The 113,780-nt window shown below is 63.5% G+C and carries 102 protein-coding genes, 1 tRNA gene and 1 pseudogene (1 of these 104 running past the window's edge); 53 read left to right on the plus strand and 51 right to left on the minus strand.

Going from position 1 to position 113,780, the window contains the following annotated elements:
- Positions 1–224: pseudogene (locus M0D65_RS27940) on the plus strand (sodium:solute symporter); the annotation flags it as partial.
- Between the two features lie 81 nt (positions 225–305).
- Here the strand turns inward: M0D65_RS27940 and ppc are convergent.
- A complete protein-coding gene (gene ppc / locus M0D65_RS27945; protein WP_266255460.1) occupies positions 306–3,467 on the minus strand; it encodes a phosphoenolpyruvate carboxylase in 3,162 nt (1,053 codons plus the stop codon).
- A gap of 417 nt (positions 3,468–3,884) precedes the next feature.
- Between ppc and hemC the strand changes: the two genes are divergently transcribed.
- Genes hemC through M0D65_RS27960 form a run of 3 tightly spaced genes read left to right on the plus strand, consistent with a single transcriptional unit; the run spans position 3,885 to position 8,148 of the window.
- Positions 3,885–4,868 carry a hydroxymethylbilane synthase gene (gene hemC / locus M0D65_RS27950; protein WP_266255461.1) on the plus strand — a complete coding sequence of 328 codons (984 nt, stop codon included), beginning with the start codon at positions 3,885–3,887 and terminating at the stop codon, positions 4,866–4,868.
- On the plus strand, positions 4,868–6,955 hold the full coding sequence (hemDX, locus tag M0D65_RS27955; RefSeq protein WP_266255462.1) for a fused uroporphyrinogen-III synthase HemD/membrane protein HemX: 2,088 nt from the start codon (positions 4,868–4,870) through the stop codon (positions 6,953–6,955). Before hemC ends, hemDX begins: the two co-directional genes overlap by 1 nt.
- 2 nt (positions 6,956–6,957) lie before the next feature.
- A complete protein-coding gene (locus tag M0D65_RS27960) occupies positions 6,958–8,148 on the plus strand; it encodes a heme biosynthesis protein HemY (RefSeq protein ID WP_266255463.1) in 1,191 nt (396 codons plus the stop codon).
- Positions 8,149–8,225: 77 nt separating this feature from the next.
- Here the strand turns inward: M0D65_RS27960 and M0D65_RS27965 are convergent, their stop codons facing one another.
- The 3 genes from M0D65_RS27965 to M0D65_RS27975 all read right to left on the minus strand — a co-directional run bounded on the left by M0D65_RS27965 (position 8,226) and on the right by M0D65_RS27975 (position 11,958).
- On the minus strand, positions 8,226–9,545 hold the full coding sequence (locus M0D65_RS27965; protein WP_266255464.1) for an MFS transporter: 1,320 nt from the start codon (positions 9,543–9,545) through the stop codon (positions 8,226–8,228).
- Between the two features lie 158 nt (positions 9,546–9,703).
- Positions 9,704–10,462: an SDR family oxidoreductase gene (locus M0D65_RS27970; protein WP_266255465.1), complete on the minus strand. Its 759-nt coding sequence runs from the start codon at positions 10,460–10,462 to the stop codon at positions 9,704–9,706.
- Positions 10,463–10,518: 56 nt separating this feature from the next.
- On the minus strand, positions 10,519–11,958 hold the full coding sequence (locus M0D65_RS27975) for an aldehyde dehydrogenase family protein (protein ID WP_266255466.1): 1,440 nt from the start codon (positions 11,956–11,958) through the stop codon (positions 10,519–10,521).
- 173 nt (positions 11,959–12,131) lie between these two features.
- Here M0D65_RS27975 and ppa point away from each other — a divergent pair, with 173 nt between their 5' ends.
- The 4 genes from ppa (at position 12,132) to M0D65_RS27995 (ending at position 15,290) form a co-directional block, all read left to right on the plus strand.
- On the plus strand, positions 12,132–12,659 hold the full coding sequence (gene ppa / locus M0D65_RS27980; RefSeq protein WP_266255468.1) for an inorganic diphosphatase: 528 nt from the start codon (positions 12,132–12,134) through the stop codon (positions 12,657–12,659).
- A gap of 175 nt (positions 12,660–12,834) precedes the next feature.
- Entirely contained in the window at positions 12,835–13,095 is a 261-nt protein-coding gene (locus tag M0D65_RS27985; RefSeq protein ID WP_091018662.1) for a hypothetical protein, read from the plus strand.
- 354 nt (positions 13,096–13,449) lie between these two features.
- On the plus strand, positions 13,450–13,653 hold the full coding sequence (locus tag M0D65_RS27990; protein ID WP_266255470.1) for a hypothetical protein: 204 nt from the start codon (positions 13,450–13,452) through the stop codon (positions 13,651–13,653).
- A gap of 131 nt (positions 13,654–13,784) precedes the next feature.
- Entirely contained in the window at positions 13,785–15,290 is a 1,506-nt protein-coding gene (locus tag M0D65_RS27995) for a carbohydrate porin (RefSeq protein ID WP_266255471.1), read from the plus strand.
- A gap of 40 nt (positions 15,291–15,330) precedes the next feature.
- Here the strand turns inward: M0D65_RS27995 and M0D65_RS28000 are convergent, their stop codons facing one another.
- The 5 genes from M0D65_RS28000 to M0D65_RS28020 form a co-directional block, all read right to left on the minus strand.
- A complete protein-coding gene (locus M0D65_RS28000; RefSeq protein ID WP_266255472.1) occupies positions 15,331–17,229 on the minus strand; it encodes a potassium transporter Kup in 1,899 nt (632 codons plus the stop codon).
- A gap of 283 nt (positions 17,230–17,512) precedes the next feature.
- Positions 17,513–18,124, minus strand: coding sequence for a ParB/Srx family N-terminal domain-containing protein (locus tag M0D65_RS28005; RefSeq protein ID WP_266255473.1), 612 nt, complete (start codon positions 18,122–18,124; stop codon positions 17,513–17,515).
- Positions 18,125–18,249: 125 nt separating this feature from the next.
- Entirely contained in the window at positions 18,250–18,522 is a 273-nt protein-coding gene (locus tag M0D65_RS28010) for a GIY-YIG nuclease family protein (protein ID WP_266255474.1), read from the minus strand.
- 120 nt (positions 18,523–18,642) lie between these two features.
- Positions 18,643–19,668: an aldo/keto reductase gene (locus M0D65_RS28015; protein WP_266255475.1), complete on the minus strand. Its 1,026-nt coding sequence runs from the start codon at positions 19,666–19,668 to the stop codon at positions 18,643–18,645.
- Between the two features lie 64 nt (positions 19,669–19,732).
- The gene (locus M0D65_RS28020; protein WP_266255476.1) at positions 19,733–20,914 is read right to left on the minus strand and encodes a GNAT family N-acetyltransferase; all 1,182 of its coding nucleotides are present in this window, start codon (positions 20,912–20,914) and stop codon (positions 19,733–19,735) included.
- A 146-nt stretch (positions 20,915–21,060) separates the two neighbouring features.
- Here M0D65_RS28020 and M0D65_RS28025 point away from each other — a divergent pair, with 146 nt between their 5' ends.
- On the plus strand, positions 21,061–22,749 hold the full coding sequence (locus M0D65_RS28025) for an NAD+ synthase (protein ID WP_091018643.1): 1,689 nt from the start codon (positions 21,061–21,063) through the stop codon (positions 22,747–22,749).
- Between the two features lie 110 nt (positions 22,750–22,859).
- Positions 22,860–23,198 carry a P-II family nitrogen regulator gene (glnK, locus tag M0D65_RS28030; RefSeq protein WP_074265470.1) on the plus strand — a complete coding sequence of 113 codons (339 nt, stop codon included), beginning with the start codon at positions 22,860–22,862 and terminating at the stop codon, positions 23,196–23,198.
- 172 nt (positions 23,199–23,370) lie between these two features.
- Here the strand turns inward: glnK and M0D65_RS28035 are convergent, their stop codons facing one another.
- The 4 genes from M0D65_RS28035 to M0D65_RS28050 all read right to left on the minus strand — a co-directional run bounded on the left by M0D65_RS28035 (position 23,371) and on the right by M0D65_RS28050 (position 27,269).
- A complete protein-coding gene (locus tag M0D65_RS28035) occupies positions 23,371–24,504 on the minus strand; it encodes a porin (RefSeq protein ID WP_266255477.1) in 1,134 nt (377 codons plus the stop codon).
- A 581-nt stretch (positions 24,505–25,085) separates the two neighbouring features.
- Positions 25,086–25,865, minus strand: coding sequence for an ABC transporter ATP-binding protein (locus M0D65_RS28040; RefSeq protein WP_091018639.1), 780 nt, complete (start codon positions 25,863–25,865; stop codon positions 25,086–25,088).
- 4 nt (positions 25,866–25,869) lie between these two features.
- Complete coding sequence (locus M0D65_RS28045; RefSeq protein WP_266255478.1) at positions 25,870–26,583, minus strand: ABC transporter permease; 714 nt, start codon at positions 26,581–26,583, stop codon at positions 25,870–25,872.
- The gene (locus tag M0D65_RS28050; protein WP_091018634.1) at positions 26,580–27,269 is read right to left on the minus strand and encodes an ABC transporter permease; all 690 of its coding nucleotides are present in this window, start codon (positions 27,267–27,269) and stop codon (positions 26,580–26,582) included. The genes M0D65_RS28045 and M0D65_RS28050 overlap by 4 nt, the downstream gene beginning before the upstream one ends.
- A 575-nt stretch (positions 27,270–27,844) precedes the next feature.
- On the opposite strand from M0D65_RS28050, the gene M0D65_RS28055 reads away from it, so the two are divergent.
- Positions 27,845–28,543: a pirin family protein gene (locus tag M0D65_RS28055; RefSeq protein WP_266255479.1), complete on the plus strand. Its 699-nt coding sequence runs from the start codon at positions 27,845–27,847 to the stop codon at positions 28,541–28,543.
- A 133-nt stretch (positions 28,544–28,676) separates the two neighbouring features.
- Here M0D65_RS28055 and M0D65_RS28060 read toward each other — a convergent pair whose 3' ends face one another.
- Entirely contained in the window at positions 28,677–29,207 is a 531-nt protein-coding gene (locus M0D65_RS28060; RefSeq protein WP_266255617.1) for a periplasmic heavy metal sensor, read from the minus strand.
- A 235-nt stretch (positions 29,208–29,442) separates the two neighbouring features.
- Here M0D65_RS28060 and M0D65_RS28065 point away from each other — a divergent pair, with 235 nt between their 5' ends.
- Together M0D65_RS28065 and M0D65_RS28070 are read left to right on the plus strand one after the other, a co-directional pair.
- Positions 29,443–30,168 carry a response regulator gene (locus tag M0D65_RS28065; RefSeq protein ID WP_096720089.1) on the plus strand — a complete coding sequence of 242 codons (726 nt, stop codon included), beginning with the start codon at positions 29,443–29,445 and terminating at the stop codon, positions 30,166–30,168.
- Complete coding sequence (locus tag M0D65_RS28070; RefSeq protein ID WP_091018626.1) at positions 30,152–31,468, plus strand: ATP-binding protein; 1,317 nt, start codon at positions 30,152–30,154, stop codon at positions 31,466–31,468. The genes M0D65_RS28065 and M0D65_RS28070 overlap by 17 nt, the downstream gene beginning before the upstream one ends.
- A gap of 29 nt (positions 31,469–31,497) precedes the next feature.
- On the opposite strand, the gene M0D65_RS28075 is transcribed toward M0D65_RS28070, so the two are convergent.
- Together M0D65_RS28075 and M0D65_RS28080 are read right to left on the minus strand one after the other, a co-directional pair.
- A complete protein-coding gene (locus tag M0D65_RS28075; protein ID WP_091018721.1) occupies positions 31,498–31,764 on the minus strand; it encodes a hypothetical protein in 267 nt (88 codons plus the stop codon).
- A gap of 144 nt (positions 31,765–31,908) precedes the next feature.
- Entirely contained in the window at positions 31,909–33,585 is a 1,677-nt protein-coding gene (locus M0D65_RS28080) for a sensor domain-containing diguanylate cyclase (protein ID WP_266255480.1), read from the minus strand.
- Positions 33,586–34,138: 553 nt separating this feature from the next.
- Between M0D65_RS28080 and M0D65_RS28085 the strand changes: the two genes are divergently transcribed.
- Complete coding sequence (locus tag M0D65_RS28085) at positions 34,139–35,890, plus strand: ABC transporter permease subunit (RefSeq protein WP_266255481.1); 1,752 nt, start codon at positions 34,139–34,141, stop codon at positions 35,888–35,890.
- Positions 35,891–35,913: 23 nt separating this feature from the next.
- Positions 35,914–37,257 (plus strand): nitrate/sulfonate/bicarbonate ABC transporter ATP-binding protein, encoded by a 1,344-nt coding sequence (locus M0D65_RS28090; protein WP_266255483.1) that lies wholly within the window; start codon positions 35,914–35,916, stop codon positions 37,255–37,257.
- Between the two features lie 70 nt (positions 37,258–37,327).
- Here the strand turns inward: M0D65_RS28090 and M0D65_RS28095 are convergent, their stop codons facing one another.
- From M0D65_RS28095 to M0D65_RS28105, 3 genes are all read right to left on the minus strand, one after another.
- Positions 37,328–37,864 carry a hypothetical protein gene (locus M0D65_RS28095; RefSeq protein ID WP_266255484.1) on the minus strand — a complete coding sequence of 179 codons (537 nt, stop codon included), beginning with the start codon at positions 37,862–37,864 and terminating at the stop codon, positions 37,328–37,330.
- The gene (locus tag M0D65_RS28100; RefSeq protein WP_266255485.1) at positions 37,861–38,430 is read right to left on the minus strand and encodes a hypothetical protein; all 570 of its coding nucleotides are present in this window, start codon (positions 38,428–38,430) and stop codon (positions 37,861–37,863) included. Before M0D65_RS28100 ends, M0D65_RS28095 begins: the two co-directional genes overlap by 4 nt.
- Positions 38,431–38,610: 180 nt before the next feature.
- Positions 38,611–39,669: a sigma-54-dependent Fis family transcriptional regulator gene (locus M0D65_RS28105; protein ID WP_266255486.1), complete on the minus strand. Its 1,059-nt coding sequence runs from the start codon at positions 39,667–39,669 to the stop codon at positions 38,611–38,613.
- A 245-nt stretch (positions 39,670–39,914) separates the two neighbouring features.
- Here M0D65_RS28105 and M0D65_RS28110 point away from each other — a divergent pair, with 245 nt between their 5' ends.
- The 6 genes from M0D65_RS28110 (at position 39,915) to otsA (ending at position 44,518) form a co-directional block, all read left to right on the plus strand.
- The gene (locus tag M0D65_RS28110) at positions 39,915–40,232 is read left to right on the plus strand and encodes a YqjD family protein (protein ID WP_266255487.1); all 318 of its coding nucleotides are present in this window, start codon (positions 39,915–39,917) and stop codon (positions 40,230–40,232) included.
- Between the two features lie 35 nt (positions 40,233–40,267).
- Positions 40,268–40,507 (plus strand): hypothetical protein, encoded by a 240-nt coding sequence (locus M0D65_RS28115; protein WP_091018608.1) that lies wholly within the window; start codon positions 40,268–40,270, stop codon positions 40,505–40,507.
- A gap of 270 nt (positions 40,508–40,777) precedes the next feature.
- Positions 40,778–42,184 carry a sigma-54 dependent transcriptional regulator gene (locus M0D65_RS28120; protein ID WP_266255488.1) on the plus strand — a complete coding sequence of 469 codons (1,407 nt, stop codon included), beginning with the start codon at positions 40,778–40,780 and terminating at the stop codon, positions 42,182–42,184.
- Positions 42,185–42,251: 67 nt separating this feature from the next.
- On the plus strand, positions 42,252–42,485 hold the full coding sequence (locus M0D65_RS28125) for a hypothetical protein (RefSeq protein WP_266255489.1): 234 nt from the start codon (positions 42,252–42,254) through the stop codon (positions 42,483–42,485).
- A gap of 159 nt (positions 42,486–42,644) precedes the next feature.
- A complete protein-coding gene (locus M0D65_RS28130) occupies positions 42,645–42,857 on the plus strand; it encodes a hypothetical protein (RefSeq protein WP_091018601.1) in 213 nt (70 codons plus the stop codon).
- Between the two features lie 236 nt (positions 42,858–43,093).
- A complete protein-coding gene (gene otsA / locus M0D65_RS28135; protein ID WP_266255490.1) occupies positions 43,094–44,518 on the plus strand; it encodes an alpha,alpha-trehalose-phosphate synthase (UDP-forming) in 1,425 nt (474 codons plus the stop codon).
- An 85-nt stretch (positions 44,519–44,603) separates the two neighbouring features.
- Here otsA and M0D65_RS28140 read toward each other — a convergent pair whose 3' ends face one another.
- From M0D65_RS28140 to M0D65_RS28165, 6 genes are all read right to left on the minus strand, one after another.
- On the minus strand, positions 44,604–45,974 hold the full coding sequence (locus tag M0D65_RS28140; RefSeq protein WP_266255491.1) for an MFS transporter: 1,371 nt from the start codon (positions 45,972–45,974) through the stop codon (positions 44,604–44,606).
- Positions 45,975–46,090: 116 nt separating this feature from the next.
- Positions 46,091–46,594 carry a YbhB/YbcL family Raf kinase inhibitor-like protein gene (locus tag M0D65_RS28145; protein ID WP_091018594.1) on the minus strand — a complete coding sequence of 168 codons (504 nt, stop codon included), beginning with the start codon at positions 46,592–46,594 and terminating at the stop codon, positions 46,091–46,093.
- Between the two features lie 145 nt (positions 46,595–46,739).
- Entirely contained in the window at positions 46,740–47,225 is a 486-nt protein-coding gene (locus M0D65_RS28150; RefSeq protein ID WP_266255492.1) for a very short patch repair endonuclease, read from the minus strand.
- Positions 47,225–48,502, minus strand: coding sequence for a DNA (cytosine-5-)-methyltransferase (gene dcm / locus M0D65_RS28155; RefSeq protein WP_266255493.1), 1,278 nt, complete (start codon positions 48,500–48,502; stop codon positions 47,225–47,227). Before dcm ends, M0D65_RS28150 begins: the two co-directional genes overlap by 1 nt.
- 330 nt (positions 48,503–48,832) lie before the next feature.
- The gene (locus M0D65_RS28160; protein ID WP_091018586.1) at positions 48,833–49,117 is read right to left on the minus strand and encodes a hypothetical protein; all 285 of its coding nucleotides are present in this window, start codon (positions 49,115–49,117) and stop codon (positions 48,833–48,835) included.
- 101 nt (positions 49,118–49,218) lie between these two features.
- Positions 49,219–49,356 (minus strand): hypothetical protein, encoded by a 138-nt coding sequence (locus M0D65_RS28165; RefSeq protein WP_266255494.1) that lies wholly within the window; start codon positions 49,354–49,356, stop codon positions 49,219–49,221.
- Between the two features lie 259 nt (positions 49,357–49,615).
- On the opposite strand from M0D65_RS28165, the gene M0D65_RS28170 reads away from it, so the two are divergent.
- The 3 genes from M0D65_RS28170 (at position 49,616) to M0D65_RS28180 (ending at position 50,903) form a co-directional block, all read left to right on the plus strand.
- Positions 49,616–49,927 carry a DUF4148 domain-containing protein gene (locus M0D65_RS28170; protein WP_266255495.1) on the plus strand — a complete coding sequence of 104 codons (312 nt, stop codon included), beginning with the start codon at positions 49,616–49,618 and terminating at the stop codon, positions 49,925–49,927.
- Between the two features lie 346 nt (positions 49,928–50,273).
- A complete protein-coding gene (locus tag M0D65_RS28175; RefSeq protein ID WP_266255496.1) occupies positions 50,274–50,585 on the plus strand; it encodes a transposase in 312 nt (103 codons plus the stop codon).
- A 135-nt stretch (positions 50,586–50,720) separates the two neighbouring features.
- Entirely contained in the window at positions 50,721–50,903 is a 183-nt protein-coding gene (locus tag M0D65_RS28180) for a rubredoxin (protein WP_091018582.1), read from the plus strand.
- Between the two features lie 30 nt (positions 50,904–50,933).
- Here the strand turns inward: M0D65_RS28180 and M0D65_RS28185 are convergent, their stop codons facing one another.
- Positions 50,934–51,680 carry a class I SAM-dependent methyltransferase gene (locus M0D65_RS28185; protein WP_266255497.1) on the minus strand — a complete coding sequence of 249 codons (747 nt, stop codon included), beginning with the start codon at positions 51,678–51,680 and terminating at the stop codon, positions 50,934–50,936.
- Between the two features lie 223 nt (positions 51,681–51,903).
- Here M0D65_RS28185 and M0D65_RS28190 point away from each other — a divergent pair.
- The 6 genes from M0D65_RS28190 (at position 51,904) to M0D65_RS28215 (ending at position 60,281) form a co-directional block, all read left to right on the plus strand.
- Positions 51,904–51,978, plus strand: a tRNA-Arg gene (locus tag M0D65_RS28190).
- Positions 51,979–52,178: 200 nt separating this feature from the next.
- A complete protein-coding gene (locus M0D65_RS28195; protein WP_266255499.1) occupies positions 52,179–52,580 on the plus strand; it encodes a DUF4399 domain-containing protein in 402 nt (133 codons plus the stop codon).
- Between the two features lie 219 nt (positions 52,581–52,799).
- A complete protein-coding gene (locus tag M0D65_RS28200) occupies positions 52,800–54,734 on the plus strand; it encodes an ATP-binding cassette domain-containing protein (protein WP_266255500.1) in 1,935 nt (644 codons plus the stop codon).
- A 186-nt stretch (positions 54,735–54,920) separates the two neighbouring features.
- Positions 54,921–56,906, plus strand: coding sequence for a DNA topoisomerase IV subunit B (locus tag M0D65_RS28205; RefSeq protein ID WP_266255501.1), 1,986 nt, complete (start codon positions 54,921–54,923; stop codon positions 56,904–56,906).
- Between the two features lie 76 nt (positions 56,907–56,982).
- Positions 56,983–59,304, plus strand: coding sequence for a DNA topoisomerase IV subunit A (gene parC / locus M0D65_RS28210; protein WP_266255502.1), 2,322 nt, complete (start codon positions 56,983–56,985; stop codon positions 59,302–59,304).
- Between the two features lie 518 nt (positions 59,305–59,822).
- A complete protein-coding gene (locus M0D65_RS28215) occupies positions 59,823–60,281 on the plus strand; it encodes a CopD family protein (RefSeq protein WP_091018572.1) in 459 nt (152 codons plus the stop codon).
- A 92-nt stretch (positions 60,282–60,373) separates the two neighbouring features.
- On the opposite strand, the gene M0D65_RS28220 is transcribed toward M0D65_RS28215, so the two are convergent.
- On the minus strand, positions 60,374–61,336 hold the full coding sequence (locus M0D65_RS28220; RefSeq protein ID WP_266255503.1) for a LysR family transcriptional regulator: 963 nt from the start codon (positions 61,334–61,336) through the stop codon (positions 60,374–60,376).
- Positions 61,337–61,504: 168 nt separating this feature from the next.
- On the opposite strand from M0D65_RS28220, the gene M0D65_RS28225 reads away from it, so the two are divergent.
- The 3 genes from M0D65_RS28225 to M0D65_RS28235 all read left to right on the plus strand — a co-directional run bounded on the left by M0D65_RS28225 (position 61,505) and on the right by M0D65_RS28235 (position 65,213).
- A complete protein-coding gene (locus M0D65_RS28225) occupies positions 61,505–62,827 on the plus strand; it encodes an MFS transporter (protein WP_266255504.1) in 1,323 nt (440 codons plus the stop codon).
- Positions 62,828–62,856: 29 nt separating this feature from the next.
- Positions 62,857–64,116, plus strand: a complete 1,260-nt coding sequence (locus M0D65_RS28230; protein WP_266255505.1) for a Zn-dependent hydrolase — start codon at positions 62,857–62,859, stop codon at positions 64,114–64,116.
- A gap of 68 nt (positions 64,117–64,184) precedes the next feature.
- Positions 64,185–65,213 (plus strand): histone deacetylase family protein, encoded by a 1,029-nt coding sequence (locus tag M0D65_RS28235; RefSeq protein ID WP_266255506.1) that lies wholly within the window; start codon positions 64,185–64,187, stop codon positions 65,211–65,213.
- 63 nt (positions 65,214–65,276) lie between these two features.
- Here M0D65_RS28235 and M0D65_RS28240 read toward each other — a convergent pair whose 3' ends face one another.
- From M0D65_RS28240 to M0D65_RS28265, 6 genes are all read right to left on the minus strand, one after another.
- The gene (locus M0D65_RS28240; RefSeq protein ID WP_266255507.1) at positions 65,277–66,488 is read right to left on the minus strand and encodes a chromate transporter; all 1,212 of its coding nucleotides are present in this window, start codon (positions 66,486–66,488) and stop codon (positions 65,277–65,279) included.
- Positions 66,489–66,654: 166 nt separating this feature from the next.
- A complete protein-coding gene (locus M0D65_RS28245; protein ID WP_266255508.1) occupies positions 66,655–69,024 on the minus strand; it encodes an EAL domain-containing protein in 2,370 nt (789 codons plus the stop codon).
- Between the two features lie 408 nt (positions 69,025–69,432).
- Positions 69,433–70,332, minus strand: a complete 900-nt coding sequence (locus M0D65_RS28250) for a PhzF family phenazine biosynthesis protein (protein ID WP_266255619.1) — start codon at positions 70,330–70,332, stop codon at positions 69,433–69,435.
- A 23-nt stretch (positions 70,333–70,355) separates the two neighbouring features.
- Positions 70,356–70,829: a RidA family protein gene (locus M0D65_RS28255; RefSeq protein ID WP_266255509.1), complete on the minus strand. Its 474-nt coding sequence runs from the start codon at positions 70,827–70,829 to the stop codon at positions 70,356–70,358.
- A gap of 46 nt (positions 70,830–70,875) precedes the next feature.
- The gene (locus M0D65_RS28260; protein WP_266255510.1) at positions 70,876–72,072 is read right to left on the minus strand and encodes a PLP-dependent aminotransferase family protein; all 1,197 of its coding nucleotides are present in this window, start codon (positions 72,070–72,072) and stop codon (positions 70,876–70,878) included.
- Positions 72,073–72,157: 85 nt separating this feature from the next.
- Complete coding sequence (locus M0D65_RS28265; protein ID WP_266255511.1) at positions 72,158–72,847, minus strand: VOC family protein; 690 nt, start codon at positions 72,845–72,847, stop codon at positions 72,158–72,160.
- 291 nt (positions 72,848–73,138) lie between these two features.
- On the opposite strand from M0D65_RS28265, the gene M0D65_RS28270 reads away from it, so the two are divergent.
- The 4 genes from M0D65_RS28270 (at position 73,139) to M0D65_RS28285 (ending at position 77,943) form a co-directional block, all read left to right on the plus strand.
- On the plus strand, positions 73,139–74,605 hold the full coding sequence (locus tag M0D65_RS28270; protein ID WP_266255512.1) for a PLP-dependent aminotransferase family protein: 1,467 nt from the start codon (positions 73,139–73,141) through the stop codon (positions 74,603–74,605).
- 88 nt (positions 74,606–74,693) lie between these two features.
- On the plus strand, positions 74,694–76,592 hold the full coding sequence (gene htpG / locus M0D65_RS28275; RefSeq protein ID WP_266255514.1) for a molecular chaperone HtpG: 1,899 nt from the start codon (positions 74,694–74,696) through the stop codon (positions 76,590–76,592).
- Between the two features lie 182 nt (positions 76,593–76,774).
- Complete coding sequence (locus M0D65_RS28280) at positions 76,775–77,458, plus strand: chorismate lyase (RefSeq protein WP_266255516.1); 684 nt, start codon at positions 76,775–76,777, stop codon at positions 77,456–77,458.
- On the plus strand, positions 77,458–77,943 hold the full coding sequence (locus tag M0D65_RS28285; protein ID WP_266255517.1) for a DNA-deoxyinosine glycosylase: 486 nt from the start codon (positions 77,458–77,460) through the stop codon (positions 77,941–77,943). The genes M0D65_RS28280 and M0D65_RS28285 overlap by 1 nt, the downstream gene beginning before the upstream one ends.
- Positions 77,944–77,974: 31 nt before the next feature.
- On the opposite strand, the gene M0D65_RS28290 is transcribed toward M0D65_RS28285, so the two are convergent.
- From M0D65_RS28290 to M0D65_RS28300, 3 genes are all read right to left on the minus strand, one after another.
- Positions 77,975–78,253 carry a YlcI/YnfO family protein gene (locus M0D65_RS28290; RefSeq protein WP_266255518.1) on the minus strand — a complete coding sequence of 93 codons (279 nt, stop codon included), beginning with the start codon at positions 78,251–78,253 and terminating at the stop codon, positions 77,975–77,977.
- Between the two features lie 97 nt (positions 78,254–78,350).
- Positions 78,351–79,046 carry a mobilization protein gene (locus M0D65_RS28295; RefSeq protein WP_091018538.1) on the minus strand — a complete coding sequence of 232 codons (696 nt, stop codon included), beginning with the start codon at positions 79,044–79,046 and terminating at the stop codon, positions 78,351–78,353.
- 31 nt (positions 79,047–79,077) lie between these two features.
- Positions 79,078–79,368 carry a DUF1330 domain-containing protein gene (locus M0D65_RS28300; RefSeq protein WP_091018536.1) on the minus strand — a complete coding sequence of 97 codons (291 nt, stop codon included), beginning with the start codon at positions 79,366–79,368 and terminating at the stop codon, positions 79,078–79,080.
- Between the two features lie 300 nt (positions 79,369–79,668).
- Between M0D65_RS28300 and M0D65_RS28305 the strand changes: the two genes are divergently transcribed.
- From M0D65_RS28305 to M0D65_RS28325, 5 genes are all read left to right on the plus strand, one after another.
- Positions 79,669–80,763: a porin gene (locus tag M0D65_RS28305; RefSeq protein WP_266255620.1), complete on the plus strand. Its 1,095-nt coding sequence runs from the start codon at positions 79,669–79,671 to the stop codon at positions 80,761–80,763.
- Between the two features lie 122 nt (positions 80,764–80,885).
- Entirely contained in the window at positions 80,886–81,809 is a 924-nt protein-coding gene (locus M0D65_RS28310; protein WP_266255519.1) for a spermidine synthase, read from the plus strand.
- Positions 81,810–82,052: 243 nt separating this feature from the next.
- Positions 82,053–82,292: a DUF3311 domain-containing protein gene (locus M0D65_RS28315; RefSeq protein WP_091018530.1), complete on the plus strand. Its 240-nt coding sequence runs from the start codon at positions 82,053–82,055 to the stop codon at positions 82,290–82,292.
- Entirely contained in the window at positions 82,292–83,842 is a 1,551-nt protein-coding gene (gene mctP, locus M0D65_RS28320; protein ID WP_266255621.1) for a monocarboxylate uptake permease MctP, read from the plus strand. Before M0D65_RS28315 ends, mctP begins: the two co-directional genes overlap by 1 nt.
- A 124-nt stretch (positions 83,843–83,966) precedes the next feature.
- Positions 83,967–85,211: an FUSC family protein gene (locus tag M0D65_RS28325; RefSeq protein ID WP_266255520.1), complete on the plus strand. Its 1,245-nt coding sequence runs from the start codon at positions 83,967–83,969 to the stop codon at positions 85,209–85,211.
- Between the two features lie 12 nt (positions 85,212–85,223).
- On the opposite strand, the gene M0D65_RS28330 is transcribed toward M0D65_RS28325, so the two are convergent.
- The 5 genes from M0D65_RS28330 to M0D65_RS28350 all read right to left on the minus strand — a co-directional run bounded on the left by M0D65_RS28330 (position 85,224) and on the right by M0D65_RS28350 (position 90,447).
- On the minus strand, positions 85,224–85,643 hold the full coding sequence (locus M0D65_RS28330; RefSeq protein ID WP_266255622.1) for a VOC family protein: 420 nt from the start codon (positions 85,641–85,643) through the stop codon (positions 85,224–85,226).
- A 236-nt stretch (positions 85,644–85,879) separates the two neighbouring features.
- Positions 85,880–86,830 (minus strand): transaldolase, encoded by a 951-nt coding sequence (tal, locus tag M0D65_RS28335; protein ID WP_266255521.1) that lies wholly within the window; start codon positions 86,828–86,830, stop codon positions 85,880–85,882.
- Positions 86,831–87,085: 255 nt separating this feature from the next.
- Complete coding sequence (locus tag M0D65_RS28340) at positions 87,086–88,306, minus strand: benzoate/H(+) symporter BenE family transporter (RefSeq protein ID WP_266255522.1); 1,221 nt, start codon at positions 88,304–88,306, stop codon at positions 87,086–87,088.
- A gap of 102 nt (positions 88,307–88,408) precedes the next feature.
- Complete coding sequence (locus M0D65_RS28345) at positions 88,409–89,584, minus strand: VWA domain-containing protein (protein WP_266255523.1); 1,176 nt, start codon at positions 89,582–89,584, stop codon at positions 88,409–88,411.
- A 20-nt stretch (positions 89,585–89,604) separates the two neighbouring features.
- Positions 89,605–90,447, minus strand: coding sequence for a MoxR family ATPase (locus M0D65_RS28350; RefSeq protein WP_091018519.1), 843 nt, complete (start codon positions 90,445–90,447; stop codon positions 89,605–89,607).
- Positions 90,448–90,766: 319 nt separating this feature from the next.
- On the opposite strand from M0D65_RS28350, the gene M0D65_RS28355 reads away from it, so the two are divergent.
- The gene (locus tag M0D65_RS28355) at positions 90,767–91,135 is read left to right on the plus strand and encodes a c-type cytochrome (protein WP_091018518.1); all 369 of its coding nucleotides are present in this window, start codon (positions 90,767–90,769) and stop codon (positions 91,133–91,135) included.
- Positions 91,136–91,195: 60 nt separating this feature from the next.
- Complete coding sequence (locus M0D65_RS28360; protein ID WP_091018516.1) at positions 91,196–91,576, plus strand: c-type cytochrome; 381 nt, start codon at positions 91,196–91,198, stop codon at positions 91,574–91,576.
- Between the two features lie 213 nt (positions 91,577–91,789).
- On the opposite strand, the gene M0D65_RS28365 is transcribed toward M0D65_RS28360, so the two are convergent.
- The 3 genes from M0D65_RS28365 to rsxB form a co-directional block, all read right to left on the minus strand.
- Positions 91,790–92,224, minus strand: coding sequence for a DUF1841 family protein (locus M0D65_RS28365; protein WP_266255524.1), 435 nt, complete (start codon positions 92,222–92,224; stop codon positions 91,790–91,792).
- A gap of 107 nt (positions 92,225–92,331) precedes the next feature.
- Complete coding sequence (gene nth / locus M0D65_RS28370) at positions 92,332–92,976, minus strand: endonuclease III (protein ID WP_266255525.1); 645 nt, start codon at positions 92,974–92,976, stop codon at positions 92,332–92,334.
- Between the two features lie 9 nt (positions 92,977–92,985).
- Complete coding sequence (rsxB, locus tag M0D65_RS28375; protein WP_308076784.1) at positions 92,986–93,900, minus strand: electron transport complex subunit RsxB; 915 nt, start codon at positions 93,898–93,900, stop codon at positions 92,986–92,988.
- Positions 93,901–94,193: 293 nt separating this feature from the next.
- On the opposite strand from rsxB, the gene M0D65_RS28380 reads away from it, so the two are divergent.
- Complete coding sequence (locus M0D65_RS28380; protein WP_091018508.1) at positions 94,194–94,826, plus strand: TetR family transcriptional regulator; 633 nt, start codon at positions 94,194–94,196, stop codon at positions 94,824–94,826.
- Between the two features lie 81 nt (positions 94,827–94,907).
- Here M0D65_RS28380 and M0D65_RS28385 read toward each other — a convergent pair whose 3' ends face one another.
- Together M0D65_RS28385 and M0D65_RS28390 are read right to left on the minus strand one after the other, a co-directional pair.
- Positions 94,908–96,194 carry a polyhydroxyalkanoate depolymerase gene (locus M0D65_RS28385; RefSeq protein WP_266255526.1) on the minus strand — a complete coding sequence of 429 codons (1,287 nt, stop codon included), beginning with the start codon at positions 96,192–96,194 and terminating at the stop codon, positions 94,908–94,910.
- 192 nt (positions 96,195–96,386) lie between these two features.
- The gene (locus M0D65_RS28390) at positions 96,387–98,264 is read right to left on the minus strand and encodes a glycoside hydrolase family 15 protein (RefSeq protein WP_266255527.1); all 1,878 of its coding nucleotides are present in this window, start codon (positions 98,262–98,264) and stop codon (positions 96,387–96,389) included.
- Positions 98,265–98,431: 167 nt separating this feature from the next.
- On the opposite strand from M0D65_RS28390, the gene M0D65_RS28395 reads away from it, so the two are divergent.
- Complete coding sequence (locus M0D65_RS28395) at positions 98,432–98,677, plus strand: hypothetical protein (RefSeq protein ID WP_091018706.1); 246 nt, start codon at positions 98,432–98,434, stop codon at positions 98,675–98,677.
- Positions 98,678–98,778: 101 nt separating this feature from the next.
- Here M0D65_RS28395 and M0D65_RS28400 read toward each other — a convergent pair whose 3' ends face one another.
- On the minus strand, positions 98,779–98,937 hold the full coding sequence (locus M0D65_RS28400) for a DUF3096 domain-containing protein (RefSeq protein ID WP_091018502.1): 159 nt from the start codon (positions 98,935–98,937) through the stop codon (positions 98,779–98,781).
- A gap of 219 nt (positions 98,938–99,156) precedes the next feature.
- Here M0D65_RS28400 and M0D65_RS28405 point away from each other — a divergent pair, with 219 nt between their 5' ends.
- Complete coding sequence (locus tag M0D65_RS28405) at positions 99,157–100,434, plus strand: lactonase family protein (RefSeq protein WP_266255529.1); 1,278 nt, start codon at positions 99,157–99,159, stop codon at positions 100,432–100,434.
- A gap of 49 nt (positions 100,435–100,483) precedes the next feature.
- On the opposite strand, the gene M0D65_RS28410 is transcribed toward M0D65_RS28405, so the two are convergent.
- Together M0D65_RS28410 and M0D65_RS28415 are read right to left on the minus strand one after the other, a co-directional pair.
- Positions 100,484–104,065 carry a DNA translocase FtsK gene (locus M0D65_RS28410; RefSeq protein ID WP_266255531.1) on the minus strand — a complete coding sequence of 1,194 codons (3,582 nt, stop codon included), beginning with the start codon at positions 104,063–104,065 and terminating at the stop codon, positions 100,484–100,486.
- A 161-nt stretch (positions 104,066–104,226) separates the two neighbouring features.
- Complete coding sequence (locus M0D65_RS28415) at positions 104,227–104,754, minus strand: META domain-containing protein (RefSeq protein WP_266255532.1); 528 nt, start codon at positions 104,752–104,754, stop codon at positions 104,227–104,229.
- Positions 104,755–105,013: 259 nt separating this feature from the next.
- On the opposite strand from M0D65_RS28415, the gene purT reads away from it, so the two are divergent.
- From purT to M0D65_RS28445, 6 genes are all read left to right on the plus strand, one after another.
- The gene (purT, locus tag M0D65_RS28420; RefSeq protein ID WP_266255533.1) at positions 105,014–106,237 is read left to right on the plus strand and encodes a formate-dependent phosphoribosylglycinamide formyltransferase; all 1,224 of its coding nucleotides are present in this window, start codon (positions 105,014–105,016) and stop codon (positions 106,235–106,237) included.
- 96 nt (positions 106,238–106,333) lie between these two features.
- Positions 106,334–106,516: a DUF6726 family protein gene (locus M0D65_RS28425; RefSeq protein ID WP_266255624.1), complete on the plus strand. Its 183-nt coding sequence runs from the start codon at positions 106,334–106,336 to the stop codon at positions 106,514–106,516.
- Between the two features lie 68 nt (positions 106,517–106,584).
- Positions 106,585–106,953: an MliC family protein gene (locus M0D65_RS28430; protein ID WP_266255534.1), complete on the plus strand. Its 369-nt coding sequence runs from the start codon at positions 106,585–106,587 to the stop codon at positions 106,951–106,953.
- Positions 106,954–107,211: 258 nt separating this feature from the next.
- On the plus strand, positions 107,212–108,864 hold the full coding sequence (locus tag M0D65_RS28435) for an acetolactate synthase large subunit (RefSeq protein WP_091018488.1): 1,653 nt from the start codon (positions 107,212–107,214) through the stop codon (positions 108,862–108,864).
- Between the two features lie 166 nt (positions 108,865–109,030).
- Positions 109,031–110,467, plus strand: coding sequence for an aldehyde dehydrogenase family protein (locus tag M0D65_RS28440; RefSeq protein ID WP_091018486.1), 1,437 nt, complete (start codon positions 109,031–109,033; stop codon positions 110,465–110,467).
- A 463-nt stretch (positions 110,468–110,930) separates the two neighbouring features.
- Positions 110,931–112,403, plus strand: coding sequence for a DEAD/DEAH box helicase (locus M0D65_RS28445; RefSeq protein WP_266255535.1), 1,473 nt, complete (start codon positions 110,931–110,933; stop codon positions 112,401–112,403).
- 26 nt (positions 112,404–112,429) lie between these two features.
- Here M0D65_RS28445 and gluQRS read toward each other — a convergent pair whose 3' ends face one another.
- The gene (gene gluQRS / locus M0D65_RS28450) at positions 112,430–113,341 is read right to left on the minus strand and encodes a tRNA glutamyl-Q(34) synthetase GluQRS (protein WP_266255536.1); all 912 of its coding nucleotides are present in this window, start codon (positions 113,339–113,341) and stop codon (positions 112,430–112,432) included.
- Positions 113,342–113,495: 154 nt separating this feature from the next.
- Positions 113,496–113,780, minus strand: partial view of a sulfurtransferase gene (locus tag M0D65_RS28455; protein ID WP_266255537.1) — the 3' end only. 579 nt of this gene lie beyond the right edge of the window; only the last 285 of its 864 coding nucleotides appear in the window; its start codon lies beyond the right edge, outside the window; it ends in the stop codon at positions 113,496–113,498.

Here is a 113,780-nt window from a genome sequence, read left to right on the forward strand (position 1 = left end):
TGTACACGAGGCGGCTGAATACGCCGGGGCTGTTCCTCGGCTGGCTGGCGGGGATTGTGACCGGCACGGGGCTCGCGATTGTGCAGGGGCTCAAGCCGGTGTTTGCGCTGCATGTGGGTGAAGCCACTTACCCGCTGTATATCGGGTTGATCGCGCTGGTGCTGAATATTGTCGTGACGTTTGTGGTGTCGATGGTGACGCCGAAGCGCGCAGCCGCCGTTTAGGCATGCTGTGTCGACCGGGTCGGCTCGCGAGTATCGCGAGTATCGCGAGTATTGCGAGCCGACCCGGCGACGGTGTTTCTGCTAACCCGTATTGCGCAACCCCGCCGCAATCCCGTTGATCGTCAGATGAATCCCGCGCCGCAGCCGCGCGTTCGTATCGCCTGCACGATGCCGCTTGAGCAGTTCGACCTGCAAGTGATTCAACGGATCGAGATACGGGAACCGGTTCTTGATCGAACGGGCGAGCAGCGGGTTGTCCGCAAGACGTTCGCTCTTGCCGGTGATCTCCGACAACACCTTCGACGTCCGCTCCCACTCCGCGACGATCCGCTCGAACACATGCTTGCGCAGCTTCTTGTCGGTGACGAGATGCGCGTAGCGTGACGCGACCGCGAGGTCGGTCTTGGCGAGCACCATGTCCATGTTCGACAGCAGGTTCGCGAAGAACGGCCAGGTCTTGTGCATTTTCTTCAGCACGGCGAGACGGCGGCTGCGCTCGGCATCGCTAGGCGCGCTGTCGAGATGCGCGGCGACCGCGCTGCCGAAGCCGTACCAGCCGGTCAGCAGCAACCGGCATTGGCCCCACGAAAACCCCCACGGAATCGCGCGCAGATCTTCGATCTTGCGTTGCTTTGGATCTTGCAGCTTGCGCGACGCGGGCCGGCTGCCGATGTTCAGCTCGGCAATTTCCGCGATCGGCGTCGACGAGAAGAAGTAGTCGGTGAAGCCGGGCGTTTCATAGACGAGCGCGCGGTAAGCAGCCATCGCCGCATCGGACAGGCTTTGCATCGTTTCTTCGAACGCGGGCAACTGCGCAGGCGCATTGCCGTGCGGCAGCAGCGATGCTTCGAGCGTCGCGGCCACCACCGTTTCCAGATTGCGCCGGCCGATTTCGGGGTTGCCGAACTTGCTCGCTATCACTTCGCCTTGCTCGGTCAGACGGATCTGACCATCGACGGTGCCGGGCGGCTGCGACAGGATGGCCTGGTACGTCGGACCGCCGCCGCGCCCAACCGTGCCGCCGCGGCCGTGAAAGAGCCGCAGCGTAACGCCGCGCTGGTTGAACAGCGACACGAGTGCCAGTTCCGCGCGATACAGCTCCCAGTTCGACGTGAGGAAGCCGCCATCCTTGTTGCTGTCCGAGTAGCCGAGCATGACTTCCTGCTCGCCACCTTGATGTTCGATCAACGCGTCGACGCCGGGCAGCGCGATCAGGTCGCGCATGATGTGCGGTGCGTTGCGCAGATCGGGGATCGTCTCGAACAGCGGGATGACCATCAGGCCGGCCCGCGCCGGTTCGTGCGCATCGCCGAGGCGCCCTTGCAGCAGGCCGGTTTCCTTCTGCAACAACATCACTTCGACCAGATCGCTGACCGTTTCCGTGTGCGAGATGATGTAGTTGCGCACGGCGCGCGGACCGAACTTCTCGCGTGTGACGCGCGCGGCTTCGAGTACGCCCAGTTCGCTCTTCGCAAGATCGGAGTACTCGATATAGGCTGAGCGCAGCGGCCGCGGTTGCGCGAGTTCGGCGAGCAGTACGCGCAGTTTGTCGGCTTCGGTCAGGGCCGCATAGTCGGCCTCGACGCCCGCGCGCTTGAGCAGCTCGGCAACGACCGCTTCATGCACATCCGAGCTTTGCCGCAGATCGATGCTCGCCAGATGGAAGCCGAACACTTCGGCGGCACGCGCGAGCGGCGACAGGCGCGGTGTAGCAAGCGAGGCGCCGTGATGCTCGGCCAGCGAATCGACCAGCACCTGCAGGTCGCGCGCGAATTCCGACGCATCCTCGTACGGTTGCGCGCGTACCGGTTGCGTTCCGCGGCCGGCGCTGCGCACCGGTACCGCACCTTCGCCGAGCCGCACGCGCGCGCTTGCCGCGAGCCGCGTGTACATGCCGATCAGCGCACGACGATACGGCTCGTCGACGCGATGCGGCGACTGGTCCGGCGAGATCGCCGCCAGTTTCTTCAGATCGTCGCTGGCGCCGGTCAGCAGATGGGAGATCGACAGCTCGGCGCCGAGTTTGTGCACCTGTTCCAGATAGTGTTCGAAGATCACCGCGGCCTGGCGCGTGATCGCTTCTTCGAGCGTCGCGGCGGTGACATTCGGATTGCCGTCGCGATCGCCGCCGATCCAACTGCCCATCTGGAAGAACGGCGGCAGGCGCGCGGGCAGGCCGTGTTCGGCGAGCGCGGCTTCGATGTCCGCATACAGCGCGGGGATTTCTTCGAGGAACGTTGCGCGGTAGTACGACAGCGCGTTTTCGATTTCGTCGGCGACGGTCAGACGCGCATCGCGCAGCATCCGCGTTTGCCACAGCGACGTGACGCGGGCGCGCAGCAGCGATTCGTTGTGCGCGCGTTCGCGCACCGTGAGCGGCTGATCGCGCTCGGCGAGCAGCCGCGCGATGTCGTGCTGCGCATCGAGAATGCTCTTGCGTTGCACTTCGGTCGGGTGGGCAGTCAGCACCGGCACGATCAGCGCGTCGTTGAAGAACTGCTGCAGCACCGGGGTTGCCGCCGCGCCGGCTTCCGCCAGCCGCTCGAGCGCGTACGCGATGGTGCCCGCCTGCGATTGCGACCCGGCCAGCGCGTGGATGCGGTGGCGGCGGTTGCGGTGACGGTCTTCGGCGATGTTCGCCAGATGCGAGAAATAGCTGAACGCGCGCACGACGCTCACCGTCTGCTCGGGGCTCAGCGAGCGCAACTTCTTGTCGAGCGCCTGGGCGGCGGCACTATCGTCCTCGCGGCGAAAGCGTACCGCGGTCTGCCGGATCGTTTCGACGACGTCGAACACTTCGCTGCCTTCCTGCTCGCGCACGACGTCGCCGAGCAGGCGTCCCAGATAGCGGATGTCCTGGAAGAGCGGCTGGTCCTTGTCTTCGCGTGTGCGGCCGCTGGTTTTGGCGGCGGGCTTTGCATCGCTTGCCGGCGCGGTTTGCGCGATCCCGGCCGCGCCGTTCAGTGCCGCTTCGACGGCGATGGCTTGAGCGGCCTGAGCGGCTTGAGTCGCCGCCGCTTTCGATCGCTTGCCGGTCTTGGCCGGGCGAGTCGCTGCCGCGGCTTTGTTGGCCTTGCCGCTCTTGCCGCCTTTGTGCAGGCTGGCGTTCTTGCTGGTTTTGGCGGGGGCGGCCGCTTTTGCGCCCTTCGGCGCGCGGGCAGGAGCGGCGGCCGGAGCAGCCGCGGAAGCGTTGAGCGATGCAGTATTGCGGCGGGCAGGGCGCGCCGATCCGGAAGACGTCACGATGGGTTTCCTCGGGGAAGCCAGGGTCTAAAGAAGATGAACTGCTGTTACTTGACTGCTCGAACTGCGTGCCGGACTGCGCATGCGCTTCGGTGCCGAGGCCTGTCGGGCTACAGCATACGGCGCGAAAACTGCAGGGACTACCTCAAAACGCACGCGATTTGCGTGGGAACGACATAGATGACACTTGCGATCCGCCGCATTGCATCATCCTGCGCGCTAGCGGGCTGCGTACGAACGACCGTGCGCGAATGGTGAACTGCACAGGCTGGAGATACCGCGCCCCAATGCCCAGGAGCGTCTGCGTCTGCCTCCTGTCACCGACACCCGCCAGCACGGCCGCTGGAGCGGGCGGACGTGGCCGGAGCGCGTGCTAACATTGTTGGTCATTACATCCTGTCATTCGACTACCCAGGAATGAATTCCGAGACGCCTTCCGCGCCGCCCCCCCATACGCTGGTCATTGCCTCACGCGAGAGCCGCCTCGCGATGTGGCAAGCCGAACACGTGCAGTGTGCGCTGCACAAATTATATCCATCTTGCGACGTAAAAATCCTCGGAATCACGACACGTGGCGATCAGATTCTTGATCGCACGTTGTCGAAGGTTGGTGGTAAGGGGCTGTTCGTCAAGGAACTCGAGAACGCGCTGGCCGACGGCCGCGCGGATCTCGCGGTGCATTCGCTCAAGGATGTACCGATGGAACTGCCGCCGGGCTTTGCGCTGTCGACGGTGATGGAGCGCGAGGACCCGCGCGATGCGTTCGTGTCGAACGGCTACGATTCGCTTGCCGCGCTGCCGGCCGGCAGCGTGGTCGGCACGTCGAGCCTGCGCCGCGAAGCGATGGTGCGCACGCGCTACCCGCAGCTTGTCGTGAAGCCGCTGCGCGGCAATCTCGACACGCGGCTCGGCAAGCTGGATCGCGGCGATTACGCAGCGATCATTCTTGCCGCCGCCGGGCTGAAGCGGCTCGGCCTCGAGCAGCGCATCACCGCATGGCTCGATCCAGGGGACTGCCTGCCCGCGGCCGGACAAGGCGCGCTCGGCATCGAGATTCGCGCCGACCGCGCCGATCTCGCGGCGTGGCTTGCACCGCTGCATCACGAGCATACGTCGCTCGCCGTCGAGGCCGAACGGATGGTGTCGCGCGCGCTTGGCGGGAGTTGCGAGGTACCGCTCGCCGCGTATGCGATGTGGCACGACGGTGCTCTGCATCTGCGCGGCATCGTGGCGACGCCCGATGGGCAGCGCGTGCTGCACGCGCATGCGTCGTCGCCGGCGGCCACGGTTGCCGCGGCGCTTGAGCTGGGCAACGAGGTCGCGGGCCAGCTCGTGAACCAGGGTGCGCTCGATATCGTCCGTGCGCTTAGCATCGCGAGCGGCAAGCCGGCCGATACCTGATGACCGCCGACCGTGCTTCCGACCCAACCACAGGCGCCGCGCCCGATGCGGCGGCTAAGAAGGCTGCGTCGCCGTTCACCGTTGTCCTGACACGACCCAACGTATCGACCGGCGAGGGTGATACAGCGGCGGACCCGCTCGCGTCGCAACTCGCCGCGGCCGGCATCGCGACCTTCGACTTCCCGCTGATCGAGATCGCCGACGTGGTCGACGATGCGCCGCTGCGCGCCGCACTCGCATCGCTCGAACAATACGTGCTGGTCGTCTTCGTCTCGCCGAACGCCGTCGATCACGCGTTCGCCCGCTACAACGCGATCTGGCCGCATGCATTGCCGGTCGGCGTAGTCGGGCCGGGCAGTGTGGCGGCGCTGGCGCGCCACGGCGTCGCAGTACCGTCCTGCACCGTGATCTGCCCGGCTGCTTCCACCGATGAAGACAACGCGCGCTTCGACTCCGAAGCGCTGTACGCCTCGTTAGAAGTAGCGCTTGGCGAGCGTGCATTCGAAGGCCGGCGCGTGTTGATCGTGCGTGGCGACGGCGGCCGCGAATGGCTTGCCGACCGGCTGCGCGAAGCGGGCGCGACCGTCGACACGGTCGCCGCGTACCGGCGCCTCGTGCCGGAGCCGCCCATCGGCGCGTGGGCGCGCGTGCATGCGCTGCTCGCGGGTGACCCGCATACGTGGCTCGTCACGAGTTCGGAGGGCGTGCGCAACCTGATCGAACTGGCGCAGGAGCATCTGACCGCCGACGAACTCGTTCAACTGAAGCACGCTGCGCTCGTCGCACCCCACCCACGCATCGCGGAAACCGCGCGGGGACTTGGTTTTGATAGCATTACGGTGTCCGGCGCGGGTACCGACCGCATTGCGCGCACCCTGCTTGCCTCCGCAGCTTCCGTCGTTCAACCGGTAGCGGCTACTTCGACTACTCCGGCTCAATCACAGGCTCACTCATGGGCTCATTCACGCATGACTGATTCGAACGCTTCCACGAACGCCTCTCCCCAGCCGGCCGCAACCCCCCCGTTGCCGCCGAATCCCCCTTTCACGCCCTACGAAGCGCAGTCGCAGCGGCGCAGCATCAGCGGGCCGCTGCTGTGGTTTGTCGTCGTGGTGATCGCGTGTGCGGCGGGCGTCGGGGCGTTTGCGCTGAACCGCAAGGTGATCCGTCTCGACCAGCAACTGACGCAGCGTCAGCAGGCCAACGACGCGCAAACCAGCGAGCTGCGCGTGAAGACCGAGCAGGCGGTCGCGACCGTGCATCAGATGGATTCGCAGATCTCGCAGCTCGAAGGCAAGCTCGCCGACGCGCAGACTTCGCAGCAGGCGCTGCAGCAACAATATGCGGATCTCGCGCGCAACCGCGATGACTGGACGCTCGCCGAAGTCGGGCAGATGCTCTCCAGCGCGAGCGAGCAATTGCAGCTTACGGGCAACACGCAGCTCGCGCTGTTCGCGTTGCAGAGCGCCGACACGCGGCTTGCGGCCTCCGACGGCGCGCAGGTACTGCTGGTTCGCAAGGCGATCGCGCAGGACATCGACAAGCTGAAGTCTGCACCTTCAACCGATCTGACCGGTCTCGCGATCAAGCTCGACAACGCTATCGATCAGGTCGATACGCTGCCGCTGTCGGGCGAAGCGCCGATTGTGCACGCCACGCCGCATGCGCCGGTACCTGGGGACACCGCAAAGGTCGCGGCCGCCACTGGCGAGCCGCGCTGGAAAGTGTGGTGGAAGGAGTTTTCGGCGGGCGTCGGCGAACAGTTGACGAGCCTCGTGCAGGTGCGCCGGCTCGATCATGCCGACTCGATGCTCGTCGCGCCCGACCAGGGCTACTTCCTGCGCGAGAACCTGAAGCTGCGGTTGCTATCCGCGCGGCTTGCGCTGCTCTCGCGCAATCAGACGACGCTCAAGTCCGACCTGCATGCCGCCGATGCGGCGCTCGCGCGTTACTTCGATGCGTCGTCGAAGGCAACGCAGACAGTGCGCGGTCTCGTGAAGGAGGTCGACGATGGTTCGGCGGCTGTTCAGTTGCCGGATCTGAGCACGAGCTTGCAGGCCGTTCACCAATACCATAGCCGGGGTTAATCATGGCGCTCCGGGGACTCATCTGGCTGGCCTTCCTGTTCGCGATCGCGGTCGTGCTCGCGATCACCGGACGCTTCGACGCAGGGCAGGTGCTGCTCGTCTATCCGCCGTATCGGGTCGATATTTCGCTGAACCTGTTTATCGTCGGTTTGATCGTGCTGTTCATTCTCGTGTATGCGCTGCTGCGTATCGTGCGCAACATCTGGCGCATGCCGCAGCGCGTGGCGGCGTACCGGGCGAGATCGCGCGTTGCGAAGGCGCATGCGGCGCTGCGCGACGCGATCGGCAATCTGTATGCGGGCCGCTTCTCGCGGGCTGAGAAGTCCGCTCGCGACTCGCTGGCGAACGGCGACAACAAGGGCGCGGCCGGTCTGATCGCCGCCAACGCCGCGCACCGGATGCACGAGTACGCACGCCGTGACGAGTGGCTCGCGCAGATCGAAGGAGCCAACTGGCAGGACGCACGTCTGATGGCGACCGCCGACATGCGGGCCGATGCGCGCGATGCCGATGGTGCGCTCGCAGCGCTCACTGAGATGCAGTCGCAGGGCGGCCGACGTATTCACGCGCAGCAGATTGCGTTGCGCGCACAGCAGCAGTTGAAGAACTGGAGCGAGGTGCTGAAGCTCGTCAAGACGCTCGAAAAGCGCGAGGCGATTCATCCGGCGGTGGCCGTGCGTCTGCGGCAACTCGCGGCGGAAAACCTGTTGCGCGATCGCCGTCACAACGCCGATGCGCTGCTTGAGCTATGGCATTCGCTGACGCCGGTGGAGCGGCACTCGCCGCGTCTCGCCGATCTCGCGGCCGAACTGCTGATCGCACTGAACCGTCCGCAGGATGCGCGCAAGATCGTCGAAGAGGCGCTTGCGCAGAACTGGGATGCGCGTCTGCTGCGTCGCTATCCGGAGACCGCGGGTGGCGATGCGCTGCCGCTGATCCAGAAGGCCGAAGGGTGGAAGAACGATCGCCCCGACGATGCAGACTTGCTGTTCGCGCTTGGTCGTTTGTGTCTGCATCAGCAGCTTTGGGGCAAGGCGCAGTTGTTCCTCGAGGCCGCGTTGAAAATCGCGGACAACGAACCGCTGAAGATCCGCACGCATCGTGCGCTGGCACGTCTGCATGAACAGCTGGGCGATGCGGATAAGGCGAGCCAGCACTATCGCGAGAGTGCGCTGGCGATGAACGTGGTGTGATTTTTGGCGCTAGCCGGTTGTTGTGTCGAAAGCCCTTGCAGTTGCTGCAAGGGCTTTTTTCTTGCGCTTGTTACTTTTTATTTGTTCACGAGCCGCGCCGGCACGCTCACCGCCAGCAGACCACCCAGAATCATGAAAGCAGCGAGCATATACATGCCCGAATCGTTGGCGGCCGTCGCCTGCTTGAGCCAGCCCACTGCATACGGGCTCAGGAAGCCGGCCAGATTGCCGAGCGAGTTGATCATCGCGATGCCTGCCGCCGCACCGGTGCCGGCGAGGAACGACGTAGGCAAACTCCAGAACAGCGGCAGTGTGGTGAGAATGCCCATCGTCGCGAGCGTGAGCGCGGTCATTGCGAGTACGGTGTTGTGCGCCCAAGCCACCGACAGCACCAACCCGATCGCCCCCGCCAGCGCCGGCAATGCGACGTGCCAGCGCCGTTCGCGGGAACGGTCGGCGCTGCGCGCGACGAGCACCATCGCGACCACTGCGGCCGCGAACGGAATCGCCGACAGCAGACCGATCATGAATGCGTCGGTTACGCCGGTGGCCTTGATGATGGTCGGTAGCCAGAAGCTCACGCCGTACAGCCCCATCACGAACGAAAAATAGATCAGGCTCATCAGCCAGACGCGGGCGCTGGACAACACGGCGCCGATGGACAGATCGTGCTTTTCGGCATCTTCGGCAGCGATGTTGCGCTCGAGCAGCGCGCGCTCGTCGTCGGTGAGCCAGGTTGCTTTGGCGATCCGGTCGTCGAGGACGAAGAACACGAGCACGCCGACCAGGATCGACGGGATGCCTTCGAGCAGAAACAGCCACTGCCAGCCGTGCCAGCCGTTCATGCCGTTAAAGGTCTTCAGGATGTAGCCCGACAGTGGCCCGCCGATCACCCCCGACAGCGCGATCGCCGTCATGAACCACGTGGTCATGCGCCCGCGCCGGTTCGCCGGATACCAGTAGGTCAGATACAGGATGATGCCAGGGAAGAAGCCCGCTTCGGCAAGACCGAGCAGGAAACGCATCACGTAGAACATCGTCGGCGTGGTGACGAACATCGTCAGCATCGAGATCACGCCCCACGACGCCATGATCCGCGCGATCCACACGCGCGCGCCGACACGATGCAGGATCACATTGCTGGGAATCTCGAAGACGAAATAGCCGAGGAAGAAGATGCCCGCGCCGAGACCGTAGACCGCATCGGAGAGATTGAGGTCGGTGGTCATCTGCAGCTTGGCGAAGCCGACGTTCACGCGGTCGAGATAGGCGACGACGTAGCACAGCATCAGCAGCGGCACGAGCCGCTTCGAGACCTTCCGGTAGGTTGCCTCTTCGAAGCTGGAAGGCGGCGCCCCTGCGCCGGGATGGGGAAGCGGACTCGCTGGTCTGGACATCGTTGCCTCCTTATTGTTTACATATTGAAAGCCTTGGTGCCGTTCGCGATTCTAGTCGCGCCTGGCGCGTGCCGGCGCGTTATTTGACCGAGGGGAAACACCGAGCACAGCTGCGACGCGACGCACGAGATGGTCCGCTCGTACATCGCGCAGCCGCGTCAGACGCAGCGTCCACCATCCACTTCGAGACACACGCCGGTGATGAATTCCGCTTCGTCGGACGCCAGATACAGACAGGCGTTCGCGATGTCCTGCGGCGTCGAGAAGCGGCCCAGCGGAATGCCGGCGAGAAAACGCTTGCGGTTCTCCGGCGTGTCTTCGACGCCCATGAACTCGGACGTGAGCGCGGTCTCGCCGATCACCGGGTTCACGCAGTTCACGCGAATCCGGTCGGGGCCGAGTTCGACGGCGAGCGTCTTGCTCGCGATGATGACCGCGCCCTTGCTGCCGTTGTACCAGACGAGTCCGGGCCGCGGCCGCACGCCGGCGGTGGAGGCAATGTTCACGAACACGCCGCCGCCCTGCTCGCGAAAGTACGGCACGAACGTCTGCACGCTCCAGTAGATGCTTTTCAGGTTCACTGCCAGGACGCGATCGAATTCGCTTTCGCTGATGTCGAGCACAGGCTTGTTGCGATGCGTGGTGCCCGCGTTGTTGACGACGATCTGTACACTGCCGAAGTCTTCGAGTGCGGCGTCGCGCAGGTGCTGCCAGTCGGCGGCGCGCGTGACGTCGCCGGTTACCGCGATGGCCTTGCCGCCCGCGAGCGCGATTTCGCTTGCTACGCGCTCTGCCGCCGCACCGTTCAGATCATTGACGACGACGTTCGCGCCTTCGCGCGCATAGGTTTTGGCGATGCCTTCGCCGAAGCCCGAACCGCCACCTGTCACGAGCGCCGTTTTACCTTTCAACCGCATGGGTGTCTCCTGTTTTGTGATGATGTCGCTGCGTCGCTGTACTGTGGCCAGCCGCGCTAGCCGTGGCGGATTGCGATCGTCTTCAAAGTCGTGAAGCCGTATAGCGCTTCGAAGCCTTTCTCGCGCCCGTGACCGGAGTGGCCCACGCCGCCAAACGGCAGTTCGACGCCGCCGCCCGCGCCATAGTTGTTGATAAACACCTGGCCGGAACGCACGCGCCGCGCCACACGAAGCTGCCGTGCGCCGTCGCGCGTCCAGATGCCGGCAACGAGCCCGTACAGCGTGCCGTTGGCGAGCGCGAGCGCTTCGGCTTCGTCGGTGAAGGGAAGGGCCGCGAGCACCGGGCCGAACACTTCCTCGCGAGCGAGACGGTGCGTGGGCGGGACATCGCGCAGCAGCGTCGGCGCCTGGTAGAAGCCGCTTTCCGGCGCCTCGGCTACCACCTCACCATGAGCCGCCATCGGGATGCCGTCGTGCTGCGCATCGGACAGGAAGTCCCAGACACGCTGCTGCTGTTTCGCGTTGATCAACGGTCCGCAATCGAGATCGGCCTGCGACGGTCCGACACGCAGCGCCTGGAACGCCGTGGCGAGCCGGTCGAGCAGCGGCTCGTAGATGCTGCGTTCGATCAGCACGCGGCTGCCCGCCGAGCAGGTTTGCCCCGCGTTCTGCACGATCGCGGCGACGAGCACGGGTAGTGCGGCGTCGAGGTCGGCGTCGGCAAAGACGATCTGCGGCGACTTGCCGCCGAGTTCGAGCGTCACGTGTACGTGGTTCTCCGCGGCCATCTGCGTGACGAGTTTGCCGGTTTCGGGCGAGCCGGTGAACGAGATGTGATCGATGCCGGGATGGCGCGCGAGGGCCGCGCCCGCTTCGTGACCGAAGCCGGTGACGATGTTCAGCGCGCCGGCCGGTAAACCGGCTTCAGCGGCGAGTTCCGCGACGCGCAGCACGGACAGGCAAGCGTCTTCGGCGGGCTTCACGACGCATGCGTTGCCCGCGGCGAGCGCCGCGCCGGCGCTGCGGCCGAAGATCTGCATCGGGTAGTTCCACGGCACGATATGACCGGTGACGCCGTGCGGCTCGCGCAGCGTCAGCACCGTGTAACCGGCCTGATAGGGGAGGGTTTCGCCGTGCAGTTTGTCGGCGGCGCCGGCGTAGAACTCGAAGTAGCGCGCAAGCGCAGCGGCGTCGGCGCGGGCTTGCCGTAGCGGCTTGCCGGTGTCGCGTGCTTCGAGTTGCGCGAGTTCCTCGTGGCGGGCGGCGACGAGCAGCGACAGCCGCTGCAGCACGCGCCCGCGCTCGGCGGCGCTGGCCGCTCCCCAGGGGCCTTCGAATGCGCGCCGGGCGGCCTGCACCGCGGCGTCGATGTCGGCCGTATTGCCGCGCGCGAGACGCGCAAACGTCTGGCCGTCCGATGGATCGAGCACCGGCAGCGTCTCGCCGCCTGCGGGCGACACCCATTCGTTGCCGATGAAGTGCTTTGCTTCTTCCATGCGTGCTCCTTGCTGAAAGGCGGGCCACGGCCATTATCGCGCCGTTCGTCCGGCGGATGCCATCGGCCGATTGGCTATAATGGCGCATTCCATTGTTCCCGGCCGCGCAGCAGCACCCCTGTTCGCCGCGTCGCGTGCCTTCCTCCGAATTCCACCCTGATCTGAGAGCGCTCATGAGCTTTAGTCACGTCCCCGCAGGCAAAGACCTGCCGCAAGATTTCAACGTCATCATCGAGATTCCGGCGCAAAGCGACCCGGTGAAGTACGAGGCCGACAAGGACCTGGGCCTGCTGGTGGTCGACCGCTTCATCAGCACCGGCATGCGCTACCCGGCGAACTACGGCTTCATTCCGCAAACGCTGTCCGGCGACGGCGACCCCGTCGACGTGCTGGTGATCACGCCGTTCCCGCTGCTGGCGGGCTCCGTGGTGCGCGCCCGCGCGCTCGGTATGCTGCAGATGACCGACGAATCCGGCGTCGATGCGAAGCTGGTTGCCGTGCCGCACGACAAGGTCTGCCCGATGACGGCCAGCCTGAAGTCGCTCGACGACGTACCGCAGTACCTGAAAGACCAGATCAAGCATTTCTTCGAGCAGTACAAGGCGCTCGAGAAGGGCAAGTGGGTGAAGGTCGAGGGCTGGGCGGACATCGAGGCCGCGCACAAGGAAATCACCGAAGGCGTTGCGAACTACAAGAAGTAATGCAGGTTGCAGGAAGCCGCTGTTGCCCGGTTTGAGCGGGCGACGGCGGCGACCGGCAAGCAGGCAATCGGGAAGGAGGCAGGCCGTCCGGCTTGCCTCTTTGTATTTGCGGGGTCGATTCACTACGCGGCCTGCCCAAAGCAGACCCGCCGCGATTGCAGTTAGACTAATCGCCATGAACAGGTGCCGTTACTGCGAAAAGATTCGTGACGAATGGGATTGCCACGGGCAGGAGTGCCGGCGGGCGATCGCCAAGGCCGTGCGCAGGCAGCAGGCGGGCCTGCCGATGGTGCCGAACATCATCCGTAACGAGATCCCACCCGGCGCATCGACTCGTGAGGTCATCACCGTTTTGTCGCGTCAGCGTTTGCGTGCTCGCCGGGGCAACGAAGAACGCCGGGACCGCAAGGAAGTCGAGGGCGGCGACGGAGATTGACGCGAAGTTTCGCAGTGCGACATCTTGATCACTTTTTTACTTGCGGTTTCGTGCATCCGCCGAATACAATCCGCCCGTCTCATTCTAAGGAGTCCCTCGTGGACGAGTGTTCCAGTAGTGGAAGTCCGATGCCGGCCTGTGCCGGCGCAACATCCGCGAGCTAGCGACCGCAGGTACACTCCTTCGCCGCTAACTCGCCCCTGGTCGGGTTAGCGCGCTTCATCACTGACTGGCTTACGCCGGTCTGTCCGTAGCACGCTCTCTCTGTTCGACTGCCTGTCGCAAGGTCTCTTGCGAGGTGCCGTCACGTCTTCACACGTCGCCCGTTTTATCGGGCTGGACGGGAGTGAGCTTATGTTCGTCAAATCGTTTGTTGTGCCGTTTTGCATGGTGCGTCGGGTGTGTCGCGTCGCGCCGGTTCGTCCTTCCTTCACACCGGCGGCTTGCATCATTCTCGCCGCCACGCTCGTGGCGATCGCTCTGGTCGCAATGCTGTCGGCTTCCCAGGTCGGCAGTGAACTCAGTCGCGCAATGCGGTTGAGCTGGTGGTTCTCCTGAGGGTTCTCCTGAGGGTTCTCCTGAGCAGGGCGGCGCTACCGCCTTGCTGCTCCGTTGTAGCTGCCGCATCTCGCACGTCGCATCCGTCGACGAAACGCTCTTCGTGTCATACAACCTTGTCGCGACTTCTCATGAAGAAAAAACTCAAGACCACACTGCTGCAGTCCGGTGTTCCCGCTGGCCTGACTGTCCTGCTGTCGATCGGTATCGCGCCGTCGGCATTCGCGCAGACCGCATCGTCTGCTGTGCCTGGGCAGGCCGACAATTCGTCGTCCATGCAGCCTGCTGCCACTGCTGCCAGCACAGACACATCCGCAGCCGCATCGACTCCAGCCACGACCGGATTCTGGGACCGCTCGAACCTGTTCGGCGACATGGGCGGGCTACGACCGTGGCTCGGCAACTACGGCGTGACGTTCAGCCTGCAGGAAACCAGCGAGTATCTGAACAACCTGTCCGGCGGCGTCAGGCGCGGTGGTGCTTATGACGGACTGACGCAGTTCAGCGTCGTCGTCGACACGGCGAAAGCAATTGGGTTGCCGGGCGGGACCTTCAACGTATCCGGTCTGCAGATACACGGCACCAACCTGACCCAGCGCAATCTGCTGACGCTACAGAGCGCGAGCGGCATCGAAGCCAACGATACGACGCGCCTGTGGGAGCTGTGGTACCAGCAGTCGCTGCTCGCGGGCAAGGTCGACGTCAAGGTTGGTCAGCAGAGTCTCGACCAGGAATTCATGGTGAGCCAGTACGCGAACACCTTCATGAATGCGACCTTCGGCTGGCCCGTACTGCCGTCGGTCGATCTGCCCGCAGGTGGCCCGGCTTATCCGCTTTCTGCGCTCGGCGCGCGCGTGCGCGTGAAGCCGTCCGATTCGTGGACCGTGCTGGCCGGTGTCTTCGACGGCAATCCCGCGGGCAGCGATGTGGGCGATCCGCAGCGGCAGAACAGCCACGGCACCAACTTCAATCTGCACAACGGAGCACTTTTCATCGGCGAGATCCAGTACGCGCTTAACGCGGCGCCCGCGAATGCATCGGACCCGCAGCCGACAGGATTGCCGGGTACCTACAAGCTGGGCTTCTGGTACAACACGCAGCGCTTTGCGGACCAGCGCTTCGACAACACCGGTCTATCGCTTGCGAATCCCGACAGCACGGGCATGGCGCGTAGTCATCGCGGCGACTACAGCTTCTACGCAGTCGCCGATCAGATGGTGTGGCGTCCGTCGGCCGACAGCCCGCGATCGGTTGGTGTGTTCGCGCGCATCATGGGCGCGCCGGGGGATCGCAATCCCGTCGATTTCGGCGTGAATGCGGGCGTGACGCTGAAGGCACCGTTCAATGGACGCGACAACGACGTCGCGGGACTCGCCATCGGTTATGCGCAGATCGGCTCGCATGCACGCGATCTCGCAAGCGATACCGCCGCACTCGCTACACCGGGTTATCCGTCGCGTAGTGCCGAAACGGTGATCGAGGCGACGTACCTGTATCAGGTCACGCCGTGGTGGCAGCTACAGGCCGATTTCCAGTACGCATTCCGGCCAGCCGGCGGTGTTCCGAACCCGGACAATCCGGCGCAACGCGTCGGCAACGAAGCCGTGGTGGGCTTGCGGACCAACATCGTTTTCTGAGCGGAAGGTGCGCGTGAAGCACTCGCGCGCACCAGCCCACTCAGATGTTGATCTGACCACCCAGTTCAACCACGCGATTGGCCGGCAAGCTGTAGTACTCGGCTGCCTGTGCCGCATTGCGGCCGAGAAACGCGAACAGCTTCTCGCGCCAGAGCGGCATCGCCTTGCTTGCTCCGGTCGCGAGAATCGTGTCGCGTGCGAGGAAGAACGACGTATCGGCGGGCTCGTACTGCCAGTTCGGCATCTGCGTTTTCGCGAGTTCGAGTATCGCGGGGACGTTGGGAATTTCCATGAAACCGTGGCGCACCACGAGCGAATAGCAACCGTGCCCAAGGTCTTCCACGACGACTTTGCGGTCGTTCGGAACATGTGGCACGTTGTCGGTCGTGCCGGCGAGAAAGATGTTGGTCTGATGCATCACGCCGTTGTGCTTCAGGTTGTGCAGGAACGCAGTCGGCGCCATACCCGCGACGCCTCCCGGAAACACGGCAGTACCGTTGACGCGCGGCGGCGCGTGGCTGCTGTCGCATAGCGAGCGAATCAACCCGGGGAGCGGCAGATTATCGCTCTTCATTTTCTCGACGAGCGTTTCGCGACCCTTGTACCAGGTGGTCATGACGGTAAACAGCAGACCGCCCGCGAGCAGCGGGAACCACCCGCCATCGAGCACCTTGCCGATATTGCTCGAGACGAACACCGCATCGACGAGCGCGAGCGGACCGACGACCGCGATCGATGCGAGCGGCTTCCAGTGCCACAGGTTATGCGTGATGAAGTACATCAGCAGCGTGGTGAGCAGCATCGTCGAGGCGACGGCAATACCGTAGGCCGCGGCCAGATTGTCGGAGGACTTGAAGAACACGACGAGAAACACGACCGCCGCATACAGCGTGATATTGATGAACGGCACATACACCTGGCCGATCTCGTGCGTCGACGTATGGACGACGGGAATACGCGGCAGGAAGCCGAGCTGGACCGCCTGCTTGGTCATCGAGAACGCGCCGGAAATCACCGCTTGCGACGCGATGATGGTGGCGGCCGTCGCCAGCAGTACGAGCGGAATCAGCGCCCAGCCCGGCGCCGATTGAAAGAACGGCTGCGCGACCGCCGCCGGTCTCTCGAGCACGAGCGCGGCCTGGCCGAAGTAGTTGAGGATCAGGCTCGGCAGGACGAGAAAGATCCAGGCCGCGCGGATAGGGCGCTTGCCGAAGTGGCCCATATCGGCATAGAGCGCTTCGCCGCCGGTCAGCGCGAGAAACACCGAGCCGAGCACGACGAACGCGGTGCCCGGCGCATGCGAGACAAAGGTCAACGCATAGAGCGGCGACACCGCGCGCACGATGCTCACGTGCGTGACGATATGCAGGATACCGAGCGCGGCCAGCGTCAGGAACCACACCACCATCACCGGCCCGAACACCTTGCCGACCGCACCTGTACCGCGTTTCTGGATCTTGAACAGCCCGGTCAGGATGACCAGTGAGATCGGTACGATCCACGCGGTGAGATTGGGATCGACGAGCGTCACGCCTTCGACGGCGGAGATCACCGAAATGGCCGGCGTGATCATCGAGTCGCCGTAGAACATGGCCGCACCGAATACGCCCAGGGTCAGCAGCAGGTGGCGCAGCCGTTGCGGCGCGACACCGGATGCGAGCGCGGTGAGCGCGAGGATGCCGCCTTCGCCCTCGTTGTCCGCGCGCATCACGAAGCTGACATATTTCAGCGTGACGACAATGATGATCGACCAGAGAATCAGCGACACGATGCCGAACACATTGGTCTGGCTAATGCCGCCCGCTGCCTTCAGGCACTCGCGCAACGTGTAGAGCGGGCTCGTGCCGATATCGCCGAAGACCACGCCGATCGCACCCAGTACGAGACCGGGTGCGGCTTGGGTGGCGGGCGTTGCGGCACGGATCGAGGAAGAGGACATAGGGCGTCGGAGGTCGAAGGTAGACGGGGGCGCCACATGAAGCGGCCTGTCGAGGCTCGAAAGCCGGTGCTATTTCAGATGCCAGATGCCCCACAGGGCGATGAGCAAGGCCAGTGCCAAACCGCCACCCAGCAGGATGTATGTTTCCATGCGAATCTGAACCTGTCGTGAATGCGCAGGCGTGCGCAGCTTATGGTGCCGCTTCGCCGCGCGAAGAATACCGCGTCGGCCACATGCTACCCGCGCTTCCTTTCAGAACCGTAGCAACCGGTTCCGCGACCCATCACGTCGTCTTGCCGGCGCGCAACTTGAATCCCGGCAGCGTGCGCGCGTCGGGGCTCCATGCAAGATGGACGCCTTGCTCGACGGCTGCGTTGAACTGGAATTCGTTCGTCCACATCGGAATGCGCGTCCGGTAGAACGCTGCCCACTGGAACTCCGCGAACGGCGCCGGCGTCTTGATGTAGCCGCCGGCGTCGCGCACGAAGGCGGCCAGGCTGCGATACGGGTCGTCGGTGAGATCCACCACCTTGTCGGGAATCGCCGACAGCGCGCGCAGGATGCCGCGCTCGTCGTACGGATGTACCCAGCTTCGTTCGATGAGCGTGTCCCAGAAGCGGTCGGTGGACAGCGACGACAGGTCCTTCACGACTGCCGCGTAGACCTCCGTGATGCCCGCATCCCATAGCGCACGCGCCAGGTGATGATGATCGATCACGTAGTGCAGGTCGCGCTTGCCGATCACAGTCGGAATCGGTGCGCTGCGCATGAATGCCTGCAGTTTCCTTGCATCCATCGCGGCGAGGCGTTTGTGCTTTGCGTTGACTTCGAGCATGCCGACTGTCGCCTGCAACGGCCGCAACTGGTCGATGTGAATGGTGAGTTTTTTTGCCATGGGTCAGTGCCTCCCTCGCTACGTTGTCGTTGTGCCCGGGCCGCACCGCCGGTGCCCGAGGTGTTTTTAGTGTAGCCGACGGATGTCGATCCATCGAAGGGAAAAGCGTTGGAGGCGCGAACCTTTCAAATGGGCAATACCGATTCGAGCGTACGTGTACCCGCAGCGAGCGCGCGTTTTTCCGTGGCGGTGAGTTGCTTGACCCGGTACTCGGCGCGCAATGCGCTCGAGCGGTCGGCGAGGGCGAACGAGGCGAGTACGCGCAGCGGTTTGCGCGAGCGCGTATAGCGCGCGCCGGTACCGTTGACGTGTTTGTCGAAACGCGCGTCGACATCGGTGGCGATGCCGGTATAGATGCTGCCGTCCGCGCATTCGATCAGGTACAGGAACCACGGCATGGAGCGAAGGGATCGGTTGCGTTGCGCAGGAGTGTCGCACAAAAAAGCGGCCCGGCATGTTGCGCCATCGATAACGATCGCGTCATGCCGGGCCGCTGCATCACGTCACTTCACGTCACATCACACCGGCGACGGGTTGCGTTCTTCGAAACCGCGTTGATGCCAGTACGGATACGGCAGCGCCAGACTGCTTGCCTTGTCGAGTTGCGCGATCTGTTCAGCGGTGAGCGACCAGCCGAGGCTGCCGAGGTTTTCGCGGAACTGCGCTTCATCGCGCGCACCGACGATCACGTTCGCCACAGTCGGTCGTTGCAGCAGCCAGTTCAGTGCGATTTGCGGAATGCTCTTGCCGGTTTCTTTCGCAACGGCGTCGAGTGTATCGACGACGCGATAGACGTATTCGTCGTCGACCGGCGGTCCGAAGTCTGCCGTTTTGTGCAGACGGCTTGTCGCCGGCAGCGGGCTGCCGCGCCGGATCTTGCCGGTCAGCCGTCCCCAGCCGAGCGGGCTCCAGACGATCGTCGACACGCCTTGATCGAGGCCGAGCGGCATCAACTCATGTTCGAAGTCGCGGCCGATCAGCGAGTAGTACGCCTGGTTCGCCGAGTGACGCACGAGCCCTTCGCGATCCGATGCGCTGAGCGACTTCATCAAATGCCAGCCCGAAAAATTCGAGCAACCAACGACGCGGATCTTGCCCGCGCGCACGAAGTCGTCGAGCGTACGCAGCGTTTCTTCGACGCTCGTCAGCGCATCGAAGCCGTGCAACTGATACACATCGATGTAGTCGGTGCCGAGCCGCTTCAGGCTATTGTTGATCGACTCGGTGAGATGGTGGCGGGTCGAGCCGACGTCGTTCGGGCCGTCGCCGAGCCGGAACGTACCTTTGGTCGAGATGATGACCTGCGAACGGCGTCCGGCGATCGCCTTGCCCAGAATGGTTTCGGCGAGACCGTCGGAGTAGATGTCCGCGCTGTCGAACATCGACACGCCTGCGTCGAGCGCGATATCGACGAGCTTGCGCGCGCCGTCGGCATCGGTTGAGCCCCACGCCTTGAAAAAATCGTTGCCACCGCCGAAGGTGCCGGTGCCGAGACTCAGTACCGGAACCTTGAAGCCGCTTTGTCCAAGCAGGCGATATTCCATGTTGACTCCTTCGAACAGAAAGTGAGGTTGCCTACGCCACGTTGCGTTGCATGGTCCCGTGGCATCAGGTTCTAAACGGATTGTGTTCGCGCAGTTCGTCGACGTACGCATGAATGTTCGTCGTCTCGCTGTCGAGAAACCGCGCCACCGCATCCGCGAAGGCCGGATGCGCAAGCCAGTGCGCGGAGTGCGTAACGGTGGGCAGAAAACCGCGCGCCATCTTGTGCTCGCCTTGCGCGCCGCCTTCGAACGTTGAAAGTTTTTCCTCGATGCAGAATTCGAGCGGCTGGTAGTACGCGGTCTCGAAGTGCAAGCACGGCACGTGTTCGAGTGCGCCCCAGTAGCGGCCATACAACGTGCCGCCGGTCGCGCTGTTGGTCACGTCATCGCGTTGATAGACGACCAGCGAACTCGCGATCGGTTTGCCTTCGAATTCGGCGAGCACGAGCATCAGGTTCTCGGGCATCGTCGCACCGATCGTGCGGAAGAAGTTCAGATTCAGATACGGGCTCGAAAAGTGCTCGCTGTACGTCTGCCGATAGCACTTGCTAAAAAAACGCCAGTCCTCGTCGGTGATGTCTTCGCCGCGCACGCGCCGCATCGCGACGCCCGCTTCGTGCACCTTGCGTCGCTCGGCGCGAATGTTCTTGCGCTTCTTCTGTTCGAGCGTCGAGAGGAACTCGTCGAAGTCGCGATAGCCGTCATTGAGCCAGTGAAACTGCACGCCTTCGCGGCGCATCATGCCGAGCTCGGCGAGCACGTTAGCTTCGTCGGCGGTTGGGAACAGCACGTGCAGCGACGACACGTCCGCCTGTTCCGCGAACGCAAGCAGTGTCGCAGCGAGGTGACGGCGCGCGTGTTCGTCGGTGGCGAGCAGACGCGTGCCTTGAACCGGCGTGAACGGCACGCCGCACAGCAGCTTCGGGTAGTACTCGATGCCGTTGCGTTTGTACGCATCGGCCCACGCCCAGTCGAACACATACTCGCCGTACGAATGCCCTTTCGCGTAGACCGGCGCGGCCGCTGCGAGCTTGCCGGTGCGCGGGTCGGTCAGCGTGACGAACTGCGGCGCCCAGCCGGTCTCGGCCACCGCGCATTGCGTCGCGTGCAGCGCGCTCAGGAATTCGTGGCGCAAAAACGGCGTGGGTTGAGCCTGCCGGGCGAGGAGGGCGTTCCACTCGGCTGCGTCGATCTCCGACGGCGATGCCAGAATGCCCGTGCGATAATCAAAACGTTCCTGATTCAATCTGTGTGATTGTTCCGGTCTGCCCGGCGCATCGCAGTTGGCGGCGCGCCGTTCGTTGTTCTGGTGTTTGATCCGTTTCTGTCCATCTTGCCGAGCCACTGAAGCCGTTGCAGCCGGCAAGCCGCACGGCTTGCCACTATCCCGCCATGAAGACCCGAATCGCTCTTGCCCAACTCAATGTCACCGTCGGCGATTTCGCCGGCAACGTCGCGAAGATCGTCGCCGCGGCACGCGCAGCGCACAACGATGGTGCGAAGCTGCTAATTGCCCCAGAGCTCGCGCTGTCCGGCTATCCGCCCGAAGACCTGTTGCTGCGTCCCGCGTTTTACGCGGCGAGTGCCGCGGCGCTCGCCGATCTCGCCGCACAGCTGGAGCCGTTCAAGGGCCTGCATGTGGTGGTCGGGCATCCGCATCGCGACACGGGGCTCGGCCATGGTAATGCAAACGCGCCGATCGAGCGCGGACTGCCGCCGGTCGACACCTTCAACGCCGCTTCGCTGATCGTCGACGGCAAGGTGGCCGGTACCTATCTGAAGCAGGATCTGCCGAATACCGAGGTCTTCGACGAGAAACGTTACTTCGCCTCGAGCCCGAAGCCGTTCGTGTTCGAACTCGACGGCGTGAAGTACGGCATCGTGATCTGCGAGGACGTGTGGCATGCCTCGGCGGCGCAGCTTGCTAAAGCGGCCGGCGCCCAGGTGCTGCTGATCCCGAACGGCTCGCCGTATCACCTGAACAAGGAGGCGGTGCGCATCGACATCCTGCGCGCGCGGATCCGCGAGACCGGCCTGCCGATGATCTACGTGAACATGGTCGGCGCGCAGGACGAACTGGTATTCGACGGCGGATCGTTCGTGCTCGATGCGCAGGGCGAACTGGTGGCGAAGATGGCGCAGTTCGAGGAAGGTCATGCGATCGTCGAGTTCGACGGCGCGACGCCTGTGCGTGCCGCGGTTGCGCCCGAGCAGTCGCTCGAAGCGCAGGTGTACGCGGCGCTTGTGCTCGGCGTGCGCGACTACATCAACAAGAACGGCTTTCCGGGCGCGTTGATCGGCCTGTCGGGCGGCGTCGATTCCGCGCTGGTGCTGGCGGTGGCCTGCGATGCGCTCGGTCCCGATCGAGTGCGCGCCGTGATGATGCCGTCGCGCTACACAGCGGATATTTCCACCACCGATGCCGCCGAAATGGCACGCCGCGTCGGTGTGCGCTACGACGAGATCGCGATTGCGCCGATGTTCGACGCGTTTCGCACGTCGCTTGCCGGCGAGTTCGCTGGGCGCGTCGAAGATGCCACTGAAGAAAACATTCAGGCGCGCATCCGCGGCACGCTGCTGATGGCGCTGTCGAACAAGTTCGGCTCGATCGTGCTGACCACCGGCAACAAGAGCGAGATGGCGGTCGGCTATTGCACGCTGTACGGCGACATGGCCGGCGGCTTCGCGGTGCTCAAGGACATCGCGAAGACACTGGTGTACCGGCTGTGCCGCTATCGCAATGCGGCGACCTCGTTCGCGACGCGCGACGTGATTCCCGAGCGCATCCTGACACGCGCACCGTCGGCGGAACTGCGCGACAACCAGACCGACCAGGACAGCCTGCCGCCGTACGAAGTGCTCGATGCGATCATGCGTATGTATATGGAAGAGGACCGGTCGCTGGCGGAAATCGTCGCAGCTGGTTTTGCCGTCGACGACGTGAAGCGCGTCACGCGTCTGATCAAGATCAACGAATACAAGCGTCGTCAGGCGCCGATCGGCATTCGCGTGACGCATCGCGCGTTTGGGCGTGACTGGCGCTATCCGATCACATCGCGCTATACGGAGCCTACCGAGTAACGCCGTAGCCAACGCCACAGCCCGTTTCCGGTGCGCAGGCAACGCGCCCGGTGCGGCGTAGAATCGGCAGCATCCCTAGTTCTGTTTTTCGACACCGAAAGAGGTACGCCATGAAACGCATCACTGCAGTCATCAAACCGTTCAAGCTCGACGAAGTGCGTGAGGCGCTTGCGGAAGTCGGTCTGACGGGGCTGACCGTTACCGAGGTCAAAGGCTTCGGTCGTCAGAAGGGCCACACCGAGCTGTATCGCGGCGCGGAATACGTGGTCGACTTCCTGCCGAAAGTGAAGATCGAAGTCGTGGTGGCGAACGACCAGTGCGATCAGGTGATCGACGCGATCATCGGCGCGGCGCGTACCGGCAAGATCGGCGACGGCAAGATTTTCGTGGCCGAAGTCGAACGCGTGATCCGCATCCGCACCGGCGAAGAAAACGAAGCAGCCGTTTGAACACGGTGTTTCGCAGACGGTAATGGTCCGGCATTGCACCGCACCGGTGCGTGCGATGTGCGTGGCCCAGAAATAAAAAACGGTGCGATCCCCTTGACGGACATCGCACCGATACGCGCCTCTCGCAGCAGCGTGAAAACGTTTCTACATCTGTTCTGTCAGCAGCGTCCGATTAGAACGAGTGCTGGATACCTGCGTACACGCCGGTCTGGCTCTTGCCCGGCAGCGGGTTTTCGTTATAGCCGGCGGAGGTGTTGCCACCATTGCCCGGGTTGTTGGCATCGAGGCCGAAGTTAGCGTTCTTGCTGTTACGCACCGAAGCGACCTGGATGTCCAGCAGCGTGCGCTTGGACAGGTTGTACGAACCGCCAACCGTGTAGATCGTCGCGTTGCCAGCACCATTGTTTGCGTTCACGTGATACACGGCTGCGATCAGTGCAGCGGCCGGCGTGGCTTGCCACGTTACGCCGCCCCATGCCTGGTTGGTCGTTGTCGGCGTGCCGAACGGTACGTTCGTTTCACCCGACGTGCGGACCACCTGGTAGACGCCCTGCACCTTGAACTGACCAAGGAACACGTTCACGCCGGCGAAGTATTCACGACCGAAGGCGAACGGGCCGGCCGGGCTACCTGCCGTCGGGTCGCCGAGGCTACCGGTCGTTGCGTTGCGGATTTCGTCGTACAGGCCACGAATCTGGAACAGCGAGTTCGTGTAGGTAATCTGCAGACCGTCCTGACGACCTTGGGCAGCGCCATTGCCACCGTTCCAGCTCGTCGAGTTCGACAGCGAGTACTGGCCGTACACGTCAAAGCCACCGAACTTCGGCGACTGGTACGACACGTTGTTGCTCGATTGCGTCCAGTTACGGCCGCGTACCAGCGATGCCGACGACCAGTTCGACTGGCCAAACGGATCGAAGTCCCACACGCCGTTGGCGATGAAGAGTTCACGACCGAGGAGCAGGGTACCGAACTGGTCGTTCGCTACACCAACCGTTGCCCAACGATTGAAGATACCGTTGTTGCCCGGGCCTTGACCGTTCATCGTGTTGAAGCTGCCTTCCAGCTGGAACAGCACCTTGTTGCCGCCACCGATGTCTTCAACGCCCTTCATCCCCCACAGGCTCGTACCCCAGTCGCCGCTCTCGGCTCTGAAACGGCTGGTGGATCCGGTGTAGCTACTGTTCGGAAGGCCGCTGATGTATTCGAGACCAGCGTCGAGGCGTCCATACAACGTCACGCTACTCTGTGCCTGTGCCGCTACGCCGATCGTCAGCAGCGAAGCCGCGAGCAATACTTTCTTCATCTTCTCCTCCATACCCTGTCAAAAAGTAAACCCAGTTACTGCAAGAGTGTCCGGACGCGCGAACGCCGAACAGAAATCTTGTTTTGGGGAGATTCGCGGACGGGTCGGACGCGATGGGGGACGAGCAGCCGCGCGGGCTGTCTATTCGTCTTTCCGATCCCTCGCGACCGGTATCTCCTGTGTGGTTTGAAGTGAAACTACTTTTAATGAACTTTGTTTTGCTACTTTGGTTACTAATTTAGCAAAAATAGCCTGGCGTGGGCGAAGAAATTAGAACCCCTCCGAACAATTGTCGCCAAATTGCAATACTGTCATGCGCAGCGGCACTAAACAGACCCCCTGTTTATCCTGAAAACCCTTGTCCAGTAAGGGAAACACGGATCGGCGCAAGCAATCCTAAGGATTGCCACTATTGACGCTGAAAATCGTCGGGAGTAATGCGTTTAGTGCGGAATTTTGCGCACATTGCGGGATTCGGAGGCTCGAAATGTGTAACCGGCCCACCAATAAGAAAGGCGCTGTAAGCGCCTTGTAAAACTACTTTAACTACATTCGCGGTCTGGGACGCGCAATTGCCGGGGTCATTTAAGACTGCCGGCGAGAAACTGTCGAAGGCGCTCGCTTTTCGTCCGGCCAAATACCTCGTCCGGCGCGCCTTCTTCCTCGACCCGCCCCTGGTGCAGGAACATCACATGGTTCGACACGTTGCGCGCGAACGCCATTTCGTGCGTGACGACGATCATCGTGCGGCCTTCCTCGGCGAGCGTCTGCATCACCTTCAGCACTTCGCCGACCAGTTCGGGATCGAGCGCGGAGGTCGGCTCGTCGAACAGCATCACGTCCGGATGCATCGCGAGCGCCCGTGCGATCGCCACGCGCTGCTGCTGGCCGCCCGACAGATGCGACGGATACTGCTTCTCCACACGCGGCGCGAGACCCACCTTTTCCAGGTAGGTGCGCGCACGGTCTTCCGCTTCCTTGCGCGACAGGCCGAGCACGTGCCGCGGCGCCTCGATGACGTTTTCGAGCACGTTCATGTGGGCCCACAGGTTGAAGTGCTGGAACACCATCGCAAGCTTGGTGCGCACGCGCTGCAACTGCTTGTGATCGGCCACGCGCAGCGCGCCGTGCTTGTCTTTCGCGGTGCGTACTTCTTCGTTGTCGACGAAGATGCGGCCCGCGTTCGGTTGTTCGAGAAAATTGATGCAGCGAAGCATCGTGCTCTTGCCCGAGCCCGACGAGCCGATCACGCTGATCACATCGCCGCGGTTCGCCCGGAGCGATACGCCCTTGAGCACTTCGTTGTCGCCGTACTGCTTGTGCAGGTTATCGATGAAAAGCTTTTGCGTCGGGGTACTCATTGACTCATTTCCCTTGCGGCCGCAGATAGGCGAGCCAGCGGTGTTCAGCGCGCCGGAACAGGCCGACGAGCGTGAACGAAATAGCGAGGTACAGCAATGCGGCAATGCCGAAGGCGCCGAACGATTGATACGTGGCGGAGTTCACGTCGCGCGCGATCTTGAGGATGTCCGGCACGGTCGCGGTGAATGCCACGGTCGTTGCGTGCAGCATCAGGATCACTTCGTTGCTGTAGTAGGGCAGTGCGCGGCGCAGCGCGGACGGCAGGATCACGCGCCGGTACAGCGTGAACGACGACATGCCGTAGGCGCGGGCCGCTTCGATTTCGCCGTACGGCGTTGCCCGGATCGCACCGGCGAAGATTTCGGTGGTGTAGGCGCAGGTGTTCAACGTGAAGGCGAGCAGCGTGCAGTGCATGCCGTCGCGAAAGAACGCGTTGGTCAGTTCGTGATTGCGGATCACTTCGAGGCTGTAGAGGCCGGTATAGCAGAGCAGTAGCTGCACATACAGCGGCGTGCCGCGGAACACATAGGTATAGAGCCACACCAGCCGCAACAGCCACTTCTTCTTCGACACGCGTGCAACCGAGAGCGGAATCGACAGGCAGAAGCCCAGTCCGATCGACACAGCAAGCAGCCACAGCGTGATCGCGACGCCGGTAAACCGATAGCCGTCGGTGTACAGATAGTTGCGCCAGTACTCCTGAAACAGCTCGATCATAGGTCCGCCTTGCGTACGCCGGAGGAGTAGCGCTTTTCGAGGTACATCAGCACGAAGTTCGACACCGTCGTAATGCCCAGATAGATCGCACCCGCGAGCAGGGTGAAGAAGAAGAACCGCAGCGTGCCCTTGCCGGCATCCTGCGAGGCTTTCACGACGTCGGCGAGACCGATGATCGACACCAGCGCGGTCGCCTTCACCATCACCTGCCAGTTGTTGCCGATGCCGGGCAGCGCGAAGCGCATCATCTGCGGGAACATGATCCGTGAGAACACCTGCCAGCCGCTCATCCCGTAGGCCGAGCCGGCCTCCAGCTGGCCGCGCGGAACCGCGAGAAACGCGCCGCGGAAGGTTTCAGTGAAGTACGCGCCGTAGATGAAGCCGAGCACCGCGACGCCCGCGACGAACGGATCGATATCGATCTGATCCCAGCCGAGCAGGTCGGTCAGGTTGTTGAGCCAGATCTGGATGCTGTAGAACAGCAGCAGCATCAGCACGAGATCGGGCACGCCGCGGATCAGCGTCGTATACAGCGTGCCGACGCCGTAGGTCAGCCGGTTCTTCGACAGCTTCGCCGCTGCGCCGAGCAGGCCGAGCAGGAAGGCGAAGGCAAGCGACAAGACCGCCAGCTTGACGGTTTGCCACGTGCCGGAGAGGATCAGCGGGCCATAGCCTTGAAGAAACATAAAGGTCCCTGACGGTGCGCCGTTGCGCCCCGCGAAAGACGCGGCTACCAGTGGGCGCGTGCCGCGGAGTCCCGGTGAACTCCTGCGATGCGCGCGCTACGGCGTGCCGCTGTGCGAATCATGACTGTCTTGCCGTTGCCGGCACGACAGCGCGTTTTCCGACTGACTACGATTGCTTTTGACTGCGTGTGATCCGCGTTTGACCCGCGTTTGCCCGTTAGCGCCTGTAGTCTAGGCGGCCAAAAATGTGCTGCCGCTTCGATCTCGTTTCGATCTTTCAAACGCTGCGTTTCCTCGCGCCGCCCGGTGGACAGGGCTGTGCGGGGAGGTGTCTCGATGCGGACCACCGGAAAAGCGCGGTATTTTACCCGAACGGACGGGGTGCGCCAGTCGGGTACACCAGCACGGACAGCGGGAAAAATCGCTGTCGCTTGCGGCACGACGCCGCATCCGCGGCCGCGCCACGACGCGGATTGGGTGGATTTACGGAACGATCCGGTGCAGCGACGCGGATTGTGTGAGGGGCATGTCGGCCATACATTGTTCCCATCGCACACTAATGACGGGAGATCGCCATGATCGAGATTCGCCGCTCCGCCGAGCGAGGCCATGCAAACCACGGCTGGCTCGACTCGTACCACAGCTTTTCGTTTGCCGATTACTACGACGAAGCGCATACGCACTACGGGCCGCTACGCGTGATCAACGAGGACCGCATTGCGGGCGGCCAGGGTTTCGGCGCGCATGGCCATCGCGACATGGAAATCGTGACGTACGTGCTGGACGGTGCGCTGTCGCATCGCGACAGCATGGGCAACGGCTCGACCATTCGTCCCGGCGATGTCCAGCGCATGAGCGCCGGCACCGGTGTCAAACACAGCGAGTTCAATGCGTCGAAGGAAGCGCCGCTGCATCTGCTGCAGATCTGGGTCATGCCGAAGCGCGTCGGCGACCAGCCGGGCTACGAGGAAAAGCGCTTCGAGGATGCCGAGAAGCGCGGCCGTCTGCGTGTCGTCGCTTCGCCGGATGGGCGCGATGGGTCGGTGACGATCCATGCGGATGCATCGATCCACGCGGGGTTGTTCGACGGCGCGGAACAAGGGCAGTTCGCCCTGCCGGCGGGGCGGCGCGCATACGTGCATGTCGCGCGGGGTGCGGTGAGCGTGAACGGCAGCGCGCTACAGGCCGGCGACGCGGCGATGATCGAGGGTGTGGACAGCGTCACGCTCACGAACGGCGAAGCGGCTGAAGTGCTGCTGTTCGATCTCGCCTGACGGGAGTGGCCACCAGTCTGCCGCGGTTGCTGTAGTCGTTGCAGATAGAAACCGAAGCGGCAACAAAAGCAGAAGCAGAAACGCCACGCGATGCATCACCGCGTGGCGTTTTCTTTATGCACAACGACCGCACTTACGGTTTGAGGCCTATCGCCCCCGACGCGCCGCCATGCTGTTCCCAGCGTTCGTGCATCTTGTCGCGGCGTGCCGCCATCTTCGCGAAGTGCTGTTTCAGCGCCGTGCTGACGATGGTCTTTTGCTGATCGTTCAGGCCGTTGTAGAAGTTCAGCCAGGCCGTCGTGGTCTGCTCGCGCAGTTGCGCGTTCTGCTGTTCGACACGCTGATGCGCGTCATGCAGCGCGTTCAGATCGAGAATAGGCTGCTGTTGCAACGCCTCGAACTGCTGCTTCATCTGCTGATGATTCGCACGTGCTGCGCTGCGATTCTGCTTCATCGTGTCGAGCGCGGCCTGCCATTGCTTTTCCTGGTCGGCATTCAGGTTCAGCTGGCCGTGCAACTGGTTCAGCTGCTTCTCGAACTGACCGTGGTGCCAGCCCGGGCCGCCCGCGGGGGCGTCGGACTGTCCTGCGGCGTAGGCAATGCCGACGCCAAGTGCGAGCGAGGCGGCAGCAACGGCGAGGAAGCGCGTGGGTTTGACGGACATTCTGTTGGACATCGAGGTGCTCCTTATGATGAACTAGCCGGCGATGCGGCAGACACGGAAACAGCGTCGCCGCATCCGGTAATGCACAGCGTAGAGGGGCGCTCGATGCGTCGTGTTACGCCGCATACCGCGGGTGTTACGCGACATTACGCGCGCCTTTCGCGGTAACACCCGGTAACCCTTTGACGACCGGCGGGGGCCGAAACGGCTGGTCTGGCGCGTTAAACTTCGCCCCATGACTACTCAAATCCTTGTCGTCGACGACGACGTCGAACTGCGCGACCTGCTGCGCGACTACCTTGCCCGCCAGGGGATCGAGGTTTCGGTGCTGCACGATGCCGGCTCGCTCGAACGCCGGCTCGAACGCGAGCGTCCCGATCTGATCGTGCTCGACCTGATGATGCCTGGCGTCGACGGGCTGACCGCGCTGCGCAAGCTGCGCGCGGCCGGCGACGATATCCCCGTGATCATGCTGACTGCCCGTGCGGACGATGTGGACCGCATCGTCGGTCTCGAACTCGGCGCGGACGACTACCTCGGCAAGCCGTTCAACCCGCGCGAACTGCTGGCTCGCGTGCAGGCGGTGCTGCGGCGGCGCCGTACGCTGCCGTCGGCGGCGGCGCCGGAGCAGCGCGAACCGTTTACGTTCGGCCGCTTTACGCTCGATTTCCAGTCCCGCACGCTGCATCAGGAAGGCCGGCCGCTCACGCTGTCGGGCAGTGAATTCGCGCTACTGAAGATCTTCGTCAACCACCCCATGCGCACGCTCACGCGCGAGCGCCTGCTCGAACTGCTGCACGGCCCGGAATACGACGGCACCGATCGCGGCATCGACGTGCAGGTGTGGCGTCTGCGGCGCATCCTCGAAACCGACCCCTCGGTTCCGCGCTTCATTCAGACGGTCCGCGGGCGCGGTTACGTATTCGTGCCTGACGGCGAGCAACATGCGCCGTCCCATTGATACGCTGTTCGGACGACTGACGTTCCTGGTCGTCGGCGTGCTGCTGATATCGCATTTCGCGGGCTATGTGCTGTTTCGCCTCGAGCGCAACCAGTTTCAGAATCGCTACGCAGTAGAAGAAGCGGTGTTCCTCGTCGACGCCGTGCGCCAGCACGTCGTGCACGATCCCGATCAGCCGTTGCCTTCGCGGGTGCGGCTGGTCGATCCCAGCAGTGACGCTGTGCCACCGGATAACCCGAATCTGCCGGCGTCGTTGCGCCGTTTCGTCGACGATGTGCGCGACCGGGTGCCGAACACGACCCAGGTGCGCATCGGCACGCCGGGCAAGCCACCCACGCTGTGGGTACGCGCGGCCACCGATCCCAACTGGATCGTCGTACCGGTCCAGCCGTTGCGACCGCCGCGCTCGTTCGACCGGATGGTGTTGTGGCTCACGATCATCTTTTCCGCCGGCGTGATGGCGGCGTTGCTGGCCGCGTGGCAGTTGCAGCAGCCATTGCGCTCGCTGGCGCAGGCCGTTGCGCGCTTCGGCCGTGGTCTGCCGGTGCCGCCGCTACCGGAGCGCGGCCCGCGCGAACTGCGGCAACTCACGCATGGTTTCAACCAGATGGTTCAGGAAGTCGCGCGCACCGAGAACGATCGCGCGGTCATGCTCGCGGGTGTGGCGCACGACCTGAAGACGCCGCTTGCGCGGCTGCGGCTGCGCGCCGAGATGATGGACGAGGCGAAGGCGCGCGACGGCGTCGTGCGCGACGTCGACTCGATGACCCATATCGTCGAGCAGTTTCTCGTGTTCGCGCATGACGGCGCGGATCGCAGCGAAGCGGTCGAGGTCGATGCGCAATGCGACCGGATCGTGCGCAGCTATCGCGCCGTGGCGGCCGGTGCGCCGGCCGTGCAGAGCGATCTGGCAGCAGGCGAGGGCTTCCGGCTGCCGGCCGCGACGCTCGACCGGATTCTTTCGAACCTGCTCGACAACGCACATGCGTACGGCGCGCCGCCGATCGTCGTGGCGACCGCGCGCGTCGCGGGTGGCTTCGCGCTATCGGTCAGCGACAACGGCAAGGGCATTGCCGCCCAGGATCTGCTCAACGCGAGCCGGCCGTTCGTGCGGCTCGATCCGGCGCGCGGCGGCAACGGCCATAGCGGGCTCGGTCTCGCGATCGTCGAACGGCTGGTGCGCCGGGCGGGCGGCGAATGGGAAATCGGCAATCACGACGGCAGCGGCCTGCGCGTGCTGATGACGTTCCCGGACGAAGTCATGCCCAAGGTGGCCGCGGTCGCGCAGAGCGCCTGGTAGGCGCGGCGCCTGTTTTCGTCTATTGCCGTCTACTCAGTGAAGAGCGTGTTGAGCGCGGCAGCGGCTTCGCTGTCTACCGTGTTCCACGTCACCGTTTCCGCTTCGAAGATGTAGTGCGTCGTGTACTTGCCGAGGCGCGCGAGAATTTCCTCCTGGATCAGTTCCGGCGCCACATCCAGCTTCAGATACCACGCGGTCGACGACAGGCGGGTCTGGAATGCGCCGTATTCGGCCAGCAGATGGTCGAACGCATCGGCGTCCTGATCGCGGCAGACGATGACCAGATTTCCCTTCATGCAAACCTCCCGGTAGAGCAGTAACGAATCAACCTTCTGACGAAAGTCGCGAAGGGTGATCATACCTGCCTGGTCTACAACCGTTGAAGTCGCAACGAGTCGATCTCTACTGCAAGTCACGCCCGCCTCGCCGCGTGCGTCAGGTCACCAGGCGGTCACGGCGGCGCGCGCGGGCGGTGCCGTATCGCCGGCACGCACCGCTTCGCTGCGGTCGCGGCCACCCGACTTCGCCGTGTAAAGCGCGTGGTCCGCGCGGCTCATCAAGCGCTCTGCGGGATCGTCGGGGCCGAGTTCGGTGATACCGATGCTCACGCTCAGTTTGACCGGTGCAGGTAGCGTCGCGCTCGGCGCGTTCCTGAACCGGATGCGCAGCCGCTCGACGGTTTCGAAGCCCGCCGCGAGCGCGGTGGCGGGCAGCAGGATGCCGAATTCTTCACCGCCCAGCCGGCCGATCGCATCGCCGTCGCGCAACTCGATCCGGCAGGTGCCGACGAAGTGCTCGAGCGCACGGTCGCCGGCGGCGTGGCCGAAGCGGTCGTTGATCTGCTTGAAATGGTCGAGGTCGGCGATGGCCATGCACAACGGCTCGCCGGCGTGTCGCGCGCGTTCGATCTCGTGGCGCAGCAAGTCGAGGAAGTAGCGGCGCGACAACGCGCCGGTCAGTGCGTCATGGCGCGCCTCGGCGGAGAGCAGCGTATTGGCCGATTGCAGTTGCTCGGCGAGATGGCGCGTCGCGCTGTGGTGGCGGCGCTCGCGCAGGTATGACAGCGTGAGAACGCAAAGCAGTGCGGCGCCGCCAGCGAGCGTGACGAACACCAGCAGACGGTCGCGCCGATGCGTGTACAGGAGCTCCGGCCACGCGGCGACCGGATCGACGATATGCGAGGCGAGCTTCGAGTTCAGGCCGTCGCGTACCTCGTATAGCGCGGGCGACTGGTGCACAGGTGTCTGGAAGAACTGTCCGGCGAGCGCGTTTGGTACCCACGGTGCATCGTCGCGCAACTGGCTGACGGGACGAATACTCAGGTCCGCAAAATGATCCCGCCGATACAGCTCGCTGCGTTCGGTGGCACTCATCTGCGTCGCGCGAGAACCTGGCAGTGCATGGTTTTCGAGCACGTTGTCGTGGGCCATGATGATCACGCCGTTGCCGTCCGTGACGAAGGTGCCCGGGTGCGCGACCCAGTGCCGCAATCTCGCGATGCCCACCCGCGCGACGACTGCGCCGACCAGTGCGCCGTCGTTGTAAACCGGCACGGCGATGAAGATGCCGGGCTCGCGGTGCCGCGGACTCACCCCGTAGATCTCCTCGAAGGCGCCCAGTAACGCGTTCGTCAGCCAGGCGTGCGAGCGCATGTCGATACCGACCAGCGAGCGCGGTGCGTTCGCGTTACTCGATGCGACGCACAGGCCGTTGGCATTGACGAGCCAGATGATGTCGAGTCCGGAGTAGCCCTGAGCGTCCTGCAGGAACCGGCTGATGGCGGCCAGCGCGGGTTGTTTGAGCAGCGTGTCGCGTTGCGGCGATTCCGCGCCGGCGCCGTTCGCGGCATAATTCCGCGACTGCGCGAGCGCGTGCTGGATCGTGTCGAGTTCGGCCATCGTCGCCGGGACCGCGCGAAACATCGCGAGGTCGCTGGCAATGACCTGGGCCATGTTGTCGACCACCGACGCGGACATCTGCCGCTGCGTGCGTACCGCGGCGTTCAGTTCTTGCTGTACCATCCGGTCCGCGGCCAGGCCGGCCGCGAACCAGCAGACGAACGCGATCAGCAGAAGGCTGACGGGTCCGGCTGCCGCACGCAAGTTTGTCCTGTTCATCGACCCTCTGGTCCGTCGACTTTGTCTGGATGCCGCGAGGTCGTTTGGCGCGGCGGTTCGATTTTAACCGCCGGAGGTACGCGCAGATGTGTGCCCGCGCGCACGTACGCCGGCAGGTTCATCACGGTTGAGCGAGGGGTCGCCCGAACCTGTGGGGCTGCGGGGGTGTGGCTCGTATGCGACGTTCGGACGATAGACGAGCGAGGCGGCGGAAGATTCAACCGCCCGTTTGCCGCGAAAGGTTGTGCCTGAAACACAGGTTGTAGTAGTGTCGTGCCGTCCAAAACAAGGAAAGCTCGCCGGTTTCTTTCAGAACACATCTGTTGTAACGGATGCGTTCTTCGTGCGGCAGGTGCCGGTGCAGTTCGCCGCGCCGGTTGCCACGCCCGGCCACTGCGTCTTAACGCCAACGAATTACCGCGCACAAGCGTCCAGTCATGTCTGATTTCCGCTTTCCGGACCGATCCTTCCCCTGCCACCCGCGCTGGACGCGGCTTTCCATAGTCTGCACGGCGGCCCCGAGCCCGGCTCGCCGCTACCGGGAGGGCATCTGATGGACTTCAGTTTCAATCTGAGTCGCACCGCCAATGCGTCCGCATGGCGAGTCTTGCCCAACCGCTGGGACTTCGTCGCGTTCCCGCTGATCATCTGCCTGATCGCGATGGCGGCGATCGGCTTTCATGAATCGATGGCGCCGATATCGACGCTGAAAACCCAGGTCATCTCGCTCGATCCGACCAATCTGCCCGAGTACGCGATGCGCACGACGCTGCGCATGCTCGCCGCAATGGTTGCTTCGCTGACCTTCACACTGGTTTACGGCACGCTTGCGGCGAAGAGCCGGCGCGCCGGTCTCGTGCTGGTGCCGATTCTCGACATCCTGCAGTCGGTGCCGGTGCTCGGCTACATTTCGTTTACGGTGACGTTCTTTCTGGCGCTGTTCCCGGGCCGCGTGCTCGGTGCCGAACTCGCGGCGATCTTCGCGATCTTCACGAGCCAGGCCTGGAACATGACGTTCAGCTTCTATCAGTCGCTGCGCACCGTGCCGCGCGATCTCGACGAGGTGTCGCGCGGTTTTCATCTGACGTCGTGGCAACGTTTCTGGAAACTCGAAGTCCCGTTCTCGATGCCGGGTCTCATCTGGAACATGATGATGTCGATGTCGGGCGGCTGGTTCTTCGTCGTTGCGTCGGAAGCGATCACGGTCGGCAACAACACGATCACGCTGCCGGGCATCGGCGCGTTTCTCGCGCAGGCAATCTCCGAGAAGAACCTGCATGCGATCGGCTGGGTCATCCTGGCCATGACCGTCGTGATTCTTGCTTACGATCAACTGCTGTTCCGTCCGCTCGTCGCGTGGGCCGACAAGTTCCGCATGGAAAACACGAGTTCGGGCGATGCGCCGGAATCGTGGCTGCTCGACCTGATTCGCCGCACGCGGCTGATCCACCGTCTGCTCGTGCCGCTCGGCTGGTTGTTCGCGAACGCGGCACGTGTGCCGCTGCGTCTGCCGTCGTTCGACCGCGCGCGCTTTGCGATTCCGCAGCGGCAGAAATCGTCGCGCGTCGGCGATATTGTGTGGGCGATCTTCGTGATCCTGCTGACGGTGTACGTCGTGTATCGCGTGATCGAGTACGTCAGTACCGGCGTGTCGCTCGGCGAAGTCGGGCACGTGATCGTGCTCGGGCTCATCACCTTGCTGCGGGTGGCGCTGCTGATCGCGCTGTCGTCGGTGATCTGGGTACCGCTCGGCGTGTTGATCGGGCTGCGCCCGGCGCTCGCCGAGAAGATCCAGCCGCTCGCGCAGTTTCTGGCGGCGTTCCCGGCGAACCTGCTGTTCCCGGTATTCGTGATCGTGATCGTGCGCTTTCACCTGAATCCGGACATCTGGCTGTCGCCGCTGATCGTGCTCGGCACCCAGTGGTATATCCTTTTCAACGTGATCGCAGGCGCGAGTTCCTACCCGAACGACTACCGCGAGGCGGCCGCCAACTTCCGCATCCGCGGCTGGCAATGGTGGCGCCAGGTGATGTTGCCGGGCATCTTCCCGTACTACGTGACCGGTGCGATCACTGCGTCTGGCGGTGCGTGGAACGCCAGTATCGTGGCCGAATACGTGCAGTGGGGCGACACCAAACTCTCGGCACACGGTCTCGGCTCGTACATTGCGCAGACTACGGCCGCCGGCGATTTCCCGAAGATCATTCTTGGCATCGCCGTGATGTCGCTGTTCGTTACCTTGTTCAACCGCCTGTTGTGGCGTCCGATGTACGCCTATGCCGAAGCCAAGCTTCGGCTCGACTGACCGCTTCATTAAGGCCAAACGCGATGCAAAATCCTAAAGCTGCCCTAACCGCCGGCTCCACCGATACGCCGAAGCCGCCGCGCCTCGGCGACGAAATCCTGAACGTCAAGGATGTGTGCCGCGGCTTCAATAAGTCGCAGGGCGAACTGCTGGTCCTCGACGGCGTGAACGTGGCGCTGCGCGAAGGCGAGATCGTCGGCCTGCTCGGTCGTTCGGGCTCGGGCAAGTCGACGCTGCTGCGCATCATCGCCGGACTGATCGAGCCGACCGGCGGCGACGTGACCTATATGGGCCAGCCGCTGGACGGCCCCGCCAAGGGTGTCGCGATGGTCTTCCAGACCTTCGCCTTGTTCCCGTGGCTGACCGTGCTGCAGAACGTGGAAGCGGGCCTCGAGGCGCAGGGCGTCGGAGCGCGCGAGCGGCGCGAACGTGCGCTGGCGGCGATCGATCTGATCGGTCTCGACGGTTTCGAAAACGCGTATCCGCGCGAGCTGTCCGGCGGTATGCGGCAGCGCGTCGGGTTCGCTCGCGCGCTCGTCGTCGATCCGACCTTGCTGCTGATGGACGAACCGTTCTCCGCACTCGACGTGCTGACCGCCGAAACCCTGCGTACCGATCTGCTCGATCTGTGGACGCAAGGGCGCATGCCGATCAAGTCGGTGCTGATCGTCACGCACAACATCGAAGAAGCGGTGTTCATGTGCGACCGGATTCTCGTGCTGTCGTCGAATCCGGGCCGCGTGATCGCCGAGATCAAGGTGCCGTTCAAGCATCCGCGCAACCGGCTCGATCCGGCGTTCCGCCGGCTCGTCGACGACATCTACGCGAAGATGACCGCGCGCCAGACCGACGAAGCGACGAAGAAGGGCCTGGAGCTGGGCAGCTGGCTGCCGCAGGTGTCGACCAACCTGATGGCGGGTCTGATCGAAACACTCGCGGCGCCGCCGTATCACGGCCGCGCGGACATGCCGGAAATTGCCCGTTCGCTGCATCTTGAGGTCGACGATCTGTTCCCGATCGCAGAAGTATTGCAGTACCTCGGTTTTGCCGACGTGCGCGAAGGCGACGTGTTCCTCACGCCGCCGGCGCGCGTGTTCTCCGAGTTCGGCACGCAGGAACGCAAGATGATGTTTGCCGACCATCTGCTGCGCCATGTGCCGCTGGCGGCGCGGATCAAGAAGGTGCTCAACGAACGCCCGGGCCATCGCGCGCCGCGCGTGCGTTTCGAGCAGGAGCTGGAGGATTTTCTGTCGGACAGCGCCGCGGAAGAGACGCTCGATTCCGTGATCGACTGGGGCCGTTACGGCGAGATCTTCTCGTATAACGACCAGACGGAAATTTTCAGTCTCGAGGACGTGGAGTCCTGAGCGGCGGCAGTGCGTGTGGTGTGGTGGTATGGCACGGCGTCAGACGACGCGTGCCATACCGCTGCGAGAGTTACTGCAGGTTGCCCCAGCGATCGACGGCCGGTTCCGCCGACGCCCATTTCCATCCCTTGTCCTGGCGACACGCGCTGCCGATATACCAGCGCGCCGGCGCCTGCGGCCCGTCGCCATCCACCACCGAGAACACGAACTCCTTGCAGATCGCGAGCGCTGAGGCGAACGCGCGCGTCACGCGCACTTCGCCGTGCCCGTTCTCGATCGGCAGGGTGTGCTTGACGCTCCACAGCCGCGCATCGCCGACCGGTATCGCGCCTGCCGTTGCGGCGATCAGGTTCTGCTGATCGCTATGCATGTCGCGCATGAAACCGTTGACGGCTTCATCGGTAGCGGCCTGCACGGCGATACCGACGCCGATGCCGACCGCCGGGTTGACGGTTACGAGACCGGTCGCGACACCGGCCGCCGCGCCGCTCGCCGCGCCTACCGACGAACAACCGTTCAGCAGCATGCTGGCGCCGATGCACAGCGCGCCGGCGAGTGCCAGACGCGCTTTGACCCACATTCGACCGTGAGCGACGCGGCCACTCATTGCAGTGCGCCCCAACGCTCGGTAGCCGGTTCGGCTGAGGCCCATTTCCACGCGGCCCCGTCGCGACAGATCGATGCGACGTAGAACGCACTCGAAGCGGGGATATTCTTCGTGGCGGTCTGATCGACCGAGAAGACGATTTCCTTGCAATCGAGCTCACCGCTGCTGATGGTCCGGCTCACGGTAACGCGGCCGTGTTCATCGTCTTCGAGCGGGACTGAGTGGGTGACGGCCCACGGTGCGATTGCGCCGACGTCGAGCGGACCGGCGATCTTCGCGATGCCATCCTGGGTATCGCGGTGCACGACGCGTTCTGTGTACTGGACGCCGGCTCGCGCGGCGGCGACAGCGCCGAGGCCAATGCCGGTGGCCACCGCGGCATTGCGCGTGACCTTGCTGGCGAGAGCCGCGCCGCCGATGCCGGCACCGGCGACTGCACCTTCGGTATAGAGTGAACTGCATCCGCCGAGACTGGCGGAGAGCGCTGCCAAAGCGAGGGTCAGCGCGATGAGCGAGGCGAGACCTGGAGGTAAGGCGCGGGCGGCCCGGTGCATTCTGTTTGGCATGTTCCCTGTCTGTGCTCCTGCATGCGCCGCGCGTGATGATATTGCACAGCGTGGCTTCTTTTATGCAGTGGCATTGTGCAGGATGCTTTTTGCAATTGGCATAGGAAAAGTGCAAACAATTGCAAAAGTGCGTGCAGTGCGCGGGTTCTTTCGTTTAAACGTTGAGGTTCGGCGAGCGCGCTACGCTTCGTCGCTGGTCGATTCGTCTGCGGCTTCGTCACCGTAGGTGCTCAAGCGGTTGTAGAGCGTCTTCAGGCTCACGCCGAGCGCTTTGGCCGCGCGCCGCTTGTCGCCGCCGCAGTACTTCAGCGTACCGAGGATGATCTGCTTTTGCGCGTCCGCGAGCGGTGTGCCGATCCACACGCTCATCGAGTCGCCCTGGGTGAGCGGCTTTTTTATGCGCGCGGCGAGATGCGGATGCGGCAGTTCGACGACCGTTTCCGCGAGGATGAATGCACGGTAGATCGCGTTCTTCAGTTCGCGCACGTTGCCGGGCCACGACCATGTGCGCAGCGTGTCCAGCGCGCGTTTGCTGAAGGTTTTGCTCGCGCCTTCCTGTTCGTTCAGCGCCGCGAGGAAGTATTGCGCGAGCAGTTCGCGATCGCCTTCGCGCTCGCGCAGCGGCGGCGCGCGCAACGGGAACACTGCGAGCCGGTACATCAAATCTTCGCGCAGGCCGTTTTCCTTGACGGCAACGGCTGGATCGCGATTGGTCGCGGCGATCACGCGTACATTCGAATGGATCAGTTCCGTGCCGCCGACCCGAAAGAACGTGCCCGTCTCCAGCGCGCGCAGCAGTTTGACCTGGCGCACCGGCGACATTTCCGTGACCTCATCGAGAAACAGCGTGCCGTTGTTCGCGTGCTCGAAGTACCCGATTCGCCCCTGAACGGCGCCGGTGAAACTGCCTTTCTCGTGGCCGAACAACTCGGCTTCGATCAGTTCGTCGGGAATCGCGCCGCAGTTCACCGCGATAAACGGCGCCTCCTTGCGCGTGCTTTGATCGTGAATCGTCCGCGCGACCAGTTCCTTGCCGGTCCCCGATTCGCCGATGATCAGCGCGGTTGCATCGGTCGATGCGACGCGCTCGATCTGCTCATAGAGATCGAGCATCGCCGGTGACGAACCGTACAACAGACCATACGACCTGAGCCCCGCAACGTGCTGTGCGTTGCGAGGCTTCGCCTGTGCCGCTGTGGTGCCGCCGGCAGTGGGCGAGTCCAGATCGATTGACGCCATAAACGGGTAGTCCTGTGCAAAGGGGTTCGGTGTTCGATGAGTTCACTATCTCACAAAAAATGATTTAACCATCCAGGGGTAGGGCGCAGCAATACGCACGAGTGTGCTTCGACTCGTTCGCCGGTGTTCGATTCCGTGTTCACACCCGGGGCGGGTACGCGACTTGCGCGGTATCGATTCAAATGGCGGCCATCGAAGCGATAAAGCTCGTGCGCCGCCGCGAATCTACGATCCTGGAGCGTTAGATGACAGAAACCACGGAACAACTGGCCCTCGGCCGGCAGAAGGTCGTCGAGGATCTGCGCGTGCTATTGGCGGACTCGGAAGAAATGCTGCGGCTCGCGGGCGCGGTGCCGGGCGAGGGCGTCGATGCATTGCGCGAGCGTCTTCGCAAGCACGTCGATGCGCTGCAAGAGACGCTGTCCGATGCGCAGCAGGCGGCACATCGACGTTATCGCGCGGCGGCCGTCAATACCGAGCGCTATGTGCGTCACAACCCGTGGCAGGCCGTCGGTATGGCGGCTGGCATCGGCTTCGTGCTCGGTGCGCTGGCTGCGCGTTGACAGGGCAACGTTCCGCTTATCTACGGAGACTCGCGATGGCACGACATCGGATCGGAATATTCGGCGTACTGGTAGCAATCGGCGGGATTCTGGCGCTGCGTTGCGCGCAGAAGAGCCGGGCTGCCCAGACCACGACAGCGCGTGAAGTCAGCCGCTGGGAAGGCGAGGGCGGCGCCACCGCGCCCGCGGCTCAAGCGGCTCAAGTGACTAAAGGCACGAATGGCGCGCATCATCCGGCCGCCAACGGGGATGCGTGGCCATTCCCGCGCGGGTAACGCGTCCCTGGCGTGCGGTGGCCCATCCGTTGCCGCTTCGACGGCCGTTCGCCTAATTGTAATATCGGCCGTATAATGATCAAATTCACAACAATCAAGTAATTTTTACTGCGTAAAAGCAGTAATTGTTGCGCGGTTGTGCTAAGTCGCTGTATCGGGAGCCGCCAGTGGAGCGGCTCGCAGGGTGAGCGTCCACTTATGTTGCGGTGCGTTTATCCCGTTCCCCGCTGCATGTCGGCATTCCCATCCCATCCACGCTATTGAGGCGCGATGCCACACGTACTGATTGTCGATGACGATCCGGCCACCCGCGAGGCGCTGGCCGCCATCATCGGAGAAGACGGCTTGACCACCGCCACGGCGGGCGACTTGCGCGAAGCGCGCATCCAGCTCGTGCGGCAGATGCCGGATGTGGTGTTCACCGATCTCAAGCTGCCGGATGGCAGCGGGGTGGATCTGTTCGAAGATCTCGATCCGCGCTCGGGTGTCGAGGTGATTGTGATCACTGGCCACGCGACGGTCGAGTCCGCCGTGAGTGCGCTGAAAATGGGCGCCGCCGACTATCTCGTCAAGCCGATCAACATGCAGCGCGTGAAGGCGATCCTGTCGCGTCTGCCGCGCCCCGGCGATCTCAAGGCCGAGATCGGTACGCTGCGCGGCGAGTTGCGCCGGATGGGCCGCTTTGGCTTGATGCTGGGCAATTCGCCGGCGATGCAGGAGGTCTACGATCAGATCGGCCGGGTCGCGCCGACGGCGGCGTCCGTGATGCTGGTCGGCGAATCGGGCACCGGCAAGGAAGTGGCGGCCCAGACCGTGCACGAGCTGAGCCTGCGCCGCAAGCATGCGTTTCTCGCTGTGAACTGCGGCGCGATTTCGCCGAACCTGATCGAGTCGGAGATGTTCGGCCACGAGCGCGGTTCGTTCACCGGCGCGGACCGTCAGCACAAGGGCTACTTCGAACGCGCGAACGGCGGCACGCTGTTTCTCGACGAAATCACCGAGATGCCGGTCGAGTTGCAGGTGAAACTGCTGCGCGTGCTCGAAACCGGTATGTTCATGCGCGTCGGGACGACGAAGGAAATCGAAACCGACGTGCGCGTGATCGCCGCGACCAATCGCGACCCGGAGCAGGCCGTGCTCGAAGGCAAGCTGCGTCTCGATCTGTATCACCGTCTGAACGTCTTTCCGATCAGCCTGCCGCCGCTGCGCGAGCGCGGCAAGGACGTCGAACTGCTCGCCCAGGCGTTCCTCGAGGATCTCAACGAACGGCACAGCACACGCAAGCATTTCCCGCCGGCGGTCAAAGAGATGCTGATGTCGTATCCGTGGCCGGGCAATGTGCGCGAGCTCAAGAACTACGTGCAGCGCGCGCACATCATGTCGGGCACGGATTCGGACAGCACCGCGACCGTACCGCTACAGATCACGCTGTCGAAACCCGCCACCGGGACCGCGGTGACGATTCCGTTCGGCACGTCGCTGGCCGAAGCGGACCGTCAGCTGATTCTTGCGACGCTCGACCAGTGCGGCGGCGTCAAGACGCGCGCGGCGGAGATCCTCGGCATCAGCTTGAAGACGCTGTATAACCGCCTCGTCGAATACGGCAACGACACGAACCGTGCCGACGACGCCGATTCGACCGACGAGTCGCGCGCGCTCGGTGACGCAAGCGCCTGAGCGTAGCTGTGGCGGCTGACGGCATAGCCCTTGCTGCGGCACGAGGAATCACACGACGGAGTTCTTTATGCCGCACAACGAGCCGAGCAACGAGCCACACAACGAGCCGCCCAGCGAAATCCCCCCGATCGTTGCGCATCGTCCGGAGCCGACCGATCCCCCGATGCCCGACGAGCCCTACGATCCCGACACCGAGCCGGGCCCGGCGCCCGAGCTTCCCGAGCTCCCCGAGCCCGGTACGCTGCCGATTGGCGATCCACCTCCGCAGCCGAACCAGACGCCACAGGCAGGCTACGCATAGGCTATCTGCGCAGTCTTCACGCGCGATACTTCGCCGCGCCGCTGCGTTGATGTAGCCGTTACAAAAACGGCGCATCTTTTACCGGCAATTTGATGCGACGGGTTCTAGACTACGTGAGCGCCACCGCTACGGTGGCGGCCTTCCCCAGGAGGCACGACCATGAGACACCCTGCATTGCGGCGCTCCGCGCGCCACTCGAAGCGCGACTCGCGCCCCGGTTCCGGATCGGGCGGCCCGCCGCCGACTCCGGACCCCGCCGCACAGAACCGCATCGCGCCCGATGCGCCACCGGACGGCGAACACAATCAGGGCGGCGTGCGGCCGGAAGGGCTTGAGTATCAGCGGGACCTCGGTTCCGAGCAGGACGCCTGAGCGCAACGCCGCAGCGCGACCATCGGTTGGGTCGCGCGCAATCATCCCGGTGAGAAAAATTCTGTGCGACGCGCGAGCGTGGCTGGCTTCTGCTCGTCCATCGCGTCCATCGCGTCCATCACGTCCGTCGCATTCGCGCGTGGAGTCCCCGATTATTTTTGAGATGAGGCACGTCGCTTGCATACGTCGATCAGGCACATCCCGCATGCAATGACTACGAAACGAGGTGGAGCTGAATGAGTAGATTGATCGTGGTATCGAATCGTGTTGCGCCGACCCAGGAAGGTCGCCCTGCCGCCGGCGGCCTGGCCATCGGTGTTCTGGACGCGCTCAAGGAGACCGGCGGCGTGTGGTTCGGCTGGAGCGGCGAGACCGTCGCGGAGCCGTCCGATCCGGTGATCGAAAGGCAGGGCAACGTCACCTATGCAACGGTCGGTCTCACGAAGCGCGACTACGATCAGTATTACCGGGGTTTTTCGAACGCGACGCTGTGGCCCGCCTTCCACTACCGGAACGATCTGTCGCGCTACGATCGACAGGAATATACGGGCTATCTGCGCGTGAACGAGACACTCGCGAAGCAGCTAAAGGCGATGCTGCAGCCCGACGACATCATCTGGGTCCACGACTATCACCTGTTGCCGTTCGCGCGTTGTTTGCGCGATCTCGGCGTGAAGAATCCGATCGGTTTTTTCCTGCACATTCCGTTTCCGGTGCCCGAGGTGCTGCGCACCGTACCGCCGCACGAAGAACTCGTGAGGAGCATGTGCAGCTACGACGTGATCGGTTTTCAGACCGATGCGGACCGGCAGTCGTTTGTCGACTACATCGAGCGCGGCGGCCACGGCAGTGCGAGCGACGACGGCATGCTGCACGCGTACAACCGCTTCATGAAGGTCGGTGCGTATCCGATCGGGATCTATCCCGATGCGATTGCGACGGCGTCCGTGCAGTTCAGCGACCGCAAGGCGGTGAAGAGCCTGCGCGACGGTCTGCGCGGTCGCAAGCTGATCATGAGCGTCGACCGGCTCGATTATTCGAAGGGACTGGTGGAGCGCTTTCAGGCATTCGAGCGATTGCTGCTGAGCGGGCCGGGCTGGCATGGTCGCGTATCGCTGGTGCAGATCGCGCCGCCGACGCGCTCCGACGTGCAGACCTATCAGCGCATCCGTCAGACGCTCGAAGGGGAAGCGGGCCGGATCAATGGACGCTTTGCGCAGCTCGACTGGACGCCGATCCAGTATCTGAATCGCAAGTACGAACGCAATCTGCTGATGGCGCTGTTCCGGCAAGCGCAGGTCGGCTATGTGACGCCGCTGCGCGACGGCATGAATCTGGTGGCGAAGGAGTATGTCGCGTCGCAGGATCCGACCGATCCCGGCGTGCTCGTGCTGTCGCAGTTCGCCGGTGCCGCGGAGCAGTTACCGGGCGCGCTCGTCGTTAATCCATTCGATCTGTCGCAGATGGCCGAAGCGCTCGAGCGCGCGCTGTCGATGCCGCTCGCGGAACGCCAGGCGCGCCATGCCGACATGATGGCGCCGATGCGCGAGAACAATCTGTCGGTCTGGCGCGATACGTTCCTCGCCGATTTGCGCAATGTCGCGACGGCGTCGTCGGTGGCGGAGAAGGCGGTGAAGCTCGCGGACGTGACGGCGTCGTAGCTGCGTTTAGTGTTGTGTTCGCGCGGGCCGCGTCGCATCGGTGGTGTGCAGTTCGGCCGCAGGCGAATCGCCGCGTTGCACACGCTCAGGCGGTCGCAGTGCCGCGCTGCGTGGTCCGCAGCACGCTGACGATGGCCGCGGCCGCGGCGAAACACGCCGCGACATACAGCGCGATCGTCGGTCCGCGCTGCGGCGCTATCCCGAAGATCAACGCCACGAGCGCCGCGCCAAGTGTCTGCCCAGTGAGCCGGGCGGTGCCGAGCATGCCGCTTGCACCGCCGCTGCGCGCGCGTGGCGCGGCCGCCAGCATCGTGCGATTGTTCGGCGACTGAAAAATGCCGAAGCCCGCGCCGCACAGCGCCATTCGCCAGGCGATGTCGAACGGCTGCGGATGAGCGCCCAGCGTCGCGAGCGACAGCAGTCCACAGGCCATCGTGGCCAGGCCGATTCCCCCCAGCCATCCCGCCGACAGCTTGTCCGACAGCACCCCCGAGAGCGGCGCCGCGATGACGATGGCAAGCGGCCATGGCGTGATCAACAGCCCGGTCTGCACTTGCGAGAAACCGAGCGTGTTCTGCAACAGGAACGGGAACGACACGAACGTCAGCATCTGCGCCGCGAACGAACACACCGACGTCCCCACTGAGAGCGCGAAGATCGGGATGCGCAGCAGGTCGACGGGCAGCAGCGGGGCGGGTTGGGTCAGTTGCCGGCGCACGAAGATGTAGCCGATCGCGATCGCACCGATGAGTTCGGCTGCGACGTACGCGTAACGTTCGCCGTGACCGAAACCGTCGAGCGCGAAGATCAGCAGACCGAATACGAGCGCGTTCATCACGGCACTCGGATAATCGTAGGGCGAGTCGTGCCGCGTGTTGGCGGGCAGTGCCTTCAGGCCGATCGCGAGCGCCACGATGCCGATCGGAACGTTGATCGCGAACAGCCACGGCCACGATGCAACCGACAGCACCGCCGACGCAACCGTAGGTCCCACCGCGGACGATATCGCGACCACCATGGCGTTGATGGCGATACCGCGTCCGAGCTGGCTGGGCGGATAGATCATGCGCACGAGCGCCGTGTTCACGCTCATGATGCCGGCCGCGCCGAAGCCCTGGAATACCCGCACGAGCGCGAGCATCGGTAGCGAAGTGGCAAGCGAGCAGCCGAGCGACGCGACTGTGAACAGGATCATCCCGCCAAGATAGACGCGCCGGTAGCCGATGCGATCGCCGAGCGACGCGAGCGGCAGCAGCGAGATCGTCACCGCGAGCTGGTAGGCGTTGACGACCCAGATCGAGGACGCGGCGCTGGCATTCAGATGGCGCGCGATGGTGGGCAGCGCGACGTTGGCGATGGCGCTGTCGAGCACTGCAAGCGTGACGCCGAGCGCGACCACGATGATCGCCCAGTAGCGGGCAGGCAGCGGGAGTCCTTGTTCTGTGGCAGCGGTCATCGGCGGGGGTGTGGCGCGGGTGGGGAAACAGGAAAAAGGCAGACGACAACAAGCAAAAAGCGCCGGTCGGCGGGCTGGATGCTGCCCGCCGACCGGCGCCGGCTATTGCGAGCCGGTTACTTCAGTTCGTACAGGCCCGTGTGCGTCGCCGAATCGAGTTCGTTCAGATGTGTCATGAAGCGCGCGACCGCATTCGTCGTCTCTGCGGTGATCGGCAGATGCGCGACCTTCAGCGCGTGCACCCGGAAGATGTAGCGGTGCGGTTTATCGCCGCGCGGCGGCGCGGCTCCGCCGAAACCCACCGTGCCGTAGTCGTTACGTACCTGCAGCGCGCCCGCCGGCAACAGGCTGCCGTCGGCTTTGCCGGCGTTGCGCGGTAGCGAACGGGTATCGGCGGGAAGATTGACGACGACCCAGTGCCAGAAGCCGCTGCCGGTCGGCGCGTCGGGATCGTAGACGGTGAGCGCGAAGCTCTGCGTATCGGCGGGCGGTGCATCCCATTGCAGCGCGGGCGACACATTTTCGCCGTCGACGCCAAACGCTCTGTCGTCGAACTCGTGGGCTTTCGGCATGAAACCGTTGACGGGAAAGTCGTCGGACCAGACTCGGAAATCGGCCATCGGATGCCTCCTTCGAAGAGGGTTCTGAAGATGAACGGGCGCGCTCGGCAGGCTCGTCCCATAAGCCGATCGAGTGTATCACCGGACCACGAAGCGGTTATGCGAACCCGGCACGTGCTCTGAGCGCCGGAGTGCCTCGTCGCGTCTATCCGGCCGGTGCCCGGGCTCGCGCCGGCGGCTCCGCGCCGCGTTCTTCGAAGGTGAGCGCTTCTTCGCTGTGCAACCAGTCGACGAGACGCTGCAATACGCCGTCGAGATCGCGATGCGCGCCGCGCAGCGCGCACTCCCACACGGTGGCAACACGCCACCCCTGTTCGAGTAGCAGGCGCTGTGCCTTTTCATCGTTGCTGCGATTGCGGCCGATCTTGTCGCGCCAGAATTCGGGGCGTGTCTGCGGCCATTTGAAGAGGTGGCAGTCGTGGCCATGCCAGAAACAACCGTGCACGAATACCACCGCGCGATAACGCGGCAACACGATATCGGGACGACCCGGCAGATCGCGTGCATCGAGGCGAAAGCGCAAGCCCCGCCGATGCAGCAGGCTGCGGATCAGAACCTCCGGCTTCGTGTTGCGCCCGCGAATGCCGGACATCATCCGGCTGCGTGTGGCCGGGTCGACGACGTCGACCATTACGCGACGAGTGCGAGCGCGGGAGCCGCCGACGTTGGCAGCGCCACTGAGCTCGCGCCGAGCAGCGTATCGACGTGCGGCAACATGATGCGTGCGACCTCGCGCATCACGGGCATCACGACGCTGTTGCCGAACTGCCGGTACGCCTGCGTGTCGCTGACCGGAATCCGGAATGTGTCGGGAAAGCCCATCAACCGTGCGCACTCGCGCGGCGTGAGCCGCCGCGGACGTTTGCGCGAACCCTGATGCACGAGAATCTCCGAGCCGTCCTTGTGATAGCGCGCCGACAATGTGCGCGTCACGCTGTCCGGATAGGCGAGTCCGAAGCCAAAACCGTTGCCCGCCGCGCGATGCTTCTCCGCGTAGTGCTGCAGGTACGCCCATAGCTTCGGCGTGAGCGTGTACTTCGGTTGCACGTGACGCTTCGCATGATCGAAGAAACGGTCGCCGTCCCACGGCAGCAGCGGCTCGCTACCGTCGGTGCGATGCAGGATCGACGCGAGCCGCGGCTCATGTGTGGGAAGTTGCAGGTCGTCCCACGAGAACGCGGTCTTCTCGCGAAACCCGACCAGCAGAATCCGCTCGCGATGCTGCGGCGTGAAATGCTGCCCGTCGATCACGCGGTAATGCACGTCGTAGCCGAGTTCGTCGCGCAGCGTCTGCAGGATCACCTCGAACGTGCGGCCTTTATCGTGCGACAGCAGGTTCTTGACGTTTTCCAGCAGAAACGCCGCTGGACGGCGCGCCGCGATGATCCGTGCGACGTCGAAAAAGAGCGTGCCCTGAGTCGTGCACTCGAACCCATGCGGCCGCCCAAGCGCGTTCTTCTTGCTGACGCCGGCGATCGAGAATGGCTGACACGGAAAGCCGCCGAGCAGGATGTCGTGCTCGGGGATGGCGTCGGTGGGAAAGGACACGATGTCGCCGATGAACTCCCGCTCGGCGCCGAAGTTTTCGACGTAGGTTTTCTTCGAGAACGCGTTCCACTCGCTCGTGAATACGCAGGCGCCGCCGTGCGCTTCGAAGCCCATGCGGATGCCGCCGATACCGGCGAACAGATCGATGAAGCGAAAGCGCGCAGGGGCGTCGACCGGGGTGGAAGCGGTGGTTTGCAGCAGCGTGTGCAGCGCCGGTTCCAGCATCGCGGGGCAAGGCGTTTCGCCTTTTTCCCAACGCCGTACCGTCTTGATGTCCTTGCCGACGTAGGCGGCGATTTCTCGTTGTGTAAAGCGGGTGCGCGCCTGTTTCAACAGATCGAGCGGGGCGGCCTGGGTCACGGATCGTCCTTGCTGGGAATTTTTGCGGACATTATGACCTATGGGTGACCCGGACGCGGAGCTGATTTTTCGTTGTAGTTATCCGTGGGGTGCGCTGGATGTGCTTGCGGTGTATTTGGCAGTATGTCCTGTCAGGCAGCCCTGGCGACTGTGGAGCAAGCGTCTCACGGCAGCCGCCAGGTGTTCGCGCTGCGCGACACAGCATCGACGATCGTCGCTGGCGCGGTCAACGATTGTTAAATTAACTTCAGACGAAGCGGGGCGATGCGTCGCTTGCGTCGATCTGGGCTTGCGTCGGGCTTGCGTAAATATATGACTGCCCACCGCGGCCTAGTGCCCGTGGCCGCCACCGCCGTGCCCGCCATTGCCACGTCCGCCGCCATGCTGCCAATAGCCGCCGTGATGGCCGTGGTCGCCCCAACCACCGCGGCGATCATAACCACCGCGGCCGCCGCCGCCCCAGATATTGACCGTCCCGTAACCGTACGCCGGCGCGTAGTCGGGACCGTAGCCCGACCCGTAGGCGTAACCTGGATCGTAGTACCCGTAACCCGGAGCCGCCACGCAGCCCGCCAGCATGACGACTAGTCCTGCCGCTGCCATGAGCCTGAACATGATTTGCCCCTCCTTCCAGCTAAGAAAGGAAAGAGGGGCGCGAAGTTCGAGCTGAATTGTGTCCGCGGGTTACCGGTTCATCGACCGGACGCGGGGCCGGCCTAGCGGCAGTGTTTTTCCCAGTGATGGTGAACGCGCACGTTATGACATACCGGCCGATGATGATCGTAGGCGAATGCCTGCGACACGCTGGCGAAGCCGGCAAACGCGGTGACCAGTAGCAGAAGGGTCTTTTTCATGGGGAATCTCCTTGGTCTTTGTGATTGTGGGTAAGCAAATTCATCGTAGCAGAGCCACATGACGAACCACTGAATGCGCAAGCCCACAAGTCTCGCGAAATGGTAAGGACCCTTCGGCGAGTATTGGATACAACTTAAGCAACAATGATTTGTGATGTTAGGTATTAACCCTAGGATCAATCCCTCCTAGACTGTTCTTAACGGATGCCGACGAAACGAAACGCGGTACCGCAAACAACAATCTCTGGAGGTAGTAATCATGAAATCCCTGATCAAAGCTGTCGCTCTTGCCGCAATCCTCGCCGCTCCGGTGGTGTCGTTTGCTCAATCGAACCAACCGCTCACCCGCGCCCAAGTTCGCGCCGAGCTGGTTCAGCTGGAAAAGGCGGGCTACAACCCCGCTACCGTTAACGACTACGACTATCCGGCCAACATTCAGGCTGCGGAAGCAAAAGTCGCTGCGGAGAACGGCGCCGCGCAAACCGCCTACGGTTCGTCGATGAGCGGTTCGTCGGATGCGGGCCGCCCGGCCACGGCAGCCGGTGCCAAGAGCATTTACTTCGGTCAGTAAGCCGAAGCGACGCCGGTCTTGAGGCCGGCGCAGAAATTCCATAGGGGTGGCTGTTGCATCCCACCACGCAACAGGCTCGCGTCTCATGTGGGACCCGGGCCTGTTTTGCAAGTGGTCAAGCAAACCTCCGCTGCCGATGTCCGGTGGCTTTCGCCCAGGCTTCACGGTCTGGGCGCTTTTCGTCGCGTATCCCAGCGGCGCTCCCGCCCCTATCTACAGACGAATTTACAGAAACATTTGGTAAAAATTACTTTGTTTAGTTGAAAGAACATGGTGTTTTTTCTGATTTCGAATATTGTGAAAGACGTGGATACTTCCTGTCAGGCATTTCAGTTCGGAGTCATTCATGCCAACACTTCCTCTTTCAGACGACGCCTGGAGTCAAGTCAGGCATCTCTTCCCGTATAGCGACGCCCGTCGTTTCGGGCGCGCGAGCCGTGATCCGCGGGAAGTGCTCAATGCTGTCCTATGGGTGGTCACCCAGCGCGAGCGCTGGCAGCATCTACCCGCCGATTACCCGCCGTCGCAGACCTGCTACATCAAGTGGCTGCAATGGACGCGCGCGGGAATCATGTCCGAGGCGCTGCTGCTGCTCGACCTTTATAGCGAAACGGAACAGCAACTGGAACGGCAACTAGAAGAAGAGCAGACGGCGTGAGACTGGGCGTGGCGCGCGTGCTGCGCGCCGGCTCGGCGGTTCAATAGCGAATTCCGGTAAGATTGCGGCTCGCCGCGCCCCCTGAAAAGGGTTGGCGCGGTCGGATTATTGCCTTGAACCGATAAAGAGTGCGCTGTGAGTGAAGTGATCGAATATAAAAGCTGGGTCTGCCTGATTTGCGGCTGGATTTATAACGAAGAAGAAGGGCTGCCTGAGGAAGGCATTGCGGCGGGCACTCGCTTTGCCGATATTCCCGAGGACTGGCGCTGCCCGCTGTGCGACGTGGGTAAGGCTGAATTTGCTGCGGTGGAGTTTTAAGCCGAGCGTTTTTGACGCAGCCGTGGCGTATCAGTCGCGTACTGCAACCACGATCAATTCGCGGCTCTGCTCGTCGACCGGCGCGCCCGACCAGTCGCCGTACCAATGCTCGATCGAGAAACCTGTATCCGTAAGCGTCTGCGCTAGCGTGGACTGCGAGCGAAAGCGCAACTCGCTGGCCGAGATCAGTTCGTCGCCGGTTGTCTCGAACTGGTAGTGCGTGACAAAACGCACGCGCTCGCCGCTTACATCGATGAGCTCCTGCCAGATATTGACCGTACCGTTTCCGTCGACGCTGATCCGACGCATCGACGTTTCCGGCGTCCATGCCTTCCACGGTGCGGATTGCGGATGACGGCTTTCGAATGCGAGCCGGCCGCCCGGCCGTAGCGCGCGATGCGCCGCGGCAAGCGCCGCTTGCCAGTCCCGATCGTCGACGAATACCTGAGCGACGTGACCTGTCATTAACGCGAGGTCGGCTTGTGTGTCGCTGGCCTGTTGCGCGTCGCCTTCGATCCACCGCACACGCTCGCCGCCCGGGCGACGACGCGCGACATCGAGCATGGCGCGCGCCGGATCGATACCCGTCACCGTATGACCGCGCCGCGCGAGTTCGCAGGTGAGCAGACCCGTGCCGCAGCCGATGTCGACGATATGGCGGGCTTGCAGCGATGCGGCAAGCGCCAGATAGAACTCGGTGTCGGCGGCGAACGGATTCAGCGTGTCGTAAAGCGCGACGAGCCGTGGGTCGGTATAGAGCGTATTGATTTCGGTCATGCGGGGGATGGTAACGATGAAGTGTGCGTGCAGGGTGCCATTTTCGTGTGCAGGCGCGTTTGCTATACTCTGGCCCCTGCGGCGCGATTCGCGTTCGGTGCGGTCTCTTCCTGCCGACACGAAGCTGTCCCACGCTACGATGATGTACTTAGGAACGTAGCTGTTTATCCGGGACACAGGGCATCTGATTTTGTCGCGAGATGCTCTTGCTCGCTGTGGTTTTCTCCCCGTAGTTCAATGGATAGAACAAGTGCCTCCTAAGCGCTAGATACAGGTTCGATTCCTGTCGGGGGGACCAGTCGGGTACCCAGCCAGTCGTCTTGATTGCCGCTGCGGCAACCACCGTGTTCACCCACCGTCGCGGTACGCCAACCCCCGCCACGACCCCGGTGTATCCTGTGCGGCGCGGCCTCTCGCAATGATCGCCGATGCGCGCCGCCTATGTTTCTCTATGGCGCACATGCAAGGCGCAACGCCGCTTTCCCACAGGAGAAGAACATGTTCAACAACAAATGGTTGGCCAGTGCTGCGCTCGTCGGCTTGCTCGCTGTGTCGGGCGTTGCGCGGGCCGAAGGCGTCTTCTTTGTCGCGCCGAAAGACGGCGCTACCGTGAGCAACCCGGTACACGTGCAGTTCGGTATCGATGGCATGAAAGTCGTGCCTGCCGGGACCATTGCGGAAGGCACCGGCCATCATCATCTGCTGATCGACGGTCAGCCGTTGCCGAAAGATCAGGTGATCCCTGCCACACCCACGTCGCTGCATTTCGGTAAGGGCCAGACGGAAACCGATATCACGCTGCCGCCCGGCGACCATACCTTGACGCTGCAATTCGGCGACGGCGCGCACCGCTCGTACGGCCCCGAGTGGAGCCAGACCATCAAGGTACACGTGCAGTAACGCCGTTTTCCGCGGATGCACCGCAACCCGGGCGTTGCGGTGCATCGCACATAATCCGCGCGACACCCAGCTCATCGCCCGCGGAGCTCCACCAACCAGAGCCCGCACCAACATCCAACAGTCACCCGAACGACCCCGGCCTTTCGGACAACACAGCGCCGCCCCGCACGACCGGTACAATAAGCGGTTCCGATTCATCGCAGGTTTTCTTAATTCTCCATGTCGCTTTACACCATTACCGGCGCGCAACTCGCGTTCGGTCACGTCGCATTGCTCGATCACGCGGATTTCTCGCTGGAAGCGGGGGAGCGCGTCGGTCTGATCGGCCGTAACGGCGCGGGCAAGTCGTCGTTGCTGAAAATCGTCGCAGATCTGACCAAGCCCGACGACGGTCTCGTCACGCGTCAGCAGCATCTGACTACCGTCTATGTGCCGCAGGAGCCCGAGTTTGACACCGACATCTCGGTGTTCGACGCCGTCGCCGCGGGGCTGAGCGAGGCGCGCGCGTTGCTCGACGAATACGACGAGGTCGCGCACCGGCTCGCCGACGTGCCGGAGGGCGCGGAACACGACGCACTGCTCGCACGCATGAACACGCTGCAGTCGTCGCTCGATTCAATCGATGCCTGGAACTGGCGCAACCGCGTCGAGACTACGCTTGAGCAGATCGGTCTCGACGGCGATGCGCGGGTTAGCGCGTTGTCGGGTGGCATGAAAAAGCGCGTCGCGCTCGCGCGCGCACTCGTCGTGCAGCCCGATGTGCTGCTGCTTGACGAGCCGACCAACCATCTCGACTTCGAGGGCATCCGCTGGCTCGAAGATCTGCTGGTCTCGCAGCGTGCAGGACTGTTTTTCATCACCCACGATCGCGCGTTTCTCGATCGCGTCGCGACCCGCATCGTCGACCTGGACCGCGGCCGTCTGCTGTCGTATCCGGGTAATTTCTCCGCCTACCAGACGCGCAAGGCGCAGCAGCTCGAAGTGGAGCGCGTCGAAAACGACAAGTTCGACAAGCTGCTCGCGCAGGAGGAAGTGTGGATCCGCAAGGGCGTCGAAGCGCGCCGCACGCGCAGCGTCGGCCGGATCGCGCGGCTCGTGCAGATGCGCAACGAACGCGCGGATCGCCGCAATGTACAGGGCAACGTCAAGCTCGATGTCGGGCAAGGCGAGAAGTCCGGCAAGATCGTCGCGGAGCTGACCGATGTGACGAAGCGCTACGGCGCGCGCACGGTGATCGACGAATTCACCGCGACGGTGATGCGCGGCGACAAGATCGGTTTTGTCGGGCCAAACGGCGCGGGCAAAACGACGCTGCTGAAACTGATCCTCGGCGAAATCACGCCGGACGACGGGACGGTGCGTATCGGTACCAACCTGCAGGTTGCGTACTTCGACCAGATGCGCGCGCAGCTCGATCTGGACAAGAGCGTCGCCGATACCATCAGCCCCGGTAGCGACTGGGTCGAAGTCAACGGTACGCGCAAGCACGTGATGAGCTATCTCGGCGACTTCCTGTTCGCACCGGAGCGTGCGCGCTCTCCGGTGCAGTCGTTGTCGGGCGGCGAGCGTAACCGGCTGCTGCTCGCGCGTCTCTTTGCGCGTCCGGCGAACGTGCTGGTGCTCGACGAACCGACCAACGATCTCGACATTCCCACCCTCGAGTTGCTCGAAGAACTGCTGACGGACTACGACGGTACGGTGCTGCTCGTCAGCCACGATCGCGCGTTTCTCGACAACGTGGTCACCTCTGTGATTGCCTCGGAGGGCGAGGGTAAGTGGCGCGAATACGTTGGCGGCTTTACCGACTGGCAAGTGCAGCGCGACCGGTCTGCGCAGATCGCGCGCGACGCGCTGAAGCAGCCGGCGAAGGAGGCCGCGCAGGAGTCGGCGCAGAAAGACAGCGCGGCGGGTCGCAACGCGCAGCGCGCGGCGAAGCTCTCGTTCAAGGAGCAGCGCGAGCTGGAGGCGTTGCCCGTGCAGATCGCGGCGCTGGAGGCCGAGCAGAAAACCATCGGCGCGCAGCTCGAAGACGGTTCGATTTTTGCGAAGGATGCGTCGGAAGGCACGCGGTTGACCGAACGCTACGGCGCAATCGACGGCGAGCTGCTGACGGCGATGGAGCGCTGGGACGAACTGGAGAGCCGGCGCAAGTGAAGGACAGCCGGGTTTAACTGTCTTTAATAGCCGAATTGCCCGTCGCATCGAAATCAGTAAAATACCCCGCGAACAGGCTGCCTCGTGTACAGGCAGCCGGCCATGCAACAGTTTGCCCGCGCCGCGGGCACCCCAATTTACCGCGTTGTTTCGTTCGGAACGACGCGGACAGAACCCAAGCAAGCCATGCCTACGAAAAAGCCAAACGCTACTTATAGCGAAGCGTCGATCAAGGTGCTGAAGGGCCTGGAGCCGGTCAAGCAGCGGCCCGGCATGTACACGCGCACCGAAAATCCGCTGCACATCATCCAGGAAGTCATCGACAACGCGTCGGATGAAGCGCTCGGCGGCTTCGGCAAGGAGATCACGGTCACGCTGCATGCGGATCAGTCGGTATCCGTCGACGACGACGGCCGCGGCATTCCGTTCGGTCTTCATCCCGAAGAAGGCGTGCCGGTCGTCGAGATCGTGTACACGCGGCTGCACGCGGGCGGCAAGTTCGATAAGGCCGCGGGCGGCGCGTACACGTTCTCGGGCGGTCTGCACGGCGTCGGTGTGTCGGTGACGAATGCGCTCTCCACGCGTCTCGATGTGACTGTCTGGCGCGATGGCAAGGTCGCCGAACTCGGTTTCGCGAACGGCGACGTGGTGCGTCCGCTTGAAGTGCGCAACGCTACCAGGAGCGACAAGAAATCGGGCACGCGCGTGACCGCATGGGCGAATCCGAAATACTTCGATTCGCCGAATCTGCCGGTCGGCGAGTTGCAGCGGCTGCTGCGCTCGAAGGCGGTGCTGCTGCCCGGCGTCGAAGTGACGCTCGTCATCGAAAAGACCGGTGAGCGGCAAACATGGAAATACGAAGACGGTCTGCGCGGCTATCTGCTGGAAGGACTGGATGGTAGCGATCTGCTGATCCCGGTTTTCGAAGGCGAGCGCTATGCGGAAAACTCGCGTTCGAACGAAGAGACGTTCGCTGAAGGCGAGGGCGCCGCATGGGTCGTCGCATGGAGTGAAGAAGGGCCACTGACGCGCGAGTCGTATGTGAACCTGATCCCGACGCCGGCCGGCGGCACGCACGAATCCGGTCTGCGCGACGGTCTCTTTCAGGCGGTGAAGAGCTTTGTCGAGCTGCACAACCTGCAGCCGAAAGGCGTGAAACTGCTCGCCGAAGATGTGTTCGCGCGCGTGTCGTTCGTGCTGTCGGCGAAGGTGCTCGATCCGCAGTTCCAAGGTCAGATCAAGGAGCGCCTGAACAGTCGCGATGCAGTGAAGCTCGTGTCGTCGTTCACGCGTCCGGCGCTCGAGCTGTGGCTGAACCAGCACGTCGAGCACGGCAAGAAGCTCGCCGATCTCGTCATCAAGCAGGCGCAGGCACGTACCCGCGCAGGTCAGAAAGTCGAGAAGCGCAAGAGCTCGGGTATTGCGGTACTGCCGGGCAAGCTCGTCGATTGCGAAACGACTGATATCGCGCGCAACGAACTCTTTCTCGTCGAAGGCGATTCGGCGGGCGGCTCCGCGAAGATGGGGCGCGACAAGGAGTATCAGGCGATCCTGCCGTTGCGCGGCAAGGTATTGAACACGTGGGAAACCGAGCGCGACCGGTTGTTCGCGAACAATGAAGTGCACGACATCTCGGTGGCGATCGGTGTCGATCCGCACAACCCCGACGACGTGGTCGATCTGTCCAATCTGCGTTACGGCAAGATCTGCATCCTGTCGGACGCGGACGTGGACGGCGCGCACATCCAGGTGTTGCTGCTCACGTTGTTCTTCAAACACTTTCCGCTGCTGATCGAGCGCGGTCATGTGCATGTCGCGCGACCACCGCTCTTTCGCGTCGACGCGCCCGCGCGCGGCAAGAAGCCCGCGCAGAAGCTCTACGCGCTCGACGAAGGCGAGCTCGAAGCGATTCTCGACAAGCTGCGCAAAGATGGCGTGCGCGAATCGCAATGGACCATCAGCCGCTTTAAAGGCCTTGGCGAAATGAGCGCCGAGCAGCTGTGGGACACGACGATGAATCCAGACACGCGGCGTCTGTCGCCGGTTGCGCTCGGCGAGCTCGACTTCGATGCGACCGTCGCGCGGATGACGATGCTGATGGGCAAGGGCGAAGCGGCGTCGCGACGTACCTGGCTCGAAGAAAAAGGTAACGACGTCGAAGCGGATATCTGAGTGCGGCACGCCGGCCGCGCGAACACCTGCGCGCTGCATGCCCTGTACTCACAGCAAATACGGATACGGAATCTAGATGGACGACAACACGCCTGATCTTTTCACCGAGCCTGCGCCGCCCGACGGCGAATTTCTCACGCTCGGCAACTACGCGGAGCGCGCCTACCTCGACTACGCGGTGAGCGTCGTCAAGGGTCGTGCGCTGCCAGATGTCAGCGACGGGCAGAAGCCCGTGCAGCGCCGCATCCTGTTCGCCATGAACGAGATGGGACTGGCCGATAACGCGAAGCCGGTGAAGTCGGCACGCGTCGTCGGCGATGTGCTCGGCAAGTACCATCCGCATGGCGACCAGTCTGCGTACGACGCACTCGTGCGTCTCGCGCAGGACTTCTCGATGCGCTATCCGCTGATCGACGGCCAGGGCAACTTCGGCTCACGCGACGGCGACGGCGCGGCGGCGATGCGCTACACCGAAGCGCGCCTCACGCCGATCTCGAAGCTGCTGCTCGACGAAATCAATCAGGGCACCGTCGATTTCATGCCGAACTACGACGGCTCGTTCCAGGAACCGAAGCTGTTGCCCGCGCGCCTGCCGTTCCTGCTGTTGAACGGCGCATCGGGTATCGCAGTCGGCCTTGCTACCGAGATCCCGTCGCACAACCTGCGCGAAGTCGCAGCAGCGGCGGTGGCGATGATCCGTCAGCCGGCGTTGCAGCACGCGGAACTGATGCAACTGATACCGGGCCCGGACTTCCCGGGCGGCGGTCAGATCATTTCTAGTGAAGCTGAAATCGCTGCTGCTTACGAAACCGGCCGCGGCAGCCTGAAGGTGCGTGCGCGCTGGAAGATCGAAGAACTTGCGCGCGGCCAGTGGCAGCTCGTTTTCAACGAGTTGCCGCCGGGCACGTCGGCCCAGCGGGTGCTCGAAGAAATCGAAGAGCAGACCAACCCGAAGATCAAGCTCGGCAAGAAGACGCTCACACCCGAGCAACTTCAAACGAAGCAGACGTTGCTCGCGCTACTCGATGCAGTGCGCGACGAGTCGGGCAAGGACGCGCCGGTGCGTATCGTGTTCGAACCGAAGACCAGTCGCGTCGATCAGACCGAGTTCGTCAACACGTTGCTCGCGCATACGAGTCTCGAATCCAACACGTCGCTGAACCTGGTGATGGTCGGCGCGGACGGCCGGCCGCGGCAGAAGGGGCTCGCGGAAATCCTGCGCGAGTGGATCGGCTTCCGCTTCGCGACGGTTACGCGGCGCACGCAGTATCGGCTGACGAAGGTCGACGACCGGATTCACATCCTCGAAGGCCGGATGATCGTCTTCCTCAATATCGATGAGGTGATTCGTATCATCCGCGAGTCGGACGAGCCGAAACCCGCGTTGATGGTCGCGTTTGGCCTGAGCGACCGGCAGGCGGAAGACATCCTCGAAATCCGGCTGCGCCAGCTCGCGCGTCTCGAGAAGATCAAGATCGAGAAGGAACTGAGCGAGTTGCGCGACGAGAAAGCGAAGCTCGAGGAACTGCTGGGTAGCGACTCGGCGATGAAGCGGTTGATCATCCGTGAGATCGAAGGCGATGCGAAGCAGTACGGCGACGAGCGACGCACGCTGATCCAGCAGGAGAAGCGTGCGGTCTTCGAAGTACGCGTCGTCGATGAGCCGGTTACGGTCGTCGTGTCGCAGCGCGGCTGGGTTCGTGCGTTGAAGGGCCACGGCCTCGATGCTGCAAGCTTCACGTTCAAGGCCGGCGATGGGTTGTATGCAGCTTTCCAGTGCCGCACGCCCGATACGCTTGTTGCATGGGGCAGCAACGGGCGCGTGTATTCGGTGGCTGTGGCGTTGTTGCCTGGTGGTCGCGGCGATGGTGTGCCGGTCACTTCGCTGATCGAACTCGAATCGGGTTCGCACCTGATGCACTACTACGCGGCTCCCGCCGATCAGCAATTGCTGCTTGCATCGAGCAACGGGTTCGGCTTCGTTGCGAAGGTTGGCGACATGGTGAGTCGTGTGAAGGCGGGTAAGTCGTTCATGACGATCGATGCGGGTGCTACGCCGCTCGTGCCGATGCCGATGTTGCCCGATGCGACGCGGGTTGCGTGTCTGTCGAGTGGCGGGCGGTTGCTGGTGTTCGGGCTCGATGAGATGAAGACGCTGTCGGGTGGTGGGCGTGGCGTTACGTTGATGGGGCTCGACGAGAATGAATCGCTGGTGCAGGCGCTTGCCATCGGCAAGGCGGGGCTGGTGTTGTCGGGGACTGGGCGTGGCGGCAAAGCCTACGAAGAGGTGTTTGCTGGCGCTGCCTTGACGCCGCACGTTGGGAAGCGGGCACGCAAAGGGCGTCTGCCGGATACGAAGCTTAAGTTGTTGAGTTTGCGGCCTGTTGCAGTGGAGTAGGGGTTTGTTTGCCTGTGCAGGCGGCTTCTTGTTAGCGCCTCGCGGCTGGTTCTCGCTGTTGCCCCGTGCGGGGCTGCGATTTGGCGCCTCGCGGCGCGGGCGTTGCCCCTGTGCGGGGCGGCACTTACTTTCTTTGCGCGGCAAAGAAAGTAAGCAAAGAAAGCCGCTCGAGACGTTACCGGGTCCTTTCCGTGTGCAGCCTTCGTGGCCCGCACCTAAGTGTCGTCCTCGCATCGAAACGTTAGTGGTCCGAGACGAGATCGGGCCTCGCGTTTTTAATGGTGGTGACAAGGCCGTCATTCATCCCACTCGCACTACGTGCTCGCGGTCGGGTGACCACATGGGAAAGCGGGGTGTTGGTCTACATGGGGGTGTCCGTTCGCGCGGCGCAAATCGCGGCCGTGGGCCCTGGCAAATCAGCGATTACCTGGTAAAGTCCGAACCGAATACATACACTGCGGTCGAATGCCTACAACAATGAACCGCGCTGCAGTCAAAACAAAAAGGGATCACCCATCATGAACAAAGCGATCGAAGTCGCACTCTTTCTACACCTGCTCGGCGTCGCCGTCTGGATCGGCGGCATGGTCTTCGCCCACTTCTGCCTGCGCCCGGCACTCGCCGATCTCTCGCCGCAACTGCGGCTGCCACTATGGGAATCGGTGTTCGCGCGCTTCTTCAACTGGGTCGCCGCGTCCGTGCTGGTCATCCTGCTGACCGGCGGGTTCCTGCTCACCCAGTTCGGCGGCGGTCACGCCGCATGGCAACTTCATGCGATGGCCGGCCTCGGCGTTCTCATGATGCTGATCTTCGGTCATATCCGTTTTGCCGTGTTTCCGCGCATCCGCCGCGCCGTGCAGGCGCAGAACTGGCCCGACGGTGCTCGCGCAGTCGGCACCGTGCGTCGCCTCGTGGTGATCAATCTCGTGCTCGGTGTCGTGACGATCGGTTTCGCAGTGCTCTCTCGCGGATTCTGATCGCGGCACAGCGTCGCGCGGATTCACGACTTCACGGCACCACAACCACACGGCGCTGCTACTTCGCGGCGGCACAGCCACACAGCATTTCGCTAACGCACAGTTCCCAACCGCTCCGCCAGCGAATACCGCTGCATACACCGCTCCATACTGTCGAGAAACGCATTGTCGGCCGCACTCATCTTGCGGTCGCGGTGCCACAGCAAATGCACATCGACATCCGCCAGCCCTTCGTCGGGCGGCAAACGCCATAACCGTTGCTGCGCGATGTCGTCGCGCACGATGTGCTCCGGCAGACAACCGATCCCATAGCCCGCGAAAATCAGCCGGCGCACTTCATCCAGACTCGGTGACGACGCAACGATCCGTCCGGTAAAGCCTTTCTGATCGCGAAACACCGTCAGCGGCGACAGGCTGTCGCCGATCTGGTCGCTCGTGAACGACACGAAATTTTCCGCGAGCAGGTCCTGCATCGTCAGTTGCGACTGGCCGAACAACCGGTGATGCCGGCCGCAGAAAATCGCATAACGCTGTCGCAGGAAGCAGCGCATCTCGAGCTTCTCGATCGGGCTGCGGCACAGGCTCAGACCCGCGGTCGCGGTCTTCTGCAGCAGCGAGGAGATGATGTCCGACGAGCGCATCACTTCAATCTGCAGATCGATCCGCGGGTATGCACGATGAAACTCCGCGAGAAACTCGTCGTACACCGGCGAATCGATCCGGCTCACGCTCAGCAACCGGATCGAGCCGGTGATGTCGTCGGTGCGGTCGTCGAGCTCGGTTTCGAGCCGCGAGATGTTGCCGTAGATGTCGCTGGCAATCCGGTACACCTCTTCGCCAGCGTTAGTCGGCGTGAAGGTCGTCCCGCGTCGCTCGATCAGCTTGCGCCCCAGTGCTTCCTCGAGTCGCTTCAGCGCCTGGCTGACCGCCGGTTGCGTGACATAGAGCCGCGCGGCGGCCCGGCTCACGCTGCGTTCCTGAATGATCACGAGGTAGGTGCGCAGCAGGTTCCAGTCGAGGCGGTCGTTCAGGAAGCGGGCGATGTCGGCGCGCATGAGCAGGGCTCCGGGATAGTTATATTAGTGAAATTTATGCCGTAAATAATAACTGGAAATTTGACTAATGTATTGTGGCTGGCGATAAACAGCCTGTGCGCCGAATGCCGTGGCGCGACCACCACGCCACCACCACGCACTCGACCGCCCGCCAGAGGAGTCCACCCCATGAGCCAGCCCGCCATTCCAGCCCGTCAGCCGGCGCGCGCCGCGACTGCGGCCTTCATCGGCACGATGATCGAGTGGTACGACTTCTATATCTACGCCACCGCCGCCGCGCTGGTGTTCGGCGAGCTGTATTTCCCGTCGCACGATCCGTTCGTCAGCACGATGGCTTCGTTCGCGACTTTCGCGGTCGGGTTTTTCGCACGGCCGCTCGGTGGTCTGATCTTCGGTCACCTTGGCGACCGCATCGGCCGCAAGAAAGCGCTGATGACCACGCTGATGATGATGGGCGTCGCGACGGTCTGCGTCGGGCTGTTACCGGATTTCTCGAAGGTCGGTTTGCTTGCGCCGGTGTTGCTCGTGCTGTTGCGCGTGGTGCAGGGCATCGCCGTTGGTGGCGAGTGGGGCGGGGCGGTGCTGATGGCGGGCGAACACGCACCGCAGGGACGTCGGACGTTCTTTGCTTCGTTCGCGCAGCTCGGTAGTCCTGCGGGGCTCATCTTGTCGCTGATCGCGTTTCGCGCGGTGACCTCGATGGACAAGGCCGACTTCCTGTCGTGGGGTTGGCGTCTGCCGTTCCTTGCGAGCTCGGTGCTGCTCGTCGTCGGGATTCTGATTCGTCTCGGCGTCAACGAGTCGCCCGAGTTCCAGCGCGTGAAGGACACCAGCAAGACACTCAAGCTGCCGGCCGCCGAGGTGTTCCGTTCCGCGTCGGGCTTGGTGCTGTTGTGCATCGGCGCGAACACGATCGGCATTGCCGGCGTGTACTTTACGAACACGTTCATGATTGCGTACACGACGCAGTACGTCGGGGTTGCGCGCTCGCTGATTCTCGACTGTCTGTTCGCGGTCGCGATCATCCAGTTCTGCGTGCAGCCGCTCGCGGCGTGGCTCGCCGAACGCATCGGCGGTGCGCGCTTTCTGAAGCTCGCCGCGCTGTGTGCGATGGTCTCGCCGTATCCGATGTTCCTGCTCGTGCAGCGCGGCAGCGTCGTGCCGATGGTGATCGGCATCGCGATCGCCGTCGTGTGCATGGCGAGTTTCTATTCGGTGATCGCGGGTTTTGTCAGCGGTGTGTTCGATACGCGCGTGCGCTACTCCGCGATCTCGCTGTCCTACCAGGTGTGCGGCGCGATTGCCGGCGGCCTCACGCCGCTCGTGGGCACGTGGCTCGCTCATCGCTACACCGGCGCATGGTGGCCGCTCGCGGTGTTTTACACGTGTCTTGCGGGCATCTCGCTGCTCTGTATCGTCGCGCTCGATGCGCGGCGCGAACAGCGCGCCGATGTGCACGAAGAAGCACGCGATCCGCTAGCCGCGAACTGACCAATTCATTCAGCCAACTTGAGGACACGATGAAAGACCTGTTGCACGTCGACGGCGCCCGGCTGTGGGCGAGCCTGATGGAGATGGCGCAAGTAGGCGCGACACCGCGCGGCGGCGTGCGCCGTCTCGCACTCACCGACGAGGACCGGCGCGGCCGCGATCTGTTCGCGCAGTGGTGCCGCGACGCGGGCCTGCGTGTGAGCGTCGATGAAATCGGCAACCTGTTTGCGACCCGCGCGGGTACCGATGCGGAGGTTGCGCCGGTATTGATCGGCAGTCATCTCGACACGCAGCCGGAGGGTGGGCGCTTCGACGGCGTCTACGGCGTGCTGGCCGCACTCGAAGCCGTACGCGCGCTGAACGATGCGGGCCTCACAACCAAAAAGCCCATCGAGATCGTCTCGTGGACCAACGAAGAAGGCGCCCGCTTCACACCGGCGATGCTCGGTTCGGCGGTATTCACGGGGGCGGTCCCTTTGCAAGAAGCACTTGAAAAACGCGACGCGCAAGGCGTTACGCTTGCCGACGCACTCGACGCAACAGGCTACCGCGGCAAGCGCCCGGTAAACGATGTCGCCGTCGACGCCTACTTCGAAGCCCATATCGAACAAGGCCCCGTGCTCGAAGCGAATGGCACGACGATCGGCATCGTGACGGGTGGCCAGGCGATCCGCTGGCTCGACGTGACGGTGACCGGCATGTCAGCGCACGCCGGCACGACGCCGATGCCGTATCGTCGCGACGCATTGTTTGCAAGCGCGCAGATGGCGGTCGAACTGGAGCATATCGTCGAGCGCTATGCACCGCGCGGGCTCGTCACGATCGGTCAGGTCGAGATTCCAAACGCATCGCGCAACACGATTGCAGGCCGCCTGATGTTCACCGTCGATCTGCGTCATCCCGACGACGCGCAGATCGATGCAATGGAACGCGATTTGCGCGACGCGTTCGCGCGACTTGCCGAGGCGCGCGGCGTGCAGCTCGACATCGCGACACGCTGGGTCAGTCCGGCGACACCGTTCGACGAGCACTGCGTCGCGCTCGTCGCCGACGCGGCCGGTGCGCTAGGCTATACACATGAGCGCATCGTCAGCGGCGCTGGCCACGACGCGATTCATCTCGCGCGCTATTGTCCGACGGCGATGGTGTTCATTCCGTGCGTCGACGGTCTGTCGCACAACGAAGCCGAGGACGCGTTACCCGACGATGTGACGCGCGGTGCCGACGTGCTGCTCAACGCGGTGCTTGCGCGCGCCGGCGTCGCACAGAAAGTGGCAGCGCACGACTGAAGATATTGCGCGATTGCGCCACACCACACTGCGCGCATCGCTCCCAACACTCGAGGCAAGACACCGACATGCTGACTTTCTTCCACCCCGACCAGTTACTGCATCATCCGCGCAGCTACCTGTCGCGCGGGCAGATGCGCTCGCCGCAGGAAGTGCCCGAGCGGGCGATGCGTCTCGTCGCCGCCGCGCATGCACTCGGCTTCGAGGTACGCGAACCCGCCGATGCCGGCACCGCACCGCTCGCAGCCGTACACGACACGAACTACCTGCGTTTTCTCGAAGAAGCGCATCGCGAATGGAAAAAGATTCCCGCCGACTGGGGCGACGAAGTGATGTCGAACGTCTATGTGCGCGAGCCCAACCCGTTGCGCGGTGTGCTGGCCCAGGCGGCGCGCTATCTCGCCGACGGTAGCTGTCCGGTCGGCGCACAGACCTGGCGTTCCGCGTACTGGTCGGCGCAATCGGCGGTGGCTGCGGCCGCTGCCGTCAATGACGGCGTGCGCGAAACATGGGCGTTGTGTCGCCCGCCCGGTCATCACGCGCGCACCGATGCAGCCGGCGGCTTCTGCTACCTGAACAACGCGGCAATCGCGGCACAGTCGCTGCGCAGCCGCTACGCACGTGTCGCGATTCTCGATACCGACATGCATCACGGTCAGGGCGTGCAGGAAATCTTCTATGGACGCGACGACGTGCTGTACGTGTCGGTCCACGGCGATCCGACCAACTTCTATCCGGTGGTCGCGGGTTTCGAGGACGAGCACGGCGAAGGGACGGGCGCCGGTTTCAACGTCAATCTACCGATGCCGCATGGTTCGTCGGAAGCGACGTTCTTTGCGCATGTCGACGCAGCGTTGCAGGCGTTGAAGCACTTCGAACCCGATGCGCTGGTGCTCGCGCTCGGCTTCGATATCTATCGGGAGGACCCGCAGTCGCAGGTAGCGGTGACGACCGAAGGGTTCGGCCAGCTCGGCGAGGCGATCGGTGGGCTCGGTTTGCCGTCGGTGATCGTGCAGGAGGGCGGCTATCACCTGGAAAGCCTCGAAGCGAACGCGCGCGCGTTCTTCGGTGGCTTCGCGGGAGCGCGCGGCGACTAGTGCGTTCTGGCCGCACAGGCCAGCGTGCCCTGACGTCGCTGTCAGAGCACGTTGTCACCGTCGCTACGACGCCCCGTGGCCGTACACGAGCCACAACCCACACGCAATCGCGACCGTGCCGTACACCGCATACACCGGCACTTTCAGCCTCGTGAAGCATATCGCCGAGAACACCGCGGTCAGCAGGTACACGGGTTCGTACGGTATGTGTCCGGCGATGCGCAGCACCGCGACCGCGAGAAACGCGGTCGTGACGGCGCGCAACATCCGCATGCCGTGTTCGAAGCGCGCATGGGTCTGCAACTGATGCAGGTAGCGCTGTGCGAACACGACCAGAAATCCGGACGGCACGAACAGCGCGAGGGTTGCGACCAGCGCACCGAGCCAGCCGTCCACCAGGTAGCCGAAGAACGGCACCACGTTCAACAACGGTCCCGGGGAAAGCGGCGACAGCGAGAACGCCAGCGTGAAATCGTTATCCGACACGCCGATCGCCGGCGTGACGAACAGCGTCTTCAGCACCGGCAAGGCAGAGAAGCCACCGCCGAACAGCGTCATCCCCGCCCCGGCGAGGCGCGGCCAGAGCAGCGCAAGATCGTACCGGTGCGGCAACGGCACGGCGAACAGGGCGAGCAGGATGCCGAGACCGACAAGCATTTGCCAGTCGCGTGTGGCGATCTTCAGCACGAACGGCTGTCGGCGGACCGGACTGGCTATCCAGCCAGTCGCGAAGGCGCTGCCGAGGATCGCCACATACACGGCCGGACTATGCGCCCATGCGAGCCCGACACAGCCGAGTATGGCCGCGAGCCATTCGAGTTTGCCGCGCACGAGCGTACGCGTCTGCCGATACCACGTGACGGCGATCAGCATCGCCAGTACGACGCTGAAATGATTGAGCAGGGTTTGCGACGCAACGGCGCGCACGATTGGCGTGCGGTAGAAGATCGCGAACAGCGTCATCAGCGTGAAGAACGGCAGCACGCTCGCGATACCCGCGATCCATGCGCCTGCGCGTCCGCGCAGCGCATGCCCGAGCTGCACGGCGACATTGCAGCCCACTGGCCCCGGTACCATCCACGCCAGCGCGATCAGGTCGGCGAAGGCGATCCGCGACAGCCGGCCCTCGCGCTCCACATAGTGATTCTCCAGTTGGGCCATCAGTGCGAGACCGCCCCAAGATAGCGCCGATAAACCCAATACCACCCGAAACAGCGCCCATAGCGGTTCCCGTTCGCCACGGCGTGTTGCTTCCCTGCTGCCGGTTATTTGCATTGCTCATGCGCGTCGGAACAAGCCCGCCTCCGCGCCTCTCTTTGGCCGTGTAGTCGCGGGCGCGCGCCGCATGGCCTTAGACGCTGCGTGCCCCGTTGTCGGTGATGTCGCGGCTGGCCGTGTGAACGGTCGGCTGCGGCGATTCCGGCTTATGTATGGTTGCTGCTCATGCGGACAGTCCGCTCTCGCTCGACGCCGCACTCGTGCTGTCCGTATCGCGCTCGGGCCCGCCGCGTTTCTCCGGCATGCCGCACACACCGAAGCGATCGAGTAGCGCGGCAATCGCTTCGGCCGGCACCGGCCGGGAAAACAGGAAGCCTTGTGCTTCGATGTGACCGAGCGCGGCGAGCCACGCAATCTGCTCTTCGGTCTCGGTGCCTTCGACCACGACCGTCAGTCCAAGCGAACGCGCGAGATTGACGATCGCCGTCACCATCACGCAGACGCTGCGGTCGCCGGGGATCGCCTGGACAAACGAGCGATCTACTTTCAGCGTGTCCACCGAGAACCGGTTCAGATACGACAGCGACGAATAGCCGGTGCCGAAGTCGTCGAGCGCGATGCGCACACCGAGGCGTTTCAACGCGAAGATTTTCTCCGATACGAGTTCGGGGTATTCCATCATCGCGGTTTCGGTGATCTCGAGTTCGAGGCGGCGCGCGGAGATACCGGTTTCTTCGATCGCGCGCGAGATCGTTTCGAACAGATCGCCGCGCCAGAACTGTACCGCCGAAATATTCACCGCCAGCGACAACGTGTCGTAGCCCTGCTGCTGCCATAGCGCGAGCTGCCGGCAGGCGGTCTGAATCACGAAGTCGCCGATCGGCACGATCAAGCCGGTCGATTCCGCGACCGGGATGAATTCGCTGGCCGGAATCAAGCCGTGCTGCGGATGGTTCCAGCGCGCGAGCGCTTCGAAGCCGGTGATACAGCGACGCGTCAGATCGATCTTCGGCTGGAAGGCGAGGAATAGCTGACCTTCGGCCAGCGCGACGCGCAGTTGTTGCTCCCATTTCATCAGGTGATCCGCGCGGTGCGACAACTGCGGCGAATAGAACTGGTAGCAGTTCTTGCCCGCGTCCTTGGCGCTGTACATCGCGAGGTCGGCTTTTTTCAGCAGATCGATCTCGCTTTCGTTGACGACCGAATAGAGCGCGATGCCGATGCTCGCATGTAGCACGAACGAGCTGCCGCGCACTTCGAACGGCCGCGAAAAGACATCGGCGGCTGCTTCGGCGAGATCGACCGCGCGCTTCTCGACGTTGTCGCCTTTCACGACCACAACGAACTCATCGCCGCCGATACGCGACAGCGCGCCTCCTTCGCCGACCGCATCGGCGAGTCGCGCGGAGGTCATCTGTAGCACGATGTCGCCGGCGTTGTGGCCGAGCGTGTCGTTGACGGCCTTGAAGTTATCGAGGTCGATGAAGAGAATTGCGAGGCGCCCGAGGTTCGATTGCTGGCTGACGTCGTAACGCAGGCTCTGCAGCGTGGCGTAGCGATTGCGCAGACCGGTCAGCAGGTCGTACTCGACGAGGTGCGTCATTTCGCGCTCGCGGCCGAGCAGCTTGCCGATCAAACCCGTGGCGACGGCGAAGAAGCTGAGCATGGCGAGCGAGATGAAACTCGCCATCAGCAGGTAGACGTTGCGCGTGTGGTTGTAGTCGGCGAATTCCTCGGCCTGCGACAGACCGACGAGTACGCCGAGCGGGTAACCGTCGATATGCCGGTACGACACGATGCGCGGCACGCGATCGATCGAGTCGACGTAGGTGCCCGAGACATGCGACGAAGTTGGATACGTACCGCTTGCGGTGAACGAACCGTTCGCGCTTTCGGCGCTGCCGGTGCGGCGTGCGAGTACGGTGCCGTTATCGGAGATCACCGCGATCACGCCGTCGCGGCCGATCGCGGCGTTGTTGTAGAAGTCGCTCGTGAAGTAGCTCGGATCTTCGGACACGACGACCACGCCGGCGAAGGAGCCGTCGGGGTGGTTCAGGCGCCGTGTCATCTGCAGCGTCCAGTGGCCCGATACGCGGCCGAGCACCGGCTTGCTGATGTACAACTGGTCGTCGTTCTCGTGCTCGTGAACCTTGAAGTGCTCGCGGTCGGACAGGTCGATGTGCGCCGGATTGAGCTCCGCCGTATTCGCGATCAGTCTGCCGTGCTCGTCGATCAGCGAAACCTGCACCAGGGTCTCGCTCTGCACGACACCTTTCTCGACCGTGCTCGCCAGATCGAAACGCCCGGGCGATTTTTCATACTCGTACTTCACGAAACGCGTGATCTGGTCGACCTGGTGAATCGCCTTCACCGTGTGCTGTTCGAGCGCGGCCGAAAGGATCGCCGCCGACGCCATCGCTTCGCGGTACGTGGCCTCCTTTTCAACCGACAGCCGCGCAAAGATGACTGCCCACAGCAGGATCAGCACGAGCACGCCGAGCGACGGAATGGCCAGCAGCGCGCGACGGCGCGATACGGCCTGGTCGGAGCGGTGTCTTGCGTCGCGAGCGGAAGAATGCCGGAACGGATTCATCGGACAGGTCGAGTCCCTGCGCCGTCCGGCTGCGGCCCCGGGTACATCGACATCGACTGCGATGGTTTCGAAGTTGGCTGCATGATGAACTGTGCGTGGTCGCGCGGAAGATGAGAATGGGTCGCGCGAAAACATCCGTAAAGCGCCGGATTTTGTCTTGATATTACTGAATGACGGTAGATTAAGGAAGGGCCGGAGCCACGGGTATACGCTGCCGCGAGCAGGCACGTAAAGGCCAATTGAGCCCGCATGCGGGTAACGGCGCGCTTCTGGCGCGGTTCCTCGAATACTGGCCGGTTTTATCGCGGAAATAAAAAGAATTGCGTTTGGCGCATGGCCGGCGACGCATTGATGCGCGGCGCATGATCGGGCGCGCAGGAACGCGCCGTCAGTGGGCAGATGCTCGCGTTAGCGTGCTGTCGCGTGCGGCAGATCGATCGTGCCGTCGACGATCGTCACAGCCGGCCCGCCGATCCAGATCTTGTCAGCCGCGTCGTCGTAGCGGACGACGACATCGCCCGCGCGACCGAGCGCCGTACCCTGGCGGACCGTATAGCGGACACCGGGCCGCTTCTGCTGCTTAAGCAGCAAAGTGGCCAGCGCCGCATTGGCACTGCCGGTCACGGGGTCTTCGCCGACGCTGAAGCTCGCGCCCGACATCAGACAACGTAATTCGAAGGTGGCGGGGTTGCCGGTTTCGTGCGGGCCGTACACCGCGATGCCGAGCGTCTTGACGGACTCGGTGACGCGCGCGAGCGCGGCAGTATCCGCCTTGATCGCAAGGCACTCCTGCGCCGAGTTCACACGGACCACGAGCCACGGCACGCCGTTGTTTACCGCACACGGCGGCGCACTGAAATCGATCGTGGCGCCGCGCAGTGCGGCATGTAGTGTGTCGTACTCGCTTTGCGGCAGCGGCACGATGGGGGCCGGTGGGGCAGCGAACGCCCAGTTGCCGTCGGTCTGTTCGACGAGTTCCACGAGCCCGACGCCGCACTGCTGGATGAGCTTGCCGGGCTGCTTCGGCCGGTAGCCGCTTTCGAGCAACGCATGCGCGGTGCCGAGCGTCGGGTGGCCGGCGAACGGCAGCTCGAAGTGCGTCGTGAAGATGCGCACGTGGTAATCGGCGCTGGGGTCGGTCGGGGCGACGAGGAAGGTCGTTTCCGACAGGTTGGTCCAGTGGGCAATCGCCTGCATCTGGGCCGTGTCGAGCCCTTCGGCATCGAACACGACCGCAAGCGGATTGCCCTTGAACGGAACGGCGGTGAAGACGTCGACCTGCTTGAAGGGAACGGTGTGCGTGGTCATCATCGGCGATCCGTTGAACAGGTTTACTTCGCGTCGCTCACTTCGGCGATCATCTCGATCTCGACACATGCACCGAGCGGAATCTGCGCGACACCGAACGCCGAGCGCGCATGCTTGCCGCGCTCGCCGAACACGTCGGCAATCAGCTCGGAAGCACCGTTGGTCACGATGTGCTGTTCGGTGAACTCGAGGGTCGAGTTGACGAGGCTCATCAGCTTGACGATACGCGTCACGCGGTTCAGATCGCCGACATGCGCATGCAGCGTGGCGAGCAGATCGATTGCAATCGAACGCGCCGCGGCCTTGCCTTCCTCAGTCGCGATCGACGCACCGAGTTTGCCGGCCCACACCTTGCCGTCCTTCTTCGCGATGTGCCCCGACAGGAACACCGTGTTGCCGGTTTGCGCGCTCATCACATAGGCGGCAGCAGGCGCACCCGCGACGGGCAGTTCGATACCGAGTTCCTTCAGCTTGTCGTATACGTTGGCTTGAGTCATGAGAGGTCCTTATGCAGTGAAAGAGTGGGCAAGTTGTGCTGGCCGCTTACACCCTGGCGCGCAGCAGCGCGCCAAGACGCGCAACGCCTTCGTCGATTTTAGCGGGCGGCACGGTCACGAACGACAGCCGCAGCGTGTGATGCTGCGCATCGCTGGCGTAGAACGGCGCGCCCGGCACGAACGCGACGTTCTGCGCCACGGCTTCGTCGAGCAGCTTCATGCTGTCGATGTGCGCCGGCAGCGTCACCCAGATGAACATGCCGCCTTCCGGCTTGTTCCAGCTCACGCCTTCGGGCATATGGCGCTCGAGTGCGGCGAGCATGGCCGCGCACTGATCGCGATACAGCGCGCGAATAGTCGGCACGTGCGTGTCGAGGAAGCCGTCCTTCACCACCTCGTGCACGATGCGCTGCGTGAAGCTCGGCGTGTGCAGATCGGTGGCCTGTTTGGCCTGCACGAGCTTGAAGTGCAATTCTTCGGGCGCAATGATGTAGCCGACCCGTAGGCCCGGCGCGAGCACCTTCGAGAACGAACCGAGATGCACGATGTGATCGGGCGCCATCGACAGCATGGTCGGCAGCGGCTCGCCCGCGTAGTCGAGTGCGCCGTACGGATCGTCTTCGATAACCGGGAACGGCGCGCCTTGCGCGAATGCGGCCAGCGCGCGGCGCCGTTCGATCGGCAGCCGCCGGCCGGTCGGGTTCTGGAAGTTGGGCTGGGCGTACAGCACGCGCGCGCCGGCTGTGAGTTCGGGCGTGAGGGCTTCGGGGATCAGGCCGTTGTCGTCGGTCGGCACCTGCACGTAGCGCGGCTCGTACATCGAGAACGATTGCAGTGCGCCGAGATACGTCGGCGTTTCGACGAGCACCGGGCTTTCCGGACAGATCAGTACCTTGCCGAGCAGATCGAGTGCCTGCTGCGAGCCGGTCGTGATGAGCACCTGGCTCGGCCGGATCTGCGCGCCGTTCACCGAGTAGCGCGTGGCGACCCATTCGCGCAGCGGCAGATAGCCTTCGGTCGCGCTGTATTGCAGCGCGGCGCCCGGCGTGTCGCGCAGGATACGGTCGGATGCTTCGCGCATCCGCTCGGCCGGGAACGTGACCGGCGAGGGCAGGCCGCCCGCGAACGAGATGACTTCGGGCCGTTCCGTGACCTTCAGGATCTCGCGGATCGCCGAACTGGTGAGCTTGAGCGCGCGCTCTGAAAGTTGCCACTTCGGGGCATGAAGGTCGCTTTGATCCATAGTCTCCTCGATCTGTTTCGCTGGAACGGTTTGGTAAAAGAATGCAATTATCGCGTGACTTGCGTTTGACGTGGATGGCCGACCGCTAGCCGAGCGTGCGCGGGCCATCCGGTGTGTCGAATTCGGCGACGAGCGCGGCGGCGCCGTCCGTCGGTTCTACGTGCAGCAGGTGTGCGGCGCCGAGCCACTGCAAGTGCTCGCGCACGGTTTCCGCCTGCGGGTGCACGGCTTTCAGCTTTTTCAGCGCCAGGCCCGTTTCCGGCAGCACCGCGGACGGATGATGCGGCGTATCCCACTGGATCAGCGTCGGTACGATGCCGTCGCCGGCGCCTTGCCATGTTGGGAACGCGCCATCGTCAGGGACCGCGAGCCCCCAGGTGAAGTCGCCACGCGTCATCGGAACGATCGGTGCGATGCGCTGCGGATACTGCGCTTGCCATGCGGCGAGCTGCTTCGGGCGTTCCACACGCACGACCCAGTGCGACAGATACGGGCCGTTCGCGAGGCGGGCCTGCGTGGCCGGGTCGTCGAGTGCGAAGACACGTGGCCGCGGCGGCGTGTCGGACGGCGCGGCGGGCGCGTCCGGGTCGATCGCGATGACCTCGAGATACACGCCACCCCACAGGTTCAGCAGCCGGTTGTGCGTGCGCATCAGCGGATGCGCGCCGCCGCCGGCCGGTGCCACGCCGAGCGCATCGACGACGTACTGCGTGCCTTCGTCGAGCGTGCGGGCAGAGATCACGAGATGGTCGAGGTAGAGCGAGTGAGCGGTCATGGCGGATCGGTAAGACGGTTTCTGATGACGGGGGCGGTGCGTTCGCGGGTGTTTCGGGTTGCTTCCGGGTGCTGGCGGTTGCCAGCGAAACAAGCAGCGAGGCAAAACCAGCATGACAGCAGTACAGGGGCCGCTAGCATAACCGTTCGCCCCACCCCAGGCCATGCGTGCCCGCGAGAGGCGCCGCGTCACCGCGCACTATCCGCATCGTCCACGCCAATGTAGCGCGTGGCACCGGCACAGTAACGGTACAATTGCCCAGATAATGTTCGGTACAGTCGGAGAGTTCATATGTCCGTCCCGCTCGACCAGATCCCCGCTCCCCACGACGCATCGTCGACGACGCTCGTCGACCAGCTCGTGCAATGGGGCCGCCGCCGCATCGAGGAGCGCGTGTTCCGCCCCGGCATGCGCATGCCGTCCATCCGCAAGCTCGCGCTCGACAAGGGCGTGTCGCGCTTCACCGTGGTCGAAGCCTATGAGCGACTGGTCGCGCAGGGTTATCTGGATTCGCGTCGCGGCTCGGGCTTTTATGTCCGCGAACGGCTCGCGGCGCCGATGCCGGGCGAGCGCCGTCTCGCCGCCGTTGCCGTCGAAACTGCGGCACCCGCGTCCAGTACGCTCGATGTCGTCTGGCTGCTGCGCAACATGCTGCAAACGTCGATGCGGCCCGAAAAGAGCCCCGGCCACGGCTTTCTGCCCAACCGCTGGCTCGACGGCGAACTGATCACCGGTGCGCTGCGCACCCTGGGGCGGCAGAGCGGGGCGCAAATGCTCGGCATCGGCACGCCGCTCGGCTTTTTGCCGCTGCGGCAACAACTGCAAACAAAGCTCGAAGAACGCGAAGTCGGCGTGTCGCCCGAGCAGATCGTGCTCGTTTCCGGCATCACCCAGGCCATCGATCTGATCGCGCGCATCTACGTGCAGCCTGGCGATGCGGTCATCGTCGGCGATCCGGCGTGGTTCCAGATGTTCGGCCGCTTCGCCTCGCAGGGCGCACGGCTGCTCGGCATGCCCTACACGCCGGAAGGCCCCGATCTCGATGCGCTGGAAACGCTCGTGCAGACCTGGCGGCCGAAAATGCTGGTGATCAACTCCGTGTTGCAGAACCCGACCGGCACGTCGCTGACGGCCGCGCAGGCGTTCCGCATCCTGCGTCTCGCGGAAGAATACGACTTCATCGTCGTTGAGGACGATGTGTACGGCGATCTCTGTCCACCCGGCTATCCGGCAACGCGGCTCGCGAGTCTCGATCAGCTCAAACGCGTCATTTACCTCGGCAGTTTCTCGAAGACGCTCGCGGCCAATTTGCGCGTGGGTTTCGTCGCCTGCGCGCCGGCGGTGGCGAACGCGATTACCGACCAGAAGATGCTGGTCGGCATGACATCGCCGGAACTGAACGAGCGCGTGCTTTACAAGATCCTGACGGAAGGCCACTACCGGCGTCACGTGGAGCGGCTGCGCGCACGGCTCGACGGCGTGCGCGACAAGACCGCGCGGATGCTCGAGAAGACTGGGCTGCGCCTCTTCCAGTCACCGGGGGCGGGTATGTTCATGTGGGCCGACACCGGTGTCGACTCGGACGGGCTGGCTGCCGCGGGCCATGAGGCCGGTTTTCTGCTGACGCCCGGCAGCCTGTTCTCGCCGCACCAGGCGCCGACCACGTGGATGCGTTTTAACATCGCGAACTGCGGCGACCCGGCGCTGTCGGCGTTTCTGTGCCGCTATCTCGACGGGGCCGCCAGGCGCGCCTCTTGAAACTGCGCAGATCGTCCCTATCTGCGCGGACGGTCTGCACCGAATAGTTTCCACCGAATAAACCAGCAATACACAGAGGAAGTCCGACATGGCCCAGGAAACCATGAGCTTTCAGGCAGAAGTGAAACAGCTTCTACACCTGATGATTCATTCGCTGTACAGCAACAAGGAAATTTTCCTGCGCGAGCTGATTTCGAACGCATCCGATGCGGCCGACAAGCTGCGCTTCGAAGCGATCGAAAACGCTGCGTTGTACGAGAACGATCCGACCTTGCGGATTCGCGTGTCGTTCGACAAGGCCGCGCGCACCATCACGCTCGACGACAACGGTATCGGCATGAGCCGCGACGAAGCGGTCTCGAACCTCGGCACGATCGCGCGCTCGGGTACCAAGGAGTTCTTCGGCAAGCTGTCCGGCGACCAGCAGAAAGATGCGGCGCTGATCGGCCAGTTCGGTGTCGGCTTTTATTCAGGCTTCATCGTCGCGGACCGCATCACGGTCGAAACCCGTCGCGCGGGTCTGCCCGCCAGCGAAGGTGTGCGCTGGGAAAGCGCAGGCGAAGGCGATTTCGCGGTAGAGACGATCGAGCGTGCCGCACGCGGTACGACGATCACACTGCATCTGCGTCCTGAAGAAGACGAACTGCTGTCGTCGTATCGACTGAAGTCGATCATCCAGAAGTATTCGGACCACGTCGCGCTGCCCATCCTGATGCAGAAGGAAGAGTGGGACGCGGAAAAGAGCGAGATGGTCACGAAGGACGAAGACGAGACCGTCAACCAGGCAAGCGCCCTCTGGACGCGTGCGAAGAGCGACATCACCGACGAGCAGTACCAGCAGTTCTATCAACATCTCGCGCACGATCACGAGAATCCGCTTGCGTGGACGCATAACCGCGTCGAAGGCCGCAGCGAATATACGCAGTTGTTGTATGTGCCCGCGCGCGCGCCGTTCGATATGTTGAGCCGCGATCATCGCAGCGGGCTGAAGCTCTACGTGAAGCGCGTCTTCATCATGGATGAAGCCGAACAACTGCTGCCGTCGTATCTGCGTTTCGTGAAGGGCGTGGTCGATTCGAGCGATCTGCCGCTTAACGTGTCGCGCGAAATTCTGCAGGAAAGCCGCGATGTGAAGGCGATCCGCGAAGGCGTGACGAAGCGCACGCTGTCGATGCTCGAAGAACTCGCGAACGCCGAAGACGATGCCGGCAAGGACAAGTACAAGACGTTCTGGAATGAGTTTGGTCAGGTGCTGAAGGAAGGCGTCGGCGAAGACTCCGCGAACCGCGAACGCGTGGCGAAACTGGTGCGCTTTGCATCGACGCACACCGATACCGCCGAACAGAACGTCGCGCTCGCCGATTACGTCGCGCGGATGAAGCCCGAACAGACGAAGATCTACTACGTCACCGCCGATACACTCCAGGCCGCGAAGAACAGCCCGCATCTCGAAGTGTTCCGCAAGAAGGGCGTCGAAGTGCTGCTGCTCACCGATCGCGTCGATGAGTGGATGCTGTCGTACCTGAACGAGTTCGATGGCAAGCCGCTGGCTAGCGTCGCACGTGGCGACCTCGACCTCGGCGCGCTGAACGACGAAGAGAAGGAAGCGCAGGAGAAGGTCGGCGAGGAACTGAAGCCGCTCGTGGAACGGATGAAGGAAGCGCTGAAGGATAAGGCGAAGGACGTGCGGCTCACGTTCCGTCTGACCGATTCGCCGTCGTGTCTCGTTGCCGACGATGGCGACATGAGCGGTTACCTGCAGCGCATGCTGAAGGCCGCGGGGCAGAATGCACCGGCCGCGCAACCGATTCTCGAAGTCAATCCGGAGCACGCGCTTGTGAAGGGCTTGCATGCGGAGAATGCCGATTTCGCCGACTGGTGTCATCTGTTGTTCGATCAGGCGCTGCTCGCTGAAGGCGGTTCGCTCGACGATCCGGCGAGCTTCGTGAAGCGGACCAACGCGTTGCTGCTGGCGCGGGTGGGTTGAGTTTTATGTTTTGAGCGGAGCGTGTGGGGCGGGCAACGATGCGTTGTCCACGACATGAACTTCGTAGATATGTTGCACTTCGAAAACGCTGCCCCAGGGCAGCGTTTTTTGTATCGATCGCGTGCGTGTGACTAAGTCGCGTTCGCTGCGCGCGCTCAGGCGGTCGCCCTATAATGGCGGCCATGATCCTTCGTTTCGATGCAGCCGACGCCCACTGGCGCGTCACGCCGCTACCCTGTTTCAGTACCGATCAGAAAGACTGGCTCACGCGCGGCGGTTCGCTGACCGCGCATCTGCGCACGCTCGGCGAGGTCGCCGTGCGTGTCACGCGTGAGGCCGTCGCGCAGCCGTGGGCCGATGAACATGCGGCACTCGCGGTCGTGCCGCGCGCGCCGGTGTGGGTGCGCGAAGTGGTGCTCTCAGTGGACGGCGTGCCGTTCGTCGCCGCCCACAGCATCGTGCCGCTTGCAGCGAGCGTCGGCGTGTGGCAATCGATTCGCCGGTTGCGCATACGACCGCTCGCCGAACTGCTGTATAGCGACAGCACGGTTGCGCGCTCGTCGCTCGTGAGCCGCAGGCTGGTTGCGCGGCATCCGCTGTATCGGCTGGCTGCACACGCAAGCGATGAGGTGTTGCCGCATGCGCTCGTTGCGCGTCGCTCGGTGTTCGAGCGGTACGGCGCACCGCTGATGGTGACCGAGTGTATGTTGCCCGCGCTGTGGCGGCATCTGGCTGCTACTTCGGAAGGGCATGCGGAGCGTGTGTCGACGCATCCGCGCGACCACGGACGCGCGCTTGGGCATACGGCATCGCGTGCTCACCACGCAATGCCGCCGCGGGACGCTCGCGAGGGCGAGGCTTCCTGATGCAGAAGCGCTGCTTTCCGCCGGTCGTCGATGCGAACACCCGCGTGCTGGTGCTGGGTAGCCTGCCGGGGGAAGTGTCGCTGGCGCAGTCGCAGTACTACGCGCACAAGCAGAACAAGTTCTGGCTGCTTGTCGGCGATGTGATCGAACGAGATCTGGTGGGTATGGACTATCCGGCCCGGCTCGATGCGTTGCTCGAACATCACATCGGGCTATGGGATGTCGTTGCTGAAGCGCAGCGAGTTGGAAGTCTCGATAGTCGAATACGTGACCATGCGAGTAACGATCTGATCGCGCTGATCGATACGTTGCCGAAGCTGGTGACCATCGCGTTCAATGGTGGGACCGCGGCCAGAATCGGTGTGAAATCGCTGGGTGAGCGCGCGGAACGCTATCGGCTTTTGCGTTTGCCGTCGAGCAGTCCTGCGCATGCTTCGGTTTCCTACGCGGAGAAACTCGTGTTTTGGCGGCAGTTGCGGCAATAGGATGCCGCCCGCGTGAACCGGGCGGCGTATGTCATCGAGGTTTTTGTTTCGTGTCGCGAAGGGTGTCGAGTCGACGGTTCAGTGTGTTCAACACTTCGGACGCGGCGACATAGTCGCCGGTATGTCTCGCCGCTTCGCGCGATGCGATACGACGGGCAATGAATTCGCTTTGGGTGCGACGACGTTCGATGCCTTCGCGGACCGATTGCTCGACAAAACCCGACAGCGTTTCTCCTTCACCGAGGATACTTTCGGCGGCGTCGCGTAGTTCCGGTTCAACCCGGATGGATGGAAAGCGGGCGGACTTCATCATGGCTCCCGAGGCGTGGCAATTGCATTGCATTGTCTGCCGCCGACCGGACTAGTGCAACTCAGCCAGGCCGGTGTTCCACCCCCGGCCCCACCCCCTACAAAGCAAGCCTACCCATCTCACTATGCGCGCGCTGCAACCACACCTTGACGCGCTGTCGCTCCAGCACACCGAACCCGATGCTGTCACGATCCGGGTGATTGACCGCAGCCCAAAAACTCGCACTGTGCCGATCGATTTTCTGCATCGTTGTATCAGGCAACCGACGCAGCGAAATCACACTCGCGCCAAGCGCTTCAGCGCGTTGGCGCTCACCGGACGCTTCCAGAATCTCGAAGCGATCGCCGCGCAGTTCATTGAGGACGAGCACGAGCTTCACCCGCCCGCCGAACCGGTCGAGCCACTGCCGCAGCAGATCCACCGAATCGCGCCCGGTATCCATCACATGCCACCACTTCAGCGTGAGCCCGTGCTCTTCTGCAAGCGCGATTACATCGGAATCGTCGAACCATGTTGCAAGCGAGTGCTGCGTCTGCGCCGCGAGGTCGACCAGAATGCGCCGCTGCGGATCGTCGAGCGCGTGTTCGATGATCGGGTCGAGACTGTCATGCCGGTCAGTCGCGACCGGCGCCGCATAGTCGGAATAAAACCGCAACAGCGCACCATGCGACTTGTCGGTATCGAAACCCAGAAACGGCACGTTCCGATCGATGAAATGCTGTGCCAACACGCGGGCGACAAGCGATTTCCCGACACCGCCTTTTTCACCACCAATGAAGTGGATATAGCTCATTTCTACAGGCCCTTTGTCGTGGAGTCAGTCGTCATCGCACGCCTTCGACGAGCACCGCGCGATAACGCGCCCCTTTGAAACGATGCTGCACGACTTCCTGGTATGCAGGGCTGTCGTACCAGGCGCGCGCTTCTGCGGTCGAGGGAAATTCGACGATCACCACGCCTTCAGGCGCATCCCCTTCCAGGACCTGTTGCGGGCCGTACGCCGCGAGCGTCTTGACCGGGTGACCCTTGAAGGTCGCGCCGACCTTGCGCATGTAAGTGTCGAGTTCTGCCTGATCCTGCGTGCTTTCCCGTGTGAAAACCATGTAAGTCGCCATGTCGTACGCTCCTGCAACGGTGTGAGGGTGCGTGTGATGATGCCACGAAACGGTGGCACGTTCAGGGCGTGCAGGGCGGCGCAATAGCAATGTCCGATTGCCAGGGCATACCCTCGGTTCTCTCTTTGTCACAGTGACAAAAAGCTTTCAAACATACTTTCATTTAAATAAAAATCAGGTTGCGTTTACCCAACAATTTTATTGTCGAAGGTTCGTTCACGGTTATTCTGCGCTCCGCCCTTTCACTAAAAAACCAAGGACGCGCTCGTGAAGACCACACTGACTACTCTGACTCTGGCAATGCTTGGCATCAGCGGCATTGCTCACGCACAAAATACCGTAACGCTGTACGGCATCATCGATACCGGCCTGACCTACGTTTCCAACCAGGGCGGCGGCCGGTTCGTCGGCATGACGTCGGGCAACGAGTCCGGTAGCCGCTGGGGCCTGAAAGGCTCCGAAGATCTCGGCGGCGGTCTGAAAACCGTCTTCCAGTTGGAGAACGGTTTTAACTCGACGAACGGCAGGCTCGGTCAAGGCGGCCGGATGTTCGGTCGCCAGGCGTTCGTCGGTTTGAGCAGCGACAAGTGGGGGACGCTCACGGCCGGTCGTCAATACGATCCGCTGGTCGACCTGATCCAGCCGTTGCAGGGCGACGGCTACCTCGGTGGCATCTTCATCTCGCCGGGCGATATCGATAACTCCGACAACAGCGCGCGCGTCAATAACTCGCTCAAGTACACGTCGCCGTCCCTGTCCGGTCTCCAGTTCGAACTGATGTACTCGCTGGGTGGCGTGGCTGGCTCAACCGGCTCGGGTCAGAGCTATGCGGCAGCCGCCGCGTATACCTCGGGCCCCGTCAACGTGGCCGCGGGTTACTTCCACATCAGCAACGGCAGCGGCGCGAACCGCGGCACCACGACCTGGGATTCGCTGTTCAACACGTCCGTCAACGGTGCGTATTCCACGGCCGCATCGATCAACGATGCGCGTATCGCGGGTAACTACATCTTCGGTTCGGTGACCCTGGGTGGCTACTACAGCTACGCGGAATACACGGTGGACGGAAGCTCGACGTTCAAGCAGACGCAAAAGTACAACACGGGTTCGGTCTATGCCGTGTGGCAGGCGACGCCCGCGCTGCAGACCCAGGTCGGCTACGTGTACCTGAAGTCGAGCGGCAACTCGTCGGCGAAGTACAACCAGTTCGCCGTTGCAGCGGATTATTCGCTGAGCAAGCGTACCGATCTTTACGCATGGGTGGCTTACACGGCCGCATCGGGCAAGCAAGACCCGGCGGGCACGCCGGCGGTTGCCGTCATCGGCTCGGCCACGGGGGACTCCAGTTCCAACCGGCAGGCTACTGCGACCGTGGGCATTCGCCACCGGTTCTGACATCGCGTCGAGGCAGCCCGGTGTAAGCCGGGCGGTACGGGGTGGGTCGGATGCGGTAGGCGAGACGCGGGATGCTATGCTCTCGTTCGACTAAAAATTACGCCTCCGGCACAACCCCGTTCATGACCAACCTGATCAAGCGCGCTTCCGCCGAAGCGCGCGCCTTCCGCCGCAACCAGAACGAATCCGCGCAAACCAGGCAGAAAATCGCGCGCACGAAACCGCGCGCGTCGCGCGACGACGCCTTCGACGAAGCACTGAGCCGCGCACCGAAAATCGACGTGCCGCGCAAGCCGCGTTTCGCTCCAGTGACGTTCTCGGAAGAGGGCGGTGTGCGTTATCTGCACTTCGGTACCGAATGGGTGCAAGGCGCGATGCGCCTGAAAAAGCCGCAGCATCTCGAACTCGAATACGCGCAGCAGATGATGGCCTGGCTGCTGTTTCTCGAAACACCGCGCCGCATCGTGCAACTGGGCCTCGGCGCCGCTGCGTTGACGAAGTTTGCGCATCGCTTCCTGAAGCGCGCGCACGTCGAAGCGGTCGAACTGAATCCGGCCGTCGTCGTCGCCGCGCGCACGATGTTCGAGTTGCCGTCCGACGACGCGCGCCTCACGGTGCACGAAACCGACGCGTGGGACTTCGTCAACGACCGCGCGAATCACGGCACGATCGGCGCCATACAGATCGACGTCTACGATGCGACTGCGCGCGGCCCGGTGCTCGACAGTGTGGCGTTCTATCGTGCGGTGCGGGCGTGCCTCGCCGATGCGGGCATTGCGACCATCAATCTGTTCGGCGATCACCCGAGCTTCGAGCGCAACATGAAGCGTCTGAACGAAGCCTTCGAAGGCCGCGTGATCGCGCTGCCCGAGGTGCACGAAGGCAACCGCATTGCGCTCGCGTTCTCGGGCCCGGCGCTTGAGGTACCGTTCGCGCAACTGCAACAACGCGCGAAGCTGATCGAGAAGAAGCTCGACCTGCCGGCCCGCAAGTGGGTGAAGGGGCTGCAGGAATCGTCGGGTCAGGACGGTACGTTTTCGATCTGATCGGCAAACGCAGCGTCAGACGAAGCGGGCGCCAGGCCAGATCTGCGTGCCCCGCTCGCCATGACCGCGCGAGGTGCTCACCCTTGTCCGGCGGGGCTTTTGTCCGGGTCGGCCCCGCTTGACCGCGTGTTCGCGACTCCTATACTCTTTCGAAGCTTTCGGGGCGCCCGTGGGCGATTCATTTTCGGGTCGTGTGCCCGTCGGACACGGGCCACAATTCAATAAAAGGTAAGAGGAGACGTCATGGCTCACGACGCCGACGCGAAGAAGCCGGGCCGGCATTGGCTCTGGCTGTTGTTGCTTCCATGGATCGCGATGATCTGGGTGCCGTCCTACAACAAGGTCGAACCGCAACTTTTCGACTTTCCGTTTTTCTACTGGTACCAGCTGCTGTGGGTGCTGATCAGCGCCGTGATTACCGCAGTCGTGTACTTCAAGACCAAGACCCGTTCCGGCAACGCTAATACGAGGGACGGCGCATGATGAATACCACCGCAACCTTCGTTTTCGTCCTGTTCTTTATCGGCGTGACGATTCTCGGCTTTATCGCGGCACACTGGCGGCGCGGCGATCTCACCCATCTCGAAGAATGGGGCCTGGGCGGCCGGCGCTTCGGCACGATCGTCACTTGGTTCCTGCTGGGTGGCGACCTGTACACCGCCTACACCTTCGTCGCGGTGCCGGCGCTCGTGTTCGGCGCGGGCGCAACCGGTTTCTTTGCGCTGCCGTACACGATCCTGATCTATCCGTTCGCGTTCGTCGTGTTTCCGAAACTGTGGAGCATTGCGAAACGCCAGGGCTACGTGACTTCCGCGGACTTCGTGAGCGCACGCTATGGCAGCCGGATGCTCGCACTGGCGATCGCCGTCACCGGCATTGTCGCGACGATGCCGTACATCGCGTTGCAACTGGTCGGTATCGAAGTGGTGATCGGCGCACTCGGTTTCGATACGACGGGCTTCGTGGGCGATCTGCCGCTGATCATCGCGTTCGCGATTCTTGCGGCCTACACCTACACGTCGGGTCTGCGCGCACCGGCGATGATCGCGGTCGTCAAGGATCTGCTGATCTACATCACGATCGCGGTTGCGATCATCGTGATTCCCGCGCAGATGGGCGGCTTCGGCCATATCTTCAGCATGGTGCCGCCAGCCAAGCTGCTGCTGAAGGCTCCCGATGCATCGAGTCTGAACGGCTATAGCGCGTATGCGACGCTCGCGGTCGGTTCGGCGCTTGCGCTGTTCCTGTATCCGCATTCGATCACCGCGGTGCTGTCGTCGAAATCGGGCAATACGATCCGCCGCAACATGGCGATGCTGCCGGCGTATTCGCTGGTACTCGGTCTGCTCGCGCTGCTCGGCTTCATGGCGCTCGCGTCCGGTGTGAAGGACATGCCGGAGTTCGCGCCGTACTTCAAGGCGTTCGGTCCCAACTTCGCGGTGCCCGCGCTGTTCCTGCACTTCTTCCCCTCGTGGTTCGTCGGCGTCGCGTTCGCAGCGATCGGCATCGGTGCGCTGGTGCCCGCGGCGATCATGTCGATTGCGGCGGCCAACCTGTACACGCGCAACATCCACAAGGAGTTCATCAACCGCAATATGACCCACGACCAGGAAACCGGTGTCGCCAAGCTGGTGTCGCTGATCGTCAAGGTCGGCGCGGTTGCGTTCATCCTTGGTTTGCCGCTTACGTACGCGATCCAGTTGCAGTTGCTGGGCGGCATCTGGATCATCCAGACGCTGCCTGCCATCGTGCTCGGTCTCTATACGCGCAAGCTCGATCACCGCGGCCTGCTGATCGGCTGGGCGGTCGGTATCGGCGTGGGCACGTGGATGGCGGTCTCGCTGAGCCTGAAAAGCTCGATCTACACGATCCATATCGGCGATCTCGCGATTCCGGGTTATGCGGCGGTGTGGTCGCTGATCGTGAATCTCGTGGTCTCGGTTGTCGTGAGCGCGCTGGTGCGCGTGGTCGGCATGAAGCGCGCAGAAGATCGCACGCGGCCCGAGGACTATCTGGACGTAGTGGAAAGCTGAGTATTCGCGCAGCGGCGACACGTCGCTGTGCGCAAGACACGTGAGCCCGCAACGAAAGTTGCGGGCTTTTCTTTTGCCGGGCGCGATAATCGGCCTTATCGTCCACGCGTCACCGGTTCGTCTCATGGCTTTGCCCACTCCCGATCGCGATCCCGATCCCGATCCCGATCCCGATCCTGACCGTTCAGGTTCCGCTGCCGCTCCCGTGTCGCCTGCACCGCGTTCGCCGCGCTCGCGCTTTGCGCGGCTCTGGCGCATTGCGACGTCGCCGTTCTATCGCTACCGGCACGCCAAGCTGATTCACGGCGTGCGCGTTGGTCTCGCCATGCTCGTGTCGATTCTCGCCACGACCGGTATCGACATTCCGAACGGCGTGTGGGCATCGGTGACGCTGCTGGTGGTGATCGGCGGTTTGCAGCATCAGGGCAATATCCGCAAGAAAGCGGCCGAGCGCGCGGCGGGTACGCTGCTCGGCGCAACGATCGGGCTCGGGCTGATCATCCAGCAGCACCTGATTGGCTCGTTACCGCTCACTTATGTGCTGATGTCGCTGATCGCTGGCGTGTGCAGTTGGTACGCGATCGGCAAGGCAGGCTATCTCGCGCTGCTGACCGCGATCACGATGGTGATCGTCGCGGGCCACGGCCACAACGCAATCGATGTCGGTCTGTGGCGCACGGCGAACGTGTTGATCGGCATCGTTATCGCGTTGGCGTTTTCGTTCGCGTTGCCGCTCTATGCGACGTATTCGTGGCGCTATCTGCTCGCCGACAACCTGCGCGAATGCGCGCGTATCTACACGCGGATGGTGGGCGGCGGCGCGGTTGGTGCGGCGTTGTCCGGGGATGAGCAGACCCGCACGTTCCTGCGACTCGGCACGCGGCTCGTGCAACTGCGCGCGCTGATACCGTCGGTGGCGAAGGAAATCGATGTGCCGCAGTCGACGCTGGACGACATTCAGCGGCTGCATCGTTCGATGCTGAGCGCGCTCGAGATGATGACGACCGGCACGCTCACGCACGTCGATGCGGCGGCGCGTGCTGCTTTCGCGCAGCAGTGCGGCCCGCAGTGGCATCGGGTGCGCGGTGTGCTGCTCGGCTCGGCGCGGGCGCTGCGCTTCGCAGGCGCGACGCGGTTCAGGATGCCGGAAGCGCCGCCGGCCCCGGTCACAGTCGCCGGTACGCCGATCGATCCCGCGACGAATCTGCCGGCCGATCCGCAGCCCGACCTACCCGCCGACCTGCAGGGGCCCTACTGGCTCGGGTTGCGGCTCGCGGAGCAGGTCGAGCAGTTGCGCGCGCTGCTCGCACAGACCGAGGCGCACTGGAACATCGATGCCCACACGAAGCCGCCTGCGTCACCGCAGTAAGCTCGTTGTCGGTTATTCCGGTTCGGGCACGGAAACCATCCACGCAATGCCGAAGCGATCCACCAGCATCCCGAAGCCTTTGGCCCAGAACGTTTTCTGGAACGGCATCGTGACCTTGCCGTCTTGCGCCAGCGCATCGTAGTAGCGTTTTGCGGATGCTTCGTCGTCGGCGGTCAGGGACAGCGAGAAGCCGGCCGGCTGGGGCGCTGCGGCGTTGCAGTCGCCGTCCGAACCCATCAGCACGGTCGTACCGATCTGAAACGACGTGTGCATGACCTTGTCGGCGAGGGCGGGGTTGATCGGCTGATCGGGGTTCGGCGGCGCATCGCGAAAGTGCATCTTGAGCAGGATCTGCGCACCGAGTTTGTCGCGGTAGTACTCGAGCGCTTCTTCGCAGCGGCCGTTGAAGAACAGATAAGGCTGGACGTACATGATCGTCTCCTGGATCGTTGACGTGACGGTACGCGCGGCGTCGATGCGCCGTGCATCCGAGCTCACGATTGTAGGCTTCGCCGCAGTGCATCCTGTGACGAAACTTCGGGGGCAACGTGGGGATTCGAACGAAACGCAGGCGCGCCGCTACGAGGCGACTCTGAGCCAGCTACAAAGAAAAACCGCGCACGGCCTGTGGGACCGTGCGCGGTGCAGGGGAGGTGAGGCTGTCGCGTTTAACGCAGCGCTTCGATCAGCTTTTCCAGCTTGACTGCGTCGGCGGCGAAGGTGCGAATGCCTTCCGCAAGCTTTTCGGTGGCCATCGCGTCGTCGTTGAGCTGGAAGCGGAACGACGATTCGTCGACCGCTACGCGCGTTGCGCTGGCGTCCTTCGCGTCCGGCAACAGCTTGCGCTCGAGCGTATCGTTGCTGTCCTGCAGCTTTTGCAGCAGGTCGGGGCTGATGGTCAGCAGGTCGCAGCCGGCGAGTTCGGTGATCTGCGAAACCGTGCGGAAGCTTGCGCCCATCACTTCGGTCTTGTAGCCGAACGTCTTGTAGTAACCATAGATGCGACGCACCGACTTCACGCCCGGATCGTTCGCGCCGCCGTCTTTCGCTTCATCCCACGCGCTGCCCGCCGACTTCTTGTACCAGTCATAGATACGGCCGACGAACGGCGAGATCAGCTGTGCGCCCGCTTCCGCGCAGGCAGCGGCCTGGGCAAGCGAGAACAGCAGCGTCATGTTGCAGTGGATGCCTTCTTTTTGCAGTACCTCGGCGGCACGGATGCCTTCCCACGTCGACGCGAGCTTGATCAGGATGCGTTCGCGGCCGATGCCGGCGTCCTGATACAGCTTGATGATTTCACGACCTTTATCGATCGACGCCTGGGTGTCGAACGACAGTCGCGCGTCGACTTCGGTCGACACGCGGCCCGGGATGATCTTCAGGATTTCGGTACCGAACGCGATCAGCAGACGGTCGATGATCGCGCCAACCGGCTTCGACGCGTGGTCGCGCACGGTTTTTTCGAGCAGCGGCTTGTAGTCGTCTTTCTGTACGGCCTTGAGGATCAGCGACGGGTTGGTGGTCGCGTCGCGCGGCTTGTACTGGGCAAGCTGCTGGAAATCGCCGGTATCGGCGACGACGACGGTGTACTGCTTGAGTTGATCGAGTGCGGTAGTCATAGCGGGCCTTCCAGGCGCGTGGGCGCGTGGTCAAAAAGGGTGAAGTTGCCGAACCGACGACCGGCAGGCGTGCCTACCGGTCATCCCGAAGCGCTCACGTGGCATTGCGTTCGATGTTACCGCGAAGCGCGGCTCCCGGCCTCTATTCTATGGCGGATCGGGTGATGTGTTTTTGACTTGTGCGGCGGCTGGCCCGTTTCGCATTCGCCTGAGGGTTCATTTCATTATCCACTTTGCCGCGCGCGATGACGCCGTTCAAGTGCGCCGCGCGCTCAGCACGACCTGTGTGACCACGCCCGCGACCAGCCCCCAGAACGCCGAGCCGATCGACAGCAACGTCAGCCCCGACGCGGTCACCATGAACGTGACGAGTGCTGCCTCGCGCTGATTCGGGTCCTGCATCGCGTTGGCGAGACCGCTCGAGATCGAGCCGAACAGCGCCAGCGCCGCAACCGATACGACGAGCGCCTGCGGTAGCGCCGCGAAGAGCGCGGCGATCGTCGCCCCGAAAATCCCCGCGAGCAGGTAGAACATGCCGCACCAGAGTGCGGCGGTGTAGCGTTTTGACCGGTCCTCGTGCGCTTGCGGGCCGGTGCAGAGGGCGGCGGTAATGGCTGCAAGGTTGATGCCGTGCGAGCCGAACGGAGCGAACACGAGCGAAGCGAGACCAGTCGTCGCGATCAACGGTGCCGAGGGCGTCTGGTAGCCATCGGCGCGCAGTACGGCAATGCCCGGCACGTTCTGCGACGCCATCGCGACGACGAAGAGCGGGATGCCGATGCTGACGATCGCCGCAATCGAGAACGACGGCAGTGTCAATACGGGGTGCGCGAACGCGACATGGAAGCGGCTGAAGTCGAGCAACCCAAGGCCGCCCGCGACCGCCGTCCCGACAATCAGCGTCGTGACAATTGCATAGCGCGGCGCGAACCGCTTGACGATCAGGTACGTGAAAAACATCGTCAGCACGAGTGCGGTGCGCGACTGAGCGGCGTGAAAGATGCCGATGCCGATCTCGAACAGGATGCCCGCGAGCAATGCCGATGCGATACCGGCCGGGATCTTCTTCATCAGCGTATCGAACCAGCCGGTCAGGCCGACCGCCGTAATCAGCAGCGCGCACACGATGAATGCGCCGATCGCCTGCGGATACGGAACATGAGGCAGCGATGTGACGAGGAGCGCCGCGCCGGGCGTCGACCAGGCGGTCACGATCGGTGCGCGAAAGCGCAGCGACAGGCCGATGGTGGTCACCGCCATGCCGATCGACAGCGCCCAGATCCACGATGAAATCTGCGCATCCGACAGATGCGCGGCCTGGCCCGCCTGAAACATCAGCACGAGCGCACTGGTGTAGCCGGTCATCATCGCGACGAAACCCGCAACCAGCGATGACAGCGAGGTATCGGCCCATGGCCGGATGCGTGCCGGTGCGGCGGCGGAAGGAGACAGGTTGGGAGTTGACGGCGGGTTCATGCGTGAAGATCGGGTCTGATGTTGTTGTTATGCGTTTGCGGCGTGGCATCGCGTGGCGTGGCGCTGCTCTACGACCGTGCGCCGCCGTGCGGTGTTGCGTGCCTATTTGCTGAGCGCGCGCATCGACGCTTCGAGCCCGGCGAGGGTAAGCGGGTACATCCGGTAGCCGAGCACTTCGCGAATCACAGCCACCGATTGCCGATACTCCCACAGCCCTTCCGGTTCCGGATTCAGCCATGCGTGATGCGGGAACTGGTCGGCGAGCCGGCGCAGCCAGACCGCGCCGGCTTCGGCGTTGTTGTATTCGACGGAGCCGCCGGCCTGCAGGACTTCGTAAGGGCTCATGGTCGCATCGCCGACGAAGATCAGCTTGTAGTCGGGAGTGAACTTGTGCAGCACGTCCCACGTCGCGGTGCGCTCGGCGTGGCGGCGGCGATTGTTCTTCCACAGGAAGTCGTACACGCAGTTGTGGAAGTAGTAGAACTCGAGATGCTTGAATTCGGCCTTGGCGGCGGAGAACAGCTCTTCGGTGCGCTTGATGTGATCGTCCATCGATCCACCCACGTCGAGTAGCATCAGCACTTTCACGTTGTTGTGCCGCTCGGGGACCATCTTGATGTCGAGCCAGCCCGCATTCGCCGCGGTGCTGCGGATCGTGTCCGGCAAATCGAGTTCTTCGGCAGCACCTTCGCGCGCGAAGCGGCGCAGGCGCCGCAAGGCCACCTTGATGTTGCGCGTGCCGATCTCGACCTGATCGTCGTAATCGCGATACGCGCGCGCTTCCCACACCTTCACAGCCGAGCGATTACCCGATGCTTCGCCGCCGATGCGAATTCCCTCGGGGTTATAACCCCCGTTGCCGAACGGCGAGGTACCGCCGGTGCCAATCCACTTGCTGCCGCCTTCGTGACGCTCCTTCTGTTCTTCGAAGAGCTGCTTCAGGCGCTCCATCAGCTTGTCGAGACCGCCCATCGCTTCGATCTGCGCTTTTTCTTCCGGCGACAGGTCGCGCTCCAGCTTCTTCTTCAGCCAGTCGAGTGGCACGTCGAAGGCGAGCTCCGACTTCTGCTCGATACCATTGAAATACGCGCCGAACGCCTGGTCGAACTTGTCGAAGTACTGCTCGTCCTTCACGAGCGTCATGCGCGCGAGGTAATAGAACTCGTCGAGCGACGGCGCGATTACGCTGGCTTTCAACGCTTCGAGCAGCGTCAGGTATTCCTTCACCGACACCGGCAGTTTGGCGGAACGCAGCGTGTAGAAGAAGTCGATCAGCATGCGGGGCTCTCAGCGGACGATCAACGGTTGTTGCGGTTCATGAAGATCAGCCGCTCGAACAGGCTCACGTCCTGTTCGTTTTTCAGCAGCGCACCGTGCAGCGGCGGAATGATCTGCTTGTGATCCGTCGAGCGCAGCGCTTCGGGCGGAATGTCTTCCGCGAGCAGCAGCTTCAACCAGTCGAGCAGTTCCGACGTGGACGGCTTCTTCTTCAGGCCCGACACGTTGCGCAGCGCGAAGAAGCTTTCTAGCGCTGCGCGCAGCAGTTCCTGCTTGATGCCGGGGTAGTGCACCTCGACGATCTGCTGCATCGTCGACGGTTCGGGAAACTTGATGTAGTGAAAGAAACAGCGGCGCAGGAACGCGTCGGGCAGTTCCTTTTCGTTGTTCGACGTGATGATGACGAGCGGGCGCTCCTTGGCCTTGACCAGTTCGCGCGTCTCGTACACATAGAATTCCATGCGGTCGAGTTCGCGCAGCAGATCATTCGGAAACTCGATGTCGGCCTTGTCGATCTCGTCGATCAGCAGCACGGTCTGCTGGTCCGACTCGAACGCCTGCCAGAGCACGCCCTTGACGATGTAGTTGCGGATGTCCTGCACGCGCTCGTCGCCGAGCTGCGAATCGCGCAACCGCGAGACCGCGTCGTATTCGTAGAGGCCCTGCTGCGCCTTGGTGGTGGACTTGATGTGCCACTGCATGAGCGGCATGCCGAGCGCGCCGGCGACTTCTTCGGCCAGCATCGTCTTGCCGGTGCCGGGCTCGCCCTTGATGAGCAGCGGACGCCGCAATGTCATGGCGGCGTTGACGGCGAGCTTGAGATCGTCGGTGGCGACGTACTGCGAGGAACCTTCGAAACGCATGGCGACAGGCTCTGTGGAAGGAAAAGCCCAGTATAAGTCAGAAGCCCTTTTGTGCTGGAACCGGCTCGTGTAGGGTGTCGAACGGCGGCGGGCATGGTGTTGCGTGTCCGGTCGCGGGTGGCTACGCGTACGGCAGGCTCGCCCGTGCGACTCCGGGAATACGCCGACCGCTGGCCCCGCCCGCGCTGTGGACGCCCGGCGTAGCGTCGCGGTACAATTAGCCCGATTTTTTTGGCCTGCGTGGCATCTCAACAAGAATAACGGCGCAGGCCGTTGCCTTTTTTGGGCGCCCGTTTCCCCTCATGCCAGGTTACATGCTATGAATAAATTCGTCGGCAAACATGTCGTGATCGCAGCGTTGTTCGCGCTTGCGGGCTTCGCGGCCACCGCGCAGGCAGCGGACGTCGTGGGCAACGCGAAAGCGGGCCAGGGCAAGGTCGCGATGTGTATCGGCTGCCACGGCATCCCCGGCTACCGCACCGCGTACCCGGAGGTCTACCGGGTACCCGAGCTTGGCGGGCAGAACCGGCAGTACATTGAAAACGCGTTGCGTGCCTACAAGAAGGGCGACCGTCATTTCGAAACCATGCGCGCCATCGCGACTTCGCTGTCGGATCAGGACATTGCCGACATCGCGGCGTACTACGCGGCGCAAACATCCTCTTCGAAGAACAATCCCGACAAGTGACCGGCTGAGCCTTTCTGTCCAGTCATCCGGTTTACCCACATTCGCGGGATAGGAGAATTCATGAAGAAGCCCCAACAGGCACTCCACACAGTGTTCAAGGCTGCATGCGTGGCCACGCTGCTCGGTCTTGCCGCGGCGCCGGCAGCCTACGCGGCCGATGCGGCCAACGGCAAGGTGATCGCCGATGCGCATAACTGCGCGTCTTGCCATGGTCCGGGCCTGAACAATCCGGTGAGCCCGGAATATCCGAAGCTCGCGGGTCAGCATTCCGACTACATTTATTGGGCGCTCAGGCAGTATCAGATGGGCACCAGCAATCCGCATCTCGGCCGTAGCAATCCGATCATGCAGGCTCAGGTGCAGAGCCTGTCGCCGAGCGATATGAAGGACCTTGGGGCCTATATCGAGTCGCTGAACGGCGACCTCGTGCAGAAAAAGTAAGCCACGCCGCCGGCTACCGCTGGCTTTGAGTTGCTCTGTGTGAAAAGCAAACACCCCGCTGCGGCGGGGTGTTTGCTTTTCGGAGCCTGTCGTTGTGCGGTCGATGCGGGACGCGTTGCGACTGGGTCGGCCGCGCAGGCGCGACGTTTTGCCGCACCAGGGCCACGGGCCTTCGTCATCGGGTGTTCTTCAGTAGCGGATACGCGCCCGGGCTTAGTCCCGCGACGCGCGCCGTTCGATGCGTGCCAGATACGCATCCGTATCCGGTGGCGTGCCGGTGCGCTGCGCTTCCCAGATCGTTTCGCCGAGGCATTCCATGATCGCGTGCTGCGCGTCGTGAGTCGAACCGAGGCGCGCCGCCAGGCGTTCGTGTGCGGCGCGAATGCCTGGCGGTTGATCGATCGACAGTTGCTCGCTGATCGCGAGATGCATCGACAGATGCAGGAACGGGTTGGTCTTGCCGCCTTCGGGCGAATAATCCTGGCTCGCCGCGGAGTCGGCATCCGCGAGTTCCGTATGGTATTCGGGGTGTTCGACGATCCAGTCGGCGGCGATCGCTTCGAGCGGTGTCAGGATTTCGCCTGCGCGCTGCTTGCGCCAGGTGTCGGTGAAGAAGCGTCGGACTTCGTCGCGGCTGGGATTGAACATCGTGGACTGTTGAAGGCGGAGTGGGGCGGCTATCGATGCATGATGCAGCGGCAAGCGGGTATTTTACGCCGCCGCGCCACACGGCGCAGACGGGTGCGGGGTCGGACTCAGAGGTCCGGTGGCGGTGTTTTTGGCCTGAATTCGCAGAGCGGCTCGATCACGCAATGCCAGCATTCGGGACGGCGCGCCTTGCATACGTAGCGACCGTGCAGGATCAACCAGTGATGTGCGTCGTGGCGAAATTCCTCGGGAGTGAATTTCTCGAGCGCTGCTTCGACCGCCCGCACGTCCTTGCCGGGCGCGAGCCCGGTGCGATTGGCGACGCGGAAGATGTGCGTATCGACGGCGATGGTCGGCTGGCCGAACGCCGTGTTCAGAATCACGTTCGCGGTCTTGCGGCCCACTCCCGGCAGGCTCTCGAGCGCCTCGCGATCAGCCGGCACCGCACCGTCGTAGCGCTCGATCAGGATGCGGCAGGTCGCGACGACGTTCTTCGCCTTGGTCCGGAATAGCCCGATCGTCTTGATGTAGCCGGTCACGCCTTCCTCGCCGAGTGCGACGATCTGCTGCGGCGTGTTCGCCAACGGAAACATCTTGCGCATCGCCTTGTTCACGGACACATCGGTGGCTTGCGCCGACAACATCACGGCGATCAGCAGTTCGAACGGTGTCGTGTATTCGAGCTCGGTGGTCGGATGCGGATTGAGGCTCTGGAGCGCTTCATAGATGGCGCGGCGTTTGTTCGCGTTCATGCGGGGCGGTCAGCGCTTCGTAGGAGGGAGGTCGGACGGGTTGCCGGCTGCGTCGCCATCCGTTGATGGCGCATCGCCGTCTGATGCAATGCCAAGCCGACGGCGGCGCGCTTCCGCCGCGTCGATCTGTGCCTGCACTTCGGGGCTGACGCTCGCGATGTTCTTCGGCGCCTGGCCCTGGGCGGCCAGTTCTTCTTTCTTCTTGCGCGCACGGTCGAGCGCGGCCTGGATCGTCGCACGTTTTCTGGCTTCGGCGTCGTCGGGGCTGGGCGTTGCAGGGGATGTCGTACCTGCCGGTGCGGTTGTTGCCGTTCCACTTGCGTCTGCCGTGCTGCCGCTTGCTGCGTCTGCTGCTGCATGTGCCGCCGCGCTGCTCGCGTTGCGCCGTGCGGCCGCACGCGCCTCGGCTGCTTCGCGCTCGCGTGCGAGGCGCGCCATATGCTGGTCGTGATGCGCGCGCGCATCGTCGGCCTGCTGCTGGGTCCAGGCGTCCCAGCCGGTACGTTCGCCGGTGACCGGGAGCATGTCGATACAGTCGACCGGGCAGGGCGGCACGCACAGGTCGCAGCCCGTGCACAGCGAAGCGACGACCGTATGCATCTGCTTGGCCGCACCCACGATCGCATCGACCGGACAAGCCTGCGCGCACAGCGTACAACCGATGCACAGGCTTTCTTCGATCACCGCAACCGGCCGCGGACGTTCGACACCGTTGACGGGATTGATCGGGATAACGCGCTTGCCAAGCAATGTGGCGAGACGCGCGACGCCCTCGGCGCCGCCAGGTGGGCACTGGTTGTAGTTCGCGGTGCCTTGCGCGATTGCTTCGGCGTACGGACGGCAGCCGTCATAGCCGCACTTCGTGCATTGCGTCTGGGGCAGCAGATCTTCGATGCGGTCTGCGAGTGTTCTGGAATCGGTCACGGTGACAACGTCGGGGCGGGCCGCGGGCTGGGCCATTGCAGGCATGGCAGGCGTTCGGCAAGCCTGCTTGGGGCTCGCACCGGGCAGGCCAGGCGGCGCTTCGGCCAAACCGCGATTATCGCCGATTTCCCCAATTGCCATCGTCAAACCATGTGCCATAATCGAGGCGCTTTTTTGAAAGACCGCAGGAGGGTGTCCCCCAACCATGGCGCGCCCGTACAGTGCTGTCGGTGCACGGTCCGAGGAGGCCGGCGGCGCGATCCGGAAACGCGGCTCACGAAGCACATGCCACCATGAATCAGCCGAAAATCAAAAGAGATCCTGAAGGCACCCGGCGCCGCATCCTGCTCGCGGCGGCCGAAGAGTTTGCAAACGGAGGTCTGTTCGGCGCACGTGTCGACCAGATTGCCCGTCGTGCGGAGACAAACGAACGCATGCTCTACTACTACTTCGGTAGCAAGGAGCAGCTTTTCACGGCAGTACTCGAACACGCATTCACCGCACTGACCGAAGCCGAGCGCACGCTCGATCTCGGCGGCGTTGCACCCGTCGAAGCCATCACACGGCTCGCGCATTTCGTCTGGGACTACTATCGCGACCATCCCGAACTGCTGCGTCTCATCAACAACGAGAACCTGCACGAAGCGCGCTACATGAAGAAGTCGACGCGCATTCGCGAAATGATCTCGCCGATCGTTGCCACGCTCGGCGGTATTCTCGAACGCGGGCAACGTGCCGGACTGTTTCGCACGAACGTCGATTCGCTGCGGCTGTACATGACGTTATCGGGCATGGGCTACTACAGCGTATCGAACCGCTTCACGCTCGAGGCGACACTCGGCCGCGACTTCAGCGCGCCTGCCGAGCGCAGCGAGATCATGCAGATGAATACCGACATCCTGCTTGCGTATCTGTTGCGTCGCTGACGCTCAACATTGGATATGGGCTGGATATGACAACGGCGCCCCTCGGGGCGCCGTCTGTTTTCAGCGACGAAGCTAAAGAAGTTACGCTTCGATCTTCTCTTTCTCGCTCTTCGAAGGCTTCGTGCTCTTGTTATGCGCGAGGATGAAGTCGCGCAACTGCGGGTAAATAATCGTGCGCCAGCGACGCCCCGAGAAAATACCGTAGTGGCCGCATTTCTCCGCGGTGAACTGCTGCTTGTTCTTTGCCGCGATGCCGCTGCACAGCTCGAGCGCAGCATGCGTCTGACCGCTGCCGGAGATGTCGTCGAGCTCGCCTTCAATCGTGAAGAGCGCGGTCTTCTTGATGTCCTGCGGACGCACCGGCTCACCGTCCACGACCCACGTGCCTTCGGCAAGCTGGAATTCCTGGAACACGATGCGAATTGTCTCCAGATAATATTCGGCGGCCATGTCGAGTACGGCGTTGTACTCGTCGTAGAAGCGGCGATGCGCATCGGCATCTTCTTCGTCGCCGCGCATCAGGCTCTGGTAGTAGTCCCAGTGCGAGGCCGCGTGACGCTCCGGATTCATCGCGACGAAGCCGGTGTGCTGCAGGAAGCCGGGATACACCTTGCGGCCGACGCCCGGATAGTTAGGCGGCACCGTGTAGATCACGTTGTTGTCGAACCATTCGAACGAACGCTGCGTAGCCAGCGAATTCACCGCGGTCGGGCTCTTGCGGGCATCGATCGGGCCACCCATCATCGTCATCGTGCGCGGCGTGTCTTCGCCGCGGCTCGCCATCAGCGAGATGGCTGCGAGCACCGGCACGGTGGGCTGGCAGACCGAAATGACGTGCAGGTCTTTCGCGCCGATATGGCGGATGAATTCCTGAATGTACGCGATGTAGTCGTCGAGACCGAACGCGCCGTTTTCGACCGGCACCATCCGCGCATCGATCCAGTCGGTGATGTAGACCTTGTGGTCTTGCAGCAGCGTGCGCACGGTGTCGCGCAGCAAGGTGGAATGGTGACCGGACAGCGGTGCACAGACCAGTACGACCGGCTCGTCTTTCAGTTGCGTGACGGCATCGCTGTCGTCGGCGTAGCGCTTGAAGCGCAGCAGCCGGCAGAACGGCTTTTCGATGATCGTCTGTTCGACGATCGGAATGTTGTGGCCGTCCTTGACGATCTGGTGCAGGTTGAATTCGGGCTTCTCGTAGTCCTTGCCGAGCCGGTACAGCAGTTCGTAGCCGGCGGACAGGCGCGTGGCGCCGGGCACATAGGCAAGCGGGCTGGCGGGATTCGCGAACGATTTCGACGCGGCCTGGGCCCAGGCGGTAAGCGGGCTCAGCATCGCGCGCTGGAATTCATGCAACTGATAGAGCATGGGGGCTCCGGCTTTGGAACGGTTCGCACAGGCTGCGCGTTGCGCGCGTAGCGTTGGAGCGGGCCGTATTGGTTGACGACAACAGGGTATCGGCCGTTATTGGCTGGAGATGATATCGGACGTCGTCTGTTTGTGCAATGCAACAATTGTCAAGCCTGTCGTCACTTTGGGGGACTACCGGGCCCTGTAATTTCAGGTGGAGGTCTGGCTAAGATCCGGGTCCGGCGCGGTCGCAGAGGGCGTGAGGCCCGCCGGCTGGCCGTCGTGGGCAGGTTGGCCGGTTGCTTTAGCCATTTCCTGCTCGTGTTTCATCAGGTTTAAACCGGTGTGCACGAGCGCAACGTGCGAAAACGCCTGAGGGAAATTACCGACGAGCCGCCGCGCCACCGGATCGTATTCCTCGGCGAGAAGTCCGACGTCGTTCGCGAGGGCGAGCAGCCGCTCGTACATCTCGTGAGCCTCTGCGACACGGCCTTGCAGCGCGAGGTTGTCGACCATCCAGAAACTGCATGCGAGGAACGTGCCTTCGCCGGGCGGCAAGCCGTCGTCGAACTCGGTGGTGCGGTAGCGCATCACGAAGCCGTCGTGCATCAAGGTTTTCTCGATCGCCGCGACCGTGCCCGCAATGCGCGGATCGGACGGCGGCAGGAAGCCGAGGAGCGGGATCAGTAGTGTGCTCGCGTCGAGATCGTCGCCGCCGTACACCTGGGTGAATGCATTCAGTGTCGGATTCCAGCTTTTCTCGCACACCTCGGCGTGAATCCGCTCGCGCATCTCGTGCCAGTGTTCGAGCGGTGCAGGCAGACTGAAAGTTTCAGCCGACTGGATCGCGCGATCAAAGGCGACCCACGCCATGACTTTCGAGAACGTGAAGTGCTGGCGTCCGCCGCGCGTTTCCCAGATACCTTCGTCGGGTTCCGTCCAGATCGTCTCGAGATGCTTGAGCATCGTGCACTGCACGGTCCACGCGGTTTCGTCGGCCTGCAGGCCGCCTACGCGCGCGAGGTGCAGCGCATTCATCACCTCGCCATACACGTCGAGCTGCAACTGTCCGACCGCGTTGTTGCCGATGCGCACCGGCTTCGCGCCTTCGTAGCCCGCCAGCCAGTCGAGTTCGACCTCCGGCAAGCGGCGCTCACCGCCAATGCCATACATGATCTGCAACTGCTCGGGCGAGCCGGCCATCACGCGGCCGAGCCACGTGCGCCAGGCACGCGCTTCGTCGTAGTAGCCACCGCGCATCATCGCGAGTAGCGTGATCGTCGCGTCGCGCAGCCAGCAGTAGCGATAGTCCCAGTTACGTGTGCCGCCGAGCTGTTCGGGCAGCGAGGTGGTGGGCGCGGCGACGATGCCGCCGGTCGGTTCGTACGCAAGTGCTTTCAGCGTGATCAGCGAGCGGCGGATCGGCTCGGCCCAGCGGCCTTCGATCGTGCTGCGCGCCGACCATTCGAGCCAGTGGTTCTCGGTGCGCGCAAGCGACGTGTGCGGATCGCGCGCGGGCGGCACGCGCAGATGCGACGCCGCGTAGGCAAGCGAGAACGGCACGCGCTCGCCGGCCGTGACGGTGAACTCCGCCATCGTGCGCATATTCTCGCCGCGCAGTTCGACCGGTGTGCGCAGCACCGCGGTATCGGGCCCGACGATCGCCTGCACGCCGCTGTCGTTCGGGAGGCGGCTGACCCACGGTATCGAGAAGCCGTAATCGAAGCGCAGCACGAGTTCCATCTGCATGCGCACGGTACCGCGCCGGCCGACAACGATACGCACGAGTTCCGACCAGCCGTTGCCGGGCGGCATGAAGTCGATCACGGTGACCGCGCCTTCGGCCGTTTCGAAATCGGTTTCAAGGATCAGCGTCTCGCCGCGATAGCGCCGCGTGATGACAGGCGGCGCGTCGCTGACGGGAGAGAGCAACCAGCGGCCGTTGTCTTCGTTGCCGAGCAGCGCGGCGAAGCACGCACCGGAGTCGAAGCGCGGCCAGCAAAGCCAGTCGACGGAACCGGTGCGGGAAATCAGCGCGGCTGTGTGGCCGTCGCCGACGAGTGCGTAATCTTCGATGGGTGAGGGCATGGTTCTGCGGTCTGTTCCGTTAGGAAAAAGGTCATTGGCATTCTGCGCGCGCGCTACCTACAATCAGAACTCCGGGGATCGCCGACAGATGCTGCGCACCGTTTGCGCGATGCTCCGCAGTGTCCGTCAGCCGCCGCACCGCCAGTTGCCGTTTCGAGGATCACGCCATGCTGAACCCGTCGAAATCCGATTGCGTCACGATACTCTCCGCTGCAAGCCAGCTCACCGACGACTCCCTGCTGCCGCTCGACTCACACCGGCTCGGCCTGTCCCGCAACGGGATGGAGACCGCGGCCGCGTTCCTGATCGAGCGTGCGTGCTTCAAGCGTCATCAGGACGGCGACGGTCATTATGCCGTCGGCGGTCTGTCGCTGCAGGGACGGCTGCGGCTCGACCAGTTGTCCAACGGCTGAGCACAGCCGGGCTCCGCGTCCGGTCCGGACGCGTTTCTACTGTGGAAACGAGCGACGCGCTCAGGCGTCGGTGCACGCCTGTCTGCGGCATCCGCGATAGGTCAGAAATGCATGTGCGAACTGCCGACCCCGAACAGACCAATCAGGCCGATGATGATCAGGTACAGCGCGACGATGAAGTTGAGCAGACGCGGCATCACGAGGATCAGGATGCCGGCGATCAGCGAGACGAGTGGACCCAGACTGAGTGTGACGTTCATGGCGACTCCGTAGGTTGAACCGCGGTGAGGCAAATCGATTCGATTCGCACAGGATACGAGGCGATCGACAGTATGACTGTGCCTAAATCCGCAACGAGCCCCGTGCAACGCTTTTATACTGTTCGCACCGTTCGACGCGGTCAGGTCGAACCATAACAACCGCGCGGCAGACCAGCGACACACATCACAACCCCAAAAACCGCTGTTGAGGAGGCATTCATGCATCGCAGCAACCAAGCTGTAGCAAACGCCGCGCCACAGTCTGACGAAGTGCCTGGTCATAAGACCGTACCTGCCCGATCCGTCCGCTCGATAATCAAAGGTTTTGCCCTCATGGCTTCGATCGTTGCTACTCATGCGTTTGCTCAAACCCCGGCCGCTACGCCGGCACCTGCCAACGGCGTCTATGACCTGCTGATCGGCACCTACACCGGCGGCAAGAGCGAAGGACTTTACGTCTATCGCTTCGACACGAAAACCGGCGATGCGACGCCCGTGTCCGTCGCGAAAACAGTGAATCCGTCGTACCTCGTCGTGAGCGGCGATCGTCGCTATGTGTACGCGGTGAACGAAGGGCCCGGCGATAACGGCCCGGCAACGCAACGCGGTGGCATCAGCGCGTTTCGCTTCGATGCGCCGAGCGGACAACTCACTTTTCTCAACACGGTTTCGTCCGAGGGTAACGATCCGTGCTATCTGAGCCTGTCGCCGGACGGCAAGTATCTGCTCACCGCGAACTACTCGGTGGCGGCCGATCCGGGCGGCAGCTTCGCCGTGTTCCCGCTGCAGGCGGATGGCCAGGTCGGTACGTCGGTGCTGACCGTGCATCACGAAGGCGGCGGGCCGGTGAAGGGGCGCCAGGACAATTCGCATGTGCACTCCACAGTGTTCTCGCCGGATGGTCACTATCTGTTCACCCAGGATCTCGGCGCCGACAAGCTGTATTCGTATCGCTACACACCCGACGGCAGCCGCGGCCTGTTCGGGCCGACCGAGGTGCGCTACACCGACGTGAAGGCCGGTAGCGGCCCGCGTCATCTGGTGTTCGGCGCCGACGGACGCCACGCCTATCTGACGAGCGAACTTGCCGCCACCGTCAGCGTGTTCGATTACGACGACGGCAAGCTCAAGCTCGCGCAGGTCGTGCCGTTGACAGAGCCAGGCTTCAAGGGGCAGGTGGGGGCGGCGGCGATCCATCTCTCGCCGGACGGGCGTTTTGTCTACGCGAGCAATCGCGGCGACGCGAACGAGATCGTTATTTTCGCGGTCGACGCCGCCAACGGCCATCTGAAACTGGTCGGGCGTCAGTCGAGCCTCGGCAAGTCGCCGCGCGAATTTGCAATCGATCCGACCGGGCAATGGCTGATCGTCGGCAATCAGGGCAGCGATACGATGTATGTGTTCCGGCGCGATCAGCAGACCGGGTTGCTCGAAGCGAATCCGAAGCGTGTCGATATCGGCTCGCCGGTGGACTTCAAGCTGGTTTCGCCGTCGTGATGTTCTGAGGGAACGCGGCGCGCGGAGTGTGCGCGCCGCAGTTGTGTAATTATTCCGCGGGGCCAGGCGCGAGCACTTCGCGACTACCGTTGATTCCCATCGACGACACCAGTCCCGCCGCTTCCATCTGCTCGACGAGCCGCGCCGCGCGGTTATAACCGATCCGCAACTGCCGCTGCACCGACGAGATCGACGCACGCCGCGTACGCACGACGAACGCGACCGCTTCGTCGTAGAGCGGATCGGCTTCGGCATCGGGTGCATCGCCGAACAGATCCTGCGCCGCACCTTCGGATGCAGGCCCATCGAGAATGCCTTCTTCGTACTGCGGCTCGCCGAACTGCTTCAGATATTCGACGATCCGGTGCACTTCCTCGTCGGCGACGAACGCGCCGTGCACGCGCTGCGGATAGCCGGTGCCCGGCGGCAGGAACAGCATGTCGCCCTGACCGAGCAGCGACTCCGCGCCCATCTGGTCGAGAATCGTGCGCGAGTCGATCTTCGACGACACCTGGAACGCTACGCGCGTCGGGATGTTCGCCTTGATCAGCCCGGTAATCACGTCCACCGATGGGCGCTGCGTCGCGAGTATCAGATGGATGCCGGCCGCGCGCGCTTTCTGCGCGAGCCGCGCGATCAATTCTTCAATCTTCTTGCCGGCCACCATCATCAGGTCGGCGAGTTCGTCGATCACGACGACTATGAGCGGCAGCTTCGCAAGCGGTTCGGGTGCTTCGGGCGTGAGCGAGAACGGGTTGCCGAGTTTCTTGCCGGCTGCGTCGGCGTCGCGCACCTTCTGGTTGAAGCCGGCGAGATTACGCACGCCGACTGCCGACATCAGCCGATAACGCTTCTCCATTTCGCCGACGCACCAGTTCAACGCGTTCGCGGCGAGCTTCATGTCGGTGACGACCGGCGCGAGCAGATGCGGGATGCCCTCGTACACCGAGAGCTCGAGCATCTTCGGGTCGATCATGATCAGGCGCACGTCTTCGGGCGCTGCCTTGTAGAGCAGCGAGACGATCATCGCGTTGATCGCGACGGATTTGCCTGAACCGGTCGTGCCGGCCACCAGCATGTGCGGTGCTTTGGCGAGGTCGGCAACGACCGGGTGACCGGTGATGTCCTTGCCCATCGCGAGCGTGAGCATCGAGTGCGAGTGCTGATAGACATCGGCTTCGAGAATTTCGGAGAGCCGGATGGTCTGGCGTTTCGCATTCGGCAGTTCGAGGCCCATGCAGGTCTTGCCGGGGATCGTCTCGACGACGCGGATCGATGTGAGGCCGAGGCCGCGCGACAGGTCCTTCATCAGCCCGACGATCTGGCTGCCGCGCACACCGAGTGCCGGTTCGACTTCGAAGCGCGTGATGACCGGCCCCGCCGATGCGCCGACTACGGTCACCGGCACCTTGAATTCCTGCAGACGCTGCTCGATCAGCGCGCCGGTTTCGGCGAGGCGCTCTTCGGAGACGGGCTCGACGTCGGTCGAGGCGCGCGCGAGAAGATCGAGCGTCGGCAGTTCGACCGCCGATGCGGCCGGTGCGTGGAATTCGAAACTGGTCGGTGCGTGGCCGAGCGGTGCGCGTGCGGTGGGTTCGTCTTGTGGTGCGTTCGATGCGCCTGGTGCGAGACGCGGGGGTTCGTAGATCGGATCGTCGATTGATTCTTCGGCCGGCTCGTCGGGCGATGCGGCGGCGGCCGGTGGATCGAATGCATCGGCTGCGAGCTGGCGTGTGGCAGCGAGGCCCGGGAAGCGGACTACGTTCGATGGCGGTGGGGTGTCGTCCTTGATCGGGGTTGCGTCAGGTGCAAACGTCGCGTCGCCAGATACGACAGGCGATGCATGTGTAGCCGATGCGGCGGGCGATGTGTCTTCCGTTGTTGCGACGATTTCCCACGGCGGTATTGAAGCGTCCGCGGTATGTGATGAGACGGGGGCGGTCGGTACGGCCTCGAAGGGGCTGCGAGTTGCGGCCGGTTCCACTGGGTGGTCCGCTGCAACGCTTGCGGCAGGCGGCGTTGGCAACACGGCAGAGACATCGGCGGAGGTGTGCGGGCGGTCGAGCACCGGCGATGCTGCGGAAGGAATGTCCAGCGAAGGTACGGGCGTTGCTGTAGCCGCAATTGTCGTCGCCGGTGCGACGCTGAGTATTGCAGCAGACGTAACGGTGGCTGCTGTCGCAGGCGTAACAGTGGGTATTGCGGCAGGTAATACTGCGCTGGCTGTCGTAGGTGTAGTAGTAGGTGTCGTAACAGGCGTAGCAGCAGGTGTTGCGACAGGTGTGACGACAGGCGCTGCCGCAGCCGTCACAGTAGCCGTCGTCTCAGGCGCAATGGCAGATGCACCATTCACCGATCCACCCGCGCCACTGTGTTCATTCGGCACCTGCGATTCGCCGGAGTGCTGATGAGCCGTACCCGCGAGCGCAGCCCAGCTCGCAGTGTTCTCTTCGATACTACGCAGTGTGTCCTGCACGCTCGGCGGAGGGGTGACGCGCGGCACGGTGGGCGCCGGCGTCACGGGGCGTGAAAGCGTGGGTGCTTGCGAACTGCGCTGGTTCTCGCTGGGATATTGCGGTGTGCGATTCGCAACCGCCGGTTGCGCGACCGGCGCAGTGGATCGCACGACGGAGCGCGGCGGCGTGATCGGGCGCGGTGCCGGTGTAGTGCGCGGCGCGGCCGGAGCAGGGGAGAGGCCACTGCGTCCCGCCTGCGATCCTGCTTCGGCGAACGGCACACGGGGCCGCACAACCGGGGAGCCTGCCACATTATTCACGGCCGACGGCGCACTGCCTGACGCTTTGGCGACGCGCGATATCGCCCCGGCCGCAGCCACGGTACCCGCAGCACTGGCGATACCGCTGCCGGCCGCCGACTGCAATCCGCGCGTTACACCACCGCCCGTGCCTGTCTCACTGCCGAGCCAGCCGGCGGGGGCAACCGGTTCCGCGGGTGCCCACGGCGTGGGGCGACCCGGCGTGGATGGTATGGAGGTACGTCGACCGGTACCGGCCGCGGTACTGCGCAGTACCGGCGAGATGACGGTAGCCGGCGCCGCCTGGCTCACGCCATCGCTTGCCGCGGTTTTCTTCGCGAGGCGCGTGACAGGCGGCCGCCAGACAGTCGGCCGTGCATAACGCCCCTGCGTTTTCGGCGCCATCGGATTCACGCCCGCACTGCCCGAACCGACTTCGTACGAAGCAGCCATACCTTCGTCGGTACCGCGCCGTCCGCGCGCGTCGTCGCTATCGCGTTTGCTCCCACGCGACAGACCGAGCCCGAACGCCGCATCGGCCCAGTGCGCGACCTGGCTCCAGCGAAAGCCGATCAGCCACGGCAGGCTCACGAGGAACAGCGCCAGCATGACAAGCGGCGTACCGATGTGTCCGAGCAGCCGCGCGAAGCCGCCCGCCAGCGCGTGGCCGAACCGGTCGACACCGTCGATATCGATAATCGACGCCTCCAGCGCGCAACTTGCCACCAGTACGCAGACGAAGCCGAGCCATAGCCGGATCGTGCCGGGGCCGCGCAGGCCGGCGCCGCCGGGCAACGCGGCTTTAATGAGACGCCAGAACAGAGGAATGAACCAGACGGCCGACGCGCCGAACCAGCCGAAAACTACCGTGTGCATGCTAGACATCGATGAAAGACAGACGCGCGGACGCGCAACCCGTCGAGTTTAAACCGGCAAAGCAAGATGCTTCGAAGACGAGTGTTAAAGATGTCACAGGTGTTACGCGGCGCCGGCGGACAGCGCGCCTGTCGCGCTGGACGCGCTCCGCACTGGCGCGATCACGGATTGCTGCGCGCAAATACCAGTTTGTCGCCGTTCTCGAGCGTCAACTGGAGTTCCTGCGGCGTGCGCATCTGCACGCCGGTTCGCGCGATATGTTCCAGCGCGTTGAGATAGGCGGGTTCCAGTACCCCGCCTGGCGTTTGACACGCCCTGCGCGTACCGGCCAGCATCCCGAACGACAGCTTGCCGTCCTTCAACCCATAGGTGCCCATGTAGCGGTTGCAACCCGAGAAGCCGCTGGCGCGTCGTTGACCGGTTGCCGTCGAAAGCGTCAGTGTGATCGGCGCATCGCCGCCCGCTTGCGGGACGTTGCGGGCGGTACCGCCCGCATCGGTCCAGCTACTGAGCTGCCACGCGGTGTCGTCGAGCAACTGGGTGGCCGCCGGGTTGAACGGATCGGGCGGCGCGGCGGAGGCATCGGTGTGAACCGGCATCGAGCACGCGGCGAGCAGCACGGCAACGGTCAGCGCGGCGAGCGGTGCAACGAAACGCACAACGCGTCGTGCAGAAGACGTTGAAGGCATGGCGTCGTTCCTCTTCAAACTGGCGAAGGCGTAAGGGTAACGCACTCCGTGTGCCGCACGCGAGCGCCGTCGTGCTTGCGATGCGCGATGCAATGTTCCAGACGCCGCACGGCTCAGCACGGACGTTCGCTACGCGTGGCACTCGACGCGAGCCCGATACAACCCACCGACACCGGCAAAAACGGCGAAATCGCGGGCAAGGTCAGCGTGTTAACATTGCCTGTCCATTCTCATCCGACTTGAATTTTCTGGAGACCTCATGCAGATCGGCCAACGGATCGGCACCCCGCTTTCGGCATCGGCGACGCGCGTCATGCTGCTCGGTGCCGGCGAACTCGGTAAGGAAGTGATCATCGCGTTGCAGCGGCTCGGCATCGAAGTGATCGCCGTCGACCGATATGCCGATGCGCCGGGTCACCAGGTCGCGCATCGCGCGCACGTGATCGACATGACCGATGCGGCCGCACTGCGCGCGCTGGTCGAGGCCGAGCGCCCACACCTGATCGTTCCCGAGATCGAAGCAATCGCCACCGATGCGCTTGCCGGCATCGAAGCCGACGGCCTAGCGGAAGTAATTCCGACCGCGCGCGCCACTCAACTGACGATGAACCGCGAAGGCATCCGCCGCCTCGCCGCCGAAGAACTCGGCCTGCCTACTTCTCCTTACGCCTTTGCCGATTCGCTCGAGGAATTGCGTGCCGGCATCGCGAAGGTCGGTTATCCATGTGTCGTGAAACCGGTGATGTCATCATCGGGCAAGGGGCAATCGGTATTGAGGAGCGATGCCGACGTCGAACCCGCCTGGCAGTACGCGTTGGCGGGCGGACGGGTGAATCGCGGCCGCGTGATTGTCGAAGGGTTTATCGATTTCGACTACGAGATCACGCAGCTCACCGTGCGCGCGATCGATCCCGCGAATGGCGAGACACGCACGTATTTCTGCGATCCGATCGGCCATGTGCAGGTAGCCGGCGACTACGTCGAATCGTGGCAACCGCAACCGATGAGCGCGCTCGCGCTCGAACGTTCGCGCGAAGTCGCGCACAAGGTAACCGCTGCACTCGGTGGCCGTGGACTCTTCGGCGTGGAACTTTTCGTGCGTGGCGATGACGTATGGTTTTCGGAAGTGAGTCCGCGTCCGCACGATACGGGGCTCGTCACACTGTGCACGCAGCGTCTGTCGGAATTTGAACTGCACGCGCGGGCGATTCTCGGCTTGCCGGTCGATACATCGTTGCGGTCGCCGGGGGCATCGGCGGTGATTTACGGCGGGCTCGACGAAACCGCTATCGCATTCGAAGGCGTCGCGCAGGCGCTGGCGTTGCCCGATACGGACTTGCGGCTGTTCGGCAAACCGGAAAGTTTCGCGAAGCGCCGCATGGGCGTGGCGCTTGCTACGGGTGCGAGCACCGACGAAGCGCGGTCCCGCGCGAAGCAGGCGGCCGCGGCAGTGCGTCCGGTTTCCACGGGTTCCGCCGGCTGAGTATCACCAGGCATCACCGCGCGACGACAATCAGGCCGGCGCGCGGGTGTAGAGAGGCACACCATGAATCAGCAGGTTGGGTTGGGCATCCGCGCAATGACACCGCGCGTGCGATGGGGCAGATGGGCCGCGCTCGGCACGTTGTGCGTTGCGCTAAGCGGGTGCGGGCTGGCTGCTGCACCGTGCCGCATTGCCTCGGCGGGGCTGAAGATCGTGCCGGTGGTCGGCCACGTCGCTGCCGCGCCGACCGATGCGTGTGCGGGCGTGATCGATCCCTGAGCGTTCGTCGCATGCGTTGCCGGCTGTTACATCAACTATCAATTGCGCATGAGTTCGCGGGGAAGACGATGAGGACATGGCTGGTCGCAGCAACGGGCGTGCTGGTTCTGCTGTCGGCGGGTAGTGCGGCGTGGGCCGCGCCGCAACCGCTCGTGGATATTCAGCCGAAACAACGCCAGACCCAGAAGTACACTTGTGCAACCGGCAAGATCCTGCAGGTCACCTATCTGAACGCCGCCAACGGACAAAGCTTCGCGCTTGTGCCGGTCAAAGGTCAGACGCTGCTGTTCGTCAGCACCATCGCTGCATCGGGCGTGAAATATCAGGCCGGCAGCTATACGTGGTGGACCAAGGGACCGCGCGCCGATCTATACGATGCGATGGGCGGCGCCGATGCACCGCCCGTGATGTCCGACTGCGTCACCATGATTCGCTAGGCCGCCTCGGGCAGTGCTGCCAGAGACGCTGCCTGAAGCACCGCCATCATCTCGTTGTCATCCCATAGCCATACCGCACGCGCTGTTGCGCGTGCACAGTTACGCGCATCTTTTCCCGCCAGGTAGTAAGCTGTCTGGCGCGTCCGCCGCCGGCTAAGCAGGATGCGGCACCAGGGTCTTCACCGTCTTCGAACGTTCTTTCCCGGAACCCCTCGCGCAGGCAGCTTGCCTGCGTCAGTCCGTCAAGCGAGATTCTCCATGAAAGCATCGGATCTATTCGTCAAATCGCTGGAAGCTGAAGGTGTCGAGTATATTTTCGGCATCCCCGGCGAAGAAAATCTCGACCTCCTCGAGTCGCTGCGGCGCTCGAAAATCAAACTGATCCTCACGCGTCACGAGCAGGCCGCTGGTTTCATGGCCGCCACCTACGGTCGTCTGACTGGCCGCACCGGCGTGTGCCTGTCGACCCTCGGCCCGGGCGCGACGAACTTCGTTACGGCAGCTGCCTATGCGCAGCTAGGCGCGATGCCGATGCTGATGGTCACCGGCCAGAAGCCGATCAAGACCAGCAAGCAGGGCCACTTCCAGATCGTCGACGTGGTGCGGATGATGGAGCCGCTTACCAAATACACGCGGCAGATCGTCTCGATCGGCAATATCCCGGCGCTCGTGCGCGAAGCGTTCCGCCAGGCCGAAGAAGAGCGACCGGGCGCCGCTCACCTCGAACTGCCCGAAGACGTGGCTGACGAAGAAGGCGACGGCAAGCCGATCCCGAAGAGCTATAGCCGTCGCCCGGTCGCCGAAGAAAAGGCGGTCGCGAATGCGGTCGCGGCGATCGCCGGCGCGAAGCATCCGCTCTTGATGATCGGCGCAGGCGGCAATCGCAAGACGACGACCAAGATGCTGCGCGAATTCGTCGACCAGATCGGTATTCCGTTCTTCACGACGCAGATGGGCAAGGGTGTAATCGACGAATCGCATCCGCTGTGGCTCGGCAATGCGACGCTGTCGGACGGCGACTTCGTGCACCGCGCAATCGATCACGCCGACTGCATCATCAACGTCGGCCACGACGTGATCGAAAAACCGCCGTTCTTCATGCGCAGCGCCGACACGGGCGACAAGACCGTGATCCACGTGAACTTTCTCGGCGCCGAAGTCGACCCCGTCTATTTCCCGCAGATCGAAGTGGTCGGCGATATTGCGAATGCGGTCTGGCAACTGAAGGAAAGTCTGAAAGATCAGGAGCGCCACTGGGATTTCACGCGTTTCACCGAGATCAAGCAGCACTTCGAGGAGCATCTCGCGAAGGGCCAGCACGACGCACGGTTTCCGATGTACCCGGTGCGCATCGTCAAGGATGTGTACGACACGACGCCGGTGGACGGTATCGTCTGTCTCGACAACGGCATGTACAAGATCTGGTTCGCGCGCTACTACCGCGCACACGAACCGAACTCGCTGCTGCTCGACAACGCGCTGGCTTCGATGGGCGCCGGTTTACCGTCGGCGATCGCGACGAAGATCGTCCATCCGGATCGCAAGGTGATGGCCGTGTGCGGCGACGGCGGCTTCATGATGAATTCGCAGGAAGTGGAAACGGCGGTGCGGCTCAAGCTCGATCTGGTCGTGCTGATTTTGCGCGACGACGCGTTCGGGATGATCCGCTGGAAGCAGGAGAACATGAATTTCCCCGACTACGGCATGACTTTGCAGAATCCCGATTTCGTGGCCTACGCGGAGAGTTACGGGGCGCACGGTCATCGCATTGCATCGGCGGACGAATTCGCGCCGCTGTTGCGCGACTGCTTCGCGACGCCGGGCGTGCATGTGATCGACCTGCCGATCGACTACTCGGACAACGAGCGTGTGCTGAACCGCGAGATCAAGCGGCTGAGCGCGCAGCTATAAGCGGGCCGGCCGGTTGCGCGGTCTGTTGACGCGCCGCTTGCGCGGCGCCCGTCATCCGAACGTCACCCGGCCGTGTTAAAGCCACGCTAAGAGAAGGCGAATGCGCATGCGTGCGTAGTTGCGTAGCCTCGCCGGACTGGATGGAGCGCCCCAAGGAGAACGTGTCATGTTGCAGAAGACTTACCCGTACTACCTCGCGAACGAGCCGGTCGCGGCGAACACCGATCTCGAAGTCACCGACAAGTTCAGCGGCGAAGTGGCCACGCGCGTCGCGCTCGCCGATGCGGCCACGATCGACAAGGCGATCGCCGCCGCGGTCGACGCCATGCCTGCGCTGCGTGCTTACCCGCCGTTCAAACGGCAGGCCGTGCTCGAACATTGTGTGAAGCGCTTTCGCGAGCGTTACGACGAACTGGCGATGGCGCTGTGCATCGAAGCCGGCAAGCCGATCAACGATTCGCGCGGCGAAGTCACGCGGCTGATCGATACGTTCAAGATCGCGGCGGAAGAGTCGGTGCGTATCAATGGCGAAATCGTCAACCTCGAAATCTCGCCGCGCGCGAAGGGTTATCACGCGTATGTGAAGCGCGTGCCGATCGGGCCGTGTTCGTTCATCTCGCCGTTCAACTTCCCGCTCAATCTCGCCGCGCACAAGGTCGCGCCCGCGCTGGCGGCCGGTGTGCCGTTCGTGCTGAAGCCGGCGAGTCGCACGCCGGTCGGCGCGTTGATCATCGGCGAGATTCTGGCCGAGACCGATCTGCCGAAGGGCGCATTTTCGGTGCTGCCCGCGCATCGCGACGGCGCCGATCTGTTCACCACCGACGAACGCTTCAAGCTGCTGTCGTTCACAGGCTCGCCGGCGGTGGGCTGGGATCTGAAGAAGAAGGCCGGCAAGAAGAAGGTGATCCTCGAACTGGGCGGTAACGCGGCGGCGATCGTCGACGGCGACCAGGGCGGCAAGCTCGATTACGTGGTCGACCGGCTCGCGTTCGGCGCGTTTTACCAGTCGGGCCAGAGCTGTATCGGTGTGCAACGCATTCTCGTGCATGCGTCGATCTACGACGCGCTGCGCGAGAAGCTGATCGCCAAAACGAAATCGCTGAAGATGGGCGATCCGAAGGACGAGAAGACCTTCGTCGGCCCGATGATCTCCGAATCCGAGTCGAAGCGTCTGGCCGGCTGGATGGACAGCGCGGTGCAGGCGGGCGCGAAAATCGTCGCGGGCGGCACTGTGGATGGCGCGATGTTCGAGGCGACGCTGCTCGAAGGCGTAGGGCGCGATACCGACCTGTATCGCAAGGAAGCGTTCGGACCGGTTGCGATCCTCGAGCGCTTCGACGACTTTGCCGCTGCGCTCGCCACCGTCAACAACAGCGACTTCGGCCTGCAGGCCGGCGTGTTCACCGATTCGCTCGCGCATGCGCATCAGGCGTGGGATGAGCTCGAAGTGGGCGGCGTCGTGATCAACGATGTGCCGTCGTTCCGTGTCGACAACATGCCGTATGGCGGCGTGAAGGATTCGGGCCTGGGCCGCGAGGGCATACGTTATGCAATCGAGGACATGACGGAGCTGCGTCTGATGGTGATGCGGGAAACCTGGTAGGGCTTGTGTAGGGTAGCCCCGCCCGGTACGGCGGGACCTCGTGCCGTGCTGGAGGACTGGTGGCTGGGTGGGCCAACTGGCTGCGGGTGGCTGCAGCCCCGGGGCTGCGCCCTCCCGGGGGCATGCGGGAGTACCTGTCCGGGCCTACCCGCCTGGGGCCATCCGGCCGAGGCTACCGCCCGGGGCGGCCCGCAGCCCATGTCATGAGTGTTTACGCTGGGGTGCTACAATACCGGCCTTTCCGGCGGGTGTTTCCGCCGGCCGGGGTCGGTCGATCGTTTTGCCCGCAGTATTCGTACTTGTCCGCGCGACTCGCGCAGCAGTCTCGACCCGGCCCAGGCGGCGCGTATGGCGCGTGCAGGGTTCTTTTTGCACGCCGGGCTCCGCCTTCATCATTGCCCTCCGCGGTCTTCCGGCCGCAGCCGCACGCCACGCGCCGCGCGCATTTTTAGCGAAAGCCACCATGTCCGACACAGCAGTCACGCCCAGCAACGCGACTTTCGACCAGTTCGGTCTATCGCCCGACATCCTGAAAGCGATCGCGGAGCAGGGCTACACGACACCCACGCCGATCCAGGCGCAGGCGATTCCCGTCGTGCTGTCCGGCCGTGACGTGATGGGCGCCGCCCAGACCGGCACCGGCAAGACCGCGAGCTTCTCGCTGCCGATCATCCAGCGGCTGCTGCCGCTTGCCAGCACCAGCGCCTCGCCGGCGCGACATCCGGTGCGCGCACTGATCCTTACGCCAACCCGCGAACTCGCCGACCAGGTGGCGGCCAACGTGCAGGCGTACGCGAAGCACACGCCGCTGCGCAGCGCGGTGGTGTTCGGCGGGGTGGACATGAACCCGCAATCCGCGGAACTGCGGCGCGGCGTCGAAGTGCTGATCGCGACACCGGGCCGGTTGCTCGATCACGTTCAGCAGAAGACCGCGAATCTCGGTCAGGTGCAGATGCTCGTGCTCGACGAAGCGGACCGCATGCTCGACATGGGTTTCCTGCCCGATCTGCAGCGCATCCTGAACCTGCTGCCGAAAGAGCGCCAGACGCTGCTGTTTTCCGCAACGTTCTCGGGTGAAATCAAGAAGCTCGCGGCGACTTATCTGCGTAACCCGCAGACCATCGAAGTCGCGCGCAGCAACTCGACGGCGACCAACGTCACGCAGACCGTCTATGAAGTGCCGGAAGGCGACAAGACCGGCGCGGTCGTGCAGCTTATCCGCGAACGCAGCCTGAAGCAGGTGCTGGTGTTCTGCAACAGCAAGATCGGCGCGAGCCGGCTGGCCCGTTCGCTCGAAAAGAGCGGTGTGGTGGCGACCGCGATTCACGGCGACCGGACCCAGAACGAGCGGATGCAGGCGCTCGAGGCATTCAAGCGCGGCGAGATCGAAGCGCTGGTGGCCACCGACGTGGCCGCACGCGGACTCGATATCGTCGAGCTGCCGACGGTGATCAACTTCGACCTGCCGTTCAACGCGGAAGATTACGTGCACCGGATCGGCCGTACCGGTCGTGCGGGCGCATCCGGCGATGCGCTGTCGCTGTGCAGCCCGAACGAGCGCAAGCAACTGGCCGATATCGAGAAGCTGATCAAGCGGCCGCTCGATGTCGGGCATCTAACCGTTGATGTGCCTGTGCGGCATCACGAAGAGCGCGGTCCGCGACGTGAAGGCCGCGATGGGCGTGATGGGCGCGACGAGCGGCCGGCACGCCGGCGCTCGGGTGGTCCGTCGTTCGATCGTCCGCATGGCTCGCACCGTCAGCAACCCATCGACGATTTCTTCCTCAAGCCGTACGAGCCGTCGCCGTCGGCTCACAAGTCCGACGAAGCGGCAGCGGCCGATGCGGCGTCGGCGCAGCAGCAGAAGGGCGCGACCAAGCAGCCGCTCGCGGCACTGCTCGGCGGTTTTGGTATGCCGCGTAAGTCGTCTTCGTAATTTTCGGTGTTCAGGCGCGGGCGAACTTACTCCCCGCGTGTTCCCGCGAGACTCGCCACGCGACGCGCCCACGCGGTCGTCGCAGCGCCGTAGAAGGCCGCGAGCGATGCGGCCGGCCCTCCCTCCAGTACCAGCCCCAGATAGTCCGCCGCGTCATGCAGCGCGGCTAGCGGCTGTGCGCTGTCGAGCGCCTGCGCGCCCGTCTGCTTGCTGAGTTTTTCGCCTTCGACGGTGGTGACGACCGGCACGTGCAAGTAAGCGGGCGTGGACAGGCCGAGACAGCGCTGCAGGTAGATCTGCCGCGCCGTCGAATCGAGCAGATCCGCGCCGCGCACCACGTGCGTGATCCCCGCATCGGCGTCGTCGACGACGACCGCCAGTTGATACGCCCATTGATCGTCGGCACGCCGCAGCACGAAGTCGCCGACCTCGGTGGCGAGGTTCTGCGTTTGCGGACCCTGCCAGCGGTCCTCGAATTCGATCACGGCTGTGTCGCCGTCCGGCACACGCAGACGCCACGCGCGCGCAGGTTTGCCGTGCAGGCCGCTGCGACAGGTGCCCGGGTAGGCGAGCGTCGTATGGCGTGCGTGCGCGTGCAGCAGCGAGTCCGCGATCTCCTTGCGCGTGCAGCCGCAGGGATAGACGAGGCTCGCGGTTTTGAGCCGGTCGAATGCGTTTGCGTAATGGGTGCCGCGCGCGCTTTGCCAGACCGGCGGTTCGTCGGCGTGCATGCCGAAACGGGCGAGCGTCGCGAGGATATTTTCGGCGGCGCCGGGCACCGTGCGCGGCGCATCGACGTCTTCGATCCGCACGAGCCACGCGCCGCCATGGGCACGTGCGTCCAGCCAGCTTGCGAGCGCGCTGACAAGCGAGCCGAAGTGCAGCGGTCCGGTCGGAGAGGGGGCGAAGCGTCCGCGGTAGGGGGATGGGGCGTTCATGGCAGCGATGCGGGCAGGCGCAGGTGCGGTCTGGCGTGTGTTGTGCCGCAGGTCGCGAGTGCAATCGCCATCGCCATCGTCGTCACGGTCACAGTAGTGGGGGCGATTAGAGACGTGACCGCAGCCAAAGCGTCCCGAGTGCGAACCCCGTCCATCACGCGGCGTGCGCCGCGTCCCGTTGCGGATGACAGGCGGGACAAGTCTTGCCCGGCACGTAAAGCGGCGAGCGCTGCGCGTCAGGACTGACGACCGCGCGGCAACCAAAGCACTGCGCAGTGGCCGTTGGTTTGAGCTCCGGGTTCAGCGCGGTCCGGTAATCGAAGACGAAGCACTCACCGTGATAGTGCGCGCCGCCCACTTCCTCGAAATACTTCAGGATGCCGCCTTCGAGCTGGTACACGTTCTCGATGCCGACTTCCTTCATATGGATCGCCGCTTT

Source organism: Paraburkholderia sp. CHISQ3 (genome assembly GCF_030464945.1).
Taxonomy (GTDB): domain Bacteria; phylum Pseudomonadota; class Gammaproteobacteria; order Burkholderiales; family Burkholderiaceae; genus Paraburkholderia; species Paraburkholderia megapolitana.

Bases quoted from the DNA above. Each gene is read 5' to 3' on its own strand.
- hemC (WP_266255461.1), top strand. From the start codon at position 3,885: ATGAATTCCGAGACGCCTTCCGCGCCGCCCCCCCATACGCTGGTCATT.
- hemDX (WP_266255462.1), top strand. From the start codon at position 4,868: ATGACCGCCGACCGTGCTTCCGACCCAACCACAGGCGCCGCGCCCGAT.
- M0D65_RS27960 (WP_266255463.1), top strand. From the start codon at position 6,958: ATGGCGCTCCGGGGACTCATCTGGCTGGCCTTCCTGTTCGCGATCGCG.
- M0D65_RS27965 (WP_266255464.1), bottom strand. From the start codon at position 9,545: ATGTCCAGACCAGCGAGTCCGCTTCCCCATCCCGGCGCAGGGGCGCCG.
- M0D65_RS27970 (WP_266255465.1), bottom strand. From the start codon at position 10,462: ATGCGGTTGAAAGGTAAAACGGCGCTCGTGACAGGTGGCGGTTCGGGC.
- M0D65_RS27975 (WP_266255466.1), bottom strand. From the start codon at position 11,958: ATGGAAGAAGCAAAGCACTTCATCGGCAACGAATGGGTGTCGCCCGCA.
- ppa (WP_266255468.1), top strand. From the start codon at position 12,132: ATGAGCTTTAGTCACGTCCCCGCAGGCAAAGACCTGCCGCAAGATTTC.
- M0D65_RS27985 (WP_091018662.1), top strand. From the start codon at position 12,835: ATGAACAGGTGCCGTTACTGCGAAAAGATTCGTGACGAATGGGATTGC.
- M0D65_RS27990 (WP_266255470.1), top strand. From the start codon at position 13,450: ATGTTCGTCAAATCGTTTGTTGTGCCGTTTTGCATGGTGCGTCGGGTG.
- M0D65_RS27995 (WP_266255471.1), top strand. From the start codon at position 13,785: ATGAAGAAAAAACTCAAGACCACACTGCTGCAGTCCGGTGTTCCCGCT.
- M0D65_RS28000 (WP_266255472.1), bottom strand. From the start codon at position 17,229: ATGTCCTCTTCCTCGATCCGTGCCGCAACGCCCGCCACCCAAGCCGCA.
- M0D65_RS28005 (WP_266255473.1), bottom strand. From the start codon at position 18,124: ATGGCAAAAAAACTCACCATTCACATCGACCAGTTGCGGCCGTTGCAG.
- M0D65_RS28010 (WP_266255474.1), bottom strand. From the start codon at position 18,522: ATGCCGTGGTTCCTGTACCTGATCGAATGCGCGGACGGCAGCATCTAT.
- M0D65_RS28015 (WP_266255475.1), bottom strand. From the start codon at position 19,668: ATGGAATATCGCCTGCTTGGACAAAGCGGCTTCAAGGTTCCGGTACTG.
- M0D65_RS28025 (WP_091018643.1), top strand. From the start codon at position 21,061: ATGAAGACCCGAATCGCTCTTGCCCAACTCAATGTCACCGTCGGCGAT.
- glnK (WP_074265470.1), top strand. From the start codon at position 22,860: ATGAAACGCATCACTGCAGTCATCAAACCGTTCAAGCTCGACGAAGTG.
- M0D65_RS28035 (WP_266255477.1), bottom strand. From the start codon at position 24,504: ATGAAGAAAGTATTGCTCGCGGCTTCGCTGCTGACGATCGGCGTAGCG.
- M0D65_RS28040 (WP_091018639.1), bottom strand. From the start codon at position 25,865: ATGAGTACCCCGACGCAAAAGCTTTTCATCGATAACCTGCACAAGCAG.
- M0D65_RS28045 (WP_266255478.1), bottom strand. From the start codon at position 26,583: ATGATCGAGCTGTTTCAGGAGTACTGGCGCAACTATCTGTACACCGAC.
- M0D65_RS28050 (WP_091018634.1), bottom strand. From the start codon at position 27,269: ATGTTTCTTCAAGGCTATGGCCCGCTGATCCTCTCCGGCACGTGGCAA.
- M0D65_RS28055 (WP_266255479.1), top strand. From the start codon at position 27,845: ATGATCGAGATTCGCCGCTCCGCCGAGCGAGGCCATGCAAACCACGGC.
- M0D65_RS28060 (WP_266255617.1), bottom strand. From the start codon at position 29,207: ATGTCCGTCAAACCCACGCGCTTCCTCGCCGTTGCTGCCGCCTCGCTC.
- M0D65_RS28065 (WP_096720089.1), top strand. From the start codon at position 29,443: ATGACTACTCAAATCCTTGTCGTCGACGACGACGTCGAACTGCGCGAC.
- M0D65_RS28070 (WP_091018626.1), top strand. From the start codon at position 30,152: ATGCGCCGTCCCATTGATACGCTGTTCGGACGACTGACGTTCCTGGTC.
- M0D65_RS28075 (WP_091018721.1), bottom strand. From the start codon at position 31,764: ATGAAGGGAAATCTGGTCATCGTCTGCCGCGATCAGGACGCCGATGCG.
- M0D65_RS28080 (WP_266255480.1), bottom strand. From the start codon at position 33,585: ATGAACAGGACAAACTTGCGTGCGGCAGCCGGACCCGTCAGCCTTCTG.
- M0D65_RS28085 (WP_266255481.1), top strand. From the start codon at position 34,139: ATGGACTTCAGTTTCAATCTGAGTCGCACCGCCAATGCGTCCGCATGG.
- M0D65_RS28090 (WP_266255483.1), top strand. From the start codon at position 35,914: ATGCAAAATCCTAAAGCTGCCCTAACCGCCGGCTCCACCGATACGCCG.
- M0D65_RS28095 (WP_266255484.1), bottom strand. From the start codon at position 37,864: ATGAGTGGCCGCGTCGCTCACGGTCGAATGTGGGTCAAAGCGCGTCTG.
- M0D65_RS28100 (WP_266255485.1), bottom strand. From the start codon at position 38,430: ATGCCAAACAGAATGCACCGGGCCGCCCGCGCCTTACCTCCAGGTCTC.
- M0D65_RS28105 (WP_266255486.1), bottom strand. From the start codon at position 39,669: ATGGCGTCAATCGATCTGGACTCGCCCACTGCCGGCGGCACCACAGCG.
- M0D65_RS28110 (WP_266255487.1), top strand. From the start codon at position 39,915: ATGACAGAAACCACGGAACAACTGGCCCTCGGCCGGCAGAAGGTCGTC.
- M0D65_RS28115 (WP_091018608.1), top strand. From the start codon at position 40,268: ATGGCACGACATCGGATCGGAATATTCGGCGTACTGGTAGCAATCGGC.
- M0D65_RS28120 (WP_266255488.1), top strand. From the start codon at position 40,778: ATGCCACACGTACTGATTGTCGATGACGATCCGGCCACCCGCGAGGCG.
- M0D65_RS28125 (WP_266255489.1), top strand. From the start codon at position 42,252: ATGCCGCACAACGAGCCGAGCAACGAGCCACACAACGAGCCGCCCAGC.
- M0D65_RS28130 (WP_091018601.1), top strand. From the start codon at position 42,645: ATGAGACACCCTGCATTGCGGCGCTCCGCGCGCCACTCGAAGCGCGAC.
- otsA (WP_266255490.1), top strand. From the start codon at position 43,094: ATGAGTAGATTGATCGTGGTATCGAATCGTGTTGCGCCGACCCAGGAA.
- M0D65_RS28140 (WP_266255491.1), bottom strand. From the start codon at position 45,974: ATGACCGCTGCCACAGAACAAGGACTCCCGCTGCCTGCCCGCTACTGG.
- M0D65_RS28145 (WP_091018594.1), bottom strand. From the start codon at position 46,594: ATGGCCGATTTCCGAGTCTGGTCCGACGACTTTCCCGTCAACGGTTTC.
- M0D65_RS28150 (WP_266255492.1), bottom strand. From the start codon at position 47,225: ATGGTCGACGTCGTCGACCCGGCCACACGCAGCCGGATGATGTCCGGC.
- M0D65_RS28160 (WP_091018586.1), bottom strand. From the start codon at position 49,117: ATGTTCAGGCTCATGGCAGCGGCAGGACTAGTCGTCATGCTGGCGGGC.
- M0D65_RS28165 (WP_266255494.1), bottom strand. From the start codon at position 49,356: ATGAAAAAGACCCTTCTGCTACTGGTCACCGCGTTTGCCGGCTTCGCC.
- M0D65_RS28170 (WP_266255495.1), top strand. From the start codon at position 49,616: ATGAAATCCCTGATCAAAGCTGTCGCTCTTGCCGCAATCCTCGCCGCT.
- M0D65_RS28175 (WP_266255496.1), top strand. From the start codon at position 50,274: ATGCCAACACTTCCTCTTTCAGACGACGCCTGGAGTCAAGTCAGGCAT.
- M0D65_RS28185 (WP_266255497.1), bottom strand. From the start codon at position 51,680: ATGACCGAAATCAATACGCTCTATACCGACCCACGGCTCGTCGCGCTT.
- M0D65_RS28195 (WP_266255499.1), top strand. From the start codon at position 52,179: ATGTTCAACAACAAATGGTTGGCCAGTGCTGCGCTCGTCGGCTTGCTC.
- M0D65_RS28200 (WP_266255500.1), top strand. From the start codon at position 52,800: ATGTCGCTTTACACCATTACCGGCGCGCAACTCGCGTTCGGTCACGTC.
- M0D65_RS28205 (WP_266255501.1), top strand. From the start codon at position 54,921: ATGCCTACGAAAAAGCCAAACGCTACTTATAGCGAAGCGTCGATCAAG.
- parC (WP_266255502.1), top strand. From the start codon at position 56,983: ATGGACGACAACACGCCTGATCTTTTCACCGAGCCTGCGCCGCCCGAC.
- M0D65_RS28215 (WP_091018572.1), top strand. From the start codon at position 59,823: ATGAACAAAGCGATCGAAGTCGCACTCTTTCTACACCTGCTCGGCGTC.
- M0D65_RS28220 (WP_266255503.1), bottom strand. From the start codon at position 61,336: ATGCGCGCCGACATCGCCCGCTTCCTGAACGACCGCCTCGACTGGAAC.
- M0D65_RS28225 (WP_266255504.1), top strand. From the start codon at position 61,505: ATGAGCCAGCCCGCCATTCCAGCCCGTCAGCCGGCGCGCGCCGCGACT.
- M0D65_RS28230 (WP_266255505.1), top strand. From the start codon at position 62,857: ATGAAAGACCTGTTGCACGTCGACGGCGCCCGGCTGTGGGCGAGCCTG.
- M0D65_RS28235 (WP_266255506.1), top strand. From the start codon at position 64,185: ATGCTGACTTTCTTCCACCCCGACCAGTTACTGCATCATCCGCGCAGC.
- M0D65_RS28240 (WP_266255507.1), bottom strand. From the start codon at position 66,488: ATGCAAATAACCGGCAGCAGGGAAGCAACACGCCGTGGCGAACGGGAA.
- M0D65_RS28245 (WP_266255508.1), bottom strand. From the start codon at position 69,024: ATGAATCCGTTCCGGCATTCTTCCGCTCGCGACGCAAGACACCGCTCC.
- M0D65_RS28250 (WP_266255619.1), bottom strand. From the start codon at position 70,332: ATGACCACGCACACCGTTCCCTTCAAGCAGGTCGACGTCTTCACCGCC.
- M0D65_RS28255 (WP_266255509.1), bottom strand. From the start codon at position 70,829: ATGACTCAAGCCAACGTATACGACAAGCTGAAGGAACTCGGTATCGAA.
- M0D65_RS28260 (WP_266255510.1), bottom strand. From the start codon at position 72,072: ATGGATCAAAGCGACCTTCATGCCCCGAAGTGGCAACTTTCAGAGCGC.
- M0D65_RS28265 (WP_266255511.1), bottom strand. From the start codon at position 72,847: ATGACCGCTCACTCGCTCTACCTCGACCATCTCGTGATCTCTGCCCGC.
- M0D65_RS28270 (WP_266255512.1), top strand. From the start codon at position 73,139: ATGTCCGTCCCGCTCGACCAGATCCCCGCTCCCCACGACGCATCGTCG.
- htpG (WP_266255514.1), top strand. From the start codon at position 74,694: ATGGCCCAGGAAACCATGAGCTTTCAGGCAGAAGTGAAACAGCTTCTA.
- M0D65_RS28280 (WP_266255516.1), top strand. From the start codon at position 76,775: ATGATCCTTCGTTTCGATGCAGCCGACGCCCACTGGCGCGTCACGCCG.
- M0D65_RS28285 (WP_266255517.1), top strand. From the start codon at position 77,458: ATGCAGAAGCGCTGCTTTCCGCCGGTCGTCGATGCGAACACCCGCGTG.
- M0D65_RS28290 (WP_266255518.1), bottom strand. From the start codon at position 78,253: ATGAAGTCCGCCCGCTTTCCATCCATCCGGGTTGAACCGGAACTACGC.
- M0D65_RS28295 (WP_091018538.1), bottom strand. From the start codon at position 79,046: ATGAGCTATATCCACTTCATTGGTGGTGAAAAAGGCGGTGTCGGGAAA.
- M0D65_RS28300 (WP_091018536.1), bottom strand. From the start codon at position 79,368: ATGGCGACTTACATGGTTTTCACACGGGAAAGCACGCAGGATCAGGCA.
- M0D65_RS28305 (WP_266255620.1), top strand. From the start codon at position 79,669: ATGCTTGGCATCAGCGGCATTGCTCACGCACAAAATACCGTAACGCTG.
- M0D65_RS28310 (WP_266255519.1), top strand. From the start codon at position 80,886: ATGACCAACCTGATCAAGCGCGCTTCCGCCGAAGCGCGCGCCTTCCGC.
- M0D65_RS28315 (WP_091018530.1), top strand. From the start codon at position 82,053: ATGGCTCACGACGCCGACGCGAAGAAGCCGGGCCGGCATTGGCTCTGG.
- mctP (WP_266255621.1), top strand. From the start codon at position 82,292: ATGAATACCACCGCAACCTTCGTTTTCGTCCTGTTCTTTATCGGCGTG.
- M0D65_RS28325 (WP_266255520.1), top strand. From the start codon at position 83,967: ATGGCTTTGCCCACTCCCGATCGCGATCCCGATCCCGATCCCGATCCC.
- M0D65_RS28330 (WP_266255622.1), bottom strand. From the start codon at position 85,643: ATGTACGTCCAGCCTTATCTGTTCTTCAACGGCCGCTGCGAAGAAGCG.
- tal (WP_266255521.1), bottom strand. From the start codon at position 86,830: ATGACTACCGCACTCGATCAACTCAAGCAGTACACCGTCGTCGTCGCC.
- M0D65_RS28340 (WP_266255522.1), bottom strand. From the start codon at position 88,306: ATGAACCCGCCGTCAACTCCCAACCTGTCTCCTTCCGCCGCCGCACCG.
- M0D65_RS28345 (WP_266255523.1), bottom strand. From the start codon at position 89,584: ATGCTGATCGACTTCTTCTACACGCTGCGTTCCGCCAAACTGCCGGTG.
- M0D65_RS28350 (WP_091018519.1), bottom strand. From the start codon at position 90,447: ATGCGTTTCGAAGGTTCCTCGCAGTACGTCGCCACCGACGATCTCAAG.
- M0D65_RS28355 (WP_091018518.1), top strand. From the start codon at position 90,767: ATGAATAAATTCGTCGGCAAACATGTCGTGATCGCAGCGTTGTTCGCG.
- M0D65_RS28360 (WP_091018516.1), top strand. From the start codon at position 91,196: ATGAAGAAGCCCCAACAGGCACTCCACACAGTGTTCAAGGCTGCATGC.
- M0D65_RS28365 (WP_266255524.1), bottom strand. From the start codon at position 92,224: ATGTTCAATCCCAGCCGCGACGAAGTCCGACGCTTCTTCACCGACACC.
- nth (WP_266255525.1), bottom strand. From the start codon at position 92,976: ATGAACGCGAACAAACGCCGCGCCATCTATGAAGCGCTCCAGAGCCTC.
- M0D65_RS28380 (WP_091018508.1), top strand. From the start codon at position 94,194: ATGAATCAGCCGAAAATCAAAAGAGATCCTGAAGGCACCCGGCGCCGC.
- M0D65_RS28385 (WP_266255526.1), bottom strand. From the start codon at position 96,194: ATGCTCTATCAGTTGCATGAATTCCAGCGCGCGATGCTGAGCCCGCTT.
- M0D65_RS28390 (WP_266255527.1), bottom strand. From the start codon at position 98,264: ATGCCCTCACCCATCGAAGATTACGCACTCGTCGGCGACGGCCACACA.
- M0D65_RS28395 (WP_091018706.1), top strand. From the start codon at position 98,432: ATGCTGAACCCGTCGAAATCCGATTGCGTCACGATACTCTCCGCTGCA.
- M0D65_RS28400 (WP_091018502.1), bottom strand. From the start codon at position 98,937: ATGAACGTCACACTCAGTCTGGGTCCACTCGTCTCGCTGATCGCCGGC.
- M0D65_RS28405 (WP_266255529.1), top strand. From the start codon at position 99,157: ATGCATCGCAGCAACCAAGCTGTAGCAAACGCCGCGCCACAGTCTGAC.
- M0D65_RS28410 (WP_266255531.1), bottom strand. From the start codon at position 104,065: ATGCACACGGTAGTTTTCGGCTGGTTCGGCGCGTCGGCCGTCTGGTTC.
- M0D65_RS28415 (WP_266255532.1), bottom strand. From the start codon at position 104,754: ATGCCTTCAACGTCTTCTGCACGACGCGTTGTGCGTTTCGTTGCACCG.
- purT (WP_266255533.1), top strand. From the start codon at position 105,014: ATGCAGATCGGCCAACGGATCGGCACCCCGCTTTCGGCATCGGCGACG.
- M0D65_RS28425 (WP_266255624.1), top strand. From the start codon at position 106,334: ATGACACCGCGCGTGCGATGGGGCAGATGGGCCGCGCTCGGCACGTTG.
- M0D65_RS28430 (WP_266255534.1), top strand. From the start codon at position 106,585: ATGAGGACATGGCTGGTCGCAGCAACGGGCGTGCTGGTTCTGCTGTCG.
- M0D65_RS28435 (WP_091018488.1), top strand. From the start codon at position 107,212: ATGAAAGCATCGGATCTATTCGTCAAATCGCTGGAAGCTGAAGGTGTC.
- M0D65_RS28440 (WP_091018486.1), top strand. From the start codon at position 109,031: ATGTTGCAGAAGACTTACCCGTACTACCTCGCGAACGAGCCGGTCGCG.
- M0D65_RS28445 (WP_266255535.1), top strand. From the start codon at position 110,931: ATGTCCGACACAGCAGTCACGCCCAGCAACGCGACTTTCGACCAGTTC.
- gluQRS (WP_266255536.1), bottom strand. From the start codon at position 113,341: ATGAACGCCCCATCCCCCTACCGCGGACGCTTCGCCCCCTCTCCGACC.